This is a genomic window from Erwinia sp. GW821-FHT03D09, from assembly GCF_059420805.1.
Genome location: NZ_JBWKUK010000001.1, coordinates 129,800 through 243,641, shown reverse-complemented (window position 1 = coordinate 243,641; position 113,842 = coordinate 129,800). Strand labels below are relative to the sequence as shown.

The window sequence follows — 113,842 nt, the reverse complement described above, 5'->3', positions numbered from 1 at the left end:
CGTTCAATTCCTGACCGTAGCTTGGCACGATAGCGCGGATCTTGCTCTGCCATTCCGGGCTGTTGAACTGCTCTGGGAACAGTTTTTTCACCACGTTCAGTGCAATTGGTGCAGCGGTAGACGCACCCGGGGACGCACCCAGCAGGGCCGCCACGGTTTTCTGCTGATCGGTCACGATTTCCGTACCCAGTTTCAGCACGCCGCCTTTATCCGCATCTTTCTTGATAATCTGCACGCGCTGACCGGCCTGAATCAGTTTCCAGTCTTCTTTACGTGCGTTCGGGTAGTACTCTTTCAGCGCGGCAAAGCGATCATCGTCGTTCTGCATGACCTGGCCCACCAGGTATTTCACCAGATCGAAGTTGTCCATGCCTACGTGAGTCATCGGCATAAAGTTGCTGGTGGTGGTGGTGCTCAGCAGATCGAACAGTGAGCCGTTTTTCAGGAACTTGGTAGAGAAGGTCGCGAACGGCCCAAACAGCACCACGCGCTTGCCGTCCAGGAAGCGGGCGTCAAGGTGCGGAACGGACATCGGTGGCGCACCAACAGAAGCCTGTCCGTACACTTTTTCCTGATGCTGTTTAGTGATTTCCGGGTTCTCAGACACCAGGAATGAACCGCCCACCGGGAAGCCAGCATAGTTGTCCGCTTCCGGGATACCGGTTTTTTGCAGCAGCTTCAGCGCGCCGCCGCCGGCACCGATAAACACGTATTTCGCATCTACGCTGTGCTTTTCACCGCTCTTCACATCGGTGATCGTCACATGCCAGCTGTTGTCAGCGTTACGTGCAAACTCGGTGGCTTCTGCAGATGTTTCCAGCGTGAAGTTTTTATCTTTCTTCAGGCTGCCGATCAGCTGGCGGGTAATTTCGCCGTAGTTGACATCGGTGCCGACCGGGGTCCAGGTCGCAGCGACTTTCTGCTGCGGATCGCGTCCTTCAATCACCAGCGGTGCCCACTGTTTGATCTGATTCTGATCGGTGGAGAACTTCATGCCCTGGAACAGGGTGGTCTGCTGCAGCGCCTGGTAACGCCTGGTCAGGTAGTTAACGTTCGCGTCACCCCAGACAAAGCTCATATGCGGCGTGGAGTTAATAAAGGAGTGCGGGTTGTTGAGGATGCCGCGTTTAACCTGCGCCGTCCAGAACTGGCGGGAGATCATAAACTGTTCGTTGATATCCAGCGCCTTGCTGACATCAATGGAGCCATCCGCGCGCTCCGGCGTATAGTTCAGCTCCATATTGGCCGAGTGGCCGGTACCGGCGTTGTTCCATCCGTTGGAAGATTCAAGGGCCACTCCGTCCAGCTTCTCAACCATCAGCTGTTTCCAGTCTGGCTGCAGCTCCTGTAGCCAGGTACCCAGCGAAGCACTCATGATGCCGCCGCCGATCAGCAGGACGTCGGTTTTCTGATTAACTGGCGTTTCAGCATAGCTGGCAGAACAAACGAGCAGTGCTGACAGGGAAAGAACGGGGATAAATCTTCTGGAATTAGACATTTCAATAACACACATCAATAAAAGTTTAAAAACTGGATGAATATTTTAACGTAAATTGTGATCCAGATAAAAATTTTCTTCACTTTTTTCACATGTCGCCATCTTTTGTTATGGAAGACACGCGGTTAGCCATTTACTGGCGGACGAAATTCTCACTCTGGCGATTCAGACCGGGGCCGATTCAGGTTATATTTGCACCATTTGCGCCCATTTGGTTATACTGAAATAACCATTTGGAGGGGTCGCTATGAGAATCTTTACGCCTGAAGTATCCGTACCGCTTGTGGAAACGCTGTGGCAGCATGTTGGCCTCAATGTTGCCGACGGCGTTCTGCTGGTGGGCGAAATTGATAAAGGCCTGGAAGGTGAAGTCGCTAACCGCATTGCCAGCTGGGCGCACATTACCCAGGCCGAGCTGCGCCGGATGACCGGTATTCCCAGCACCACCTTCAGCCGCAATATTAAAAAGCGCTTCAGTCCCGACCAGAGCGAGCGGCTGGTGCGCTTTATTCGCGTGCTGGATCGCGCCGTCGATCTATTTGAAGGCGATAAGCTTGCCGCGCAGAAGTGGCTGAATGAGCCAAGCCGCGCGCTGGGATGGAAAGCACCCGCTGACCTGCTGGCCTCTGAATCCGGTGCCTGGGAGGTGATGCGGCTGATCACCAGACTGGAACACGGGGTCTGGTCTTGATCCTCTACCGCCTGACCAAAACCCGCTTCGCGGCTGGGGCCTGGAGCGGGCAGGGAGCAAAGGAAGCCGGTGGCCGCTGGAACAGCGTGGGTACGGCAATGGTTTACGCCGCTGAGGCGGCATCTCTGACCATGCTGGAAACGCTGGTGCATCTGCACGCGGCGAATCTGTTGGACAGCTTTACCCTGTTTTCTATTGATGTCGATGATGATTTGATTCAGATGATCGATAACCAAATTCTTCCCGCCAACTGGGCGGCACCGGAAGCTCCGCTGGCGCTGGCGGAGATGGGCGATCGCTGGGTAGAGAGCGGCGATGCGGTGGCGCTGAGAGTGCCGAGCGCGCTGTCGCCGGTGGAGTACAACTTCCTGCTGAATCCGCGGCATCCGCAGTTTTTGTCTATCGTCAGCAGGGCGGTAAAAATTGACTTCCAGTTCGATGCCCGACTGAAATAATAGCTGCTCGGCTGCTCGGCTGCTCGGCTGCTCGGCTGCTCGGCTGCTCGGTAATTTGCGGGCTCAACGGTTCAGAGAGCGGATCATTTAGCTAAATGGGTTAACCGTTCTCGCCTGTCTCGCGCCTTGCCGCACGGCGATACAGCGTACTAATTTAACGGAGCCGGATCGGATGCTATCCGCCTGTCGCTGGGCTCGGTCCCGATGCTGATCCTCTCGCTGACCGTGGTGGGTATTCTGAAAGAAGCGGGAGCGATTGAACTGCTGACCCATCTGGTTGCCCCGGTGCTGGATTCGGCGGGGTAATCTACCGTCTCTTTTTTCTGCCGTGCCGGGGAGGATTTGCCCCGGCTGTGTTATCGCCTGAGCAGGGGGAAGAGGGCGCCCGTGCCCCTGTAGCGATTACTCGTAGCAAACGCCCGGATTTTCTGACAGCAGCACAAAGTTCTGCGTATTCTTATCCAGCGCGCGGATGGCACCGCTTTCGATATCATAAACCCAGCCGTGCAGGCGCAGCGCCTTATCACGCAGGCCAACCGCGACGGACGGATGCGTTTTGATATTGTTCAGCTGTGCGATAACGTTCTCCTGCACCATCGCATTCACTTTCTCTTCTTCACTGGCGTAGGTTTTTTTCTCGACAACGGCTTTCGCGGCATCGGAGTAGCGCAGCCAGTGCTGAACGGCAGGCATAGGGTCCAGGCACTGACAGGTGGCGATGGCTTTCATTGCGCCGCAGTTGGAGTGACCACAGATAACGATATCGGTAACTCCCAGTGCCATTACCGCATATTCGATGGTCGCAGAAACGCCGCCCGGCTCAGGGCCGAAAGAGGGCACGATATTCCCGGCATTACGAATGACAAAGAGCTGTCCGGGTTCCTGCTGGGTAACCAGTTCAGGCACCAGACGGCTGTCGGAGCAGGAGATAAACAACGCTTTAGGATTCTGGCTGGAAGCAAGGCTGCGGAATAATTCTTTCTGATTAGGGAAAACATCTTTCTGGAAATTCAGAAAACCTTCAACAATGTGCTGCATAGCAGAGCTCTACCTTCTTTTATCGTGAAATAATATTCTGACACCGAAGCACCGCCGCGTGCAACTTATCAGAAAAATCTACACCTGACCTTCCGGCAGACGCCCATCACTGACGCACAGCGTAAGGCGATGTTTTTTCACCTTGTAGTATAGCGTGGTCCGGGCTGTCTGCAGTTCCTGAGCCGTTCTGGCGATATTGCCCCGGGTGCTGTTAATTGAGTTAGAGCGCAACCGTATTGAATAAATTGCCCGAATGGTTGCTCAGGACCCGAAGGCTTTATCATAACATCTCTAATTAGTTACAACATACAATTTAGTGTGAATACGGTTCAATGCAGTAACAGTGTTGTCATCATTCAGGCAGGGGATAAAAGGGCGGCAAGATAATTATAGTGGTAAGCGTGGGTCAAATTCACCTGGTAAAGGCGGACAATGCTTAAAGAAAACTTTAATGACCTCATCTACTTGGTGATGTTAGTTTTTAATACGCTATCCGCGCGCATTGATGCGACATTATCCGGAATGGGGATTTCCTGCGTGCCTGAAGATTCGGTAAAAACGCATATACAGGAAGGCAAATTACAAAGCATATTACAGGACTGGTGTGAACCTTTTACGGGTTAAATTTTTTAAAGGCCAGTAGTTAATCTCTATCCTCATAAAAGGGTGATCTTCTTGGCATAACGCCGTCCGATGTGTTTTTTAAAGGGTAGAATGGCGCTCTCGGTATTACCGATGATATGCACCATAGCTTGGGCCGCCACTTTAGTATTGAACTCAGTAACAGTGGCCTCATCAACCTGATTTTTACCTGGTAAAAATCGTTCGGAATCGCAGATGATATAGGCAATGCGAGGCGAAATTGGGTAATAGAAATCAGCGTGTTCAGGTGCAGAGAATTCTGTCTCTGAGATACATGCATGTACATTGACGATCGGCTGATCGGACGTAATGAAAGGACGCTCTGTGTCATTTACCAGCAATGCATGTCTAGTGTCGTGTCGACTTGAGTAGAGGCTGAACCCGATATTCATTCCAAACATGTAGCTTAGGAACCACCATGCGTGCGTCATCGCATCGGCTACTTCAATTTCAACAATATTGCGGCGAGGCTGAGCCCTGAGCATACCATCTCGAAAAGTTTTCGTCCGGGCGATTTGATGACCCAAAAACATCATGAACTCTATCATCTGCTGCTTATCTTGCAGTATATCAAGCTGTTCATCAGCTAACTCTGATAAAATCGGTAGTACATTTTTTTCGTGGGAGGCATGGAGATTTTCCATTAGGTTACACTTCATTGCATGTAGAAGAGCCTCGGCTTCCTGATCTTGAATATCAGATTCATTATAAATGGCCTCCAAACGCTGCATTTTAAGGAAATCATTAAGATACGACATGTGCTGTTGTTGAAGATGCTCGGGACTTTGCCGGGAAAAGCTTTTTATCACTTCAACATGCTTACTTGTCAGTATTGTAGTTTTGTAGAAATAGTTGTCAGCAGCTATGGCACGCACGCTGTCATAGGCTATCTTGCCAGTCTTCGTAGTGTAGAAAACGTTTTTCGTCCCTTTACCCCAGCGGGTGAGGTACTTCGCCCAGACGTAATGATGTCGCTTCTTGGCTTCGAGATCTTTGTGTGACATATGAATTTGTTCCGTAGATTGCAGTAGTTAGCGTTAAAATCGTGGCGAGGCGGCTTAGCAAATCTATAATTATAATCGTCGATGAAATTATCAATATATGAATTCGCATAAATGCCATAGGTTTTCCATGCCGTTCGATATAACCTCGGGTTGCTTCAAAGTAAGAGAATGTAGATTCTGACTGAACAAATCGCAGATGCATCAACTGGCTGGTTGCATCGTCAACATAGACCAACATTTTTGGCGCACGCATTTTTCTGGGAACCCATAAACCAGCTTTAATCATGAGCCTTCTGAGTGTTTCTTTACCAATAATCAATCCATGGACTTCTTCCAGTTTCTCGCGAGCCAGCGTAGGACCAAAATCGGGGTACTTTTCCTTGATGATACAGCGGACCATGTTCACGATAACGGCTGAGTAAACGACTACAATGACGCGGTGTGACGCCAAGTAGTTCAGCAGCTCGGCCAGATGTCGTCCTGCGGTCAATGACATCCTGCAGAATCTTAATGCGGTTTATCTCTTTCAAAGTAAACAGTCCTGAGCTTTCTGCGCTCATGGCCATTTCTCCAGGAAGTTTCCTTTTCTTTAATCCCCCGGAAAAAGAAAGATTAAACCCCACAGAGTTAATGTAGCGCAGACATTAGGATTGAGCCCCTACAGCCTTGGTACGCATAATGTATATTATGTTAAATTAACTATCAGCAGCAGCACCACACCCAGCCACATTGCCTCCCCCTTCAAATAACGACCGAAGTTTCTCCTAAAACCGTTCCACTGGCTTGCTGCATAACCAGAATCCATCATTCCCAATTCTCCTCTTCATATGACTTCATCCAGTTCTTACTACTAACCAGTACCGGTTCGCCGTTAAATGTATAAGTGCAGCAATCGCAGCTCACCGGAATGTCTTCTGCGATAAATGCCGGGTTCACCTTTTGTAATAAACCTGCATCATCGATGCACAACCCACTGTAAAAACTCGATTCGTCGCAGCGAACATAGCTGCGCCATTCTTTTCTTCGCAGCATAACCATATAGAAAGCGGTACTCGCCGCCGTGATCGTTCCGATCAACGTCCCAGGTGGTTGTATTGATCTTACGGTAAAGCTTTCTGGTTTTAGTAGAATGATGAATACGCACTTTGATGGCCCTTTTGTCTCGATTTTTTTCGTTTAAAAACGATCGCGCTACGCGAATTCTGAAGCTTATCGTGTGGGATAGTGACAATTCACGTAGCGACATCATTTCATCTTCATCCTGCCATGATGCAAATACGCATTACATTTGACTCATTATATGAGTAGAATGAGGTTTCTATTTAGCTCAGGAGCCGCAGTATGTGGATTTGGCAGCAGGAAAACTGGCCGGCGTTCAGCTGGGATCGTCAGCGTATTGAACCGCTGCTGCGCGCTACGCGTTTTTTGCAGGGAAAACTCTACGGTAGCAGCATGTTGCTGGATGAGGCAAATAGCACGCTGGATAACATGCTTGCCAACATTCTCTACTCCAGTGATATCGAAGGAGAACGCGTCAACGCCCATTCTGTGCGATCCTCCCTGGCGCATCATCTCGGTATCGAGGACGGCATGACCTATGCCGTGGATAAAAAAACCGAAGGCCTGGTGGCATCGGCGCTGGATGCTATTGAAAACCTCGACCAGCCGCTGTCTCTGGAGCGATTACTGCACTGGCACGCCCTGCTTTTCCCCGCCGGTTCCGGTCTGTTGTATCCCATCGTCGGCGGCCAGCTGCGAAGCGGTCCGGTGCAGGTCGTTTCGGGGCGCCTTGAAAAACCGGTTGTTCATTTTGAAGGACCGGACAGCGCCTCTATTGCCGATGATGTCGATGCTTTTTTACAGTGGTTTAATGCGAGCCGCGACGACCCGGAATTAGACCCGCTCCTGCGTGCCGGGATTGCCCATCTGAGATTTTTAACGCTTCATCCTTTTGAGGACGGTAACGGCAGGATTGGCCGCCTGATTATGGACCTGGCGCTGGCACAGGCGGAAAGCAACACGGTCAGACTCTACGCGATGTCCCGCACGATTAATCTCCATCGGCAGGACTACTATCAGGTGCTGGAAAATACCCAGCGCGGCGAGCTGGATATCACCGTCTGGCTGAGCTGGTTTATCGACATGCTCAGAGTATCTATTGAAGAAACGCTGGCGATTATCGATAAAACGGTGTTTAAGACTCGCTACTGGCAGCAGTTCGACGCCGCGCAGATTGGTGCCGATCAGATTAAAGTACTGAACCGTCTTCTGGACGGCGATTTTAGCGACGGCATCAATAACAGTCAGTACAAGGCGGTGGCAAAGGTCAGCCGCGCCACCGCCACGCGGCATCTGGCACAGCTGGTCGAACTGGGATATCTGCTGGCCTGCCCCGGTGGCGGGCGCAGCACACGCTACGGTTTAAACCGGCGGCAATGAAGACCGCGCACCTGCCCGAAATCCATGCTGTCGTGCCCGCCAGGTGATGACGAAAGCCACAACCAGTAACAGAATCAGTGCCGGCGGCAGCACCGGTGCTCCCCACGCTTTTCACTACGTTTCTGTACGGCCGATCGAAACAACATTCTGGTCTCCCCGCTGCAAGCCAGCACGGAACAGCTGAAAAGCTTCCCGCAGACGCTGATCCAGACGGCGGAGCTGGACATGCTGCGTGACGAGGGTGAAACCTTTGGACGTAAGCTGGATGCAGCAGGTGTGCCGGTGACCGTCACCCGCTACGGCTTACTGAACCCGTTAAGCGAAGATCCAACGGTGAAAACCGCCCTGTCGCAGGCAGGCGTCGAACTGCAACAGCATCTGAAATAATCTCATCACGGGCAGGCTCAACTCTCGTCTACTTATCACAGCGATAATAACTGAGTTTGCCCGGATCGATACTGATTCCCATCCCCGCCGTTGTTGGCCGCTTAATTTTCCCTGCCACTATCGGAATATCCTCCGCGTGTAAATCATCTGCAATATCAAGGAAGTTGGTCAATTCTGCCGCATAAAGACTGGTGTGGCGCAAGCTACAGGCAAAGTGAATATTGGCCAGCGTGCCGGTTTTAGTATCCCCCTGATTGCCAACGTACACCGGCACGTTTAAACCTTCACACAGGGCGGCAATTTTCCTGGATTCGCTGAAGCCGGTTCTGGCCGTTTTAATACAGATCATACTGGCAATATTATCGCTAATCTCCCTGCCCACTTCCTCAAGCGAGCGGCAGCTCTCATCGCCGCAAACGGGAAGATCAAGATGCTGATTGAGCCTCCTGCGCCCGATTCTGTCCGCTGCCGGTGACGGCTCTTCGAAGAATAAAAACCCCTCATCTTTCAGCGCCAGTCCGGCAGCAATCGCCTCGGCGGAGCACCAGCCATGGTTGGCGTCAAGGTAGAGATTCGCCTCGGGCAACGCTTTTCTTATCAGTTTACAGGCGAGAATATCGGTTTTCAGCGCCGTCCCGGTTTTAACTTTGAAAGTGTTGATACCATATTTTTCCGCCATTAAAACTGCGCTTTCCGCCATCTTTTGCGGTATATCATGGCCAATCATATGACTGACGCGGATCTCATCACACCATCCTCCCAGCAGTTGACTACATGACATCTGGCGATATTTACCTGTCGCATCCCAGATAGCCAAATCAACGGCGGCTCGGGCGGCGGGATTATCCGTGACCCAGGACATGGCGTGACCTACTTTCTCATTATCAAACAGGTCAATATCGTTCAACGAAGGCAGGAACCACTGATTAATGGCGGTGATAATCGACTGCTGCGACTCACCGTAAATATAAGGCCGCGCCGGAGCATCCGCCTCGCCGACAATCCCCTCATCGGTGTGAATACGAACGAATACATTCTCGACGGCGGTGATGGTTCCGGTGGCAAAAGACAACGGCCTGGTGTAGGGAATACGGTACGGGATGGTTTCGATTTTGCTGATTTTCATCATGCTCACTCGTTATCGTGGTGGGCATTTACAATATAAATTTATGGCGAGCGCGAAGCGCTTATTCGTGCGCAAAATGCTACATTGACTTCACTATAAATAATAAGAAAATACCGTTCACTTAACTCTGGCCTAAATAAGGAAGTCCATCATCGTCCGGTTCCGTAACCTCACGCCTCGGGCTCAATGCCAGTCGGGCCTGCTTATAGCGGCCGCGCTGCTTCTTGTCAGCTGTGCCAGCAAGCCGCCGGTTTCTCTGGTCACGCCGCTGACACCCGAAGCGAATCAGCCTCAGATATCGCCACAAAGCCGGCAGCCGATGCGCGGCGTGTGGTTAACCACCGTTTCCCGCCTGGACTGGCCGCCGATCGCGTCGGTCAATATCAGCAACGATGCCGTACGCATCAGCCAGCAGAAAAAAGCGCTGACCGACAAGCTGGATAAGCTGAAAAGCCTCGGTATTAATGCGGTGTTCTTCCAGGTGAAACCCGACGGTACCGCGCTGTGGCCGTCAAAAATCCTGCCGTGGTCGGATATGATGACCGGAAAAATCGGCCGGGACCCGGGCTACGATCCGCTGCAGTTTATGCTGGATGAAGCGCACCGGCACGGCATCAAGGTTCATGCCTGGTTCAACCCCTATCGCGTGACGGTCAATACCAGACCCGGCACCGTTGCGGAGCTGAACCGTACCCTGTCACAGAATCCGGCCAGCGTCTTTGTGCTGCACCGCGACTGGGTCCGCACTTCCGGCGATCGCTATGTACTTGACCCGGGCATTCCCGACGCCCGCGACTGGATCACCAGTATTGTCGCGGAGGTGGTCGCGCGCTACCCCATCGACGGCGTGCAGTTTGATGATTACTTCTATACCGAATCACCCGGATCTGCGCTTAACGACAGCCAGACTTTCAGGCAGTACGGCCAGGGCTTTGCTTCCAAAGCCGACTGGCGGCGGCACAACACCCAGCTGCTGATTGAACAGGTTTCCCGCACCATTAAACAGCTGAAGCCCGATGTCGAATTTGGCGTCAGCCCGGCTGGCGTATGGCGCAATCGTTCCCACGACGCCGCAGGGTCCGACACGCGCGGGGCTGCCGCCTATGACGAATCCTATGCGGATACCCGACGCTGGGTGCAGCAGGGCCTGCTGGACTACATTGCGCCGCAAATTTACTGGCCTTTCGCCCGCGAAGCCGCCCGCTATGACGTGCTGGCGAAGTGGTGGGCGGAGGTGGTGAAACCGACCAAAACCCGGCTCTATATCGGCATTGCGCTGTATAAAGTTGGCGAACCGTCGAAAAACGAGCCGGACTGGACCATCGGCGGCGGCGTGCCGGAGCTGAAGAAACAGCTCGATCTGAATGAGTCGCTGCCACAAATCAGTGGCACCATCCTGTTCCGGGAGAACTACCTGAATCAGCCGCAGACGCAGGAAGCGGTCAACTATCTGATAAAGCGCTGGGGCGAATAGATTTTTTTCTACCCGGCGCAACTTTTTTATCTGCCGCTGCGAACTGATTAAGGAGTCAACCAGACCGGCACTCAAAGGGCCCGGTCGTACTGAGCCAGCTACCTTTGCGGCAGCGGGAAATTGTTGAACACGTTCACCTGCGCGAAATGAGCCTGACGGAAGCCGCCGCGCTTTTATGGGTTTCGCGGCCCGCCTGGCAACCCTGTTGGCGTAAGTTAATGTCCGCCAGTTTTATGACTGGTGCTGACTGCGCTGTGACGTTGAGTTCAGATGTGCCGGATCGGAAAGCCCCTGCTGAATAAATTCAATCAGCGTACGCGTTCTGACCGGTAAATAGCGGCGATTATCAGGGCTTTACTGATGCTGATTGCCGACTGGTGCGGCCGCATCGTGATGTTCCCGAACCAAATCCCGGCGGGGCTGCTCACCACCTTTATCGGCGCGCCCTGGTTTATTTATCTGCTGCGCGCCGTGCCTGACGGCGGGCCTCTGATGGTGTTCAACGATACGTATGCTTGAACAACTGCGCATTGCCCTGCAGGTGCCGTTAACTGCGCTGCTGGATAATGGTGACGCCACTATCATGCAAATTCCGCAACATCATCATCTGTAAACCTCCACAATTCCCGTGCTTTATTTGCTGATAAACTGAGCAATTCGCCTTGATATTGCTCGAAATTTATCCATTTCGCTTCTTTTTTATTCGCATTTTTGCCTTCTCATATTGCCTAAAATACCCACAGAGCGAAAATTTATGCATAAAGCGACTAAAACGAATTGTACAAAAAGCGATTGTTCAGCAAATCAACAACGTATTGATTGTTATAGAGAAATCATAATGGGAAGTAATTAAAATTAATCATTGAGTAGCGACTTAAAATGGCCTATATTGGCCGCGTTTTTTCACAGCAGTTAACTTTTCATTCATTTATTCAACTGTGACGTTCTGAAACTCACGGTTGTAGGAGAGATATGATGACGGATAAAGTCCGTATTGATAATTTCGGTGCAGATTCATTAAAAGGAAACAATGAAACTTATTTGGCGCGCCAGGCTGAATTTGAGTCAAATGTTAGGAGTTATCCGCGTAAGCTGCCGCTTGCAATAGCAAAAGCAGAAGGCGTGTGGATTACCGATGTTGAGAATAATCAATATCTTGACTGCCTGGCCGGTGCGGGAACGCTGGCTCTGGGCCACAACCATCCTGATATCCTGCAAAGCATCCAAAATGTCATTACCAGCGGCTTGCCGTTACATACACTCGATCTGACGACGCCGTTGAAAGACAGCTTCTCAGAATACCTGCTCTCTTTACTGCCAGGTCAGGGTAAAGAATACTGCCTGCAGTTCACCGGTCCTTCCGGCGCTGACGCTGTTGAAGCCGCGCTGAAGCTGGCGAAAAAAGTCACCGGTCGTTCCGGCGTGATCAGCTTCTCCGGCGGCTACCACGGTATGACCCACGGCGCGCTGGCGGTAACCGGCAACCTGTCACCGAAAGAAGCGGTAAACGGCATGATGCCGGAGGTGCAGTTTATGCCTTACCCGCACGAATACCGCTGCCCGCTGGGCATCGGTGGTGACGCCGGCGTTAAAGCACTGACCTACTACTTCGACAACCTGATCAACGATGTTGAAAGCGGCGTGCGTAAACCTGCGGCGGTCATTCTTGAAGCCGTTCAGGGTGAAGGCGGAGTGAACCCGGCACCTGCCGAGTGGCTGCAGCGCATCCGTAAAGTGACGCGTGAGCACGGCATTCTGCTGATCCTTGATGAAGTACAGACTGGCTTTGCCCGTACCGGTAAGCTGTTTGCCTTTGAACACGCGGGCATTGAGCCAGACATTATCGTGATGTCGAAAGCCGTGGGCGGCGGTCTGCCGCTGGCCGTGCTGGGCATCAAGAAAGCGTTCGATGCCTGGTCTCCTGGCCACCACACCGGTACTTTCCGCGGCAATCAGCTGGCGATGGCTACCGGGCTGACCACGCTGAAGCACCTGAAAGAGCACAATGTTGCCGGTAAAGTGGCAGCTCAGGGCGAATGGCTGAAAGGTAAACTGGCTGAGATGCAGCAGCGTTACCCGGTTATTGGCCACGTTCGCGGTCTGGGCATGATGATTGGTATTGAGATCGTCAAGCCAAACGAAGCACAGGATCATATGGGTTGCTACCCGGCTGACGGCGCGCTGTCCGCGCTGCTGCAGAAAAAATGCTTCGAAAACGGCCTGATCCTGGAACGCGGCGGACGCGACGGCTGCGTACTGCGCCTGCTGCCTTCCCTGCTGATCAGCGACAGCGAGCTGGAAATTTTCCTGGATAAATTTGAAAACGCCCTGCTCGCCAGCGGCGTAAAACCGGTCTGAGTGGAGTGAATTCGATGTCCAGGTTAAACCCGATTCTGGCCGGTTCGGCGCAAAGCACCGAAGCCTATCGCCAGGCGATTGCCCAGAGTAGCGAAGCGGTAGCCCAGTGGCTGCAGCAGCCCGAAATGTATCAGGGCAAAACCGTTGCCGAACTGCGCGAGCGTATTACGCTTGATTTCAATCCGCAGGGGCTGGGTAATCAGGCCGCGATTGAGCGTGCAATTGAGTACTTCCTGAAAGACAGCCTTGCGGTCCATCACCCGCAGTGCGTGGCGCATCTGCACTGCCCTAGCCTGGTAGTAAGCCAGGCGGCAGAAGTGCTGATTAACGCCACTAACCAGAGTATGGACTCATGGGATCAAAGCCCGTCAGCGACCATCATTGAGATGAAGCTGATTGAATGGCTGCGTACCCAGGTTGGCTATCATCCCGGCGATGCCGGGGTATTCACCAGCGGCGGCACCCAGAGCAATCTGATGGGCCTGATGCTGGCACGCGATGCCTTCTTTGCCCGCCAGGGACACTCTATTCAGCAGGACGGCCTGGTCGGCAACCTGAAGAAAATCCGTGTTCTTTGCTCCGAGCATGCGCACTTCTCCGTACAGAAGAACATGGCGCTGCTGGGTCTGGGCTATCAGTCTGTGACGCTGGTGAATACCGACCGCTTCTCCCGTATGGATCTTAACGATCTGCAGGAGAAGCTGGCGCAGGCGGATGCCAACGGCGAGCAGATTTTGGCTATCGTAGCCACTGCCGGTACCACCGACGCGGGCGCTATCGATCCGCTGCGGGCAATTGCCGAGCTGGCCGCCGAGCGGCAGATTTGGGTTCACGTTGATGCGGCCTGGGGCGGCGCACTGCTGCTGTCCGAGAAGTATCGCGACTACCTGGACGGGCTGGAGCTGGTGGATTCCATTACCCTGGACTTCCACAAGCAGTTCTTCCAGACCATCAGCTGCGGGGCTTTCCTGTTGAAGGAAGCGCGTCACTACGAGCTGATGCGCTATCAGGCTGCTTACCTGAACTCCGAGTTCGATGAAGCTCAGGGCGTGCCTAACCTGGTGTCTAAATCGCTGCAAACCACCCGCCGCTTCGATGCACTGAAGCTGTGGATGGGCCTGGAAGCGCTGGGCCAGAAACAGTACGCGGAGATCATCGATCACGGTGTGACGCTGGCGCAGGAAGTCGCTAAGTACGTGAGCGAGCAACCCGCGCTGGAGTTGGTCATGCAGCCGCAGCTGGCCAGCGTACTGTTCCGCTACCGCACGCAGGCGCTCTCCGACGCGGGCGATACGGCTCTGGCGCTGTTCAACCAGAAAATCGGCGATGTGCTGCTGGAATCTGGGCGTGCCAACGTCGGTGTAACCGAAGCAGACGGTGTAACCTGCCTGAAGCTGACGCTGCTTAACCCGACGGTCACGCTGGAAGACATTAAAGTACTGCTGGCGCTGGTAGAAAAAACCGCCGAGCAAATCGCGGCGTAATATCTGCCCGATTCAGGGACTTAACGAAAAGCCGATGACAGCGATGTCATCGGCTTTTTTGTTGCTCATCGCGCCGGGAGATTGATAGCATATCGATTCACGGAGTTTGACCATTTTGTTTCGCAACGATGGAGTGGATTATGCGTATTTTGATTGTGGGCGCGGGAGCGACCGGCGGTTACTTTGGTGCCCGACTGGTGCAGGCCGGGCGGGATGTTACCTTTTTACTGCGCGAGCGCCGCAGGCAGCAGATAAACCAGCACGGGCTGATCCTGCAGACACCGCAGGGCCGGGAAAAGCTCAGGCCCGCCACCATTATTGCCTCTGAAATCAACAGCCCTTACGATCTCATCGTGCTGACGGTTAAAGGATTTGGGCTGAACCAGGCCATGGAGGATATCGCTCCGGCAGTGGGACCGAATACGCTGATCCTGCCCGTGCTCAACGGCATGCGACATATCGATTTACTGCGCCAGCGTTTTGGCGATCGTCACATTATCGGCGGGCTGTGCAAAATTCATGCTACGCTGGGCGCCGAGGGTGAGATCGTCCAGCTCTCTCCGCTCCATCAACTCTACTACGGCGCGCTAAACGGTGATAACGGCGAAGCGCTACAGCAGCTTGATTCGACTCTGCACGGCTGCGGGTTTGATGCCTTCCTCAGCGATGCCATCGCCTGCGAGCTGTGGGAAAAATGGCTGCTGCTCAGCACGCTGGGGGCCGTAACCTGTCTGGCGCGTGGCGATACCAGCCAGATCGTCACCTCGGGCGGCGGTCAGGCCATGTTAACCGGGCTGTTTAATGAGGTGCTCTCTACCCTGATTGCTGAAGGTTATCAGCATCGTCAGGCGCAGACGGACGGCATTTTAACCTGGCTCAGCAACCCGGACATCCCGCTGACATCGTCGATGTATCGCGATTTGATGCAGGGATATGATATTGAAGCCGATCAGATAATTGGCGATCTGGTTCAGCGCGCCCAACGCCATCAGCTGGCGACGCCGCTGCTGAATGCGGTATGGGTCAATTTACAGGTGTACCTGCTTCAGCGACAGGCACCTTCACAGACGGCAGCGTCATAATACCCAACACAAGGCTGATATGTCAGCCTGGTCCAGCACGTTGATATCCTACTATTTTACCTTTGGGAGCAGCAGGTGACAGATTTCAGTACACTGATCGATCTTGGCTTCGACTATCCACAGTTTATCCGCCAGGGCAATGATGAGCAGATCCAGCATCTGCTCCGCGAGCAGGCGAAAACCGAACGAGTCGGCTTTCTCTCTGACGAGCTGAAAGCCGAAATCGAACGACTGGACGGCAGCTACACGCTGCTGGTTGCCGCAGAAATGTGGTGCCCGGACTGCCTGCGCAACGTGCCGGCTTTTCAGGCGTTCTGCCGTCTGGCACCGGATGTGAAAATGAGCATCATTACCCGCGACCAGGCGGCGGCGCTCTTTCAGCAGCAGTTTGGCGTGGAAAGAGTGAAGATTCCGTTTGCAGCGATCCTTGATGCCGATTTGAAGCCGATCGGCACCTTTATTGAGCGCCCGCAGTCGGTGCTAAACGGTGATGAAGACATCCTGTCCTCCTATAAGCAGGGCGAACGCCTGGTGGATACCGTTGAAGATATCGTGGCGGTTATTCAACAGCATCGGCAGTCTTAATCATGGAAGGCTGTCAGATCCATGCGGTGGCGATTGCGGCCGCCGAACTGCTTTCCGGCTCTGTGTCGAGCTACCCTTTCGGTCCGGAACATCAGGTATTTAAGGTGGCGGATAAAATGTTTCTGCTGCTCACCGAGCTGCGCGGGGAAAAAATTATCACCCTGAAGTGCCAGCAGGAACAGGGCGAGCTGCACCGGGCGATCTATGACTCGATCCACCCGGGCTATCACATGAATAAACGCCACTGGATCTCGGTTCATCCGGGCGAGAAAATCACTGCCGGACTGGTCGAACAGCTGGTGAATGATTCCTGGCGGCTGGTGCTCAACGGCGTGCCGAAATATAAGCATCCGCGCTTTTAAGCGCAGCAGTTATATGGCGTAATGCCAGCAGAAATGCCTGCTGGCCACCCTCTTCATCCATATCCAGGAAGGCCCGATGCAGATAAGCCCGAGCGAAAGCAGGATCTTCGCGCAGAATTTCAATCATTGCCTCATCATGTAAGCAGTCTTTATCCATCATAAGAACAAAAGCTATGCCAGAAGTTAAATATTAGTATTAACAACGAGTTAAGTTGATTTCTGCGCCACGTTCACCTTGTGGTGCCTCATTAACTGGCAGCCTGCATCACTGCGGTGCAGACGAGCAAGCAGTCAAAGGTGACATGTCGGTCGCCGTCGCGAATGATCCGGCGGCCTTAATATGGAATGGAGTTACTGATGTCCTCACTGCGTTTACTGTTATCTGAATCCTGGGACCCGTGGTTTAACCTCGCCGTGGAAGAGTGTATTTTCCGCCAAATGCCTGCCACGCAGCGGGTACTTTTCCTCTGGCGCAACGCGGAAACGGTGGTGATCGGTCGGGCGCAGAATGCGTGGAAAGAGTGCAATACCCGGCGGATGGAAGAGGATGGTATTCGTCTGGCGCGCCGCAGCAGCGGTGGCGGCGCGGTGTTTCATGACCTCGGCAACTGCTGTTTTACTTTTATGGCCGGCAAGCCGGAATACGATAAAAGCGTGTCTACCGGGATTATCCTGCGCGCGCTGGAAGCGCTGGGGATGACGGCGGAAGCCTCCGGCCGTAACGATCTGGTGGTCAGCACCGCCGACGGCATGCGGAAAGTGTCCGGCTCAGCCTATCGCGAAACCCGCGATCGCGGCTTCCATCACGGTACCCTGTTGATGAACGCCGATCTGTCACGGCTGGCCGACTATCTGAATCCCGACGAGAAAAAGCTTCAGGCCAAGGGCATCACCTCAGTACGTTCCCGCGTGGCGAATCTGCAGGAACTTCAGCCTGATATCAGCTACGAACGAATTTGTGACACTGTCACGAAATGCTTCTTTGACTACTACGGTGAGTGCTGTGAGCCTGAGTTAATTTCTCCTGAGGCATTCCCCGACCTGCCCGGATTTGCGGAAACCTTTGCCCGCCAGAGCAGCTGGGAGTGGAACTTCGGCCAGGCCCCGGATTTCGCCCATCAGCTGGATACCCGCTTCAGCTGGGGCGGCGTGGAGATCCACGTTGACGTTGAGCGCGGCGTTATTCAGCGCTGCCGGATTTATACCGACAGCCTGAATCCGGCACCGCTGGAAGCGCTGCAGCAGAAGCTTCAGGGCAAGAAATATCAGCCGGAGAGCGTTTCGCGGCTGGCCGAAGAGTTGATCGCTGAGTTTCCGCAGCAGCGGGAAGAGCTCACACAGCTCGCAACCTGGCTGGGTGAGAGTTTGCGCTGAGTGGCAATATCTGTCTCTTTCGCGGCCTAAAAATCCAGGCTCGTTCCTGGCCGCAGCCACCGCAGGCGGACGAAAAAAAACCCGGACTCGCCGGGTTTTTATTGAATGAATATCAGACATTTACGCCGTGCTGGGAAGCCAGCGCGGACAGACCACCGGCAAAGCCCTGACCTACCGCTTTAAATTTCCACTCTGCGCCGTGGCGATACAGCTCGCCGAAGATCATCGCGGTTTCGGTAGAGGCATCTTCAGACAGGTCGAAACGGGCGATTTCAGTGCCGTTGTCGTTGTTGTAGATACGCATAAAGCTGTTGCTGACCATGCCGAAGTTCTGCTTACGCGCTTCCGCATCATAGATGGTAACTGCGAAGACCAGCTTTTTCACATCGGCCGGGATTTTGCTCAGTTCGACTTTCACCTGCTCATCGTCGCCATCACCCGCACCGGTGCGGTTGTCACCTTGGTGCTCAACGGAGCCACAGCTGCTCAGCTTGTTGTTGAAGAAGATAAAGCCGCTGTCGTTCAGCACTTTACCATCTTCACCAACCATAAAGACTGAAGCATCCAGGTCGAAGTCCTGACCGTCGGTTACGCGAGCATCCCAACCCAGACCCGCCATGGCGATGTTCATGGTTGGTGCTTCTTTAGTGAGGGATACATTGCCGCCTTTTACGAGAGAAACTGCCATTTTAATGCTCCTGCTGATAATGGGTGATTCGGGCAGCGTCTTACTGCCCGGTTGGAACAAAAGGTGACGCTATCAGGATGCGTTGATGCCGTACTGGGCACACACGGATGCCAGTCCACCGGCATAGCCCTGACCGACCGCACGGAATTTCCACTCTGCGCCGTGACGATACAGCTCGCCGAACAGCATCGCGGTTTCGATAGAGGCATCTTCGGTCAGGTCGTAGCGGGCCACTTCCGTCTGGTTGTCGTCGTTAACCAAGCGGATAAACGCGCCGGAAACCTGACCAAAGCTCTGACGGCGCGCCTGCGCATCGTGAATAGTCACCACGAAGACGATTTTATCGACGTCAGCCGGGATCAGATCCAGTTTGATTTTCAGTGATTCATCGTCGCCGTCGCCTTCACCGGTACGGTTGTCGCCGGTGTGGCTAACGGAACCGTCGGAAGACGTCAGATTATTGTAGAAAATGAAGTCAGCATCGCCGCGAACTTTGCCGCTGGCGGACAGCAGAAATGCTGACGCATCCAGGTCGAAGTCCTGACCATCGGTAGAACGTGCGTCCCAACCCAGACCGACCAGAACATTTTTCATGGTAGGTGCTGCTTTGCTCAGAGATACGTTGCCGCCTTTGGATAAAGAAACGCTCATTATATTTTCCTCATAATTAGATGTATTCGAATTCGTTTTCAGAAGACGGGCCGTCGCCCTTATTTTTCTTCCTCAGCATCAGGTTTGCCTGGGAACATTACGCTAAGGATAATCCCCACCGCCAGTACGCCCAGAACCACAAACAGGCTGGTCGTTGCCGAGATGCTGTAACCATGATGCCAGATGTGGTCGGTAGCATTCAGACCCAGTTTCACCGCAATGAAGAACAGCAGAACGATAACGGCCTTCTCCAGATGTACCAGATACTGTTTTAACGCTTCCAGAACAAAGTACAAAGTACGCAGACCAAGGATAGCGAACATCATGGCGCTGTACACAATCAGCGGTTCGCGGCTCACGGCAATAATCGCCGGTACCGAGTCAAAGGCGAACATCACGTCTGACAGTTCAACGACCGCCACGCACAGGAACAGCGGGGTCGCATAGCGCCAGGCTTTCGCACCGCGACCAATGGTCACGTCTTTGTTTTCCGGCTTCGCCAGCTCGGCATCCACTTCTTTCTGGCTCAGTACAAAGGCGTTACCTTTGATTTTTGGCCAAATCGGGAAGAAGCGTTTTACCATGCGGTACGCCAGATGCTGCGAGTAGTCTTCGATTTCTTCGCTGTCATCGCCACTTTTCAGCATCATCACCGCGGTCCAGGCCACGATAATCGCAAAGACAATCTCAACGTAAGGACCCAGGCTGAGCAGCCCGGTACCAATCGCCACGAAGATACCCCTGAAGACGATGGCACCAATGATCCCCCAGTACAGTACGCGGTGGCGGTAACGATCCGGCACGGCGAACCAGGAGAAAATTGCCATCATCACAAACAGGTTATCAACCGACAGCACTTTCTCCAGCGCATAACCGGTAACGAACAGGCTGGCCACTTCTGCGCCGTGATGAACGTACAGGAAGCCGGCGAAGCCCAGTGCCACCGCGACCCAGAACAGTGACCACAGCGCTGCACTTTTCAGCGATATTGGCTTGTCATCGCGATGCATGAACAGGTCAATAAGAATGGCTCCGACAGCCAGTACTACGAAAATAATGACTGTCTCAGTTGGAAAGCCGATATGCGTGGATACCATAGTTAACCCTTAGAGGTGTGACATCAAAGGCCGAATTCAGCCGGTTCAAAGCCGAGCGCAATAGCTATCTCGCGTACGGCACGTTGCTCATCCGGGTCGAAGTTGCCGTCGCTTTTCGCTACGGCGATACCTACGCGGAGCGCAAGCTGAGCCGCTTCCGGCTGGTCTTTGAGGGCCAGGATGTATTTCATGGTTTCGCCTTTACCGATTTCGATATCGAAATCGAAGCTGGTCACCAGTTTGTTGAAAAACTCGATAACTTCGGAAGTATCAAACACTTTCAACTCGTCGGACGCACGCAGGAAGCCGATCATCTTCTGCTTCTCTTCTGCGCTCACGCCGTCGCTGGAAACCGCAATGCGTGCACAAACGGCCACGGTGCCCTGCATGAATTTTTTATTCTTAAAGCGGCTTACCTGCCTTGTTAACTCGTCACGGCTGGTATTGAATGCGCCTTTTACCTTATCAAAGAAACCCATATCTATTTTCCTCTGTGAATAATTATTTAGAACCCGCTTTCCAGCGAAATCCCCAGCCGAAGGCTTCATCCATATCGGAGTGGCCTTTAAAGAACTGGTTAATACGTTCGACTTTGATATTGCCGTTTTCGTTCACCAGGCGGGCAATCGCACACATATTGCGGCGGTCCTGCCCTTCGGTCAGACGTGTTTCAATCGGCGGCTGGTCCGGGATATGCAGCGTCACGACGCCGTCGGTTTTATCCCAGCTTGGCACGCCTTCGTAAATAAAGGCATAAATCAGCACTTCGCGAATGTGTTTCCACTCGCGGCCGTTAATATGCATCCACTCACCGTCGCTAATCGAACCGGTACGGTCGTCGCCCTTCAGATGCACGTAAGGCTTGTCGTGGAACGAACCGAAAGTGTTACCCAGTGCCTGGATCACACCTTTGCTGCCGTCGTTCAGCTCAACAAACGCGCCGATATCAAGGTCGATTCCCTTGTTGCCGCCGAAGAATCCTTTAAGCCCGCCGGATGAGGCCGGAGCCCGGTGCCAGTTAAGGTTAATGCGGATCTCACCGAAGTTATCACGCTTGGTCAGGCTGATCGCCGGTTTCTCTTTGGTCAGCGTCACTTTGCTCAGGCTGATTTTATTGGCCGGAGCAGGCGCTGGCGTTGGTGCCGGAGCAGCAGCAGGCGCTGGAGCCGGTACCGGGGTATCCGCCACATCCACGCCAAAATGTTCGGCCAGCGGCTTCAGTCCGCCGTTGAATCCCTGGGCAATGAAGCGGAATTTCCACTCGGCGTTGCGGCGATAAAACTCACCGAGGATCAATGCGGCTTCCTTGCGCCCGCTGATATCGACCGTGCCGTTTAACAGCACTTCGCCCGCGGACTCTACCTGAATAGCCAGACGTTGCAGGCCCGCGACGGTTTGCGCACCGTCGCAGGTGACGGTAAATGCCACTTTCTGCACGGCGGTATGCAGTCGGCTGAGATCGACGGTGAAAGCCGTGTCATTACCCTGATTTTTCAGACTGATGGTGCCATCGTTGTTCTGCGGCTGACCGTAGAACACCATATCCGCATCGCCCTGAACCTTGCCGTTTTCAAACAGGCGGAAGGCGGAGGCATCAACCGCTGCGCCGGACAGCACGCGCACGGTCAGCGTCTGAGCGGGAACGGGGGCATTGCCCCCCGGGGTCATATTCATTAGCGCACCACCGTTGCAACGATGTCGGTATGCATCGCATCGATCGTACGGCCGCTACACGCTTTACCATGGGCGGTAAAATCCCACAGGCCATGATTGCGGTGCAGAGAGGCGATGACGATACCGGTGTGAGCACCCTGCTCGGTCAGCTGATAGCGTGCCAGCTCTTTACCGGCCTGATCCACCACGCGACAGAAGGCGTTTTCCACATCGTTAAACGACTGACCGCGGAAGCTGTTAACGGTAAAAGCCAGATACTCAACGTCGGTAGGCAGGCGCGACAGGTCAACATTGATGATTTCATCATCGCCATCGCCTTCGCCCGTCAGGTTGTCGCCGCTGTGAACCACTGAACCGCAGTCGGATTTGAGTTTACGGAACCAGATGGTATCGATTTCGCTACCTGATTTATCCAGCAATACGCAGCCTGCATCGAGGTCGATGTCGCCATCGCCGCCAAAGATTTTACCAAACAGGCCTTTCTTCTTTACTGGGTCCCAGCCGAGGCCGAAATGCAGTTTATTAATCGCGGAAGACTGCTTGCTGAGTGATACAGTCTGGTTCTTGCTTAATGAAACCATGGTCATAATTCCTTAAGATGAGTAATGAAAAAGGCGACTGACTTTTACGTCACAATCCTTGAGGTAGAAAATCATATCATGATGATGTTCTCACATGACACCCTTTTTTTCATTCATTTGAAAATCTATTTCAACTTACTGATTTATAATATAATTAATTAATTAACCATCTGTGAAATATACAGATATTGCCGAAAAATTTACACTTCTTTAGATGAGAGAGGTATGTCTTTACGTTAATCATAATATGATTGACAACCTTGTTTATGCTCCCTACACTCGATGCTTATTTGCTGTGCAACTTCGCCCCTACCGGATAAATACAGAATGACAATGAACATTTGGCTGATGGAAGGTTTGTCCTCACAGCGGGATATTATTCAGGGTATCTCCGCAGTTGCTAAAGCATCGCAGCAACCGATCACCGTTTTCGCTTCCCACCGTCATCAACGTAATGAAATTCTTTCCCAGGCCGATTTTGCGCTGATTGAACCTGCTGAAGATGAACAGCGGCTGGCGTTTATCCAGTCGCAGGTCAAACAGCACGGCATTCGGGCAATTCATACCGGCCGTAATGCCCACTGGTTCGAATCTCATCGCGAAGAGATTGAAACCAGCGGTGCCAGTCTGACTACCGGCGCGACCCGGCTCGCCATGCTGGATCTCGCTGACGATAAAGTCAGCTTTGCCGAAGCGATGGAAAAGCACGGCTTGCCGGTGGTGCCGTCCGTTCGCATCCATTCCACGACCCAACTGCGGCAGCTGCTGCTGGACTCGCCGTTTGGCGATGCGCCCCTGTGCGTGAAGCCGGTTACAGGTATTTATGGCATGGGATTCTGGCGTTTTGATGAATCTGCCGCGCCGATGGCCGCCTTTACCCATCCTGACAGCCGACGGGTTCATCCCCACGTCTATCTACAGGCGCTGGAGGCTGCCGAACACGTTGAGCCGCTGGTGCTAATGCCCTGGCTGCCTGGCCCGGAATATTCCGTTGATATGCTGGTTGAAAAAGGCTCGGTGCTGGCAGCGGTCGCGCGGCGGAAAGACGGCGCGCTGCAGCAACTGGAAAACAGCGGTGAAGCTTACGAACTTGGCCGTGCCTGTGCCGAAGCGATGGAGGCCGACGGCCTGGTTAACGTACAAACCCGCCACGATGTGAACGGTAAACCACTGCTGCTGGAGATCAACATGCGCCCTTCCGGCGGTATCGGCTACACCCGCTTTAGCGGAGTGAACCTGCCGGGGCTGTTCGCCATGCGCCAGCTCGGGCTGATGAGCGCACAGCAGGTTCATGAGAGTGCCGCCCGTGATTTCGTTCCGGCGACGGTGCGTTCGATAACCGACGTCGTCCACTATCAGCCGCTGACCAATCTGATCCCGTAAGGAAACGAAAATGACCACGATATCTTCGCCTCTGTGGCGCAAAACCCTGACCTGCGGCACGCTGAGCGTCACGCCAAACGGTAACACCATTCCGCTGGACGATCTCTTTGATGTGGCCGAGCGCCGCAACCCGAAACGGGCTTTTTTGTTTGTCAGTAAAGTGCTGGGCCGCCATATCCCGGTCAGCCCGGCCACCATGCGTAACGTTTACCGCCAGCTGGCCGCTCAGTTCCCCGCACTGCCGGACGGCCCGGTGCTGTTTATCGGCATGGCGGAAACCGCCGTCGGTCTGGGCGCGGGCGTGTTTGACGAGATGCGCCAGCAAGCACCGGACTCGGTCTATCTTAGCTCCACCCGCCATCCGGTCAGCGGTGAACTGCTGTGTGAATTTAAAGAAGACCACAGCCATGCGACCGATCATCTGCTTTATCTGCCCGATGATGAAGAACTGCGTTGCCGGGTGCAGAACGCCCGCACGCTGGTGCTCATCGATGATGAAGCCACTACCGGCAATACCTTTATCAACCTGCTCGCCGCGCTGAGAAATGAAGCAGGGCTGACCGGCATCGAACGGGTTATTACCGTCACGCTGACCGACTGGAGCGGCGAAGCCATCGCCAGGGCCTGCCCGCTGTCGGTAACGACCGTGGCGCTGGTGCGCGGCGACTGGCACTGGGAGAAAAACCCGGATGCGCCCGTTCCGGTGATGCCTGCAGTGAACGTGACCGCCAGCGGCAGCGTGCCGGTGACCGGGCGGCAAAACTGGGGACGTCTGGGTATGGCCACCCCGGCGGGCGATCTGGGGCAAAATATTGTTGCGGCCGCCGGGGAAAAGATCCTCGTACTCGGCACCAGCGAATTCATCTGGGAACCCTTCCTGCTGGCGGAACGCCTGGAGCAACAGGGCGCCGAGGTGAAATACAGCTCCACTACCCGCTCACCTATCGCCACCGGATTCGCCATTCAGTCGGCGATCGCTTTTAGCGATAACTACGGGCTGGGCATTCCGAATTATGTTTACAACGTGGCTCATCAGCAGTTTGACCGCATCCTGTTGTGCAGCGAAACGCCTGCAGACAGCCTCGATCCCAGCCTGATTGAGGCGCTGTCGAAGGTTGCTCCGAAGATCGAGGTGCTGAGCTATGAATAAGCCGGTGATTTTCTCCGATCTCGACGACACCCTGTTCCAGACCCGCCGCAAGATGGTGGATGAGCTGGCTCTTGAGCCCTATCGCACTGGCGCACTGGATCGCAGCCTGCAGCCGCGCAGTTTTATGACGGAAGAACAGGCGATGCTGGTTGACTGGATGCTGGAGCACGGCGATTTGATTCCGGTTACCGCGCGCGGTACCGAGGAGATCGCCCGGGTCGAAATCCCCTTCCGTTCCTGGGCCGTCGCCACCCACGGCGCGGTAATCCTCAACCCGCAGGGTGAGCCTGATGCCGAATGGCAGGCGCTGATGCTGGCAAAACTGGCCCCCTATGCGAAACAGCTGGTTGCCATGCAGCAGCAGATCACCGAGCTGATGGCTGAGCGCAACATCAACGGCTGGGCGCGCATTAACTATGAATACCAGCAAACGCCTGTCTATCTGGTGATGAAGCATCGTGACAGCACAAAGCTGGATGAGCTTTACGCCATTGCCGATGAAATCGAGCAGCGGTTCCCCACCGCGGGCTGGTATATCCATCGTAACAGTAACAATGTAGCCTGGCTGCCGGTGGTAGTAGAAAAAGGGCTGGCGGTCAGCTTCCTGTTGGAGCGGCTTCGCGCCGAGCGCGGCGTGTTTCCGGTTATTGGCCTTGGCGACAGCCTTAGCGATCACCGTTTTATGAAGTTGTGCAGCTGGTACGGCTTACCGCGGCAGAGCCAGTTTGCCGAGCATATTAATCAGGCGCTGTTCAGGGAGCAAAGCAATGACTGACTTCGTGCCGTTTTCAGGCTCTTATCATCCACAGGACGTCCATTTTCTGTTGACGCCGGTTGAGATAGAGATGACCCCGGTGGATCGCAAAGAAGCGCTGATCCAGTCTGGCGCAAAGCATTATTCTGAGATGCTGAGCCAGGAGCCGGAGCCGACCAAATGGCATCTGGATCTGTTTGCCCGAGCGCTGGGGCACGGCGCGGCGCGGCTGGCTAAAGAGGTGGCGATGCTGGCGCAGGCGCTGATTGAGCGCTTTCCCGATACGCCGCTGGTGCTGGCAAGCCTGGTGCGCGCCGGAGTGCCGCTGGGCGTGATGCTTCAGCAGGCGCTGCGCGAACGCGGCAAAACGTCTTATCATTACGGTATCAGCATTATCCGCGATCGCGGCATTGATACCGCCGCGCTGGACTGGATTGAACAGCGGCACGGAACGGAAGGCCTTGTTTTCGTTGACGGCTGGACCGGAAAAGGCGCTATTACCGGCGAGCTGATCCGTTCCCTCAAAGATCGCCCCGGCTATCCGGCATACCCGCGCCTTGTGGTGCTGGCCGATCCCTGCGGGCGTTCCTGGCTGTCGGCCAGCGACGACGACTGGCTGATTCCGTTTGGCATTATGGGCGCGCCGGTTTCCGGCATGATTTCGCGCTCGATCTGGCGAACCGAAGGGCTGCACGGCTGCGTCATCTGTACTCATCTCGAACGTTTTGAGTGCAGCCGCCATCTGGTGGATACGGTGGCGCATCATCGCCGTCTGCTGGGCCAGGTTGCCGCCAGCCGCTGGGAACCCGAGCAGAATGCTGGACTACGGCAGCAGAGTGATGCGGTCATTAAGCAACTCGCGCAGCAATATGGCATCACCAGTATTAACCGCATTAAACCCGGCATTGCTGAAGCCACCCGCGCCGTTCTGCGCCGCGTGCCGGATCATGTGCTGGTCCGCTCTACCGACGATGCCGATGTGGCGCTGCTGCTGCACCTGGCGCGTGAAAAAGGCATCGCGGTGACCGCCGTTGGCGATGCTATCGGCCAGTATCGGGCGGTGACCATTATCAAAAAGGTACTCTGATGAACGAACGGCTTTCCCCCTGGCGTCTGGGTGCAACGCTGTATATGCCAGCCACCCGCACGGATATCGCTGAAACTGTGCTGCACGATAAAATTGACGGGCTGCGTTCGCTGGTGATTTGTCTGGAGGATGCGGTCAGTGATGCCGATATCCCCCTTGCCCGCCACAATTTGCGGCAGGTTCTGGCACGCCTGGCGGAAGCGAAAAAGTTACAGGGTAACGCAAGCTGGCCGCTGGTCTTTGTTCGTCCTCGTGATATCACCATGGGTGCTGAGCTGGCTGGCGAGTGGGACCTGAGCGGTGTTGATGGGCTGGTGCTGCCTAAATTTACCCGTCACTGTCTGCCGGTCTGGTGGGCAATGCTCAAGGACACGCATCTTTGCATGATGCCGACGCTCGAAACCGAAGAGGTGTTCGACGTGGTGCAAATGCGCGAGCTGGCTGCCGCGCTGTCGAATCATCCCTGCCGCCAGCGGATAATCGCGTTGCGCATCGGCGGCAACGATCTGATGAACGTGGTGTCTCTACGCCGTTCGCGTGAGTTTACGCTGTACGACGGCCCGATGGGCTACGTAATAAAAATGCTGGTTTCGGTCTTTGCTACGCGAGACTTTGCCCTGACCGCCCCGGTCTGCGAACATATCGACGATCGGCAGATCATGGATCGCGAACTGGCGCTGGATATGCTGCACGGTCTGGTGGGTAAAACCGCCATTCATCCCAGCCAGATTGGCCTCATCGAAGCCGCGCTGATGGTGTCTGCCAGCGACCATGCAGATGCGCTTCGCATCCTGAATTCCAGCCAGGCAGTATTTAAGTCGCATGGCGCGATGTGCGAACCCGCAACCCACCGCCGTTGGGCCTCGGCCATCCTTGCCCGTGCCCAGGTGTACGGCATCATCAACGAGAACAATCAGGATGCGATCAGGCTGATGAGCGCGCTGACCAAAAGCTGAGCTGACTCTCAGACGATACTGCCAGCAAATGCCTTACACATGCTATGCTGCCAGGCCTTTAAACTATAATGATGAATCCAGGCAGCGACTTATTATGCATCTCAGTACCCGACAGGCCCGAATTTATAAGCTGGCAATCCTTCTCGGCCCTGGAAAACCGGTGGCTTCCGAGAGCATTATCACGACCCTGAACTGTTCCGAGCCTACGTTAACTCGCGCGCTGAAAGAGCTGCGCGAATCGTATTCCGCTGAAATCAAATACAGTAAGGCCAGCCACTCTTATCAGTTAACCGGCGTCGGCCTGCTGGATAAAAAAGCCCTGCGCCGGATGAATGAAGCGCTCGCTGAAAATGCCGAGATGAAACCGGCGGAAACGGTAAGCCGTGTATTTCTCAATAAAGATAAGAAAAAAGCGGTATCGCTCTCGCTACGCATGTCGCTGCTGCGCAAAATCGATCGTCTCTCAAGATTACAGGAGATCACCCGCAGCGAGGCGGTGGATATGGCCGTGGCGCACGGTATTGATCAACTTATTGACCAGGCGCTGGCGAAGAAAAAGGACAATTGATCTGCGATGTTTTAGCAACCAAACCCGCTGGCGTTTGCCAGCAGGTTAGTTTTTTTCTGTGCAATGACTGACACAGCGGATTAATCAGCGGCTAATCTGATGACCAATAATGCCCCCCACTGCCGCGCCGCCGACGGTGCCCAGAGAACTTCCTCCGGTCAGTACCGCACCGCCGATCGCACCAATACCTGCACCAATCGCCGTATTTCTACCTCGGTTAGACATATGTCCACAGGCTGTAATAGAGAGCGTCAGCAGTACCACGACTGCCACAGAAAAGCTGCGTTTTAAAAGCATGATTAACCTCATTACCATCAGGAACAATGGCAGGTAGAAACGTCGTTTATGACTGTTTTTGATCCAACAGCGTCCCTGGTGTTGACCTGCGCTGCCGATGGCTGAAATCTACTGCTTGTCCACTCGGCGAAAAAGGTAAAAATTCCTATTTCTCAGGGGTCTGAACGCCTTAGCAAACGGTTTAGGAGAATCCCTGGAACAGTGGAAATACAGTCAGCTGCCTGGACGCGGTGAATCTTTTGTTCTGGTCAATGACGAAGGGTTGGATTTTTCCGCTTATCCACAAAGTAAGGACGAGATGCACTACGTCGCCCAGTGGCGCACGCCCACCGTGGCCTGTTGCATCAGCAGTTGCTAGCGGTCAGACAGACGATTAATTATCTCGCGCAGCTAAAATAAGCCGACAACGCTATTTTCGCCAGGCGGCTTCTTTCATTTCGCGGGTCATTTTAACGTCGATACTCAGTTCGGCAGTTGGCCACAGCAGTAGGCGCGGCAGGCCAATCGGATCGCCGGACTCCTGGCAGTAGCCGTACTCCGCGTTTCTGATGCGTAGCAGTGCGGCATCGATTTTCAGCAGCAGGCGGCTTTCCCGATCGATCTGACGTAACAGCAGCCGCAGCTCTTCCTCGCGCAGTGCCTTGTCGGCCTCATCCCCCTGGTTATCCCCCCACTGCAGGCCGGCTTTCAGCTGGTCGATATGCACCAGCAGTTCCTGTTTATCCTGCTGTAAACGCCGCTGGAAAAACGCCAGCTGCTGAGGATTCATGTAGTCTGCGGGCGACATCGCCAGCAGCTTCTGCTCTTCTTTACTGCTTTGTGGCACGCTGGCCTCCGGAGTGATGGTTTTGCATGTTCAGGATTTCAGTCTGGCAACGCTTTTTGGCCAGGGATCGTTAAAGATCCCACCCTGCTGCCACCAGGCAATTTCCTCTTCGGTGAGAAAACAACGCCGCAGCGCCGAGACAAACGGGTCCAGCTGATCGCGCAGGCCAATGACCGTCAGGCTACAGCGCCGATCGCCAAAGCGCCCCGGCATGGCATCAATCTGCTGCTGCAAAATGCGCCGTTCATCGGCATTCAGCAGGCTGTTTTCATGCTGCAGCACGCCCGCTTTCCAGTAGCTGATAAATTCCAGGCCGATGCTGCCCGCTGCCTGATTCCACAGCAGCGCTAAATCGTCCCTACCCGGCAGCCAGAAAAAGCCCTTGCTGCGGTGGATGCCGGCACCAAGAAACTGCTGCCAGGTGTCCCACAGCCGCTGGGGATGGAAAGGCCGATCGTCCGTAATCACTCGCGATTCAATATCATAGGGGGCTGGCGTATCGCCGATCTGTTCCATTTCCTCTTCCAGTTCTTCAATCAGCCTGGCAACGCGATGAAAATCATAATTCGAATAGGACAGCAGCTCCTTGAGTGGCAGATTGCCCCACGGCAGCGCGGTGACGGCCACCGCAGGATTAACGGGATGTACGGCGCGGGCAATATCGAGCACGGAATCCGCACTCAGGCGATCAACTTTGGTCATCATCAGATGGCTGCAAAACAGGATCTGTCCTGCCAGCAGGTTTTCAACCCCGCCGCGGCGCTGCTCAAGATTGCGCTGCCAGCGCGGGATCAGCTGTTTACCGCCTTCGTAATCGCTTTGCAGCATGACGGCATCAACCAGCGAGAGAAATCCTTTCAGCTGAACCAGAGGATGATTGCGTAGGAGTTTAATCAGCGGCAGCGGATGGCTGCTGCCGGACGTTTCCAGCAGGATGAGGTCGGGTTGGCGATCGGCCAGCTGTTCCAGCGACTGAGCGAGTTTGTTTACCCCGGTCGGGCTACTGATGCTGTCGGCAGAAATGGAGATAAAGTTTTGCCGCTGCTGCCCCACCAGTTCGGTATTGGCAATTAGCACGCCGTCAACGTCCAGCTCGCTCATATCATTGACAATGACGCTGACGTTCAGCCGCTGATTCTGCGCCTGCATAAGTAAACTTTTCAGCAAAGTGGTTTTCCCTGCGCCAAGGAAACCGTTCAAAATGGTCAGGGGGATGCGCTGCATGATCCAGTCCGAAAAGATATTTTATTTAATGTTATAACATATCAATTAATCAGGCTACTCATATCATTAGCCCCCCGCTAAGCAGTAGGTTAAGAATAAGTAAGTTCGTCAGCCAGCCTGCCAATAATGACCGTATAAACTTCGCGACCGGCAGCGAAAACGTAGCTGTAATGAACCCGACGATCATCGTAGACGAACTTCTTGCGCCTCATACCATAATCGTCGAGCAAGACCTCTTCCTTGATATGCAATTATCTTCCCTCATACATCATCCATGCTATGCACCACCGATTGCACATTCGCGATTGAAATCAGCCCGTTCTGGCTAAAGGTCACGCACGAACTGAGGGGACCGCGAAGCGGCGCGAGGACCCGCCCGATCGAGGGCACAGCCGGTCAAGCCGATCGCCAAACGCCCAGCCATAGCTTCAGCCCCCAATCAAAATCAAACTGCCACCCACCGCTGCTCCCGCGAAGACCGAATCGCCGCATCAATCACCTGCTGGATCTCCATCGCATCACGGAACCCCGGTCCGCTGAACTCCCCACCGGCTACCGCTCGCAGAAACTCCGCAATCTCAATGGTCTTCAGATCGTTAAAGCCCAGCTGATGGCCCGGTGCCGGGCAGAAAGCGCCGTAAGGTTGCTGCTGTGGACCCGCCTCGATCTTCTGAAAACCGCGCAGCCCACCGGCAGCATCGTGGCGATAATAGTGCAGCTCGTTAAACCGCTCCTGAGTAAAATGCAGCGCCCCGCGCGTGCCGTAAACCTCAAAACCCAGCTGCATATTGCGGCCCATCGCCACCCAGCTGGCCTCGATGCTGCCCTTACATCCGCGCGCAAATTCCACGGTCATGCGAGCAATATCATCCACCTCAACCGCTCGCTGTTCGTGAGCGCCGGCCGATACCGGGCGCTGCTTAATGACCGTCTCCAAATCTGCCTGCACCGCCACCACCGGGCCGAGCAGAAAGCGCGCCATGGCCACAATATGGCTGCCGAGATCGGCCACTGCTCCTGCGCCACCAGCAGGATCAAGCCGCCATGACCACGGCGTCAGTGGGGAGGACATAAAATCTTCGGCGTGAATACCGCGAAAGCTGATGATATCGCCCAGATCGCCATTGTCGATCATCTCCCTGGCCAGCTTAATCAGCGGGTTCTTCAGATAGTTAAAGCCCACCTGGGTGATCACCCCCTGCGCCTCGGCGGCATCGGTCATGATCCGTGCCTCTTCGCTGGTCGGTGCTATCGGCTTTTCGCAGTGCACGTGCTTACCGGCTTTAATTGCTGCCAGCGCCTGCTCCAGATGGAAACGGTTCGGCGTAGTGATGGAAACCACGTCAATCTCCGGGTCATTAATCAGTGACTGCCAGTCGTCGGTGTGGCGGCGAAAGCCGAAGCGTTTTGCCGCGCGTTCTGCCGCAGCACCGTCCACATCAGCCACCGCAATCAGTTCCGGTACCGCATCGCCGGGGAATATGCCTGCGGCGGCACGATAGGCCAGCGCATGTGATAACCCCATAAATCCGGTACCGATAATACCAATGCCAGGCTTTTTCATTTCTTCGTTCTCCGTCAGGAATTAGTCAACGATTACCGGTTTGCCGCTGGCGGCAGAGCGCGCGGCGCACTCGGCCAGCTTCAGCGCCATCAGGCCATCAAAGGGGGTAACGGGGATGGCACGTTTGCCCAGCGCGGCCTGAATAAACGCATCCATCTCCAGCCGATAGGCCAGCTCATAGCGCTCAAGGAAGAACGCTTCCAGCGGGGCCTGTACTTCCGTGGCGGAGGCATTAAAGCGGCGTACGCTATTCGCTCTCTGATTATTGTTGAGCAGCATCCCGGCAGAGCCGAACGCCTCCAGACGCTGATCGTAGCCATAAACCGCCCGACGGCTGCAGTTGATATGGCACTGTCTGCCCGATGCGGTGGTCAGTTGAACCATCACCGTGTCGTAATCGTCAAACTCCGCCAGTTCCGGCTTCAGCAGGCGGCTGGCGCTGGCATACACTTCGACCGGCTCTTCCCCCAGCAGCCAGCGGGCCATATCGAAATCGTGGATCACCATGTCGCGGAAAATCCCACCGGAATGGCGCAGATAGTCCATCGGCGCAAAATCCGGATCGCGGCTGGTAATCACCACCTGATGCAGTTCACCAATTTCACCGTTGGCAATCGCCTGCTGCAGTTCGCTGGCGCTGGGATCGAAGCGGCGGTTAAATGCCACCATTACCGGGGCGTTAATTTCCTCAAGCTGACGGCAGGCATCGGCGGCGCGCTGTAAATCCAGATCGACCGGTTTTTCGCATAATACTTTTTTCCCCTGACGAGCAGCGGCCAGCATTAAATCAACGTGGGTATCGGTAGGCGTGGCGATAATTACGGCATCAACGTCACCATCGTTAATTACTTCCAGCGGGTCGGAGACGGCTTTTGCGCCATATAATTCCGCCAGACTTTTAGCACTGTTAATAAAAGGATCGGCGACCGCCACCAGCGTTGCCTGCGGGTGTGTGGCAATATTCGCGGCGTGGATTTTCCCGATGCGGCCAGCACCGAGCACGGCTATATTTAACATAGTCAGTTCCTGTAGAGGACGGGTAAGTGATTATTCGCCAGCTGTTAAACAGCGTGCGCGTTATTTATCTGTTGGTAATTAACAATTAAGTTCTCTTCCAGCTCGCCAGTGAAATAATGAATAATATTATTTACGGCGGAAACCGACATGCGCATCGCCGCTTCTTCGGTCAGTCCGGCGGAATGCGGGCTGAGGATCAGGCGATAAGACGCATGCAGCAGCGCCGAGTCGCGCGGCGGCGGTTCCTGACTGAAGACATCCAGTCCCGCGCCGCCCAGGCGGTCGTTTTTCAACGCGTCGATCAGCGCGTCCTCATCAATAATTCCGCCGCGTGCGGTGTTGATCACAATAGCCTGCGGCTTAAGCAGCGCCAGCTCACGGTGGCCAATCAGCGGTTTACTGTCGCTGAGCGGCAGATGCACGGTTAGCGCATCTGCAATTTTTAATCCGGCTTCCAGTTCGGTAATCCGCTCTACGCCAAGGGCATGGAAGATCTCATCGGCGACATAAGGATCGTAGGCCACCACGAACATATTGAAGCAGCGCGCCATTCTCGCCACTTCCCGGCCGATGCGACCAAAGCCCAGCACAAACAGCGTGCGCCCGGACAGCTCCATCGCCGAGAAGCTGTTGCGGCAGTTCCAGTTACCGCTACGCAGGTTTTCATCGTAAACCCGCACCTGTTTCGCTACCCCCATCAGCAGCGCAAACGTGTGCTCCGCCACCGACAGCGAATTGACGTCACCGACGATAGTTAACGGAATACCGCGCTGGTTCAGTGCCGCCACGTCAACCGCGTCATACCCCACGCCGTGGCGGGAAACCACCTTCAGCAGTGAAGCCTGTTCAATCTCTGCGGCGGTCAGCGGCTGGGTGCGCAACAGCAGCGCGTCGGCGCGATCGATAAACGGTGCATAGCTGGCAGTGCTGACTTCTTTCACCAGCTCGTAAGTGAAACCGGAGGTGTTTTGCAGAATGCTCAACCCGGCCTGATGAATACTTCCGGCAATCAGTACATGCGGCATCTCAGTATCCTTCCTGCTGGCCGTTAGTCTGCGGCGCAGCGCCGGTCAGCTGGCGAAAACGCGTGGCGCTGGCCGCAGCCGCACCGCGCAGCAGCTGGACGTCGTTAGAAACGGTGACCAGATCGAAGCCCCATTCCACCGCTCTGGCGGCATACTCCGGGCTGCCGTTATGCAAACCGGCGCGGATACCGGCGGCATGCGCCCGATCGAGCATGTGGCGGATGGCGTCGATGATCTCCGGCTCCTCGCGGTCAAAACCGGTGCGATAGCGGCGCCCGGTCAGCGCCAGAGTCAGATCCGCCGGACCAATATAGATGCCGTCCAGCCCCGGGGTGCGCACAATTTCCTCGATTTTTTCCACCGCGTCGGCGGTTTCAATCATCGCAAAGCACACCACTTCGCTGTCCGCATGCTGGCCGTAATCCGGTCCTGCGGCAAAAGTGACGCGCGTCGGACCAAAACTGCGGGAACCAAGCGGCGGGTAGCGCACGCAGGACACCAGCTGTCGGGCTTCCTCGCCGTTGTTGATCATCGGGCAGATGATGCCGCAGGCCCCGGCGTCCAGCGCTTTCATAATGTCGCCCGGCGACAGCCAGGGCACGCGCACCATTGGCGTCACGCCGCTGGCGCGCATCGCCTGCAGCATGGTGGTAGCCGTCTCGTAGCCGACCAGCCCGTGCTGAAGATCGATGGTCAGCGCGTCGTAGCCCTGTGCCGCCATAATCTCAGCGGTAAACGGGCTGGCGACCGACAGCCAGCCGTTTAGTACGCTGTGCCCTTCTGCCCATAAACGCTTAACGTTGCTGTTGATCATTGCGGTTTCCTTACAGGACCACCTGCGTCAGTTTGATATTCATATATTCGAAAATACCTTCCGCGCCGCCTTCGCTGCCCATACCGCTGGCTTTGATCCCGCCAAACGGCACGTCGGCTGACGCCAGTGCGAAGCTGTTGATGCCAACCATACCCGCCTGCAGCTGCTGAGAGACACGGCGAATACGTGCGGCGTCGCGGGTGAAGGCATAGGCGGAGAGCGCCAGCTCGCTGCGGTTCACCCGGGCGATAACGTCGGCTTCGTCAGTGAAGGTGGTGATGGCGGCGATCGGGCCAAAGTTTTCCTCGGCCAGCGCGAGCGCATCCTCAGGCACATCGGCCAGCACCGTGGGAGCAAAGTAGAAACCGGGTTTGCCCGCAATGCGCTGCCCGCCGGTAACCACGCGCGCGCCCTTCTGCCGCGCATCCTCGACGATGTTTTCAATCGCCTTTAGCCGTCGCGAGTTAATCAACGGGCCCATCTCACTGCCCTCATCCAGCCCGTAGCCAACCTTGATTGCCGCGGCACGACGGGCGAATCCTTCGATAAAGGCCTGCGCGACCGTTTCATGCACATAGAAGCGATCGGCGGTAACACACACCTGGCCACAGTTGGCGAATTTGGTCGGCACCGCCAGGTCCAGCGCTTTTTCGATATCGGCATCGTCAAAGACGATCATCGGTGCGTTGCCGCCCAGCTCCATACTGACGCGCTTCAGGGTGGCTGCTGAATCACGAATCATCTGCTGCCCAATCGCCGTGGAGCCGGTCAGTGTAACTTTACGCACAACCGGCGATTCAATCAGCGGCTGATAGGTATTCGCCGTGGGTCCAACAACCATGTTGGCCACGCCCGCCGGCAGTCCGGCTTTTTGCAGGCAGGTCATAATGATCATTGCCGATCCGGGTACTTCGCTGGAGGGGCGCAGCACCACGGTACAGCCCGCCGCCAGCGCCGGGGCCAGCTTGCGGGCAATCAGTACCACCGGGAAGTTCCACGCGGTAAAGGCGGCTACCACGCCCACCGCCTGGTGAGAAACTTCACAGCGCCCGCCCGGCACGCGGCTTTCAACGATGCGGCCATACACCCGGCGTGCCTCTTCGGCATACCAGGTGAACTGATCGATGGCCAGCGTCCATTCGCGGCTGGCCTGCGCCAGCGGCTTGCCGCTCTCCAGTGAGATAGTGCGTGCCGCCTGCTCGCGAGCCCGCTCCATTTCTGCTGCCACGCGGTGCAGCGTATCGGCCCGCTCCCACGCGGCCCGCGCCTGCCACGGCGCTAACGCGGCTTCCGCACTGGCAATTGCTTCCAGCGTATCTTCACGAGAAGCCGCGGCTATTTCACCCAGCCGTTCGTCGCGGCCCGGATCGGTGACTACAATGGTTTCACCACTGCTACCCTGTCGCCAGCCGCCGTTAATAAACTGCCCGTAGTCGTTATACATAGCCTGATCCTGTTTTCCTGCCGCCCTGACCGGGATCGGAGACGTTAATTCGGCGGAAGCCGTTGCCTGCTCACCGCCACCGTTTATTAACTTAATTGCAAATAAGAAAAAAACGCAATAAAAATTGCAACAACAAAATCAGCCCCGTTTACAGCGTTTTTTTCGTCAGAAAAATCAAATTAAAAGCATGATTGTTAACATTTTTAATAGGAAATAATCGCAATCACCCGGGATGGTTTTTACTATTATTCAAAAATAACGAAATGCGTAACTTCTGAGTCAGATCACGCTTTTAGAAATTTCAGTTGCAATGAAAATTGTAATGCAATTTTAGTTGCGATAGCCTGCGGTCAGAATCAAACGTAAGGACAGATGCCAATGGTGAGCCGAAAAGAAACAGACAGGAAAGATGCCCCACCGCCGCATAAGAACTATGAACAGGTGGTGAATGAAATCACCGCCCGCTATCCGCAGCTGTCGGACCGTTTTCAACAGGTGGCGCGTTTTATTACTCAGAATCCTAACGCCGTGGCACTGGAGTCAATTAACGCCATTGCCGCCCGCTGCGCGCTTCATCCATCAACGCTGGTGCGCTTTGCCCAGCACTTTGGTTACAGCGGCTTTAAGCAGATGCAGGCGGTGTTTCAGACCCGGCTGGCAACCACCGCGCCCGGCTATAACGAGCGCATTGTGGCGCTGGAAAACGATCTGCAAAAAAACCAGCAGCTCGGAAACCTCGGTTTTCTGCAGGATTTAGTGGTGCGTGATATCGCCACGCTGCAGGGCATGCTGGAAAGTGTGACGGCTGCCGATCTTGACCATAGCGCTCAGCTGATGGGCCGCGCCGACACGATTTTTATCGCCGGGCAGTTACGTTCTGAGCCGGTGGCCATTTTGCTGCGTTACCTGCTGACTATGCTGAACCGCAAAGTGGTGCTATTGGATATGTCCGGCGGGCTGGCCCCGCATATGGCGATGAATATGACCCCGCGCGATGCGCTGATTGCCGTCTCTTTCCGCCACTACGCTCAGGAAGTGGTACAGATCGCCGACATTGCCGGACAAAAAAAGGTGCCCCTGATTGCGATCACCGACAGCGTGCTGTCTCCGCTGGCGAAGGACGCTCGGGTGCTGTTTACCATCCCGGAAGAGGAATACAGTTTTTCCCGTTCGCTGGCCGCGCCGGTGTGCCTGGTTCAGTGCATCGCGCTGGCGCTGGCCGCCGAGCTGCACCCGGAAGAGGAACAGCCGCGTATTGCCACGCTAACCGAGCGCACGCAGATCCGCGAAGAAGGGAAAAAAAGCACGAATAAATAGCCGCAGTCCGCTTTAACGCTCTCCCTTTGGGGAGAGCTACGTTCGGATTTGCAACTAAAATTGCTTTATTGAATTTTTAGCAAATTAATTTCTATAACCAGCCTGATTACAGGCCCTACAGCAGGTAGAAACTATGTCGATCTATCGTTGCACCACTGCACAGGCGGTGGTCCGTTACCTGAGCAATCAGTTTATCCACGTAGACGGTGAAGACGTACCGCTTTTCCCCGGCGTTTTCGGCATCTTCGGCCACGGCAACGTCACCTGCATAGGTGAGGCGCTGGAAAGCGTGCAGGACGTGTTACCCACCTGGCGCGGCCAGAATGAGCAGTCGATGGCTTTCGCCGCCGTCGGCTTTGCCAAAGCGCGCCTGCGCCAGCAGATTATGGTGGTGACCGCCTCTATCGGCCCCGGCACCACTAACCTGCTGACCGCCGCCGGCGTCGCCCACGTCAGTCGCCTGCCGATGTTGATGATCTGCGGCGATGCCTTTGCCCGCCGCGTGCCGGACCCGGTAATGCAGCAGGTGGAGCACTTCAGCGACCCCAGCCAGACGGTCAACGATGCTTTTAAAGCGGTAACCCGCTTCTGGGATCGCATCACCTGGCCGGAGCAGATCCTCTCTTCGCTGCCGCAGGCGGTGGCAACCATGCTCGACCCGGCGGAATGCGGCCCGGCGTTTATTGGTTTGTGCCAGGACGTGCAGGAGATGGCGTTTGACTATCCGGAAGCATTTTTCGCCCGCCGCGTTCATACCATTCCGCGCCCTCGCCCCGATCGGCAACTGTTGGAACAGGCGGCAACTCTGCTGGCTTCAGCCCGGCATCCGCTGATTATCGCCGGTGGTGGCGTGCGCTACTCCCACGCAGAGGCTGAGCTGGAAGCCTTCGCCCGCCAGCGCGGTATCCCGGTGGTGGAAACCATCGCGGGTAAAGGTACCTTCACCCACGATCACCCGCTGCATATCGGCCCGGTCGGTATCCTGGGTTCGACGTCTGCCAACGCGCTGGCGGCAAAAGCCGATGTGATTATCGCCATTGGCACCCGACTGATGGATTTCGTCACCGGTTCCTGGACGGCGTTTTCACCCGAAGCGCGCTTTATTGCCATTAATGCCGCGCGCTTTGATGCCCACAAACACTTCTCGCTGCCGCTGGTCGCGGATGCCCGCGAAGGCATCCGCGAACTCAATGCCGCACTTGGCAACTATGCTGCGGATGCGGAGTGGCTGGACAGCGGTAAAACTGCCTTTGCCGCGTGGAATCAGCTAATCGCCGAACGCCAGCAGCGCACCGTAACGACGGGCGTGCCGACCTATGCGCAGGTGGTTGGCGTGGTCAATGAACGCGCCGCTACCGAAGACTACGTGATCAGCGCGGCGGGCGGCCTGCCGGGTGAACTGGTTAAGGGCTGGAAGGTGAAAAATCCCGGCACCTTTGACTGCGAGTTCGGCTTCTCGTGTATGGGGTATGAAATCTCTGCGGGCTGGGGCGCGGCGATGATGGAGCAGGATCGCGACGTTTTCGTCCTGATCGGCGACGGTACTTATATGATGATGAATTCCGATATCTACTCCAGCGTGCTTTCCGGACACAAGCTGATCCTGCTGGTGTGCGACAACGGCGGCTATGCGGTGATTAACCGCCTGCAAAATGCCAAGGGCGGTGCGTCGTTTAACAACCTGCTCAAGGACTGCCGGGTTACCGAACCGTTCCACGTCGATTTCGTTGCCAACGCGCAGTCGATGGGTGCCCTTGCCCGCAAGGTCAGCAGTCTGGACGAGCTGGCCGACGCCGTGGACTGGGCAAAGGCCAACGATCGCACCACTGTCATCTGCATCGACACGCATCCACACGAATGGACGCCGGGCGATGCCTGGTGGGACGTTGGCGTGCCGGAAGTCAGCCAGCGCGGAAGCGTGAATCAGGCGCGAGCCGAGCACGTGGCGGGCCGCAAAAACCAGCGCTTGGGTATTTAACTTCCAGCCAGAGGAATCAGAACATGACGTTGCACGCAAAACTGGGGATCGCCCCTATCGCCTGGTCCAATGACGACCTGCCGCAGCTCGGCGGCGACACACCGCTTTCCGTCTGCCTGGCCGAAAGCCAGCTGGCAGGTTTTGCCGGCGTCGAAACCGGTGGCAAGTTCCCGCGAACCCGCGCTGAACTGCAACCGCAGCTGGCGGAATATCAGCTCCAGCTGATCTCCGGCTGGTACTCCGGCACCCTGCTGGATAACGATCTGGAGAGTGAAATCGCTAAAGCAACCCCGCAGATGCAGCTGTTCAAGGCGTGCGGTGCGGCCTGCCTGGTCTACGGCGAAACCGCAGGCACTATTCAGAACCAGCAGCAGGTGCCGCTGAGCCAGCGCCGCAGGCTGACTGAGGAACAGATCCGCGAGTACGGCGCGAAGCTGAACCTGTTCGCCAGCTGGTGCAGTGATTTCGGCGTACCGCTGGCTTTCCATCACCATATGGGTACGGTGATTGAAGACGAACGCGATATCGATCTGCTGATGGCCGCCACCGGCCCGCAGGTGGGGCTGCTGTTTGATACCGGGCATCTGGTGTTTGCCGGGGTCGATCCGCTGAGCGTGCTGAGTAAGCATGGCAAACGCATCAACCACGTGCATACCAAAGACATTCGCGCGGACGTGCGCGCCGGGCTGGACTGGCAGCGCGACTCGTTTCTTGATGCGGTATTGAAAGGCGTTTACACCGTGCCCGGTGACGGCAGCATTGACTTCGATGCAGTTATCGCACGGCTGGCCGGTATCGGCTATCAGGGCTGGTTTGTGGTCGAGGCCGAACAGGACCCTGCGCTGGCTCCGCCGCTGGAATACGCGCGGATTGGCTATGCCAGCCTGAAATCTTCGCTCACCAAAGCCGGATACGCCATCGAGCCGCCCGCAAAGCGCTGAACGGCAGCAGAGAAATCACGACTCCATCACCGGCGGCACGTGCCGCTGACTGACGACCCGGCAGCCGGGCACTCTCCGGCTGCCGCTTAACCGGGCAGGATGATGCAACGATGATGAATATCGATAAAATGCAGGATATCACCGACTTCTATCAGGATTTTTTGCAGGCTATTCGCAGTATCAGAGGCAGCATGCTGCATCGCGAGGCGGAGAAAAAGCTGATGCTGCTGCGCTGGCTGGATGCCCGGCTGAAAAAACGCAGCTGCCGTTCGCACTGCAAAAGCGAAATTCTCAGTATGTATGAGGAAGTGGAGGCCCATCCGCCGGAGGTGCTGGAGCGCCGTATTCGCACGCTGTACGAGAACTGCGCCTGTATTCTCGCTCAGCTGCGCGCGCCCGCCGTACGCCGCTACGCCTGACTGACGGACACCCGTTCACACCAACGGTACAGCACGGGATGAGTTTGTCCCAATCCCATCGCTTATTGTCCATCAGGCTACTTATTGCGGTTTTCCCACCTCTCTATACTGGTGCGGTACGGCGGTATTCCGCTGCCGCTCAGATGGAGAGCCACCGATGAAACTCACCCAAATTCGCAATGCCACGCTCAAACTGGACTATGCCGGTAAAACCTTTCTGATTGACCCGATGCTGGCGGATAAAGGTGCTCTGCCCGGCTTCCCCGGCACCGCCCGTAGCCATCTGCGCAACCCGCTGGTCGAGCTGCCGCTGCCGGTTGCAGACATCATTAACGCCGATGTGGCCATCGTTACCCACACTCACGAGGACCACTGGGATGAGGCGGCACGGCGGTTGATTGCTTCGACTATTCCCCTGTTCAGCCAGAATCACCAGGATGCCGAGCAGATCCGCGCGCAGGGCTTCAGCGCGGTGACGGTATTGGACGATCGCACCGAGATTGGCGACATCAGCGTATGGAAAACCGACGGCCAGCACGGCAGCAACGCCGCCTACGCGCTGCCGCCGCTGGCAAAACGGCTGGGCAAGGCCTGTGGCCTGGTGTTCCAGCACCCCGAAGAACCAACGCTGTATATCGCTGGAGATACCGTCTGGGTTCCGGCCGTTGAGCAGGCGCTGGCAGCGTTCAAACCCGACGTGGTGGTGCTGAATGCCGGAAGTGCGCAGATTGACTGCTTTGGCGCAATTATCATGGGCGAGGAGGATACGCTGCGCGTTCACCGCCTGCTGCCGGAAAGCCATATTATTGCCAGCCATATGGAGGCGATTAACCACTGTCTGCTTGGCCGCCAGCAGCTGCGTGATTATGCGCAACGCAACGGCTTCGCCGTGGCAAACCGGGTCGCACGGCGGATGGTGATCCCGCCGCACCGCGACGGGGGGCAGGCACAGTATATTTCTCACCCTATTCCACAAACCACCCAGGACGAGCGCATCAACGCCCTGCTCGGCTATCTGCGCGGCAGCCTCGATCGCCAGCACGATCTCGATTCGCTGGCGGCACGGGTGATGATGAGCCGTCGCACCTTTACCCGCCATTTTCTCCGTGCCACCGGCATGTCGGTGGGCGAATGGCTCAACGCCGAGCGCCTGCACAACAGCCAGCAGCTGCTGGAAATGACCGGACATTCCATCGAGGCCGTCGCCGCCCTGAGCGGCTACCAGTCGGTGATTTCTTTCCGCCAGAGCTTTAAGCAGCGCTATACCGTCAGCCCCAGCGAATGGCGGCGTACCTTCCAGGGCGGCAAGTCTGAACCGTAGCGGACGCCCCTTCAGTAAAAAACAAGCTTGTGAGCCACCTCGCAGATCGACGAAAGTTCCAGGAAACCTGAAAAGTAATCGATTACATTCACTTGGGACAATAATGTAATCGATTACTTTTTAGGAAGGGGTCTGACGATGGTTTCTTCACTTACCGCTGGAAACGGTTCGCGGCAGCAGCATGTGATGCTGGTACCGCGGCTGTCATTAATGATGTTTTTACAGTTCTTTATCTGGGGAACCTGGTCGGTCACGCTTGGACTGGTGATGACCCGGCACAATCTCGGCAGCATCATCGGCGATGCCTTCTCCGCCGGGCCGATTGCCTCGATCCTCTCGCCTTTCGTGCTGGGGATGGTGGTTGACCGCTTCTTCCCGTCGCAGAAGGTGGTTGCCCTGTTGCATCTGGCCGGTGCGGTCATTCTGTGGTTTGTGCCGCAGGCGCTGCTGGCCGGGAACGGCTCGCTGCTGATAGCCCTGCTGTTCGCCTACACGCTGTGCTACATGCCCACCCTGGCGTTGACCAACAACATCGCCTTCCACAGCCTGAGTAACAGTGAGAAAAGCTTCCCGGTGGTACGGGTATTCGGCACTATCGGCTGGATCGTTGCCGGGATCTGCATCGGCGTTAGCGGCATCGCTGCCAGCACCGATATCTTCCGCCTCGCCGCTGCGTGTTCTGCAGTGCTGGCCGTCTACAGCCTGACGCTGCCGCACACGCCGGCTCCGGCTAAGGGCCAGCCGTTTGCTCTGCGCGATCTGCTGTGCGCCGACGCCTTCGCCCTGCTGAAGAAGAGCCACTTCCTGATCTTCGCAATCTGCGCCACGCTGATCTCCATCCCGTTGGGCACTTACTACGCCTTCACCGCTTCGTTCCTCTCCGACGTGGGCATTGCGGACGTCAGTACCGCGATGTCGTTCGGCCAGATGTCCGAAATCTTCTTTATGCTGATTATCCCGCTGCTGTTCCGTCGGCTGGGGGTGAAGTACATGCTGCTGATCGGTATGGCGGCCTGGTTCGTGCGCTACGCGCTGTTTGCCTTCGGCGTGAACGAAGAAACGCGCTGGCTGCTGTATATCGGCATTCTGCTGCACGGCGTGTGCTACGACTTCTTCTTCGTTATCGGCTTTATCTACACCGACCGCATCGCCGGGAGCCAGGTGAAAGGCCAGGCGCAGAGCCTGATCGTCATGTTCACCTACGGCATCGGTATGCTGCTGGGATCGCAGATTTCCGGCGCGCTGTACAACCAGTTAATTAACCACGGCGGCGTGCATCAGCCGGAAAACTGGACCACGTTCTGGCTGATCCCGGCGGTTGCCGCTGCGGCTATCGCGGTCATATTCCTCTTCACCTTCAAGTACAAAGAGCAGGAATAGTTTTTGATCACCTTCAGGAGTAAGCAATGAAAACATTAAAAGGGCCTGGCCTGTTTTTGTCCCAGTTTATCGGCAATATGCCACCGTTTAATACCCTGGAAAACCTCGCCAGATGGGCGGCGGGGCTGGGTTTCAGGGCATTGCAGATCCCCTGTAATCATCCATCGATATTTGATGTGGAAAAGGCAGCCAGCAGCCAGGACTACTGTGATGACATCACCGCACTGCTGGCGCGCTATGGACTGGTGATTAGCGAACTGTCCACCCACCTTGAGGGGCAGCTGCTGGCGGTACACCCGGCCTACGAACTGGCGTTCCGCGATTTTGCCCCGGCGGCGCTGCGTGATGATGCGCCTGGCCGCCAGCAGTGGGCAGCGGAGAAGATCCGGCAGGCGGCTGCGGCGTCGGAGCGGCTGGGGCTGAAATCCCATGCCACCTTCTCCGGCGCGCTGGCCTGGCCCTACTTTTACCCGTGGCCACCGCGCAAAGAGGCATTGATCGACGCCGCTTTTACCGAGCTGGCCGCCCGCTGGAAGCCGATTCTCGACTGCTTCGACCGCCACGGCGTGGATGTCTGCTACGAGCTCCACCCGTCGGAGGATTTACACGATGGCGTAACCTTCGATCGCTTCCTGGCTGCGGTCGATCATCATCCGCGATGCAATATTCTGTTCGATCCGAGCCATATGCTGTTACAGCAGATGGACTATCTGACGTTTATTGATCTCTATCATTCGCGTATCAAAGCGTTTCACGTTAAGGATGCCGAATTCATCCTCTCCGGGCGCAGTGGCGTTTACGGCGGCTATCAGCCATGGAGCGAGCGCCCCGGCCGCTTCCGCTCGCCGGGTGACGGTCAAATCGATTTCAAAGGCATTTTCAGCCGACTGGCGCAGTACGGCTATGACGGCTGGGCTGTGCTGGAGTGGGAATGCTGTCTGAAGGATGCAGAGAGCGGCGCACGGGAAGGCGCACAGTTTATCAGCGAGCATATTATTCCGGTATCCGCGCGCGCGTTTGATGACTTTGCCGCCACCGGCAGCGAAGACGACAGCATTCGCGCCATGCTGGGGCTGGATGCGGAGCCAAAAAATGATTAAGGCGGCGATTATCGGCTCGGGCTTTATCGGCCCGGCACACCTTGAAGCGATCCGCCGTCTTGGATTCGTGGAGGTGGTGGCCATCTGCGACAGCTCGCTGGAAAAAGCTCAGGAGAAAGCCAAACAGCTCAATGTGCCCCACGCCTATGGTGACGTGGCGGAACTGCTGCGCCACGAGGGATTGCAGGTGGTGCATAACTGCACACCTAACCATCTGCACGCGGCGATTAATCGGCAGGTGCTGGCGGCGGGTAAACATCTGTTCTCCGAAAAGCCGCTGTGCATGACCGGCGAGGAGGCGCGCGAGCTGGTGAAACTGGCGGAAGCGTCCGGCGTGGTGCACGGCGTGAGCTTTGTCTATCGCCAGTTTGCCATGGTTAAACAGGCCGCCAGCATGATCCGCCAGCAACAGCTCGGCAGCGTGTTTGCCGTTCACGGCAGCTATCTGCAGGACTGGATGCTGTACGACAGCGATTTCAACTGGCGCGTATCCGCAACCCAGGGAGGCGCATCCCGGGCGGTGGCGGATATCGGTTCCCACTGGTGCGATACGCTGCAGTTCGTTACCGGCCGACGTATCAGCGCGGTGATGGCAGACTTTTCCATCGTTCATCCCGTTCGCCGGGTGGCACGCGAGGCCGCTACCACCTTTGCTGCGGCCAAAGAGAACGAGGAATATGACGAGGTGGCGGTAGATACCGAAGACTTCGCGTCGATACTGCTGCGCTTCGATGACGGCAGCCGGGGCAGCCTGACGGTTTCGCAGGTCAGCGCCGGGCGCAAAAACCGGCTGGTGTTTGAGGTTAACGCCAGCGAAATGTCGGTGGCCTGGGATCAGGAAGTGCCACAGCAGCTGTGGCTGGGGCACCGTGACCGCCCTAACCAGACGCTGAGTGACGATCCTTCCCTGGTGAACCGCGATGTCGCCGCTGCCGTTCATTTCCCCGGTGGCCATATTGAAGGCTGGCCGGATGCGTTTAAAAATATGATGCTCAACTACTACCGCTTTATTCAGCAGGGTAAACAGCCGGGCGTGGATGCGGCAGGCTTCGCCACCTTCCATGAGGGGGCCAGCGTGCTGCTGATCGTGGAGGCGATGCTGAAAAGCAACCGCGAGCAGCGCTGGGTTGAGGTGGAAACGCTGGCATAAAAGCGTTTCCACCCGTGCGTCAGCGGAGGTCAGGGCAAATTTCGTGCCCTGACCTTTTGTAGCCGCCGTAGGGTTATGGCGCACGCACCGGTGTGCGCATCCTCGATATGTTCGCGCATCAGCGCTATCGCCCGTTCCTGCTCGCGGTTGTCTATCGCCGCCAGCTGCGCAGCATGTTTGCGCAATAATCGTGTCATCGTCTGCTCCAGCCCGTAGCTGCCGAGCGAAATGGAGATCGGGAAGGTCGTAAAAATCACCCCCATCCCGTAGCCTGCCGCCACGGTACCGGCGGCAAAACCGCGTTGTGTTTCGCTATTACCACCGGTTCGCTTATCGAGGTCATTGATCTCTCTCCAAAATTGCGCTCTGTTATCCCGCCGTGGTCAGGCCACTGTTCTATAGAATTTAAAAAGAGATAAATATGATGCAGTGCAAGTTTTTGGCGCACGGCGATGGTGCGTGGTGGGATTTCTGCCCGGGAGAAGCGGTGCCCGGCACAGCCTGCATAAACTGTGTTAATCTGTGCGGAATAACGATCAGCGTGGACAGTGATGGGATGTCGATTCAGAAAATTGCGCGCCTTGCCGGTGTATCCGTAGCCACCGTTTCCCGCGTGTTAAATAACCAGGGTACGGTCAAACCGCAGAATCGCGAGCGCGTACTTAGCGCAATCAAAGAGAGTAACTACCAGCCCAACCTGCTCGCCCGCCAGCTGCGCACCGCGCGCAGTAATATGCTGCTGGTGATGGTATCCAATATCAGCAACCCGTTTTGCGCCGACGTAGTAAAAGGCATAGAGGCCGAGGCTGAAAGCAACGGCTACCGTATTTTGCTGTGTAACTCCGGTTCAGACGTGAAGCGCTCGCAGTCCAGCCTGCAGCTGCTGTCCGGCAAAATGGTTGATGGGGTGATCACCATGGATGCCATCTCCGCCCTGCCGCAGCTCAGCACGCTGATTGCCGATGCGCCCTGGGTGCAGTGCGCGGAATATGATGAAGACTCGTCGGTTTCCAGCGTCGGCATCGACGATTACCAGGCATCACGCCATGTGGTCGGTCAGTTTATTGCAGGCGGCCGCCAGAACGTGGCGATGATCAACCACGATCTGACCTATAAATATGCCCGCCAGCGCGAACAGGGCTATCGCGATACGCTGCAGGAACATCAGCAGGACGGTTTTCCAGTGGAGTACGCCGCGGAATTGAGCTTCAACGCCGGTAAAGAGGCGATGCAAGCGCTGCTGGCACAGCCGCAAAGACCGGATGCAGTATTCGCGATTTCCGATACGCTGGCCGCCGGGGCGATTCGCGCCATTGACGAGGCCGGGCTGCGCATCCCGCAGGATATTGCCGTGATTGGTTTTGACGGTACCGAACTGGGAGAAATGACTTCGCCGCAGCTTTCCACCATCGAGCAGCCCTCGCATCAGATTGGCCGCCAGGCGGTGACATTACTGCTGAATAAAATTAACGATCCCTCCGGGCCGCCGGAGAGATCGCGGCTGGCGTGGCGTTTTGTTCAACGGCTTTCCAGCTAACAGGGGATCACCGATGCAAACAGACAACAGCACCCTCAGCGATATCAACCTTATCAGCGAGTGGCTTTCGTGGGATGAACTGCCGACGGCGGGCCGCTTTGATGCTGACCTGATTGTGCTGGCCGGGCATGCGGTGGTGCCGGCAATCTTTGGCGTACTGGAGATGGCCGCCACAACGGGCATTCCGCTGCTGTTGACCGGCGGCGTGGGGCACTCCACATCCTTACTGAAGCAGGCACTGGCTGAAAACGCGTTAACACGCCACACGACTTTCGACCAGCGCGCCGAAGCGGATGTTTTCTTCGCGCTGGCCACCGACTTCTTCGACATATCCCCTTCCCAACTTCACGTTGAGAACCGTTCGGCAAACTGCGGGCAGAACGCGGATTTTACCCGCGATGTGATCGCCGACCTGGGGCTGAAAGCGCAAAGAATCATTCTGTCGCAGGACCCGCTGATGCAGCGCCGCACCCGGGAAACGTTTGAGTTTAGCTGGCGGCAGCGGAAAATGAAGGCTGAGTTTATTAACTGGCCGGTCTTTGTTCCCCGCCTCGTCGCTGTTGCCGATAGCACGTTGATTACCGGCGCGCAAAGCGCAGGTATCTGGGATAACGCGCGCTTTGTTTCAATGGCGCTGGGCGAGATGCGTCGCCTGAATGATGATGCCAGCGGCTACGGGCCGAAAGGTGCCGGGTTTATCGGCCACGTTACTATCCCAATGGACATCGCAGCGGCGTGGCAACGAATGACACAAACGACGCTGGGCGAACTGAGCCGCCTCTGAATCACGGGTTTATTGCTGCCCATCGTTCTTAAAACGGGAGTGTTGACCTATTGAGCGGTACTCTCCGTTCGTGAGCAGCACGCCGGTTAATCCCCTTCGCTGCCGTCCAGCACGTTCAGTGATTCTCCGGTAGCGTAAAACTGGCCGCCCGCGACATAGTGCAGACTGCGAAAAGATGGATCGGCGCGATCGAAATGCCAGTGGCCGTCGCTGAATACCCGACTGTCGGCCCACGCCCCCACCACTTCGCCGATAAACAGGTCGTGTGCCTGCTGATTATGCGGTTCGTTAATCAAACGGCAGGCCAGCCACGCCGAGCAGCCCGCGACAAAGGGCAAATCGAAGCCATCGAACGAGAACAGCCCAACGCCGCAGTCCGCCAGTTTATCCGGTTCGGTAAACAAACTGTGGGTGCCGACGCTGTGGGTCAGCTTGATCTGCGCCACCGTGGGCACCTGGATAACGAAGGTTTCACTGCCTTCCACCAGCTGACGGGTTTTAGCAATTTTATCCAGCACCACCAGAATTTTGGCCGGAGAGAAATCCAGCCCGGTGGCCCAGGCGGCGGCCATCACATCTTGTACGCCATCGTGACGGGCTGAAACCAGCACCGTCGGTCCATGGTTAATCAGGCGGTAGGCTTTTTCCAGCGCTACGGGGGTAATAAATTCGTTCATAAATGATCTCGATGAGCATGATGTTACGAGGTAAAGGTCAGAATAAACCATCAGGTAGCTGCCTGTCGTGCAGGCGTACCAGGCGCAGCACAGCAGGATAAACAGGAACCGTTGCCGATTGAATTGCCGATTGAAACGAGATTCATTACGTCATTGATTGTTTCATCGCTAATCGGAAACTAGAATAGCTATCAGATACTTAACTTCAGGAACCGTTATGCGAAATATTAAAATTCACTCGGCCGAGGGAATTGAGAAGGCGCGGATCGCCGGAAACCTTGCTGCAAAAGTGCTGGCGATGATCGGCGAGCATGTTAAACCGGGCGTGACTACCGAGCAAATCGATGATATTTGTCACGACTATATTGTGAATACGCTGAAATGCGTGCCGGCCAACATCGGCTATCACGGCTACACTAAAACCACCTGTACCTCGGTCAATCACGTGGTGTGCCACGGCATTCCAAACTCGAAAAAAGCCCTGCGCGATGGCGATATCGTCAATATTGACGTGGCGCTGATCTGTGACGGCTGGTACGGCGACACCAGCCGCATGTACTACGTCGGCACCCCGTCTATCCGCGCCAAACGCCTGGTGGAAGTCACCTACCAGTCGATGGTTGCCGGCATTAAAACCGTCCGCCCCGGCAGTACTCTCGGCGATATTGGCGCGGCAATCCAGAAAATCGCCGAAGCCGCGGGCTTCAGCGTGGTGCGCGAATACTGCGGTCATGGCATCGGGCAGATTTATCACGATGACCCGCAGATCCTGCACTACGGTATTGCGGGCCAGGGGCCGGAGCTGAAGGCCGGAATGATTTTCACCATTGAACCGATGATTAATGCCGGTAAAGCGGCGGTCAGCGTGCTGGCCGATGAATGGACGGTCGTGACAAAAGACCGCTCGCTGTCGGCACAGTGGGAGCACACCGTGGCGGTCACCGAAACCGGATTTGATCTGCTGACGCCATGGCCAGACGGTACCGGTGAGTACGAAGCGATTTGCCCCCCTATTAATGAGATTTGCTCATAACTGCTATGTGGGTTGCCGCCTCAATCTCTGCGGCTAAATGGCCTATTATTGTCGGGTATCCGTTAACGGATACCCGATTTTCATTTGAGCAGAGGAATCGCCATGATTGATATCATTAAAAACGGCAGCAAAGCCCCCGCAGCCGGACCCGCCGACTATTTCACCGGTTCAGTCACCATTAATGCCCCTTTCCAGGCGACCGAACCTGCTCGTGTAGGCGGCGCGACCTCCGGTCAGGGCTGGGTACAGGAGTGGGATAAGGAAGTGCAGGCGATCGCCTGAATAAGCTTTACGCGCATAAAAACTACCGTTACCTCTGTAATCAGAGACATCTTATTTTTGATTCCCCCTTTCTGGGGCCGACTATCCCACAATCATCTTTTGCCATAAAAATTAATAATGGCCGGAAATAATGTCTTCGCCGTTATTATTAACATCTTTATCAATATAACAGCGGAATAGTTATGATAAAAAAACCTTACTGGCGGGAATATTTCTCGCCACATTAACCGGATATTTTGTAGCGACTTATAGCCACAAACTGCAGAACGTTGAATCCGGCGATCGTGTGGGAATAAGTATTGATAACAGAAACCTCGACTATATGCGCATCTATCCAAATACCGCAAAGTGCATTAATCTTAACTCCCCAGATAATGGCTATACGAATAACGCAATCGGCTTCCAGACTAAGTTGAATAACAAACCAATCCATTTAAGAGCGGTCTGAATTAACAATCAGCAGGACAAAACCATAGCTTCGGGATAAAATTATGCCGGTAACCACTTCACCTTATCTCTTACCGACTGGAAGGCCCGCAACCATGAGCACCCTGCCCGCTGTTAAAATACAATACTGTTCCCAATGCAACTGGATGCTGCGCGCCAGCTGGATGGCCCAGGAGCTGCTGCATACCTTCAGCACCGATTTGGCCTCAGTCACCCTGGTGCCGGGCACCGGTGGAATTTATGAGATTACCGTCAACGATGAAGCGATCTGGAATCGCAAAACCGATAACGGCTTCCCGGATGCCGCCGAGATTAAGCGCCGGCTGCGTGCTATCTGCTTCCCGGAACGCGATCTCGGTCATATCGATCAGCACGCCAAACCGGCGGAGTAATACGCAGTTCTGGCGTTACAGCCGGGTGGGTAAATACCCGGCTTGTTTAGGCGACCTTACATCATAATGACTGCCACCGCTATTACTACTGCTAATTTTACTGCTGCACTATCCCCTTACAATCGTCACCGTAAAGATCGACTGAGCGACACAGCTGGGTTTTAATGGCTTTAATTCGCTGTGGGTTTGGCTTAATCCCATATCTCCCTTCGCGATACATCGTAAATAAATTTTGAATTTCCCTCAGAATAGACATCCAGTATTTTACGCCACGCAATTAACTATTCCCATTTTGTTTCCGCCACACAAAAAGAAACCCCGCGTGTAATCGCGGGGTTGAGTATTGATACGGCAATAACAACGATTAGAAATCGACGTTTACGCCCAGCTGGAAGCTGCGGCCCGGCATCACGGCCAGCGCATTATCGTAGCCATCCTGCGCGGTATTTTCCGTCAGCTCGCGGCTGCTGAGGTAATCCCAGTATTTGCGATCGGTCAGGTTATACACGCCGCCGCTCAGCTTGACGTTTTTGCTCACGCGCAGCCATGCGGTCATATCCACCATGCCGTAGCCCGGCACGCGCATATATTCTGCGGTGGAATCGGTGATTGGCGTACCCACGTTGGTGTAGCTCTCGCGGTTGGTGGCTTCGGCCTGCTTGCCCTTAACAAAGGTGGCGGTCACCGCGGCACCGTAACGCTGGGCCGGGTCATCCCATGCCACGCCAACGATGGCTTTCATTGGTGCGACGCTTTCAAGATCGATGTACTTGTCACCGTTGTAGCTCGACTTCGACTGGCCTTTGCTGTACGCCAGGCCAAGGTTAGCGCTCAGGCCGTTAACTTCTTCAAACCAGGTACCAAAGTTAATTTTGGTGCTGATTTCACCGCCCCAGATATAGGCTTTATCACGGTTTTCAGCCTGATAGGTGGTGTAGATGTTAGACGGTACGTTAACGAACTTGTCCGGGTTTGCCGCACGACGGTAACGGGAATAGGCAATGAAGTTCTTATAGCTGTTGTAGTACAGCGAGGTGTTTAACGTCACACCTTCAACCGCTTCACCCTTCACGCCCCACTCGAAGTTGTTGCTGGTTTCCGTATCCAGATCGGTGTTGCCAATCAATGCATACTGCTGCGGGCCGGCATAGCTTGAACCCAGGTTCCATGAGCCGTAAAGCTGGCTGGCGTTCGGGAACTGCGCGCCGCGCTTGTACTGGATGTAGGTCATCAGGGTTGGTGTCAGATCGTAGTTGAAGCTGATTGACGGCAGCACCTGAGTATCTTTATTGGTTTTACCGTACAGCGTTTCCACCGAGGCGCCGTTAAGCGCGGTGCTGTTGGCGGTCAGATTATCCAGATTCTGCGGTTTGGTTTCCTGATGAGCCACGCGCACGCCGGGCACCACCGAGAAGTTGTGTCCACTAAGGTCAAACTGGATATCGTCCTGCACGAAGCCACCCAGTACCGTGGTGCGGCTGTCGCCCTGCGGCTTCATGACCACGCTGGATGGACCCGGTGCCGGAGACTGGCTGAACGGGCGTTCGGCATCGCTGACGCGGCCGTTCAGACCGGCGCTCAGGTTATGACGACCCAGAGCTTTCGCCAGTTGCGTTTCCAGACCGTAGGTTTTTACATCATAGTCGGAGTAGACGCGCTGCATGTTGCCAGTCATTTCATCCGGCATCAGCGTGTTGTCATGGGCTTCGGTCTTCTGCCAGTAGGCTTTGGTCGTCAGGCTGTCAACCCACTCGCTGGACGGCGTCCACTCATCCTTCACCGAAGCCCCCCAGCGGCGGGTATTGCTCTGCTGGTTGGCGGGGCCGAGGATCGCAGAACCGCTGCGGTTCCAGCTGTCGTAGTTGGTGTGCTTAACCTTGCTGTAGAAATCCAGCACGCCGGTAAATTTATGCTCGTCGTTCGGCTGCCAGATGCCCGAGGTTAACAGCGCATCAGAGTGCCAGTTAGCCGGATAGGCATCATGTACGCCGCTGTTGTTGCGGGTCTGCTGACCGTCACGGCGGCTGTAGGCAATCAGGCCGCGCAGGGTCTGATCGCCTGCTGCAGCGGTAATGCCGTTGTGCCAGCTGCGGCTGGAAGAATCGTAGTCGCTCTGATAGCCGAAATAAGTGTCTTTGCCCGGCTGTAGATAATCATCGGCAGATTTCGGCTGGAACGAGACGGAACCGCCCATAGCGTTGTTGGCGTAGGAGGTTTCCGTGGCACCGGCAACGATATCGATCTGCCCGTAGACGTAAGGATCGATGTAGTCGCGGCCAATCCCGAAGGTGTTCACGCCCGCACGGCTGGCGTAGCTGCGGCCAGTCGCATCCGGTTGTGGAATGCCGTCAACGTCCAGCGCCACGCGGTTGCTTTCCAGGCCACGAATGTTGTAACCGGTGTAGCCGCCGCGGTCGAAGCCGCTTTTGCCGTCGGAAGAACCGCCGCTGGAACCGGTGGCGCTGATCGCCAGCTGGTTGCGCATCACCGAACCGAAATCGTTACTGCCGCGCTTCTGCAGTTCGTCAGCGGTGATGGTGGTTTTGGTACCGGCGACTTTCTTAATCTCCGGCGCGGTCACGATCATGATCGGCTCGTTGTTTTTAACCGGTTTGACCAGATTCTGTTTCTGACTGGTGTTAGCACTGTTAGCCACGTCGTTTTGCGCAGCAGGCGCTTCTGCGGCGTTAACGGCAGCGGTAAAAAACGTTCCCATGACGAGAGATGTCTGCAGTAATCCCCTGCGGGATGAAAATTTGAGCATGTCAAATACCCTGATCTATTTTATTGGTATTTGCCCGGCATCGGCTTCCTGTACAAACGGGTGTGTAACGAATCTAAAAGGGTATTGCAGGTGAATCTTTATATTTTACGACATCATATATAAATGATAAGCATTATCAACATGAAATTAATAATTATTTGCAATTTTCCGCGGAACTTTTTCGCTGGCAAAACATTGCGATGTCATTGAAGTGTGCAATGGAGTCAGCATGGGGAGGGGCTAAAGTGGGGTTGAGCGACGAGAAATATTACATAATTAGCTGATTTACGTGATTTTCTCAGCTTGCTGAGGGTCAACACAACGAAGCCAGCGGCAAGGCTGACTTCGTGCGCACAATCGTGAGGCTGATTCTCAGCCGGGCAGGATTGGCAAATAATCAGGAGGCGGCGAAGTCCGTCAGCATCGCACCTTCCATGCGGTAGCGCACCCACTCGTCCTGCGGTGCTGCACCGATGCTTTTATAGAAATCGATGGCGGGCTGATTCCAGTCCAGCACGCTCCACTCCAGGCGACCGCAGCCCCGCTCTACCGCCAGTTTCGCAATATGGCGCAGCAGCTGTTTACCCGCCTTTTGTCCGCGAAAACGCGGCGAAATATACAGATCTTCCAGGTAAATACCGTTTTTTCCCAGCCAGGTAGAGTAGCTGGTAAAGAACACCGCATAGCCCGCCGGGACGCCATCGAACTCACAAATCAGCCCTTCCGATTTACTGTCATCGGCAAACAGCGTCTGTTCAATATCCTGCTGTGTGGCAATCACTTCATGCAGCGCTTTTTCGTATTCGGCCAGTTCGGCGATCATCGCGAGGATCAGTGCGGCATCGCGGCGTTCAGCGCGGCGGATAACAAGTTTCATGGTTATTCCCGTCTTACATTGAGTTGATGGCGGGCAGAATACCCGCTAATCTCGGATGAATGAAGTGCATTGTTATCAGTATATAGTGAATTTTATGCATCCAAATTTACGTAACCTCGACCTCAACCTGCTGCTGGTATTTGACGCGGTCTGGCGACACCAGTCGGTAGCTCGAGCGGCGGAGGAGCTGGCGTTGAGTAATTCGGCGCTTAGCCATGCGCTAAGCCGCCTGCGCCGCCATCTTGACGATGAACTGTTTTACCGGGTCGGCCACGAAATGCAGCCTACCCTTTTTGCCACCGCGCTGGCAGAATCGGTCAATAACAGCCTGTCGCAGCTTAATCAGAGCGTACAGAAACGCCCCCGCTTCGATCCGGCAACAAGCCAGCACGAATTCACCTTTGCCGTCACCGATTTCACCACCTTCAGTCTGTTCCCTGCGCTGATGGCGAAAGTCCAGCAGCTCGCGCCGTGGCTTCGCTTTCAGTTGATTCACAGCGAACAGAAAGTCGCGCTGCACGAATTAATGGCCGGACGCGTAGACTTCGCACTGGGATTCAGCGAGGTCCACGATCGTCGGCTGCCGGACATTGAAGAAATGGACTGGATGGAAGATGAATACGTCGTGATTGCCTCGCCGCGTTTTTTCCCCGCGGACAGGCCTATCGACCTGGCGCAGTATATCGCCGCCCGGCATCTGGTGGTCACACCGTGGAATGAGAAAACGGGGTATATCGATAGCGAGCTGGCGCTGTTGGGAATGGAACGACATATTGCTCTGCGGATGCCGTCGGTGCTTGGCGCGCCGTTTATCATCGCGCAAAGCCCACTGCTGATGACCATTCCGCGCTATGCCGCAGAGCGTTTGCAGCACAGCGTGGAGTATGCGATCCATCCGCTGCCGTTTGCCATTCCGCGCTACAAAGTGAAAATTTACAGCTGGCAGAAAAACAGCCAGCGCGATGCCTGCCGCTGGCTGCTTGAACTGCTGCGCGGGTTGAAAAATCAGCTCGCGTGAGTCAACTGCTGTGATTCAACGCTGTAGCGGTTTTCACGCACCGGCAGATCCAGCCGCTCGCGCAGCGTGGTGCGTTCGTCCAGCTGCCAGTAGCCGCGTTCGGTCAGAATTGGCAATACATAACGGGTTACGTCTTCCAGTGCCTCGTTCAGCACCGGACCGCAGATGATAAAGCCGCTGGCTCCGCCCTGCTCCACCCAGCGAATGAAGGTGTCCGCCACCTGCTCCGGCGTGCCGAAGAATTCACCCTTCGGTAACGTGGTGCGATAGGCCACTTCGCGCACCGTCAGCTGCTCCTCTTTCGCCAGCCGTTTGATTTGATCGGTGGTTGAGCGGAAGGTGTTCTCCCCCAGCGTGTCCAACTCCGGGAACGGGCCCTCGGGATCGTACTGGCTGAAATCGTGATGATCGAAGAAGCGCCCCAGATAGCTGAGGGCATCGTCCAGCGACAGCAGCGACAGCAGATAGCGATATTTTTCTTCCGCCTCGGCTTCCGTTTTGCCGACAATCGGCGTGATACCGGGGAAAATTCCCGGGGTCGGTTTCTGCTGCGCGCGGGCTTCAGCGTCCAGCTTGTGCGCATAGCTTTCTGCTTCTTCCAGCGTGCGGGCGTTGGTGAATACTGCATCCGCCGTTTTGGCCGCCAGCGCAATCCCGGTATCGGAGGCACCGGCCTGGAAAATGACCGGCTGTCCCTGCGGCGAACGCTGAATGTTCAGCGGCCCGGCCACCGAGAAGTATTCGCCTTTATGATTCAGCGCGTGCAGTTTCGAGGCATCAAAGAACACGCCGCTCTGCTTGTCGCGAATAAAGGCGTCATCTTCCCACGAGTCCCACAGCCCCTGCACCACCTGCAAATACTCTTCGGCGATGCGATAGCGCTCTGAATGCTGCGGATGCGCGCGGCCAAAGTTGCGCCCCGAACCTTCCAGCGGCGAAGTCACCACGTTCCATCCTGCGCGACCGCCGCTCAACAGATCGAGCGATGCAACCTGACGCGCTACGGTAAAGGGATCGCTGTACGAGGTGGAAATCGTACCGGCCAGGCCAATACGACGCGTCACCGAAGCCAGCGAGGACAGCAGAGCTATCGGCTCGAAGCGGTTAAGGAAGTGCGGCAGCGACTTTTCGTTAATGTGCAAACCGTCGGCAACGAATAAAAAATCCAGCCCGGCGTCTTCTGCCTGATGTGCCAGCTGGTGATACCAGTTAACATTGACGCTGGCGTCAGCAGGTACGTTATGGTGCCGCCAGGCGTTCATATGACCACCTGCCCCCTGTAACATCAGGCCGAGCTTAATCCGGCGTGCAATCTGGCTCATAAGCTAACTCCGTGGTAATCCGTCGTAATAAGATATACCTTCAGATTTCCATAAAATTGCCGCAGATTTAAATATCAATATTGGCTTTGCATTGCCGCTTTGTGTCTAATTCACTGGAAATATTGCCATGATCGTTCGTCCTCATCAGCACTGGTTCCGCCGTCTGTTTTCCTGGCGCGGCGCGGTGCAATCTCCGGTCACCGACCTGCACTATATGACGCCGGTCGTATCGATGTTTATCTCCTACACCTTCCTGTCGCTGGAGTCGCTGGCGGAAGAGCTGGAAGATCCGTTTGGCGTCGATGCTAACGATCTGCCGCTGAATGCCATCTGTAACACCATCGAACACACCCTGCGGGATATGAATAATGAGGCGCTGCCGCCGTCGCTGAAACCGGATGCCCGCTTCAATCTGATTTGATGCTATTGAGCAAGCTCTTATCAAACGAAACAGCGCGCAATGCGCTGTTTTTGCTCGAAGATTAGTGTTCGCTGACGCAGTGAACGGATTGATGGATTTCCATCATAAAAGCGGTCCCCCCCCAAAAAAATCCGCTGTTTATAGTGAAATATCGCCGCCCGGCGGCGACTCAATCCGCTTGATGCCCTACACATAATAATCAGGAGCTGCCATGTTTCCGTCTTCATTACCCAAGGCCCGTACGCTTGACCCGCACGCCGTACCTTCCCTGCGTTGGGGGATTATCGGCCCGGGCTGGATTGCCGAACGTTTTACCCGCGCGCTGAAAGAGTTCACCTCGCGGCAGCGGGTGGCGATCTCGCTCAACGTTAAGGGTTAAACCGACCGCCAGTGGCGATCGGTTGCTGTTATGTTTTACAGCTGCTCAACCTTACAGAAAGTACCGGTTTCCAGCGATTTCACCGCCGCTTCGGCAATCGCCTGCGCCTGAAGCCCATCGTGCAGGCCCGGCACGGATACCGCTTCACCATTCAGCGAGCGGACAAACGCATCCAGATGCAGGTAATAGGTCTCTTTCACGCGGTTGAACCAGTCGGCATACAGCGGTGGTCGGTTGATACCGGAGGTGCTGTACAGCGTGGCGCCCTGTGGACTTTGTGCCGCGGAGTCGGACATGCCTTGTGAACCCAGCACGGTGATGCGCTCGTCATAGCCATAACCGGTGCGACGGGTATTATCCAGTTGTGCCAGTGCGCCGCTGCGCATTTTCATCATCAGCACCGATGTATCCACATCGCCGAAACTGGCGATTTCCGGCATTGCCAGCGCCGATCCCATGGCACCAATAGTGTCCACTTCGTCTTCCGTCAGCCAGCGCAGCAGATCGAAAAAGTGTATTGCCTGGTCGCGCATCTGCCCGCCGGAGCTTTGCAGGTAGCTTAGCGGCGGCAGTTCAGAGGCGCGGCAAACCATCTGGATCAGTTCGGCTTTACCAATCAGCCCCTGCTGTAAATGCTGCTTAAGCTGGTTGTGGCTGGGATCGAAGCGTCGGTTGAAACCCACCGTCACCGGTACCGGATGGCGGGCCATTTCGTCTACCACCCGGCGCGCTTTTTCCAGCGACAGATCGATAGGTTTCTCGCAGTAGACTGCCTTGCCCGCCGCGGCCGACGCGGCCAGAAATTCGGCGTGTGATGGTGTGGACGTCGCGATAAGAATGGTATCGATAGCGTCACTGTTAATCGCCTCCGTCACGCTACCCACGCGCGCACCGTAGCGGCTGGCAATCTCATCCGCGCGGCTGCGATCCCGATCGGCCACCATCACCAGCTCAATATCCGGATGGGCCGCCAGGTTTTTAGCATGAACCTGCCCAATAAATCCGCTGCCCAGCAGGGCAAACTTACGTTTTTGTACCATTTCGCGACGCCTTTATAGGTTAAACATCAGTGTTCGATTGCCAGGATAGCGCCAGTGAATATACTGGCTGAATCGACTTTTTGATGGAATTCCATCATGCGGAGAAAAGAGTGAAGAAGATCACGCTGGAAGAGCTGGCCAGGCAGGTTGGCGTGGGAGTCGCGACCGTCGATCGCGTACTTAACGAGCGCGGCGGCGTCTCCCCGACCACAACCCACCGGGTATTACAGGCAGCAAGGGAAGCGGGTCTGAAGCGTATTTTGCCGGACGCACACCGCCAGCCGTGGCAGATTGCGCTGTTACTCAGCAGCAGCGATGCGTTTTTCTTCAGCCAGCTGAGTCAGGACTTCAGTAACCTTGCCGGCCAGCTGGGTTATGGCCAGGTGACGCTGCACCGCACGCTGATTGCCGAGGATAACCCGGAACTGCTGGCGGCGCAGATCGTCAAGGCCAGCGAACAGCGCGACGGCATCATTGTATTTGCTCACGAGCACCAGGCGATCTATGCCGCGCTTGAGCACTGTTATCAGCGCAACGTGCCGGTGATCACGCTGGCCACCGATCTTCCTGGGGCAAAACGCCTGTGCCATGTCGGGATTAATCAGCTACAGGCCGGGCGCACCGCCGGGCTGCTGATGGGGAAAATGATCAACGGGCCGGGCGAGGTGATTATCATCAGCGGGCGAATGGATTACCTGGCGCACCGGCAGCGGGTGGAAGGATTCAGCGCGGTACTCTCCAGCCAGTTTCCTCATCTGCGCGTGCATAAGGTGCTGGCCGCACTGGACGATCGCCAGCAGGTCAGCCGTTTGCTGGAGCAGCAGCTGTACGAGAGTAAAACCATTCACGGAGTTTACAACACCGGGCTGGGAAATCGCGAAATCGGCGAGGCGCTGGCACGCTATCGGCTGCTGAATAAAGCGGTGTTTATCACCCATGAGCTGTATCCCACCACCCGCGCGCTGCTGGCGCAGGATGCACTGGCGCTGGCGCTCGATCAGAATACGCGGGAACTTGCTCAGCGCTCAATGGCGCTGATGCTGAAATATCTGGAGCAGCAAAACAGGCCGGACGAGTACGCGGAAGGCAAGATAGAATTTGTACTGTATACGCGGGAGAACAGCCAGTGAACAACGCGGCAGCGTGATGCTGCCGCGTAGACTATCAGACTTCTTTCACGATCTGACGGGTCAGTTCGCTGCGGATATCGAAGCAGAGATTGCGCAGATTAAACTGATATTTTGGTAAGGCGATATCGTCAATGTCGCTGCCAATTTTGCCACGAATTTCCATGTACTTATTCAGCTGACCGTTAATGCGATCGAAACGCTGGCGGTACTGCTGATAAACCGTCACGTTGTAAGATTGCATCGCATCCAGCTCATCACGACACTGCCCTACGCGAGCATCAAATGCGCTCAGGGTTGGTTTTTCCACAACCGGCTGTGGAGGCGGTGGAGGCAGTGGCGGGGCAACGCGCGGTTGTGGATGAACAGCACAACCCGTGACTAAGAAAGCCATCATCAGCGCTGGAACTAATTTATTCATATCATCACCAGATTGCGTTCCTGCTTTCACAGGAGAAGGGGTAACAGTGCAAAATCCATCCGTTGCACACAGTTAAAGACCCGTAGCAGGCTTAGTTTTACTTTGCGATTTTCCACCTGCAAGGAAGCGAAGTGATAATAGCAAAAAATGTCGCAAATTATCTACTTACTCAACCTTAAAGCCGGTGGCTTTTTAAAAAATTCTGATACGAACTATCTTTGTTTGTTAATTCGCTTACTGGCGATACTTATGCGCAGGTGCGGGCAGGCCACCCTGTTAGCCGGTATCGTTCTTTTGAACGATAGCGCTCCGCGCGTTTGAAAATCGATACTGCACGAAATGCTCCGCAGGGAACGCCATCATGCAGAAATCCCCCGCTCTCCCATCGCGACGGCTACTGTCCGCTATTGTCGCCTTTGCCGCACTTGCCCCCGGGGGCCTGATGACCGCCCCCGCTATTGCCGCACAGCTGTCGGTGCAGCTACATCTTTCTCCTTCTTACATCGGTTTTCTGTTCTCAACGGAGCTGGGCGCGATGAGCCTTGCGACGTTCCCCGCCTGGTAACGAAGAATATCGCCGGGCCTTATATGCCCGGGCTGCTGGCGGCGCTGGCAGTGCTGCTGTTCTATACCGGACAAAGCGCCGTCTGGGCATTTAGCGGAACGATTGCGGCAGATGCCGGGCTGGATCGTATTCACAGCGGGCAGATACTGGCGGTTGCTACGGTGTTCGGCATGATCGGTGCCTGCATCACTGCAGCACTGTCTTCACACAGCCACAGCCGGTTTTTATTACGGCTGGGATACGTATTATTACTGGTGGGGATTGCGCTGTTCAGCCATCATCCGCTCAGCGTACGATTCGCACTGGCGGCGGTGCTGTTTGAGTTTTCCTGGATTTTCGTCCTGCCGTTTATTCTGTCGCGGGTGGCGGCGTTGGATAACAATGGTAAACTGATGAACGCGATCAACCTGGTTATCGGCGGCGGTCAGGCGCTGGGGCCATCAATAGCCGGTTATTTGCTGGAAAATTCCGGCGGTCAAACCGGTACTATGCTGCTGACGGCAGCCCTGTCGGTGGTGCTGTCGCTGGTGTTCATCTCGCTGGCTGTATATCACCAGGCGAAAAAAAACCGCCATCTTTAAGCCGATGGCGGTCGATCACGGTGAACAGTGAAGCGTTTTTTTTAAATCAACCGCAGCACTGTTCACTCATCCGCGCAGGATTTACATCTGCACCAGATTGTTGATTTTTACATCCGGATTCACGTCAGCTGCATAGTCAACGCCTTCCAGGCCGAAACCGAACAGGTGCATAAACTCGGCTTTATAGCCAGCAAAGTCAGTCAGCTCGTTCAGATTTTCGTCGGTCACCACGGACCACAGGCGGGTAACTTCTTCCTGCACTTCCGGTGCCAGCTCTTTATAGTCAGCGCGCAGGCGCCCTGTTTCATCCAGAATCGGCGAGGCATTGTACAGGCTGTCCTTGAACAGGCCGTAAACCTGCTCGATGCAGCCTTCGTGGGTGCCTTTCTCTTTCATGACTTTAAACAGCAGTGACAGATACAGTGGCATCACCGGGATCGCCGAGCTGGCCTGAGTCACTACCGCTTTCAACACGGAAACGCGCGCATCGCCTTTACCGTGAGCGGCCAGAGTGTCGCGAAGAGTCAGAACGCGCTTGTCCAGATCCTTTTTCGCTTCGCCGATAGAGCCGTTCCAGTAGATATCGTGGGTGATTTTCTCGCCCAGGTAGGTGAACGCGGTGGTTTTCGCGCCGTCAGCCAGCACGCCCGCTTCCAGCAGTGCATCGATCCACATCTGCCAGTCTTCGCCACCCATGACCGCGACGGTGCCGTCGATCTCTTCCTGAGAAGCCGGTTCCAGCGCCACATCGTTAATGGTTTCTTTATCGGTATTCAGACCGCGAGTCACCAGCGATTTTCCGATTGGTTTCAGGGTCGAATTGAACACTTCACCGGTGGTTGGATGGGTACGACGCGGTGCAGCCAGGCTGTACACCACCAGATCAACCTGACCGAGATCCTGTTTGATCAGTTCAATGGTTTTTTGTTTAACGGCATCAGAGTAAGCGTCACCGTTGATGCTTTTCGCATACAGGCCTTTCGCGGTGGCAAACTCTTCAAACGCGGCAGAGTTATACCAGCCGGCGGTAGCAGGCTTGCTCTCTTCGCCCGGACGCTCGAAGAACACACCCAGCGTGTCTGCATCGCAGCCGAAAGCCGCAGAAATGCGCGCCGCAAGCCCGTAACCCGTTGAGGCACCGATCACCAGAACTTTTTTCGGGCCGGAAGCAATTGCGCCCTGAGCCGTGACGTAATCAATCTGTTTTTTGACGTTAGCTTTACAACCCGCGGGGTGGGCAGTAACACAGATGAAGCCACGGATGCGTGGTTTAATAATCATGTAGACCTCAATGTAGAAACTTTTCGTTAAGTTTTTCATTAAACTAAAAACTAAGGGCGCTAGAATACCGCTTCTGCCGTTCCAGGCAAAGCCCAGATGCGTTCTTATCGCCCGACCGCCGACTCTGAATGCGGTGATTGTTTACTCTTTGAGCGCTATTGCAGCAGTAGCAAGGTACTTCGCCATTTCATCCGGCGGCACCATGCCACCGCCGGTGGCCCATACCAGATGTGTTGCGCCGGACATCGCCCGAACTGAAATCCCCTGTTTTACCAGTTGTTCAGTCTGCGCGGACAACCGCCACGGGCCAGCCATACCTGCCAGCGCCGAGGGTTCAAGCGCCAGCTGCTGATGGCGATACATTAGTCCCAGCAGCACGTACATCTCATCGTCACTGAGAGTATAAAATGCGCTCAGCAACCGTTCCATCGCCCGGCCAACAAAACCGGAAGCGCGCCCTACGGCCAGCCCGTCTGCCGCCGTAACGTTATCAATCCCCAGATCCTGAACCGAAATTTCATCATGCAAGCCGGTGTGCACGCCCAGCAGCATGCAGGGAGAGTGCGTTGGCTCCGCGAAGATGCAGTGGACGTTATCGCCAAACGCCAGCTTGAGACCAAACGCTACCCCGCCGGGACCGCCGCCAACGCCGCACGGCAGATAAACGAACAGGGGATGTTCACTATCAACAATGACTTGCTGCGCAGCCAGCTGCTGCTTAAGTCGATCTCCCGCCACCGCATAGCCCAGGAAAAGATTGTGCGAATTTTCATCGTCTATAAAGAAACAGCGCTCGTCCGCTGCCGCCTGTCGTCGCCCTTCCGCCACCGCCACGCCGTAATCCTGATCGTACTCCACCACGGTCACGCCGTGGCTGCGTAGCTTCTGCTTTTTCCATGCGCGCGCGTCAGCAGACATATGAACAGTAACGTTGAATCCAAGCGCGGCGCTGATAATACCGATCGACAATCCAAGATTGCCGGTGGAACCCACCGCGATACGGTGCTGGCTAAAGAACTGGCGAAATTCGGGCTGTGCCAGGCGGGCGTAATCATCCTGTTGCGTCAGTAATCCGGCCTCGATCGCCAGCTTCTCCGCATGCGCCAGCACTTCATAAATACCACCGCGCGCTTTGATCGATCCGGACACCGGCAGATGACTGTCTTTTTTCAGCCACAGTTTCCCCGCCAGCCGCTGGCCATAACGCACGTCTAACACCGGTTGCAAAACAGGCAGTGGGCAGACTGGGGATTCAATAATACCGCCGCTCGCCTGAGTTTCCGGGAAAGCGATCGTCAGCCACGGAGCAAAACGATCAAGCCTTGCCGCTGCATCGGCCACCTGTTCGGCACTCAGACCCACGTAGGGATAACCGTTCTGCATACTGGTGTAGTGAGGATTGAACCAGGTTACTGGTTGTAGCGCGCATAAATCATTTAGCAGTGGAAAGTCCTGCTTAAGGCTTTTAACGTCCGATAACATAGTTTCTTCTCCTGAAGACGCGTGGCCGGTTACTCAGTTCATGTGTTCCGGGGATGCAGACGGGCGCAAACATCAAAGTATGATCGCATTCAAATTTCTGAAAAATATAATAAAAATAGCAATATGCAGTTTACATGCATAACTATCAGCTGAAAACCGCCCGTTAAGCAACTCTGCCTGTACGCCGAGGGTAACTATGCAGTTTCAGGCGGTTTTTTTGCACCAAAACGAAGCAATTTACAATTATTTAATAAGTTTGAAACTTTTTTTTGGTGTTAAATTGATGGCAGCTCAGTGAGATGTCCTGAGCAATCCACGGTAATTAGTAGTTATAACTAAGCATCGCGCGCCGGTGTATTAATCATCACCGACAAAGCGGAGCTAATAAAATAAAGGTTTGTTATGGAAAAGCTATCTTACGTATCTGAAGGCAGCAAGACAGCCTGGTCAACCTACCTTCAGCAAATTGATCGCGTGGCCCCCTACCTTGGTGAACTGTCGCGCTGGATTGATACCCTGCGCCATCCCAAGCGTGCGCTGATCGTCGATATTCCCCTCCAGATGGATGACGGTACCATTCGTCACTTCGAAGGCTTCCGCGTGCAGCACAACCTCTCACGCGGTCCGGGAAAAGGTGGCGTGCGCTACCATCCCAATGTTGACCTGAATGAAGTGATGGCGCTGTCCGCCTGGATGACCATTAAATGTGCCGCGGTCAACCTGCCTTATGGCGGCGCAAAAGGCGGCATTCGCGTCGATCCTTTCGCTCTGTCCGAAGGAGAACTCGAGCGCCTCACCCGTCGCTACACCAGCGAAATCGGCCTGATTATCGGGCCGCAGAAAGATATTCCCGCACCCGATGTTGGTACCAACGGCAAGGTGATGGCCTGGATGATGGATACTTACTCCATGAATCACGGCACCACCATTACCGGCGTCGTGACCGGTAAGCCGATCCATCTTGGTGGCTCCCTGGGCCGTGAAAAAGCGACCGGACGTGGCGTATTTATTACCGGCCGTGAAGTAGCCCGCCGCAGCGGCATCGAACTGGAAGGCGCAAGAATTGCCGTACAGGGCTTTGGTAACGTTGGCAGCGAGGCCGCGCGCCTGTTTGCCAGCGCCGGCGGCCATGTAGTGGCCATTCAGGATCACACCGCTACGCTGTTTAACGCGCAGGGTATCGATCTGGCTGCCCTGACCGAATGGCAGGCCACCCATAAGAAAATTGCCGGCTTCACCGGGGCCGATGTGATTAGCGATGACGCTTTCTGGGATGTGGAGATGGATATCCTGATCCCGGCCGCACTGGAAGGGCAAATCACCCGTCAGCGCGCCGAGAAGCTGCAATGCCGTCTGGTGCTGGAAGGCGCTAACGGCCCAACCTTCCCGGAAGCGGATGATGTACTGGCCGAACGTGGCGTAACCGTAGTACCGGACGTTATCTGTAACGCCGGGGGCGTAACCGTCAGCTACTTTGAGTGGGTGCAGGATATGGCCAGCTTCTTCTGGAGCGAAGACGAAATTAACGAGCGCATGGATAAAATCATGACCGAGGCGATGATCCACGTCTGGGACAAAGCGCGTGAGAAAGAGTGCAGTCTGCGTACATCGGCCTATATTGTGGCCTGTGAACGTATTCTGATGGCGCGTAAAGATCGCGGTATCTATCCGGGCTGATTTATCAACTTTGGGGCGGTTTCCCGCCCCTGTTGAGCCATCTGCTTCATTTCAGCACGGCAACTCAGGCCCTTCCCCTCTCAATTATTCGCCGATGGTTCCTGTTTACCAGGCCGGTGTTGCTATGGCTGCACTGCTGCACGGTGAGGGGTTTCGTCGCTTTGGCTACATGAAAGGCCCGGATACCGACCCCAGCCAACTGTTACGCTTTGACGGCTACCGTGACCGTCTGCTGGAACTGGGCGTTGATGAAGCACGAATCACGATGCTGCATGCCAATCACTATCAGCGAATCAGCGGCTATCATACCTTCATCAGTTATTTACGTCAGGCCAGCGCAGACCGGCGGATTGATGCCCTGTTTTGTGAAAATGACATTCTGGCCATCGGGGCAATTGAGGCCTTGCGGGCAGCCGGCCCCTCACATTCGGTTGGCATTGTTGGCTTTGACGGTATTGAGCTGGCCGCATCCGAAAGCTATTGCCTGACAACCTGCGGTCAACCCTTTTCCGAACTGGTACCCGATGCGGTGCGTCGTCTGACCTCACCCTGGAGTGAAGAAAACAACACGCTTTATCCCGGCAGGGTTGTACTACGCGATTCACATCGCCGTCATCGATGATAGGTAATGATGTTTTCTATCATCACCTATCATTCAGGCGATAACGCCATGGCAAAACATGATCTACTTCAAAGAAGTTATATTTCATTTATATATTAAATGGAATTTAAATTCCTTTAACTTTAGGCTGTCTCCATTCGCAGGCCGCCAGACGTCAGTTAATGATGGAAGGCAATGGATGATGTAAAGCCATCAAAACTATCAATTTTTATTGATAGATATCATTCAGCCTCGTCGCGCATTGAAGCAATCAGAATAAGAGATGACCGATGAAAAAAGCTTTGCATGGCGTTTCCGTTTTACATTCTAACGCGGTCACCCAACTGCGTATCGCCCATGCAACCGGCTTTGATGCACTGGAACTGCTGCCGGAACACCTGTTCCGTTACCTGGAGCACGGCGGAACGCTGGAGATGAACGCGTCCAGCGCAACTATCAGCCGGGTGAAGGTGAGGTCGATATCGATCGCTGGGTGGCTGCGGTTAACAAAACCGGCTACAGCGGCGTATGGTGCCCGGAGCTGCTCAGCCCAACGCACTGGGAAGACGATCTGTGGCAAATCGCCACAGATTCAATGGACAGCCTGACGGCATACACCAGCAAGTACGGTAAGAGATAAACAAAACCGCCCTCTTGACTGGCGTGGTGCTGACCAGCACAGCCATGCCGGATAAGAAGGGAGGTGGATCATGAAGTAGGGTTGGCAAGATGACTGGCAGGTTCCATGCGGAACCTGCCCTTTTTTTAGGCGTTTTTAGCCGCTTCTTGCGCCGCCTGATAACGCTGCTTAAAGGCTTCGTTCTCTTCCACCAGGCGCAGCGCTGCTTCAATCAGCTCGTTCTGCACCAGAGTGGTTGCGCCACCGCTGGTTACCCAGTGAATATACATCACGCACAGCGCGGCAACCTGCAACGCCTCTCCTTCCTCATTTTCGCCGTCAAACTGATACTCGGCCAGTGACCAGTCGTAGACGGCGTTGACGAAGGGCATATCACCGCTTTCGTCCAGCGCAGGCAGCGTGTTAAACAGTTCAACCATTTCCGGCGTTGCTTCATAGTTCTGGCGGCCAATTGCATCAAGTTTGCGGCCATGTGCACGGCTTTTATTGGCCTGTTTCGCTTTTTCTTTCGCGCGTTTTTTACGCTTATCCTGTTTTGTACTCACGGTATTCTCTGCATGCGGAATGGGATGGGCGGCAGAATAGCACAGCGCGACAACGTCGCCGATATTATGCGGCAGGAAATGCGCGATAACGTACCTGCGAAGGATGTTATGGTGAATACGCGTTGCAGAAAGCCGGAAGCAGACAAGGCTGTCCGGGGATAATCAGGCGAATCCAGGCAAAAAGGAGCTGTGTATGTTGTTTAAAGTAGAAATGGCTGTCAATCTGCCAGCGTCAATCACCAAGGCCGAAGCCAGCGATATTAAACAGCGCGAGAGAGACTATTCACACAGGTTACAGCGAGAGGGTAAATGGCGCCATCTCTGGCGCATTGTGGGCAGCTACGCCAATATCAGCATATTTGACGTAAGCGATGCTGAAGAATTGCACGAACTGTTAAGCGCACTGCCCCTCTATTCCTACATGCAGATAAACGTGCAGGCGCTGTGCCGCCATCCCTCTTCGGTTTATGACGACGATCGGTAACGATTGCACACTTACCCGAGTCAGAACTTACCAATTAGTAGCGAAACCAGACCGGCCGCAATCAGTGGTCCTACCGGAACGCCGCGAAACGCCAATAATGGTGCCAATCAGCAGTCCGCCGACGATAGTCGGCTGGCTGCTCATCAGCATGACGCCGCGCCCACCAACCCATGAAACAAAAATTCCCACCGCAATCGCCAGCGCTGGCACTTTGTACGCTGGCGGTGGCACTGTATGCCTGGCTGCAACGGCGGACCATTGCTGCCAGGCTGGTACAGCCGTAATCAGGCAATGCTGTCAATCGCGGCCTGCAGGCTGACCTGCGGGCCGCTCAATACCGACAGCGTGGTATGGATTAACTTTTCGGCTCCGCTCATGGAAGCCTGAGCCAGAACAATACAGCCGAGCGCGCATTCCGGCCGCTGGCGAATATAATCGGCGATAACCTGATGATAACCGGCAATATCGCCCTGATTAAACCACGCCCACGCACGCGGGATCAGCTCCACCACCAGGCGCTCACCCGGAATAAAGGCGCTGAACAGTCGGGTCGTGGATTCAAGTGTCGAACTGGCAGTGCAGAGAACCAGGATCGTACCGTGATAGCGTGAGGACACTTTAGCGAGGGTAGCATCAACGCGCAGCACCGGCTTGCTGAACTCGGTTTCAAAGGCCGCCACACCCAGTGTGGTACAGGTGACGATCACCACGTCCGCCTGTTCACACAGTTCGCTGATGGCCTGCCGGGTTGCCATGGTAATATCGGCCGTCACTTCATTTTGCGCGACCGCGCGCTCAAACAGTTCGTTTTCTACACGGTGCAGTAGTTCAACGTCCGGGTAATCCAGCGCCAGCAGAGCCTGTTCAAAAACGTCAATATTGCTTCTGGCCGCATGCAGACAGGCGACAATGGCCATATTTCCCTCCGGGAATGAGTATGGCGACGCTTTTCGCGCCGCCGTTGCAGGTGCTATTTGAGCCCACGATGGTGCAGCATCGGTTCGATTTGCGGTTCACGTTCCAGCCAGCGGTGGAACAGCTGCTGCAAATCGCTGCTGTTGCCGCGCGAGAGGATCATCTCGCGGAAACGCTGCCCGTTTTCCGCGGTCAGCCCGCCGTGCTGCTCAAACCAGGCGTAACCATCGTCCGCCAGCATCTGCGTCCACAAATAAGCATAGTAACCGGCGGCATAGCCGTTGCCCCAAATGTGCTGGAAATAGCTGGAACGATAGCGCGGCGGCACCGCAGGCAAATCCAGCCCTTCCTGCTGTAGCGCCCGTTGTTCAATAATGTCAGCCTGTTGCAGAGGTTCATCGGCTGCCAGCAGGTGCCAGTGCTGGTCAAGTAACGCCGCCGCCAGCAGCTCGCTCATGTCGTAGCCTTTATTGAATTTGCTGGCAGCCTGCATCCGCTGACGCAGAGCGGCGGGCATCGGTTCGCCGGTTTGATAGTGGCGCGCGTAGTGGTTAAACACCCGATCATTGCTGGCCCAGTGTTCGTTAATCTGCGACGGAAACTCGACAAAATCGCGCGGCGTATTGGTGCCGGAAAGGCTGGCATAGCGCTGTTCGGCAAAGATGCTGTGCAGCGCGTGGCCGAATTCGTGGAACAGCGTGATCACATCATCCCACGAAAGCAGCGCCGGATGCCCTTCCGCCGGTTTAGTGTAGTTTGCGACGTTGTAAATGACCGGTTTTGTACCCAGCAGTGTGGATTGCTCAACGAAGTTGCCCATCCATGCACCGCCGCCCTTGTTATCCCGGCGGAACCAGTCGGTATAGAACAGCGCCAGCGGGCTGTCGTCTTTATCCAGTACTTCGTAAACCCTGACGTCAGGATGATATACCGGGATATCCGCACGCGGTTTGAAGGTGATGCCGAACAGCTCTGTTGCGGCATAAAACACGCCGTTTTCCAGCACACTGTTCAGTTCAAAGTAGGGATTGAGCTGCGCGTCATCCAGGTCATACTGTTCACGGCGAACCTGCTCGGCGTAGTACAGCCAGTCCCACGGCGCGAGGTTAAAACCGCCATTCTGACGGGTAATTATTTTCTGAATATCGTCGGCTTCACGCTTTGCCCTGGTGCTGGCCGCCGGCACAATCTGGCGCATAAAATCCAGCGCTGCCTGCGGGGTTTTCGCCATCTGATCCTGCATTTTCCAGGCGGAAAAACTGTCAAATCCCAGCAGTTTCGCCTGCCGGGCGCGCACCTGCGCCAGTCGGGCTATCACCTCACGCGTGTCGTATTCATCGCCCTTCTCCGCCCGCGTCCAGGCGGAATTAAACAGCGCCTGACGGGTACTGCGGTCGTCGATGGCCTGGAGCGCAGGCTGCTGCGTGGTGTTTTGCAACGCCAGCAGCCACTGAGCAGGCAGGCCGCGAGCCTCTGCCGCAGCACGGGCCACGGCAATCTCCGCCTCGCTCAGTCCGGCAAGCTGCTGGCACTCGGTCACGGCCAGACCTCCAGCTTTGGTGGCGGCCAACAGCCGACGGGTAAAGCGGCTGCTGAGCGTTGCCGACTCCTGGTTGAGCGCTTTCAGTTCGGTTTTTTCCGCGTCGTTCAGCCGTGCCCCGGCCAGCTGAAACGCCTGCCAGGTTACCTCAACCAGCCTTAACGATTCGTCATCCAGCTCAAGCTGATAGCGCTGCTGGTACACCGTATCCAGCCGGGTAAAGAGCGCAGCGTTGAGGTGAATATCATCATCCAGCGCGGCCAGCCTTGGGGAAATATCCTCGTCCAGCGCCTGAAGCTCATCGCTGGTGTTGCCGGCGGTCATCGCGCTGAAAACGTTATAGACCCGGCGCAGATTTTCACCGCTCTTTTCCAGTGCCAGATAAGTATTATCAAAATTGGCCGGCGCCGGATTAGTGGCAATCTCAGCGATCTCGGCGCGCTTCTGTTCGATAGCGCTTTCCAGCGCGGTGCGATAATCCTCGTCGCTAATGCGATCGAAAGGCGGCGCCTGATAAGGCAGCGTACTGGCCCGGCTGAACGGGTTGACCTGGCGGGTGGACATCGGTTGATTCTCCTTAAATGATTCTGCCGCCAGCAGAGATGATACGCTGGCGATCGGTGCCACAGCTATGGCGTAAATGGCGGATTTGCTGCGCATTTCCCTGCCCTCCTGCTCCCTGTTGCACACTTTCCAGAATAAACGTGGAATCACGCAGGAAGCAATGCCTTCCTGTCCGCCTGAACCTGCTAATTGCGGATTAACTTATGCTGCCTGCCGGGATTTTTCACTCTGCCACACGCTGCGACCATCAACCCTGGTTGCGGCGATATTGCGGTCATCGCCCAGGGTCATCAATACAAACAGCTTTTCCCAGATATCGCGACTGTTGCTGTGGCGCAGCGTTTGCAGCGCGGACACTGCCGGATCGATCGCCACAAAATCCGCATCTTTACCCACCATAAAGCTGCCGACGTACTACCGCCTTCGCCCCGCCGAGCGTTGCATGATAGAACGCTTCACAGGCCGGGAGTTTATAGTGCTGAAGCTGGCCGACTTTATAAGCCTCGCCGAGAGTTTGCAGCATATTGAATGTGGTGCCGGCACCCACATCGGTACCCACGCCCATTTTCACCCCTTTCTGCCAGCAGGTTTGCAGATCGAACAATCCACTGCCGAGGAACAGATTAGAGGTTGGGCAAAAAGCGATGGCGGAATCGGTGTGGTGCAGGCAGTCCCACTCTTGATCTTCAAGATGCAGGCAGTGAGCAAACAGGCTGCGGTGGCCTGTGAGCTGATACTGATGATAAACATCAAGATAGTCGCTGTTATCCGGGAACAGCGCTTTCACCCAGGCGATCTCCTGCGGGTTTTCACTCAGATGGGTATGCAGCCAGATATCCGGGAACTCCTCACGCAGCTGGCGGACTTTTTCCAGCAGCTGCGGTGAGGACGTCGGGGCAAAACGCGGCGTCAGCGCATAGTTCAGGCGACCAACGTTATGCCAGCGTTCAATCAGTTCACGCGTCTGCCGGTAGCTCTGCTCTGGCGTCTCGATCAGCCGCTTCCGGCGCGTGGCGATCCATCATCACTTTACCGGCAATCAACCGCATCCCCAGGCCATGTACTGCGGAAAACAGCGCGTCTACTGATTCAGGGTGGACGGTGCCAAACACCAGCGCGGTAGTAGTACCGTTGCTCAGCAGCTGCTGGAGGAAGAATGCCGACATTCGCGCGGAATGCCGTGGACAGTGGTACTGGCTTTCCACCGGGAAGGTGTACTGATTCAGCCACTCGAGCAGCTGCTCGCCAAAGGCACCGATCATCCCGGTCTGCGGATAGTGAATATGCGTATCGACAAGTCCCGGGACGACTAGCTTGCCGCGGTAATCCACCAGCTCGCAGCCCGGTGGCAGTTGGAAGCTGCCCTCCTGCCAGGGGCTGAGGGAGAAGATTTTTCCTGCGTTAAGTAACAGCAGTCCGTCTTAAATGTAACGGGCGGCGTCCAGAAGTTCATCCGGTTGACTCACCGTACGGGTAATATCGAAAAAACTGCCGCGAATGGCGTGGCTACAGGTTGCTGGCATATTAATTCCTTGGAGCACGGCGGAAGATCCGTCCCGCAATTTACGGGAAATGTGCTGGTTATTTTTAAAAAAACAGAGTGACCATTCTGTTTCGCAGAGGCATGCCCTGCTGTTTTGCAAAAACCGTACCAGCCAGGAATTAAAATATTTGATTATTTATCAGACACATAAAATAAATTCAGTCTTAATCTTTGCCTCGCAAAAAATAGACTACAGAGGCAACCGTTTGCTATTTACCACGCAAACGGTTGCTTACCATTCACAATAAATGGATTCCTGAATCGGACATTATTCATCTGTCTGCGGGCACCGTAATAATACAAAGTGCGTCACTTTCGCACCATGCTGGTACGACATTTTCTTATTAATCATAACCATTCACTTCTTATCACTCCTGCCCTGAGATGGTATGGTGATCGCCGCTGCACGGTGGAATTTTCCGGGTTATGAAGCCCAATTTTGTATTGAGGAACAGTGAGATGATCGTATTTGTTACCGGCGCGACCGCTGGTTTTGGTCAGAGCATTACCCGTCGTTTTGTCGCGCAGGGCCATCAGGTGATTGCGACCGGCCGCCGTCAGGGGCGCCTGGATGCGCTGAAGGAAGAGCTGGGTGAAAATGTGTATACGCTGAAGCTTGACGTGCGTGACCGCGCAGGCATCGATGAGGCGATTGCGAGCCTGCCCTCCGAGTGGCGCAACATTGACGTTCTGGTCAACAACGCCGGTCTGGCTCTGGGTATTGAACCGGCGCAGCGCGCCAGCCTGGATGACTGGGAAGATATGATCGACACCAACAATAAAGGGCTGGTGTACATGACGCGTGCAATTCTGCCGGGCATGGTGGAACGCAACATCGGTCATATTATCAATCTGGGTTCGATTGCCGGAAGCTGGCCGTATCCTGGTGGTAATGTCTATGGCGCAACCAAAGCCTTCGTGCGTCAGTTCAGCTTTAACCTGCGTACCGATCTGCACGGCACCGCACTTCGCGTAACCGATATTGAGCCGGGTCTGGTAGGCGGCACCGAGTTTTCTAACGTGCGCTTTAAGGGTGATGATGCCCGTGCCGATGGCGTTTACGATGGCGCCGAACCGCTGACGCCGGAAGATGTGACCGAAGCGGTCTGGTGGGTCGCCACGCTGCCTGCGCATGTCAACGTTAATGCGTTGGAAATGATGCCGGTTGGTCAGAGCCAGGCCGGTTTACGCGTGCATAAGTCGTAATTTCCCCTCTGCTGCCTGCCTCGTTTTATATGGGGGCAGGTCAGCAGCTAAATCGTTTTTCCCCAACCAGCGACGATAATCAGCATTCCGCAGAACGCCACCGCGGCTCCAACCCAGTCCCATGTGCTGAGCTTTACGCCGTCCACCACCCGCAGCCAAATCAGCGCCGTCATGACATACACGCCACCGTAGGCGGCATAGACACGCCCGCTCGCCTCAGGATGCAGAGTTAACAGCCAGACGAAAAGCATCAAACTTAGCGCAGCGGGCAGCAGCAGCCAGGGGGAACCGCCTTTTTTTAACCAAAGCCAGGGTAAGAAGCAGCCAATAATTTCGGCCAGCGCAGTGGCAAAAAACAGCAAAGTGGTGATTAGCATGGATGTAAATCTCTCCGAATCCTCAATGAACACACCGGGTCGCTGGTGGGCACTTCGGCGCTGATGATATACTTGTTCACAATGTCTGCACAGCAGCTATCTCCGCTTCGCGTCTGTAAAGAAAGGAAACCTTTGATGAAATCACTACAACAATGTCTGACCCGCACCACCCTGCCACTGGTTTTACTGGCGGCACTGTTTTCCGTGCAGCCCAGCGCGATGGCACGCACCGACCGTCTGGTGATTGAAAACGGCGATAACTCGTTGAGTAAAGAACAGGCTCGCCAGGAGAAAGAACAGTGGGATGATACCCATCGCCTGCGTGGCAAAGTGAACAATCGCGTTGAGAAAGAGTTCGATAAAGTCGATCGCGCCTTTGACACCCGCGACGGATGCGAAAAAAGCCTGAATGTGAACGCCTACTGGGAGCCAAATACGTTACGCTGCCTGGATCGTCGCACCGGACGCCCGGTCGCACCATAAGCCCGGTCATTTCTCTGTTTGCTAAACCAAGGCCCCATAATAGAAAGTGCATTACTATGGGACTCAAAGTGCTGCACGTTGATCGGCAATTTTTTGGCTTATAATTACCGCTGTTCTCACGCAAAAGGATGAAATGATGAAAGGTTCGAAGTGGATGTTAACCGCCCTGCTCGTTGCCAGCCCGCTGGCCGTTCAGGCATCTTGCGAAAGCGTCAAGGCTGATATTAGTCAGAAGATCATCAATAACGGCGTGCCAGAATCCGGCTTCTCGCTGGATATCGTACCTAACGATCAGGCTGAACAGGCCGGTGGTCAGGTTGTTGGCCACTGCGAGAGCGATACGCAAAAAATCGTTTATAAGCGCAACGCTAACGACAGCGAAAACAACGTTCCGGCCAGCGCAGGAACGTCTCAGGACGCACCTGCGCAGTAACCCCTCTACCGCTGACGTAAGACAATACGCTTCGTCAGCGGCTCCGATCCTAATGTGGCTTTTGTACCGGTACCAGCCGCGACATCAGCAAACTGCCAAACGCAATAATCAGTGACACCATAAACACCCAGTGTAGCGAGTGCGCGATTTCAGTCAGCATCAGGTCAAGGATCGCGGGCTTAAGCTGTTCGCGCCCGGCGGGTGACATCACCTGCTGCACCGGATCGCTATATTGCGGCAGACGCAGCATCAGGTGGTAGTTCAGCATCGCCCCCATTAGCGCCGTCCCCAGCGCCGAACCTAACATACGGCTGAACATCACCGAGGCAGTACAAATCCCGCGTATCTCAAACTGCGCCGTGTTCTGCACCGCAATCAGGAAGGTGGTGCTGGTCATCCCCATCCCCGTACCGATAACGAAGGCGGATAATCCGGCATACCATACCGGGCTTTCACGATGCAAAATGAGTAGCATCGCCGTACCCGCTATCAGCAGCAGCGAACCCAACTGAGCGGTAAATCGGTAAGAGGTGTGCTGCATCAGCCTGCCGCTTAGCGTACTGGCCAGCGGCCAGCCAATCGACATCATCGCCAGAGCACTCCCGGCCTGCAGCGGTGTACCGCCGTTAACGCCCTGAATCCATGTGGGAAGGAATGCACTGATCCCCATCATCGCCGCACCGATAAGCAGGTTGCCTACGTTACCCACCAGCAGGGTCCGGGTGCGCCAGATAGCCAGTGGAAACAGAGGCTCGCCCGAATAACGCTCGTGGCGAAACAGTCCCCATCCGGCCAACAGCGCCACGGCGCTCAACGCCAGCGCCCAGTAGCCAAGCGACTCGGCCTGCAACAATGCGGTTAATAAGGCGGTAACGGTCAGCATCAGCCAACAGCTGCCGCTGAAATTGATACGCTGGTCTGTTTTTTCGCGGCTTTCCGGGAAGAACCTCACCAGTAGCAGCATTGAAATGATACCAATCGGCACGTTAACCCAAAAAACCAGCGCCCAGTTAAAGTGCTGTACCAGCCAGGCTCCCGTCAGTGGCCCGACAATCGCCGCTACGCCCCACACGCTGGAAAGCCAGCCCTGCACGCCAGCGCGCTCTTTTGGCGGATAAACGTCAGCGATAATCGTTGAGGTCAGCGGCATGATGGCCCCTGCCCCCAGCCCCTGGAAAGCACGGAACAGAATCAACCAGCTCATGCTGCTGGCAAACCCGCAGAGTATCGAACCCAGCAGGAATAGTCCGGCACCAATAAAAAACACCCGCTTGCGGCCCCACATATCGGCCAGGCGGCCATAGATTGGTACGGTTACGGCCTGGGTCAGCAGATAAATGGAGAAAACCCAACCAAACTGCGAAAAACCACCCAGCTCAGTGATGATTGTGGGCATCGCCGTTGCGACAATGGTGACCTCAATTGCAGCCATAAACATCGATAGCATACAGGCGATCAGCACCCAGTGGCGCCGGGTTACGGCGTAAATTGTATTTTCTGACATGGGATTCCTTTTCGTTGCTTCCCTGCTAAGTGTGTACCAAATTTTGTCGTGGAGTTTTCGGATTGTGCGTTCTTAAATGTGACAATGTCACATTAACTCCAGAGTTTTGATTAACTCAGCACGCGAAAGTACGATAATTAAAACAAGATCCCGTCAGGATAGTAAATAAAAACAATGGTTTTTTGCGGCATGGGTTCAAAGACGAATATGGCCGGGGCGAACTCTTTGGCGGTTCGCCCACGTTATCTGGCTTATAAATTCAGGGGAGAGAGATTGAAATAGCGCGACAAATCGCGGGTTTCTGCACGTGGTAAATAGGGGAGCTCCCCCAACAGCGGTGCAGGGATCTTATCCTGTAATACGTCGATAATTTCGGCATAATGGGCAAGGCCTGGATTAATTCGGTTAGCCACCCAGCCCAGCAAAGGTAGCCCGTCGTTCAGTATTGCCTGGGCCGTCAGCAAGGCATGACTGATGCAGCCCAGTTTGATGCCAACCACCAAAACTACCGGCATCTGTTCCTGCACCACCCAGTCGGAAAGTGGACGTCTGTCGCTCATCAGGCTGCGCCAGCCACCGGTGCCCTCAATGACAATATAATCAGCCTGTTCATCCAGCGCATGCAGCCCGCTGCTTAATGTGGCATAGCTGAACGATTGCAGGCTGGTGCTGATTTCATCATCCAGCAGGGTTACCGGATTAATCGCCTGATAAGGCAGCTGAAGTGAAGATGAAGCCTGCAATACCAGCGCATCTTTATTGCGCGGCCCTTCTTCGGTTTGCTGGCTGCTCTTCGCTACCGGCTTGTAGCCAACGGCATGTTTACCGCCCACCGCAAGCGTTTGCAGCAATCCTCGTGACACCACCGTTTTACCGACTTCAGTATCGGTTCCGGTAATAAATAAACGTTTATACATGAACGGCTCCAGCAGGCCATGTCTGGCCCACAGATAAACTTTTGGAAAGTAATGGAGCGAAAATTGTAGGGCAGCGCCTGGCGGTGAAGATTGCGTTGGCGCAATATTTAGTGGATTCGTTATCCCTGCAGTAATTTGATCAGCAGCGAGCCGTTGTAAAGTGCATCTTTCACCAGCGCCGCACCGGGCATCGTCCCCTGGTTAAGGAACTCAGTCGGTTCCACGGATAGCGTTGCGCCATAGTCTGGTAACGACTGCTGCTGAATACAGGCGTTAATCGCCGGGAATAAAATAGGGTGTGCGCGATTGAGCGGCGAGCCTATCAACACTTTTTGCGGATGGAACAGGTTAACCATAATGGCCAGAATACGTCCAATGCTGCCACCTACTCCGGTGATAATATCGCAGGCCAGCTGATCGCCGCTCAGTGCCGCATCACACAGATTTTCAATCGAAAGCGGCTGATTGTGCAATGAAGAGCTCATTGATGCCTGCATACGCTGCGCGGCCAGTTCGAGCATGCTTTCCGTACTGGCAACGGTTTCCAGACAGCCGTGATTACCGCAGTAGCAAAGTTTTCCCCAGGGATCGACCTGGGTATGCCCTATCTCAACCAGGGTTGCGCCCCCGCCGTGCAGCAGTCGGCCTCCAGTGATCACGCCGGCACCGACGTTATGATCGATAACCACTTGCAAAACATCGCTGGCACCACGCGAGGCGCCAAACAGTGATTCAGCCATGGTCCAGGCGCAGATATCGTGCTGAATATAGACCGGCAGCCCGGTTCGCCGCTCCAGTTCCGGCCCCAGCGGCATGTCATCGACCTGGTAGAATGGCATGCGATGCACAATGCCCGCCTGGCCGTTAACCCTGCCCGGCAAGGTGATAGCAATGGCCGTCAGCCGTTCCAGGCGGCTCTGGTGGATCACAAAGAATTGATCGATCAGCTTAATAATACGCTGCAGTAGCGGTTCGGGATCGGCGGGCGGTAGCACAAACTGCTGTTCAACTACCATTTTGCTGCTCAGATCTCGCAGCGCGATAGTCATATCGCCCTTGCCAATACGAACGGCGAGAAAATGCCAGGCTTCCGTGTCCAGCACCAGACCAACGGCGGGACGCCCCCTGCTACCGGGTTCCTGGAATTCAGTTTCTTTAACCAAATGTGCTTCCAGCATTTCCCGAACAATCTTGGTAATACTGGCCGGTGCCAGCTGCGCTTTTTTGGACAGTTCGATACGAGAAATAGGGCCAAACCGGTCGATAAGCCGATAGACCGCACCGGCATTGGTCTGTTTAATCTGGTCGATATGACCAGGCTGATTGTCCGCAATCACACCCCAGCTCCCGCTTATTTTCACGCTTCAAAATAAAGCATACTTCTCATGGTGAAACACTTCGCACGCAAGGTCAAATATTTGATTCGATATGTGATTTGCAGCACATAAACAGCAGAAGAGCGCTCATGTTTTCCACGATTTAATGCACCGGCAGCAGTAGCGACATCATGGCCGACATGACTGCCGGTCGTTCACGCAGACGCGACCAAACCAGCCAAACCTGTGACAGAGCATCTGCTTCCTGTAAAGAAATCCAGACCACATCCGCCAGCCGAACGCGACGGAAAGATGCCGGCAGAATTGACACGCCAAGCCCGGTGGAAACCAGTCCGATAATGGTCATCGCTTCCCCCACTTCCTGAGCAATATTTGGCTCAATCTGATAGTGATGCAGCAGGGTTAAAATTTCCGTATAGAGAGCCGTTCCGACCTGTGGATCAAAAAAAACAAAAAGTTCATTCGCCAGTTCACGAACGCTAATGGTCTCTCGACCGGCAAGCGGGTGATCGCGATGAACCAGCGCATACATCGGTTCCTCCAGGATCAACTGATGATTCAGCGTATCCGGTAAAGGTGTATTACGCATAACACCGAGATCGAGCCGACCATCAATCAGCGGTGTCAGCTGCTGGCGTGTGTTGATCTCCTGCATTTGGAGATGAACGGCCGGAAAACGCTGGCGAAAGGTGAACAGCGCATCGGACACCACGCTGATAAACGGCGCCGAGGATGTGAAACCAATACGCAGCTCACCCTCATCACCACGATGCAGGCGCGCTGCTTTATCAGCAGCCTGAGCAACGTTTTGCAGAATTAAGCGGGCATCCAGTAAAAACTGCTGGCCAGCTGCCGTCAGGCGCACACTGCGGTTGGTTCTGGCAAACAGACGAGCGCCGATTTCCTGCTCGAGGATCTGAATCTGCTGGCTGAGCGGTGGCTGGGAGATATTCAACCGCTGCGCCGCGTGCCCAAAATGCAGTTCTTCAGCAACGGCTATAAAGTAGCGCAGGTGGCGAAGTTCAATATTCATACTTTAAATGTATCATTTGAGATTATTAATATATTAGACATCATAATAGGTTTTTCTTATCTTTTCCATGGAGAGACTAAGCCATCCCACCTAAGGAACCTGAAGTGAATCGCTCACCCCATGCCGTTACGCTCGAAGAGCCCGTTAACCGCATCCCGTCTGATATTTCCAATACCAGTTTGTATATTAATCGCGGTTCCCCGCAGTTTATGCGCGTTACGCTGGCCCTGTTTTCTGCCGGACTGGCGACCTTCGCCCTGCTCTACTGCGTGCAGCCGATACTGCCTGTGCTGTCGCAGGAATTTGGCGTTTCACCCGCCAGCAGCAGTATTTCTCTCTCTATTGCTACCGGTTTTCTGGCGCTGGGTATGCTGTTTACCGGCCCGCTTTCTGATGCACTGGGCCGTAAATCAGTGATGGTCACCTCGCTGATGCTGGCGGCAATTTTCTCTCTGCTTTCTTCAACCATGACCAGCTGGCACGGAATCCTGCTGATGCGCGCGCTCACCGGCCTGTCGTTAAGTGGGGTGGCCGCCGTGGGAATGACCTATCTCAGTGAAGAGATGAATCCGGCGGTTGTCGCATTTTCTATGGGGCTGTACATCAGCGGCAATTCCATCGGCGGCATGAGCGGCCGTCTGCTGAGTGGCGTAATCACGGATTACAGCAGCTGGCGCGTGGCGGTTGCCGTTATCGGTTGTTTTGCGCTGGCCTCTGCGGTGATGTTCTGGAAAATCCTGCCCGACTCACGCCATTTTCGACCGACCTCACTCAACCCCCGCAGCCTGGCCATTAACTTCCGCCTCCACTGGCGTGACAGCGGTTTGCCGCTGTTATTTGCAGAAGGTTTTCTGCTGATGGGGTCATTCGTTACGCTGTTTAACTACATTGGCTATCGTCTGTTGGCACCACCCTATTCACTTAGTCAGGCGGTTGTAGGCCTGTTATCCGTGGTGTATCTCACCGGTTCCTGGAGTTCACCCAAAGCCGGTGCGATGACAGCTAAGTATGGCCGTTCACCGGTATTGTTAGTTTCAACGCTGGTCATGCTGAGCGGCCTGCTGATCACGTTGTTCAGCAGCGTGTGGCTTATTTTGCCGGGCATGATGTTGTTTACCGCTGGATTTTTTGCGGCACATTCCGTTGCCAGCGGCTGGATTGGCTTACGGGCACGTCGTGCGAAGGGTCAGGCCTCATCACTTTATCTGTTCAGTTATTACCTGGGGTCCAGCGTCGCGGGCACGTTGGGTGGTGTGTTCTGGCACAGTTTTGGTTGGAGCGGGATTACCATTTTTATTTCTGCAATGCTGCTGATGTCGATACGGGTAGGTAGCCAGCTGCACCTTAAAAAACTTTGATTTATCACCCTCACGGGCCAATGCAAACAGCGTGGCCCGTTTCCTTACCCAAGACATCCCGTCAATATACTGCTTAGCTGCTCAACACTTTTTTACCTTTTTATTACTGCCTGAATAAAAAGCGCGCTGTTGTTGAATTGAGCACCTTTGTTGATTATCATCATTAGTATGTTGTAACTAATGGAGGTGAAATGAGCCTTTATCATGCCGTAGACCGGTTGCATCACTGCGTAGCTGAGCTGGAGTCTGAACTCGACCACCTGCAACAACAGATCCTTTCACTGCGGCTGCTGGCGGCCAGGGTGTTTGAATTGCCTGCGGTTGAGAAAGGCAAAGAGTCAGATCCGCTTACGCAGATTAGCGTTGAGCAACGTGTTGGCCAGTCCGCATTACAGCTTGCTCTGACGCATTTTTCACGGTTTTTTATGCAACACCAGTCGGAAAAAATCAGTACAAAATCCGCCGTCAGACTGCCCGGCGCTGTCTGTCTGCAGGCAGACAGCGATCGCTCCGCCCTTCTCCAGCAGCAGGTTGAGCGAATAAATGCGCTAAAAAAGCAGCTGGAGCACATCATTACCGTCGAGTCCGGCCTGCCAAGTGAAGAGCGGTTTGAATTTGTTCACACCCATCAGCGCGGATTAATTACTCTCAACGCCTATCGATCGCTGGTGCTGCTGGATAACCCTGATTCGGTGCGATTCGGCTGGGCCAACAAACATATTATTAAAAACGTCAGCCGCGACGACATGCTGGAGAAACTGCAAAAAAGCCTCAATGCCGGCCGTGCGCAGGCACCGTGGAGCCGCGAACAGTGGGCGGAAAAGGTGGAACAGGAGATCGAATCCATCAAATCCCTGCCGGATACGGCGCGCCTGAAGATTAAACGCCCGGTCAAGGTGCAGCCCATCGCCAGAGTGTGGAACAGCAGCAGCCAGAAGCAGACCCAGTTCGCCTGCCCTTCACCGTTGATTGTGCTGTGTAAAGATACGGCCAGTGTGCCTGTGCTGGGCGAATTGCTTAACTATGACGCCGACAATGTTAATCATCGCCACAAACCGCTGGCGCAGCCGCTTTATATGCTGATCCCGCGACTACATCTGTATACCGATCGGTTCGCCTGACGACCACCGCCGCTTAAAAAAAAGCCAGGCATTTGCCTGGCTTCACTGCGTGTATCAGGGGAAGGATTAAACCTTCATGCTGCCAACCATCTCTTCCGGGCGTACCCAGGCATCAAACTCTTCTTCCGTCAGATAGCCCAGTTTCAGCGCCGAGCCTTTCAGCGTAAGCCCTTCTTTATGTGCTTTCTTGGCGATTTCAGCCGCTTTATCGTAGCCAATATGGGTATTCAACGCTGTTACCAGCATCAGCGACTCATTCAGCAGCTGGGTTATGCGGTCACGATTCGGCTCGATACCCACCGCACAGTGGTGATTGAAGCTGTCCATGCCGTCAGCCAGCAGGCGCACCGACTGCAGGAAGTTATGGATCACCATTGGGCGATAAACGTTAAGCTCGAAGTTACCGGACGCGCCGCCGATATTCAGCGCCACATCGTTGCCCATCACCTGGCAACACAGCATGGTCAGCGCTTCACACTGAGTCGGGTTCACTTTGCCAGGCATGATCGAACTGCCCGGCTCGTTTTCAGGAATAGCGATTTCACCGATACCACAGCGCGGGCCGGATGAGAGCCAGCGTACGTCATTGGCAATCTTCATCAGCGAAGCCGCCAGACCTTTCAGCGCACCGTGCGCATGCACCAGCGCATCACAGGTTGCCAGCGATTCAAATTTGTTTGGCGCAGTCACAAACGGCTGTTTAGTCAAATCGGCCAGTTCTTTCGCCACGCGAACCGCGTATTCCGGGTGGGTATTCAGGCCGGTTCCTACGGCGGTACCGCCCAGAGCCAGTTCAGCCACATGAGGAATACTCTGTTCGATATGCTTCAGGCTGTGTGCCAGCATGGCAACCCAGCCTGAGATTTCCTGGCCCAGCGTTAACGGCGTGGCGTCCTGCAAATGCGTACGGCCAATTTTAACGATGTCTTTATAGGCTTCTGCCTTATCGTTCAGTGTCTTTTGCAGCACTTTCAGCTGCGGCAACAGATGTTCCTGCACCGCAACAACCGCCGCCACATGCATTGCCGTCGGGAAGACATCGTTTGAGCTCTGGCTCTTATTCACATCATCGTTTGGGTGCACCAGACGAGACATACCGCGTTCACCGCCAAGAATTTCACTGGCGCGATTGGCAAGCACTTCGTTCATGTTCATGTTGGTTTGCGTACCGGAACCGGTCTGCCAAATCGCGAGGGGGAATTCAGCCGTGTGCTTGTCGGCCAGCACTTCATCCGCAGCGCTGATAATCGCGCCGGCACGTTCACCCGGCAGCAGGCCGAGATCGCTGTTCACCTTTGCTGCGGCACGCTTTGTCAGCGCCAGAGCATAGACCAGCTCGACAGGCATTTTTTCAGTTGAAATGCGAAAGTGTTCCAGTGAACGTTGGGTCTGCGCGCCCCAAAGTTTATCAGCCGGTACTTCGATAGGTCCCATTGAGTCTTTTTCAATGCGGTGGGCTGCCATTCCTCTCTCCTTTAGCACAAACATATGATTTTCAATGGCCCGTTTTTAGTAACCGATAGCCAGTAACTGCGGGCCATATTTTTACATACAACTATTTAACATTATGCGACTCATTCGCGTTTATTGCACCCCGATTGTTTTAAAGAGGATTTTTCGGATTGTCTTCCAGGGTATTCTTTCGGTATTACTATTGGCAATTAACTACCTGAACAGAGTTTAACAGGGAAATATCATGCAAAAATTAATCAATTCGCTGCAAAATTATACCTGGGGAAGTAAAACGGCGTTGACCGAGCTGTACGGTATCGACAATCCATCACAGCAGCCGATGGCAGAGCTGTGGATGGGCGCCCACCCGAAGAGTTCTTCGCAAATTATCGTTGATAATGCCCCGCGCTCGCTGCGCGATATTATCGCTGCGGATAAAACCGCGCTGCTGGGTGAAGTCGTCGCAACGCGTTTTAACGAGCTGCCTTTCCTGTTTAAGGTGCTGTGCGCCGACCAGCCGCTGTCCATTCAGGTTCACCCAAGCAAGTCCGCCGCGATTGAAGGCTTTGCTCGCGAAAATGCGGCGGGTATCCCGATCGACGCTGCGAACCGTAATTATAAAGATGATAACCACAAGCCCGAACTGGTTTACGCACTGACCCCGTTCCAGGCCATTAACGGCTTCCGTCCGCTGAAGGAGATTGCTGCTCTGCTGCTGCCGGTATCCACTGCGCACCCGGCAATTGAGAAATTTATCCAGTCACCGGACGCCGCTAGCCTGTCCGACCTGTTTGCCAGCCTGCTGTCGATGGAAGGTGATGTTAAGGCGCGGGCGCTTGATATTCTGCGTGAGCAACTCAGCGCTAACACGGGCGAGCCGTGGCAGACCATCAGCAGCATTGCGGAAGTTTATCCTGACGATAACGGATTGTTTTCCCCGCTGCTGCTAAACGTCATTGAACTGCAGCCGGGCGAAGCGATGTTCCTGTTCGCTGAAACCCCGCACGCCTATCTTAACGGCGTAGCGCTGGAAATTATGGCCAACTCCGATAACGTTCTGCGCGCCGGGTTAACGCCGAAGTACATTGATATCCCTGAGCTGCTGGCTAACCTGAAGTTTGTTGAAAAACCTGCCGATACGCTGCTAACGGTGCCGGTTCAGCAGGGCAATACGCAAACCTTCCCGATCCCGGTTGAAGATTTTGCATTCGCTATCCACACCCTTACCGCAGAGCCACTGAGCGTTGAACAGCAAAGCGCGGCGATTATTTTCTGTATTGAAGGCGAAGCGATTCTCGGCAGCGGCAAAGATCGGCTGACCCTCAAAGCGGGCGAATCGGCGTTTATTGCCGCCAGCGAATCCCCGATAACCCTGAGTGGAAGCGGCCGCGTTGCGCGTGCGTTCAACGATCTGGCTAATTGCGGCTGACGTATCCAGCCATAATTGCTAATATTATTGAAGTTATTCCACAAAAACGCCGTAAGGCGTTTTTTATTCGCCATGATGTTGCCTGCAGGGTTTGAAGCGGTTAACCGGCGTTCGTGAATCAAAAAAGGACGACTTACAGATGAAAAAAACCAAGATTGCCGTCGGCGTAGTGATTGCCCTTGGCGTTATCTGGACCGGGGGGGCCTGGCTTACCGGTAAGCAGTTGGAAAAAAACATGGATCAGCTGGTACAGCAAGCAAACGCGCAAATACGCGACACGGCACCGGAAAGCCGCCTGCAGCTTAGCTACCAGGATTATCAGCGCGGCTTGTTTAGCAGCACCGTGCGTCTGATCCTTCAGTCCAGTTCACAAACCGAAGACAACTCTATTCTGAAACCAGGACAGAGCATTGTCATGAAGGAAACCATCGACCACGGTCCCTTCCCGCTTGCCCAGCTGAAAAAATTCAATCTCATACCGAGCATGGCTTCCGTTCACAGCGAGCTGGAAAACACCGATCCGGTCAAGAAGCTGTTTGAAATCGCCAAAGGTCAGTCCATCCTTCAGGTTGAAACCCGCGTAGGCTACAGCGGCAGCACCGATTCTGATGTGCGCCTGCTGCCGGCTGATTACAGCAACGTGCAGACCGGCGAACGCTTTGCCTTTAACGGCGGTACGCTATCGATTTCAGCGGATGATAAAGGTGACGCGGTTAAATTTAATGGCAATATCGACAGCGTTTCCATCGCCAGTAAAAACGAACTGGAGATGCCGGTGCTGTTCACCATTAACGGCCTGAAGCTCGATGCGAACAGCCATCTGAGCCCGGAAGGATTGCGCATTGGCAATCAGAATCTGGCGTTGAAAAAACTCAGCGCGACGGTGAGTGATAAAGAGGCGCTGACGCTGGAGAATCTTAACGGTAAATCGACCTTTGATTCAAAAGATAATCACGTTTCTGGTCAGATTGACTACACCCTCGACAGCCTGAAACTGCAGGGCCAGGACTTCGGTCACGGTAAACTGCTGATTAAACTTGCCGACTTCGACGGCAAGGCGATGAAACAGTTCTCCACCCAGTACAATAACCAGGTCATGGCGCTGACCAGCGATCCTGCGGTGCAGAGCAATCCTGAACTCTATCAGCAGCGCGTGAGCGAACTGCTGGCGGCGAATCTTCCGCTGCTGTTGAAAGGCAACCCGTCGGTGAACATTGCCCCTCTGAGCTGGAGCAATGACAAAGGCGAGAGCAGCTTCAATCTTGCCGTACAGTTTAAAGATCCGGCGGCTGCCACTGCGCCTGCCCAGACGGTGGGCCAGCAGGTGGATAACGTGCTGAAGTCGTTCGACGGCAAGCTGCAGATTTCGATGGATATGGCGACGGAGATGATGACTCACGTAGCGATGAGCGAGGGTTATGATAAGGATCAGGCTGCGAAGCTGGCCGATCAGCAGGTGAAAGGTCTGACCGCGATGGGTCAGATGTTTAAGCTGACCACGCAGAAAGATAACAATATTCTCACCACGTTGCAGTACGCCACCGGTCAGGTGACGATGAACGGTGAGAAGATGCCGCTGGAGCAGTTCCTGTCGCGCTATATGCTGGGCGGCGGTGATGAGATTGCACCGCAGGCGCAGCCGGAAGAGCAGCAACGGGTTGCACCTGAAGCTCAGCCGCAGGTTGCTCCGCAGAACTGATTTAGTCGGTGATTCGGTAGAGATCCAGAACCGCTATCCTTGTGATGGCGGTTTTTTTATGTCTGGTGGATAGGGTACAGCCTCTGCTGCTGCTTCAGGGCGGTCCTCGCGCCGCTGTGCGGTGCCCTCGGTTACGGCATTGTGCCGTTCGGACCGGCCAGGATTGAACATCCCTGTTCAAGCCCGGCCTGACGCCAACATCCCAGTTGTCGTCTCCTGGCTCAATACCTTCACCTCAGCGCTGCGGATGCCCTTACGCAGCAGCAGAGGCTGTCCCTTCTCGATAATTTCATCGCTTTTTGATTTTTGGCTTTCAGGCAACACCAAACTCTGAGAGCAGGCTGGCTGTGCCCCCGAACGGGCAATCCGCAGCGCCGAACGCAGAAAGGAAGCCAGGATTCGGCCGCATGGACGCGGCCGAAAGCCACAGCCGGGCCAGGACGGCCCGTCTGTGGCGGTCCGACAGGCTGACGTACGAAGTGAGGGAACCGCGAAGCGGCACGAGGACCGCCCGAGCGGGGGCACGGCCAGCCAGCGCTAACTCCCGACTATGCACACAAAACCCAGCGCCATCGGCATTCCGCCCAATTAACCAGCAACCAATCACCCATTTGCGCAAATAACTGGTACTGTTGCGCAATTAGTTTTTATAATGCTCTGCACTTTTACATCACCTCAAGAGTGCCGACCATGATCGACCGCCAGCTTCCCCTTACCGATATTCATCGCCACCTTGATGGCAACATTCGCGCGCAAACCATCCTGGACTTAGGCCGTGAATTTAACCTCACCCTGCCCGCCAGCACGCTGGAAACCCTACGCCCGCACGTGCAGGTTATTGAAACTGAACCGGACCTGGTCAGCTTCCTGAATAAACTTGACTGGGGCGTAAAGGTCCTGGGCTCGCTGGATGCCTGCCGCCGCATCGCACAGGAAAACGTTGAAGATGCCGCGCGAGCCGGAATTCACTACGCCGAACTGCGCTTCTCTCCAGGCTATATGGCCATGACCCACCATCTTCCGATCGTGGGCGTGGTGGAAGCGGTGATCGACGGTGTGAAAGCAGGCTGTGCCGCGCACAATATTGACGTCCGCCTGATCGGAATTATGAGCCGTACTTTCGGCGAGCAGGCCTGCCTGCGCGAACTGGATGCCCTGCTGGCACACCGCGACGGCATCACCGCGCTGGATCTGGCCGGTGATGAACTCGGCTTCCCGGGAGATAAGTTCCTCAGCCACTTCAACCGCGCGCGCGATGCCGGTTTGCGCATCACCGTTCACGCAGGGGAAGCCGCTGGAGCAGAAAGCATCTGGCAGGCGATTCGCGAGCTGGGCGCGGAGCGTATCGGTCACGGCGTGAAGGCCATTGAGGATCGGGCACTGATGGATTATCTGGCGGCAAACGGTATCGGCATTGAATCCTGCCTGACCTCCAATATTCAGACCAGCACAGTGTCATCGCTGGCAAGCCATCCGCTGAAAGCGTTCCTGGAACACGGTATTCTGGCCACCATTAACACCGATGACCCGGCCGTTCAGGGGATAGAAATTGGTCATGAATATGAGGTTGCCGCGCCGGCAGCCGGTCTGAGCCAGCAACAGATGCGCACGGCGCAGGATAACGGCCTGAAAATCGCCTTCCTGAGCGAGGCGGAAAAAGCTGCGGTGCGGGCTCGCGTCACGGGTTAATGCTCACGGCGAGAGAATAAAAAAATAACTGCCGTCGCAGTATGGAAAGCAATCCAACAGACGGCGGCAGTGGTTCGACACTTCCAATCCGGGGGAGTCCCCGGCGGCGCGAATTATCTCAGAGACAGAGTTTGACGCTTCTCTGCGGACTGCAGACCCAGTTCAATCAGTTCCATCACCTGAACCGCCTCTTCTGCTTTCACCGGGTTCTCACCCACGCCGTTCAGCGCATCACGGATCGCCGCATAGTACGCGGGATAGTTGCCCGGAATGGTCAGCAGAGTTTTCTCGGCCAGCATATCACCGTTAACCAGCGTCACCACGCCGTCGCGCATATCGTATCCCCAGTCTTCCTGCGGCGGGCGTGCACCCGCTTTCAACGCATCTTCCTGTGGGTCGAGGCCATACTTCACGTAGCTGCCCTGCGTACCGTGGATCTGATAACGCGGGGACTCAGCTGCCGCCAGCATGCTGCCATGCAGCACCACGCGGCGCTGCGGATAGATCAGCGTGGCGTGGAAGTAGTCGGTGGTTTGCGCACCGGGACGCAGCTCGGTGGTATCGACGCTAATCGCCACCGGGGAACCGAACAGCTGCAGCGCCTGATCGATAAGATGCGGTCCCAGGTCGAACCAGATACCGCTGCCCGGACCTTTCTGCTCGCGCCAGCGCTGTTTCACTTCCAGACGGAAGCGGTCAAAATGCGACTCAAAATAGCGCACTTCACCGAGCGTGCCGTCCGCTAGCAGCGACTTGACGGTCAGGAAGTCACTGTCCCAGCGGCGGTTGTGGAACACCGACAACAGCAAACCTTTTGCTTTAGCCAGCGCATCCAGCTCGCGCGCCTGTGACAGTGTCACGGTGAACGGTTTATCCACCACCACGTTTTTACCCGCATCCAGCGCGGCTTTCACCAGCGGAAAGTGGGTGTCATTTGGCGTCGGGATAACAATCAGCTGAATGGTTGGATCGTCAAACAGTGCCTGGGGATCGGAAACTACCTGCACCGAGGGCCAGTCGGCATGAACCTTGGCGGCATCGCTGCTGGAGACTGCGGCCAGCTCCATTTCTGCCGTACCGGCAATCAACGGCGCATGAAACGTCTTACTGGCGAAACCATAGCCCACCAGCCCTACACGTATTTTATCAGTCATCACTTTCCCTCTTCTGGTTACCCATTGATTTAAGACGATCGGCCCGGAGAGAACAAGGTGAAATCATTCTGATTCTTATTCATTAGCACGCCGTGATACGTACCATGTTTCCTGAGCGACCAGCGCATCGTGCGCATCCAGGCTGCGGCGGCGGAAATCGCTGGGGCTGACGCCAACGCGTTTGCGGAACACCCGCGAGAAATAAAGCTGATCGTCATAGCCCACTTCCCGGCCAATGCTGGCGATCGGTTCCTGGGTAGTTTGCAGCAGCAGTCTGGCGCGGATCACCCGCTGATCTTCACGCCAGCGTAGCAGGTTTACCCCCATCTGCTCACGAAACAGATGCGCCAGTCGCGAAGGCGACAGGCAGACGTGTTTAGCCACTTCCTCAATTTTTACCTCTGCCGCCAGGTTGCTGGTGACATACTGGCAGGCTTCAATCACCCGCGAGTCGCGAACCTGCTGATGGCTGCGCGGATCTTCTTCTACCGCGCGCAGCAGCAGGCGTTCCAGCAGATTCATCGCCAGCTCTTCGGCGAACCGTCGCCCGGAGTTATGAGTGTTTTCAATGCTGGCGAACAGACGGTCAAACTCCCCGCGCAACGCCTCGGGAAGGTGCAGCCGACCCACGCCCTGCACCTCGTCCTGGAACGACAGCCAGTCACTCCAGTAGGCGCGGGGACGAAAATAAACCCAGCGGTGATGCCAGGCGTCGCTGTCGGGCGAGCGGCCGTAATAGTGCGGGGTTTTCGGCTGAAACAGCAGTAAATCACCCTCTTCACAGTCGAAAGCCGCTTCGCCGTCAAAAATGCGTCCGCGCCCTTTCACCGTCAGGTTGAGGATGTGGCCTTTCATACCGTGGGGACGATCGACAAAAAAATCGAGCGGCCCGTCCGCGTTAATCGGCGTTAGCCCGGCGACCAGCCAGGCACCGAACTGATAACCAGGTAACAGCGGGTTAGATTGTGTGACCGGTGCCAGGCGATGATACATAACGCGTCCCCTTATCAGGCTGCTTTATTTTTCTGTTTGTAGCGGTCAAAAATCACTGCTGCTAACAATATCAAACCGCGAACTACGTACTGTGAGAAAGGCGATATATTCAATAAGTTCATGGCGTTTTCCACCGTACCCAGAATCAGAACACCCGCAACCACATAGGAAATTTTACCGATGCCGCCCTTCAGCGATACGCCGCCCAGCACGCAGGCAGAGATCACAATCAGCTCATAGCCAATTGAGGTCATCGGCTGGCCGCTGGTCATGCGTGACGCCAGGATAATCCCCGCCGCCGCCGACACCAGGCCAGAGAGGATAAAGATGATAATCCGCGTACGCACCACCGGTACACCGGCTAAGCGCGCCGCGTCTTCATTGCCACCGATAGCCAGCGTGTTGCGGCCAAAAGTGGTTTTATTGAGCAGGAAGGCAAACAGCGCGAGAGTGATAATCGTTAACCACACCGGTGCCGGCACGCCCAGCCAGCTGGCGTAGCCCAGTGCGAAGAAGCGCTCGTCTTCAATGCCTACGGCTTTGCCATCAGAGAAAATATAGGCCAGACCGCGCACGATCTGCATGGTCGCAAGGGTGGTAATCAGCGCGTTGATTTTCAGTTTAGCGATGACGAAACCGTTAACAAAACCACAGGCCACGCCGAGCAACAGTCCGGCACCGACGCCGATCCACAAGCTCTCGCTGAGGTTGATGACTACAGCACAGGTAACACCCGCACAGGCAATTACCGAAGCCACAGACAGGTCGAAATCGCCGGAGGCCAGACAGAACAACATGCCGCAGGCCACCATTCCGGACATCGAAATCGCCAGCCCCAGCCCTTTCATATTGATAATGCTGGCGAAATTAGGCACAAAGATCATACAGGCGAGGAACAGCGCGGCAAACACCACCAGCATGCCGAAGTTATCCCAGATACGCCCGAAGCTCAGGCGCGACGGTGCCGCCGGGGTGGTCGTTGAAGTTGTCGAAGACATAGGTTTCTCCTGCATGTCAGGCCACCGCGGTGGCAGGTTTAGCGGTTTTAGGCATCGCCAGACCGAGGGTCAGCGCTTCGGTGGCATCGTCGTGTGCCAGCTCGCCGGCAATCTCCCCTTCGCGCATCACCAGAATGCGATCGGCCAGGCCCATCACCTCCGGCAGATCGCTGGAGGCAAACAGCACGGCAATGCCGCGCTCGGCCAGCGCATAGATCAGCTGATAAATTTCGTTTTTGGCACCGACGTCAATGCCGCGGGTCGGTTCATCGAGCATGATCACTTTCATCTCTTCCGACAGCCAGCGGCCAAGGATCGCCTTCTGCTGGTTGCCGCCGGACAGATTCATAATCAGCTGGTCCGCCGTCGGGGTTTTGATATTCAGCGAGCGGATATGCAGCCCGGCGTTCTGCACTTCCCAGGCCTTATTAATCAGGCATCCTGCCGTCAGATTATTACGGCGGGCGCTGATATTAATGTTGTCGCGAACCGAGTGCACCGGAATGATGCCGTCGGCCTTGCGGTCTTCCGGGCAGAGCATGATCCCGGCGCGGATCGCCTCGACCGGTTCACGCAGGACCCGTTTTTCTCCGTCCAGCCACAGCTCGCCGCCGGTCAGCCGGGTAGCACCAAACAGCCCTTTCATCAGCTCGCTGCGCCCTGCGCCCACCAGGCCAAACAACCCGACGATTTCACCGGCGCGCACGCTGAATGACACCGGGCTGCGCACGCCTTTCGCCTGCACGTTATCCAGCCGCAGGCGCACATCACCGCACGGACGCGGGCTGTAGCCGTAGATGTCGCCGATATCGCGCCCGACCATCGCCTGCACCAGCTGTTCGTTGTCGCAGGTGCTCATATCGCTGAAGGTGCGGACGTAGCGGCCGTCCTTAAAGACGGTAATCGCATCGCTGAGGGCAAAGATCTCCTCCATACGGTGCGAAACGTACAGCACCACACGGCCATCGGCGCGCAGCTGGCGAATGACACGGAACAGCTGATCGATTTCACGGGCGGAAAGCGAGCTGGTCGGTTCATCGAAGGCAATCACCTGCGCGTTGCGGGTTAGCGCCTTGGCGATTTCAACCATCTGCCACTGCCCCAGCGAGAGGTATTTCAGCGGCATATCCGGGTCAATATCCATCCCCAGCACCGCCAGCTGCTTTGCCGCCTCTGCACGCAGGCGACGGTGATTGACCAGCCCGACGCGCTGCGGCAGCTGGCCCAGAAAAATATTCTCTGCCACGGTCATTTCCGGGATCAGATGCAGTTCCTGATAAATAATCGCCACCCCGGAGTTCAGCGCATCGGTGGTGTGCTGAAAGTTGACCGGCTGGCCCTTAAGGCGAATTTCTCCACTGCTGGCGCGATAGCTACCGCTGAGAATTTTCAACAGTGTTGATTTCCCGGCACCATTTTCCCCCATCAACGCATGGACCTCTCCGGCATGGCAGTCGAAGCTGATGTCCTGCAGTGCCTTCACGCCGGGAAAGGTTTTACCAATGCCGTGAAAGCTGAGATAAGCGGGTTCTCTGGTCATATCACTCCCCTGAAACGGTGTTGGACGGTAACCGTGTTATACGTCCCGTAATACAAATAATCAGACCGTGGGCCGACCGTTGCAGCGATCGACCCACATAAAGTGACGTTGTCACTGAAAACGCATTACATCAGCCCTTTCTTAGCCAGCTCGGCCTTGAAGTTGTCACGAGTGATCAGCACCACCTCGGTCACTTCGGTAAACTTCGCCGGCTCCGCGCCGTTGGTCACCCAGTCATGCAGCATTTTGATACTGCGGTAGCCGTGAACGTCCGGGCTTGGCAGCAGCGAGCCGTAGAAGCCGGTGGCCTGGCCTTTTGACAGTTCGCTGACCGCATCCACGCCGTTGATACCGATGCCGATAACGTTAGGCGCCTTGAAGCCCTGGCCTTCTGTTGCGCGCACGCCGCCGAGCACGGTGTTGTCATTCATGCCGACAATCAGCCAGTTTTTCACTTCAGGATGCTGAACCAGCAGCGAGTTACCGGCATCGAACGCACCGGGGATATCGTTAGATTTGGTGGGAACCTGATAAATCTGTTTTTCCGGGAATCCGGCCGCTTTCAGCGCGTCCATTGAACCACCGGTGCGGCGGCGTGCCGTATCAAGCTCGTTAGCGGTAATCGCCATTACTGCGGTGTCTTTGACGTCCCAGCCGCGCTTCTGCATCTCCTTATACAGCTCCTGCCCCTGACGCTCGCCGATTTTGGTCGCTGCCATCATCACCAGCGGTACGGTGTCCATCGGCTTACCTTTGGCAGTGACGAACTGATCATCCACCGCGATCACCTTCAGATCGTAGCTGCGTGCTTTGGCCATAATGGCTGAACCCAGCTTCGGGTCCGGAGTGCAGATAACGAAGCCTTTGGCACCGCTGGCCGCCAGGCTGTCGATGGCGTTAAGGGTTTTCTCTCCGTCCGGCACGGCAATTTTGATCACCTCAAAGCCCAGCTCCTGGCCTGCTTTGTCTGCGAACTTCCATTCGGTCTGGAACCAGGGTTCTTCCGGCTGTTTCACCAGAAAACCGAGTTTCATTGTCTCTGCAATAGCGGATTGTGACATAACGGCAGCAAGGCTGATTGCGGCCAGTGCTTTAGTAAATTTGTGCATGAGGCTCTCCGGCTCAGTGCCCGCTTTTGACGGGGTTGTGTAAACGGTAACAATCGGAAGATGGAATAATTAAAATTTTATAAACAGCAAGTTATCTAAAACCGTCGTATTTTTTACTGCGGCGGTTAATTAGTTTTACCCACATACAAACGGAAATTTGTAGAGCGCTATCACACACTGAAATTACAGGCGTTTTGTCCATGCATTCAGCTGTTTTAACCGGAAAGTAACATTTGAAGCGCATCACATAACCGCATCTGATGGCAGAAAAGTGCATATTTGCAGCCACTCACACCTAACCGCTTCTGCGCCATGTTCTCAGGATAGAGAGACTTGACTATCGTCTCTGGAGAATAACTATGAACAAGGGTGCCATAACCCTCGGTCTGGATTTTGGCAGCGACTCGGTTCGGGCGCTGGCGGTGGAATGTGCCAGCGGACGGGAACTGGCGAAGCACGTAGTTGCCTATCCGCGCTGGCGGGAGGGCCGCTACTGCCAGCCCAACCGCAATCAGTTCCGCCACCATCCTGCGGATTACATCGAAGCGCTGGAACAGGTCATCCGTGACGTTGTCACTCAGCTCGGGAGCGACAGCCAGAATGTGGTTGGGATTGGCGTGGACTCTACAGGCTCTACGCCTGCGCCAATCGATCGTGAAGGCAGGGTTCTGGCGCTGCGGCCCGAATTTGCCGATAACTCCAATGCGATGTTCGTGCTGTGGAAGGATCACACCGCGATTGAAGAGGCAGAAGCTATCACCCGCCTGTGCCGCAGCGGCGAGTTTGAGGATTACTCACGCTATATCGGCGGGGTTTACTCCTCAGAATGGTTCTGGGCCAAAATTCTGCACGTCAGCCGCGAAGATGCCGCAGTGCGTGAAGCCGCCGCCTCGTGGATTGAGCTGTGCGACTGGGTTCCGGCTTTGCTCAGCGGTACCACCGCCCCCGCCGTTCTGCGCCGTGGCCGCTGCGCCGCCGGGCATAAATCCCTGTGGCATCCGCTGTGGCAGGGTCTGCCTGAGGCGGCATTCCTCGATGCGCTCGATCCGCTGCTGACCCGCGATCTGGATTCTCCCCTGTTTACCGATACCTGGACCGCCGATCTGCCGGTGGGCGAGCTCACCGCCGAATGGGCTGAACGTCTTGGTCTGCCGCAGGGCGTGGTGATTTCCGGCGGCGCCTTTGACTGCCATATGGGCGCAGTTGGTGCCGGTGCAAAGCCCTATACGCTGGTTAAAGTCATCGGCACCTCTACCTGCGACATTCTGATTGCCAATCCCGAGCGCGTGGGCGATCGCGCCATTAAAGGCATCTGCGGCCAGGTTGGTGGCAGTGTGGTGCCGGGAATGATCGGGTTTGAAGCCGGTCAGTCGGCGTTTGGCGATATGTATGCCTGGTTCAGTCGCCTGCTCAGCTGGCCACTGATGCAGACCATGCAGCAGCAGCCGGAACTGAAAACCCAACTGGAACCGATCCGTCGCGCCCTGCTGGAGGATTTAACCAGGGCCTGGGCCAGCGATCCTCAGCTCGATCATCTGCCGGTGGTGCTGGACTGGTTTAACGGACGCCGCACGCCGTTTGCTAATCAGCGCCTGAAAGGGGTGATTACCGACCTGAATCTGGGCACCGATGCGCCAACCCTGTTCGGCGGTTTTATCGCCGCCACCGCGTTTGGTGCCAGAGCGATTATGGAGTGCTTTGAGCAGCAGGATATTCCGGTACAGCAGATCCTGACGCTCGGCGGCATCGCCCGTAAATCCCCGGCCATTATGCAGGTGTGCTGCGATGTGATGAACCGCCCGCTGGATATCGTCGCGTCCGACGAGTGCTGCGCACTGGGTGCAGCCATTTTTGCCGCCGTTGCCGCAGGCGTCTATGCCGATATCCCGGCCGCGCAGCAACAGATGGCCAGCCCGCTGGAGCAAACCTTGCAGCCCGACCCTGCCCGCGTCGCACGTTTTCAACAGCTTTATCAGCGTTATCTTCAATGGTGCGAAGTTGCCGAACCGCAGTTTGCGCCACAACAGTCATCCGTCAGTGAAGGAGTGGTTCTATGACCCCGTTAAACACCGCAACCGTATGGTTTGTGATTGGCACCCAGCATCTGTACGGCGTGGAAACCCTGCGTCAGGTTGAACAGCACGGCAAAGAGGTGGTTGACCAGCTTAATCGCGAAGGAAAGCTGCCCTTCCTGCTCCAGCTCAAACCGCTGGTCAAAAGCCCGGATGAGGCGCTGGTTCTGTGCCGCGATGCCAACCACGACCAGCAGTGTCTGGGGATCATCACCTGGTTACACACTTTCTCCCCGGCGAAAATGTGGATTGGCGGGCTGTCCGTTCTGAATAAGCCGCTGCTGCAGTTCCATACCCAGTTCAATGCGGAAATTCCGTGGGACAGTATGGATATGGACTTTATGAACCTGAATCAGACCGCACACGGCGGCCGCGAGTTCGGCTTTATTGGCGCGCGTATGCGCCTGCCGCATCAGGTCGTTACCGGCCACTGGCAGGACCCGCAGGCGGTACAGCGCATAGCTCAGTGGATGCGTGGAGCAGCAGCGAAACTTGCCAGTCAGCAGCTGAAGGTGGCACGTTTCGGCGACAATATGCGTGAAGTGGCGGTAACCGAGGGCGATAAAGTCGCCGCGCAGATCCAGTTCGGCTATGCCGTTAACGGCTGGGGCGTCGGCGATCTGGTGGAGGTGATTAATCAGGTCAGCGACGGCGACGTTAGCGCGCTGGTTGATGAGTACGAGAGCAGCTATGAGTTCTCGGCGGCGGCGGCGGTTAACGGAGAAAGACGCCAGAACGTGCTGGATGCCGCACGCATCGAACTGGGTATGAAACGCTTCCTCGACGGTGAGGGCTGCCGCGCGTTTACCACTAACTTCCAGGCTCTGCACGGTATGACCCAGCTGCCGGGGCTGGCGGTTCAGCGTCTGATGCAGCAGGGGTACGGGTTTGCCGGTGAGGGTGACTGGAAAACTGCTGCACTGCTGCATATTTTCAAAGTGATGGCCGGTAATCAGGCGGGCGGCACCTCGTTTATGGAGGATTACACCTATCACTTCTCACCGGGCAACAATCTGGTCTTAGGTTCGCATATGCTGGAAGTCTGCCCGTCTATCGCCCGCGAAGCGCGCCCGCTGCTGGATGTGCAGGCGCTGGGTATTGGTGGTAAGGCCGATCCGGCACGGCTGATCTTCTCTACTCCGGCCGGCGCGGCGGTCAATGCCAGCGTAATCGATATGGGCGATCGCTTCCGCCTGCTGGTTAACGTGGTGGATGCCATTGAGCAGCCGCATGACCTGCCTGCACTGCCGGTTGCCCGCGCGCTGTGGCGTGCCCAGCCTTCGCTGGCGACGGCTTCAGAAGCCTGGATACTCGGCGGTGGTGCACACCATACGGTGTTCAGCCAGGCGCTGACGGTTGACGATATGCGTCTGTACGGCGAACTGCATAATATCGAGGTGCTGGTGATTGATAACGACACCACCATCCACGGTTTCCGCGATGCGCTGCGCTGGAACGACGCTTATTATCGGCTGGCACGTTAAAAATATGACCGGCAGCGCCTGACGGCGCTGCCGGTTGTTATTTTATCGTTACGCACCGTAAGTAAAATTAGATTTTTAGCACTTGCCTGAATAGCCCTGTCAAAATTTCAACCCCGCCCGAAATAGCGCCTTAACTTAAATTCGCATAGTTTTTCCTTATAATCTCGCACTTTTAGTGATTCTTCTCTGGTCATCAGTTTAGCGCTGTGTTAATTATTGTCACCGGTCACTTTATTTAACACCTTGGGCATTTATTCTAAAACTTTGCCTTAGAAGCACCATCAACTAGTTGATAATTACAATCATCGAGTAAAAATCGGAATATCTGACCAGCAGGACTGTTATTCTAAAAATAATCAAATGGATGTGTCGTATGTCACAAATGTTCGCACTTTTACTGGTCATGATCATTTTATACCTGGGCGATTTGGTTTCTGCCAGAACGAAAGCCTGGATACCCTCCGTATTTGTCTGCGCCGTGCTGTTTTTATTTGGCTACTGGACCTTCTTCCCGCAGGATATCGTCAGCCGCGCCGGTATCACCCCGGTGGTTGCGGTGATGCTGATGTATTTACTGATCACCAATATGGGCACCCTGCTGTCGGTGCCTGAACTGATCCGCCAGTGGAAAACCATCATCATCTCTCTTGCTGGTATCGGCGGTATTATGGTGACGGTATTTGTGGTCTGCATGCTGATGTTTGACCGCAACACCGCCATTGTGACCATTCCCCCGCTGGTCGGCGGCATCGTGTCGGCGATCATTATGTCCAAGGGCGCGGCGTCCGCCGGGCTGGTTGATTTATCTGTTTTTGCCATTCTGATCTACGTAATGCAGGGCTTTGCCGGCTATCCGCTGACCGCCATTATGCTGCAGCGTGAGGGAAAGCGCGTGCTGCAAAAATACCGTCGCGGCGAGTGGCAGGAGACGGTCGCGGGCACCCCACTGCCGGATAAAACCTCCGGCGCAGCGGATAACGCCATGCCGCGCCTGTTTGGTCGCATGCCCGCCCACTACAACACCAGCTATTTTAAATTTATGCGCCTCGCCTTCGTCGGCTGGCTGGCGTATCTGGTCTCCGGTTGGCTGGCCCCCGTGGTAGCGGTCAGCCCGTTCGTGCTCTGCCTGCTGTTCGGCGTGATCGCCGCCTCGCTGGGTTTCCTTGAGCGGCAGCCGCTGCAAAAAGCCAACGGCTTCGGCTTTGCGGTGATGGGCCTGATGCTGTTTATTTTTGATACGCTGAACCGCGCCACGCCGGAAATGCTGCTGCGCCTGCTGCTGCCAATGTTGGTATTGATTGCCGCCGCCGTGGTGGGGATGTTTATTGTCTCCTGGATCGTTGGCAGGATGCTGGGCGTCAGCATGGAGATGGCGTTTGCGATTGCGCTCACCTCGATGTACGGCTTCCCGGCAGACTACATTATTACTAACGAAGCCATCACCGCGCTGACCAAAGATGAGAAAGAGCGTGAGGTGCTGACCCAGCATATGCTGGCGCCGATGCTGGTCGGTGGCTTTATTTCCGTCACCATGGTGTCGGTAGTGCTTGCCGGGATCATGGTGGGCTACATTATTCCTGCTGTTTAAATCATTATTCAGTGCATTCTGTACCAAAAATAAGGGAAGCAAGAGTTATGACAAGCCAGTCAATTACGCAGGCCGTCCACGCCTGGAAAGAGGCGATGATCGCCTTCCGTCGCGATTTGCACGCACACCCAGAACTGCCGTGGGAAGAAATCCGCACCACCCAGAAAGTTGCACAGGCGCTGGATGAAATCGGCATCAGTTATCGTCTCACTCAGCCGACGGGGATTATCGCCGAAATCAAAGGCGGCCAGCCGGGAAAAACCGTGGCGCTGCGCGCCGATATGGATGCGCTGCCGGTGCAGGAACTGAGCACCTCGCTGAGCTACAAATCCCTGACCGACGGTAAAATGCACGCCTGCGGCCACGATGCGCATACCTCCATGCTGCTGAACGCGGCCAGAGCGCTGCAGGAGAACCGCGCCGAACTGCGTGGCAACGTACGTCTGATTTTCCAGCCGGCGGAAGAGATCGCCGAAGGCGCTCGCGAGATGGTTCGCCAGGGCGCGGTTGAGGGCGTAGATAACGTCTTTGGCATGCATATCTGGACCACCACCGCCTCCGGCAAGATTTCCTGCAACGTCGGCTCCAGCTTTGCCTCTGCCGACCTGCTGAAGGTGAAATTTAAAGGGCGCGGTGGCCACGGCTCGATGCCGGAAGCCTGTATTGATGCCGCCGTGGTTGCCTCTTCGTTTGTGATGAATCTGCAGGCGATTGTCTCGCGCGAGACTTCGCCGCTGGAATCCGCAGTGGTGACCATTGGTCGGATGGAAGTCGGCACGCGCTTTAACGTGATTGCCGAGAATGCGGTGCTGGACGGCACGGTACGCTGCTTTGACGTTGCCACCCGCGATCGCCTGAAGGCGGCGATCGAGCGTTATGCTCATCACACGGCGGGGATCTACGGCGCCACGGCGGAAGTTGAGTACACTTACGGTACGCTGCCGGTGATCAATGAAGAGCGCAGCGCTCTGCTGGCGCAGTCGGTGATCCGTGATGCCTTCGGTGAAGAGGTGCTGTACGCCGAACGGCCGACCACCGGCGGTGAGGATTTTAGCTACTTTATTGAAAATATCCCCGGCTGCTTTGCCCTGCTGGGCTGCGGTAACAAGGCGAAAGGCACCGACTGGGCGCATCATCACGGCTGTTTTAATATCGATGAGGATGTGATGGTGCACGGTGCGGAGCTGTATGCGCAGTATGCGTGGCGGTATTTGCAGCAGGATGATTTTTAACGCTACCGGCCAGGAAGGGTTTGTCTCGCTGCGGGTTCCTGAGCCTGGCCTATCGGCCCTATTCCGGAACGAGGACCCGCTGACAGTTGCCTCGCACTTCCATGTGCCCGGACGGTCCGCTTATCCGGATAGCACCGATTGCCTGAACGTTTCTGCGTTGTTGCCTCAACAACCCTTTTTCCTGCCATTGCCTGGCAAGGCGGCAGCGGCTGTCGATATCGTGCTCGGGTAAACCAGAGACATAGCAAGGCGCCGAAGTGCGAAACGCGCCGCCAAGTAGCTGATGAACCGGCAGACCAAGAATTTTGCCTTTAAGGTCCCACAGGGCGATATCCACGCCGGCGATGGCATCAATGTGATAGCCGCTGATGTGGCCGCGATCGCGCATCGAGTCGTACATTCTGGCGTTCAGCACGCCGCTGGAGAACGGGGATTCCCCGATCGGCAGTGGTGCAAAAAGCTGTTTAATCCGTTCGGCGGCCACCTGCGGCACCACCGGTGCCAGCGCCTCTCCCCAGCCGATGTGGCCATCGCTGCTGGTAATTTTCACCAGGCAGGGTTAGGCTATGAACCCGTCAACCGGGAAAACTATGCCTGGACCATTACCCGACCCGATATTTACCTTAATGGGAAACAGCGGAACGACGGAGAGTGAATATGAAATTGTCTGGTGGGTGTTTATGTGGGTTTATCAGCTTCACAGCGGTGAACCCTTCTTCCTCTCATTCCTGCTCCTGCGATATCTGCCAGAAGCATTCTGGCTGCCACACCGCAGTATGGCTTGATTTCCACTCGGATGATGTTGAATGGACGGGTGAAGGCGGTGTGCCTTCCCTGTTCCGCTCATCCGCGAGTTCCTCCCGGGCATTTTGCGGCCGGTGTGGCACCTCCGTCGGTGCCATCGATGACAGTCCGGTGATTGCTCTGCTGAGCGGGATTTTTAACCACAACGAGCGAGCCTTGTTTTCGCCACAATCTCACTCATTTCAAGATATGAAGCCTGAATGGTGGAGAAAAATTATGCCTGATACCGCTGTCTGAATTGTGAAGCAGCACTCTGTTTCGTTACAGCGTATTCAGCATACACTTACCGCAGCCATTATGGCCGGTGTTGTCCAGCCTTTCAGTCAAATGCCGGCTGCACCGCAGGGCTGGCTATTAAGTTCAATCAGAATATGACTCTGGAGGGGCGATAAATTCTCCGTCGTTATCGAGCCCGACGTGGAAGATGCAGATTAGTGATTTAGCCTTTGCTGGCCGAGGCCGGTAGGTCTCTTCCTGTCTTCGTTAATCTGTAAACGAACTCAGATTGTCTCTATAGATTTCAGATTCTTTCACCAATATTTTGCTGAACAGTCCGCTCCTGGCACAGAGCGGACATTCCTTAGTCCCTGGTAGATTAGGCAGCAGGCCAAATAAGCGTATCAACATCCTCCCCGTTTATGTTCAGCAGCATTGAAAATGCCGTGACTATCACCCAACGACTTAAATTCAAAGTGCCGCCAGGATCGCGGCTTCCATTTTCTCCGGGGTGGCGATCGGCGCAAAACGCTTAAGCGGCTTACCGTCGCGCCCAATCAGGAATTTAGTGAAGTTCCACTTAATCCGCCCACCCAGCACGCCGGGCAACTCGTCTTTCAGATAACGAAACAGCGGATGCGCAGCGGCTCCGTTGACCTCGACTTTCTCGAACATCGGAAAGCTGACGCCGTAGTTAACGTAACAAGTCTGCGCGATGTCGTCGGCGTCGCCGGGTTCCTGCTTGCCGAACTGGTTGCAGGGGAAGCCCAGCACCACCAGCCCCTGTGCGGCGTACTTCTTGTAGAGCGCTTCAAGGCCTGCGTATTGCGGCGTGAAGCCACACCGGCTGGCGGTATTTACCACCAGCACCAGATTACCCGCGAAGTTGGCCATAGTGACAGGCTGGCCTCGCAGACTGGTGGCTGAGATCTGATAAAAGGGGGTCATATCGTCATCCTCAAAACAAACGGGGTTCGGCGTCGATACTGCCGCGCAGCGCTTTGCCGCAACGGCACTCGGCGTAGATTGCGGGTTAACGCGGGTAGCCTGTCTTCAAAGCACGCTGTAGATCTCAGAAATTACTTGCTCGGTAGCGTTCTCAATCGTCCCTTCATTCCGGCATAAAAACCAGCCGTTCCCGATAATTTCTCGCTGGAATGCCCGGGTACAGGCAGCATGCTCTTCCAGCTTATGCATCACCGTACTGTTTAGCCCCCGCGTTCGGGCCGCTGCCCTCGCCCATGAGATTTCCGGCGCAGTCACCACACCGATATGCAGGTCTGGCGTTTGCACATTACGTTCCCTGTTGAGCTGTAAAATCTCAGCAAAGGGCACCATTCGGCGAAAAGCAGCATCCGACGGGTACCAGCAATCCATCAGGATAATGCTGTCCGCTGGCTGTTTGGTCAGCACCTGCTGGGAAATCCAGGCGCGGCTATTGGCAAAGCGCGCACAAACCTCCCGCTCCAGATCGAGGGAGGGATTGCGGACAAGCTTGTTGACCAGGGCCATCGTTTCCGCCCTGAAGGGATCGCTTTTTTCTCGCAAAGCCGGATCACCTTGTTATTGTCCGCCCTTAATACCTTCGTCACGGCTTCTAACAGCGTGGTTTTGCCCGTTCCCTTGGGGCCATCCAGAGTAACAAACAGCGGGCTTTTCATTCTGTGAAAGATGAATGAAAAGCGGTTTTTGTAGAGCTCAAATCTGGCAAACGCATCTGACTTCCTTTAGATAAACAGCTGACCACCCTTCTTGCCTGCTGGAATCGCTGACGCGTTAACGCGAACAGCACAGCAGGCTCTTATAAAAGGTGCTGCTCCCGTTAATGAGCGCACCCCGTTCTCAGTCACGGCCTTATCTGGCACGACACCCTCCACAGGCCCCTCATCGGATTGCAACGAAGAAGCGCTTCGCGCAGCCCGGTACTGTGGAATATCGCAGCAATATGCAAATTTCAGCAAGTTTACCCTTCGACGAAACGCATAATCAGGCGGGCAACCGCGATCTGTCAGATGTTGTAAAGTCGCAGGAAATATCCATCTGTGTATGTTTATCCATGAAACCAGACAACAATGAACACAATATCTGTCGTGGACATTTCGGCGCTATCCGCGCATATCAAACCAGCCGTTTTTACAATCGTTGAAGAGTTCCGCATGGAGTTCGCCTGGCGTCTGCGGCAGGGATGCCACAGACGCCCAACTATCACGTACTCAACCGTTTAACCGGTGCATTCTGCTGGCGATCCCACATCACTGTCAGCAGCCGCTGGAGCGCAATAAAGGCAAACAGCAGCACGCCGATAGCAATCTTGGTCCACCACGAGCTCAGCGTACCGTCAAAGTTAATCCACGTCTGAATCAGCCCCTGAATCAACACGCCAAACAGCGTCCCCAGCACCGTCCCCACCCCGCCGGAAAGCAGCGTGCCACCGATAACTACCGAAGCAATGGCATCCAGCTCCACACCCATTCCTGCCAGCGCGTAACCCGCCGAGGTATAGATTGAGAATACAATTCCCGCCAGCGTTGCCAGCCCGGAGGAGAGCATATAAACACGTACTGTTGTGCTGCGGGTGGAAATCCCCATCAGCTGCGCCGAAGTGGCGCTGCCGCCGATGGCATACACCTGGCTACCGAAGCGACTGCGGTGAGCAAGCAAAATCCCCAGCACCACCACCATCAGCATAACCAGCGCCAACAGGCTGAGCCGCCCGCCGCCGGGGATCTTCCAGGCCATCGACGACAACATTGCGTATAGTGGATGATCGACAGGCAGCGAGCTTTCTGCCACCAGATAGCTACAGCCGCGCAGGAAGAACATTCCCGCCAGGGTGATAATAAATGCCGGAATTTTTAAGGCATCGATCAGCCAGCCCATAAAAGCACCAAACGCCGATCCCATCACCATGACCAGACCGAACGCCACAAACGGATGCAGGTGGAAATCGCCAATGGCGCGAGCCAGAAACACACCGGTAAAGGCGATCACCGCGCCCACGGAAAGATCGATACCGCCGGAGAGGATCACAAAGGTCATACCAACGGCGATGATGCCGAGAAAAGCGTTATCGGTCAGGATATTGGCAATCACCCGGGTTGACGCGAAGCCGGGAAACTGACTGAGGCAGAAGAGATAACCGGCCACGAAAACCAGCAGGGTTATCATTAACGGAAGATGACGTTTAACCACCGCGCGGCCCTCTTTTAAACAGTTGAATAAAGCGTGGTGACTGCAACAGCAGCACAATCATCACCACCACCGCCTTCACGACCTGGTTCAGTTCGGGTGGGGATCCGGAAAGCAGAATCCCGGTATTCATTGCCTGAATAATCAGTGCGCCGACCAGTGAGAGCAGCAGATTGAAGCGGCCGCCCATCAGCGAAGCCCCCCCGATAACCACCGCGAGAATGGCATCAAGTTCCAGCCACAGTCCGGCGTTATTGGCATCCGCGCCGCGAATATCCGCCGCCACGATCAACCCGGCCACCGCCGCACACAGCCCGCTCAGCACGTAGGTGCTCATCACCACCAGCCAGCCGTTAACCCCGGCGTTACGCGCGGCGCGCAGGTTGATACCGACGGCCTCGATAAACATGCCCAGCGCGGTTTTACGGGTCAGAAGCCAGACCACCAAAGCCAGCGCAAGGGTGATCCACAGCGGTACCGGCAGGAAGAACAGCGTGCCGCTGCCCAGCCGCGCCAGCGCATCGCTGTTAAAAGTGACGATCTGTCCCTGCGTTATCAGCTGCGCGATGCCGCGCCCGGCAACCATCAGGATCAGCGTGGCGACAAACGGCTGTATTTTTAACAGCGACACCAGCACGCCGTTCCATAGCCCACACAGCAAACCGCTGCCCAGCGTCACCAGAATCACCACCGGCAGGCTGTGCCCGGCGACGGTCATCGTCGCGGCAATCGCCCCGGCAATCGCCATGACCGCACCGACCGATAAATCAATACCGCCGGTGGCGATAACCAGCGTCATACCGATAGCCAGAATCGCTACCGGCGCGGCGCGGTTCAGGATATCGATCGGGCTACCGAACAGCCGCCCGTCCTGCAGATGAATGGCAAAAAAGTTGTTCGCCACCATGCTGTCGATCAGCAGCACCAGGATCAGCGCACCAATTTGCGGCATCCCCGGCGGTAGTTTACGTTTTAGCATTGGCGTTTTCCCCGGTATCAAATGGCCCTCAAGCATGCTGCTCTCCCCCGGCCGCAATGGCGTTGACGATGGCGGCAACCGACAGTTGCTCCAGTGGGATCTCCGCCACCTGCTGCCTGTCGCGCAGGATCAGCACCCGATCGGCGTAGCCGACCAGCTCTTCCAGTTCAGATGAAATCACCAGCAGCGCCAGACCGTCGGCACAAAGCGTTTCAATCAGGCGAATAATTTCAGCGTGCGCGCCCACGTCAATGCCGCGCGTGGGTTCATCAAGGATTAAAAACTGTGGACGCGTGACCAGCCAGCGCGAAAGCAGCACCTTCTGCTGGTTACCACCGGAGAGCAGCTCCACCGGCTGATCGGCATCCGGCGTGCGGATGCCCAGGCTTTTAATAAAGCGTTCCGCAATTTCCTGCTGCTCGCGGCGTTTAATCGGCCTGAGCCAGCCGCGCTGCACCTGCAGGGCCAGAATGATATTTTCGCGCACCGAGGCAGCACCGATAATGCCGTCGGTTTTACGATCCTCCGGGCAGAAGCCCATCCCTAAACGCGAGGCCTGAGCCGGAGTGCGGATATTCTGCGCTTTACCTTTGATGAAAGCCTTGCCTGAATCCGCGCGCTTAATGCCAAACAGCAGCTCCGCCGTTTCGGTGCGTCCCGAACCGAGCAGGCCCGCCAGACCCACGGCTTCACCGGGGCGTACGCTAAGGCTGAACGGCTCAATGGTGCCTTTTTTGCCGTAGTCTTTAAATTCCACCACCGGGGTCTCGCTGCGCAACGTGCTGCCCGCGCGCTGAAGCGCCGTTTCCAGCAGTTCGCGGCCAAGCATCAGCTTAATCAGCTCAATCTGCGGCAGCGAGCGGGTATCGCGCGTAGCGATAAACTGGCCGTTGCGCAGCACGGTGATTCGGTCGGTGATGCGGTACACCTGATCGAGGAAGTGGGTGACGAAGATCAGGCTCATGCCTTTAGCCCGCAGCTGGTTCATCAGGGTGAACAGCATTTCCACTTCGCTGGCATCCAGGCTGGCGGTCGGTTCATCAAGGATCAGCACCTTGGCGGAAAGATCCACCGCGCGGCAGATGGCGATTATCTGCTGCATAGCAACGGAGTAGTGGCCCAGCGAGCGGGTCACGTCCAGCTCGAAACCGTAATCATTGAGTAACTTTATCGCTCGCTGGTTCAGCGTTTTGCGGTCAATCAGGCCAAAGCGCTTTGGCTCACGGCCAATAAACAGATTGTCCGCCACCGACATATTCGGCAGCAGGTTCACTTCCTGGTAGACGGTGCCGATGCCCAGCACCTGCGCTTCGGCGGTGTTGCGCGGGTTAATCGCCTGCCCGGAGAGCGTAATGGAACCGGCATCGCGCTGATACACGCCGGTCAGCACTTTAATCAGCGTGGATTTCCCCGCGCCGTTCTCACCCAGCAGCGCCATAATTTCGCCGGGACGGATATCAAAGGAAACATTATCCAGCGCACGTACGCCGGGAAAGGATTTACTGACGCCGCTGATTTCCAGTAGCGTTGCAGAGGAGGTGTTGGTGGTCATACGCTGCGCCTCAAACCATGAAAAAAGCCGCTCCGGCAGGAACGGCACGTGGCTCAGTAACCCATACCTTTTTTACGATCCAGTTGTGTCTGTGCGTCGGCAGGCAGGAACAGTTTGGTTTCGGTTTTGATAATTTTTGGCGGTACGGTGCCGTCTTTTTTCAGTTTTTCCAGCGCATCGAAGGCCGGGCCAGCCATATTTGGCGTCAGCTCTACGTTGGCATTGGCTTCACCGGCCAGCATGGCTTTGTAGATATCCGGCACGCCGTCAATTGATCCGGTCAGGATATCTTTACCCGGCTCGAGCCCGGCTTCTTTAATCGCCTGAATCGCACCGATGGCCATATCATCGTTGTGGGCGTAAACCATGCAGATGTTTTTGCCGTTGTTCTCAGCCTTGATAAAGCTTTCCATCACCTCTTTACCCTTGCTGCGGGTAAAGTCACCGCTCTGCGAGCGGATTACTTTGATATTCGGGGTATTGGCGATCGCTTCCGCAAAGCCTTTTTTACGGTCGATGGCCACGCTGGCACCCACGGTACCCTGCAGCTCTACAACGTTACAGGGTTTGCCGGCCTGCTCTTTCACCAGCCAGTCGCCGATAAGCTTGCCTTCATATACGTTATCCGCCGTCACTACCGCCTGATACAGCGATTTATCCTTTACCACAATGGCGCGGTCGAGCAGGAATACCGGGATCTTGGCATCCTTCGCTTCTTCCAGCACCGGTTCCCAGCCGGTTTGTACCACTGGTGCAATAAAGATGGCATCAACGCCCTGAGCGATAAATGAGCGAACTGCTTTGATCTGGTTCTCTTGTTTTTGCTGACCATCAGCAATTTTCAGAGTAATTCCGCGCTTCTGCGCCTCGGTTTTAGCCACGCTGGTTTCCGCTGCACGCCAGCCCGATTCGGAGCCAACCTGAGAGAAGCCAACGGTCATTGATTCAGCCAGCACGGGAGCAGACAGGCCTGCGCTGATAAGGACAGGCAAGAGTAAACGCTTCCACATGATCATTTTTCCTCTGATGGGATTTTGCCGTATAGGGTAACTGCACCTAAATCCTGGACTATAAGTGGAAAAACATATTCGACAACGCTCACAAAACGCTACAAATCAAATAGATTAGGCAATTTTCATCGTAAAAATCAGCGCCGCAGATATGGATAATTCGCCTGCAATAAATGAAAATCAGGTTAAATAAGTGTAATAAACAGAAGCGGTTGCAGACTGAGCATTTGGAAGCGATTACAACACCGCGTGAAGTTCTGTCATTCTGAACGGTATGAATTGTGTCCCAGGAATTATCCTGAACTGTGATACTTCTCACGATTCATCAGTCTTTCCCACTGATTCTTCACAAAATTAATCAGTTTTCCGAAACTGATGCTTTTTAACATCAGGGATGATGGATTCCGTAAGTAGCCGTTATATACTGATTTTATTCTACTGCTACACGATATGGGCCTCATGAGCATTCACAACTACCTGCTAAAGTTTCGTAAAGTTAATAACCTTGAAAGCTTGGAAAAACTTTTTGATCACCTCAATTATACGCTCACTGAGAATAGTGAAATCATCTTAATGTATCGTGCAGCCGATCATCGCCGTGCCGAACTGGCCTCCGGCGGTCGCTTATTCGATCCCGGCTGCGTGCCGAAAACCCTCTGGCACTACGTGGTATAAGACAGTAATCATTCATAGCCTGGTGTTTCAGCTGACGTTTTTCCGTATAGTTGCCGTCTGCTGATGCGAGGGTATCGCATTTTTTCTGTCTATATTGAGGACTTCGCGTGGCTGTAGATTCCAAAACTCGCATCGGAGGCTGGCTGCTGGTACCGCTGGCCTGGCTGATTATGACCCTGTTGACCAGCGCCCTGGTGATGGCACTGTACCTCAGTGCCCTGTTCGATCCCGCCATGCGTGAGCAGCTGTTCGCGCAGAACAGTGCGGTACTGGTAAACTGGGGGTTGTCACTACTGACCTCGACGCTGGTTTGGTTCTACACTGGCTGGGTGACATGGATTTTCTGCAAACGCTCCCGTCGGCTACCTCGCCACTATATTATCTGGCTGTTAATCACCGTCGTGCTGGCGTTAAAAACCTTCGCTTTTGCACCGGTAGCCGATGGCCGCGCGGTGCAGACGCTGCTTATTGCCCTGCTGGCTGCTGGCGTTCTGGTTCCCTACTTCAAACGCTCGCAGCGGGTGAAAAACACCTTCACTGCCGAATAGTGATGCAAAAAACGTCAAGATCTTAATCGTGAGTGCGTTATAACGGCGTTGAATAGCGCACAACGGTTGTGGTCAGGCGGGCAATATCCGATAATAACCCCCTGCAATTTTAAGCTGCAGTGCTGGCAACCCGCGTGAAGATGACCGCCGGTAAACAGTACTGGCCTTCGGGCCGTTAAAATCTGCTCTTTCTTCTTTTTTCAGGCATAAGAATGACCGACTACCTGCTCCTTTTTATTGGCACAGTGCTGGTGAATAACTTCGTTCTGGTGAAGTTTCTCGGCCTTTGTCCCTTTATGGGCGTTTCCAAAAAACTGGAAACGGCGATTGGCATGGGACTCGCCACCACGTTTGTGATTACGCTGGCCTCGATCTGCGCGTGGCTGGTAAATCACCTGATCCTTCTGCCGCTCGATCTGGTCTATCTTCGTACCATGGCCTACATCCTGGTAATTGCCGTGGTGGTTCAGTTCACCGAAATGGTGGTGCGTAAAACCAGCCCCGATTTGTATCGCCTGTTGGGAATTTTCCTGCCGCTGATTACCACCAACTGTGCCGTGTTGGGCGTCCCGCTACTGAGCGTTAACCTCAATCACACTTTCCTGCAGGCCGCGCTTTACGGCTTTAGCGCCTCGCTCGGTTTTTCGCTGGTGATGGTGCTGTTTGCCGGTATCCGCGAACGCCTGGTGTTGGCCGATGTGCCTGCGCCGTTCAAGGGCTCTTCCATTGCACTGGTTACCGCCGGGTTGATGGCGCTGGCCTTTATGGGCTTTACCGGTCTGGTTAAATTCTGATGACGGCGATTTGGATTGCGATTGTCATATTAAGCGCCCTCAGCCTGATATTCGGGGGTCTGCTGGGCTATGCTTCGCGCCGCTTTAAAGTTGAAGAAGACCCGATCGTTGAGCAGATCGATGCCCTGCTGCCTCAGAGCCAGTGCGGCCAGTGTACCTATCCTGGCTGCCGCCCCTATGCAGAAGCGGTCGCCAACGGCGGTGAGATGATTAACAAATGCGCCCCTGGCGGAGAGCAGACGATGCTCAAGCTGGCCGCGCTGTTAAACGTCGATCCGCAGCCGCTGGGTGAAGATGCTGAACTTGAGCCGGAACGTAAGGTTGCCTGGATTGATGAGGCCAACTGTATCGGCTGCACCAAGTGCATCCAGGCCTGCCCGGTTGATGCCATCGTCGGTGCAACCCGCGCGATGCACACCGTGCTGGCCGATGTCTGTACCGGCTGCGATCTTTGCGTTGCTCCCTGTCCGACCGACTGCATTGAAATGCGTCCGGTTGCAACGACCACTGCCAACTGGAAATGGGATCTGCAAACTATCCCAATCCGGGTTATTTCTGTAGAAAGTCATGCTTAATCTGTTTAAAAGATTCAAAAAAGACGCAATCTGGGACTTCGATGGCGGTATTCACCCACCGGAGATGAAGACCCAGTCAAACGGCACGCTGCTGCGTCAGCTGCCGCTGCCTGACCGCTTTATTCTGCCGCTGAAGCAGCATATCGGTAGTGAAGGTGAAATCAGAGTGCGGCCGGGCGATAAGCTCCTGCGCGGAGAACCGCTCACCTTCGGCAACGGCCGGATGCTGCCGATTCACGCACCGACTTCCGGTACGGTCACTAAAATCGCCCCGCACATGACCGCGCATCCTTCGGCGCTGGCCGAAATGTGCATCTTTATCGAGCCAGATGGCGAAGACCGTTGGTGCGAGAAACAAACGGTCAGCGACTATCGCCAGCTTGAGCGCAGCGAGGTGGTGACGCGCATACACAAGGCAGGCGTTGCCGGTCTGGGCGGCGCAGGATTCCCGACGGCGACCAAGCTGAGAGGCGGTCTGCGCGGAGTTAAAACGCTGATTATCAACGCCGCCGAGTGCGAACCCTACATCACCGCCGACGATCGGCTGATGCAGGACTGTGCTGCCGAAGTGCTGGAAGGCAGCCGTATACTGGCATGGATACTCAACGCCGAGCGCGTACTGATCGGCATTGAAGACAACAAACCGGAAGCGATTGCCGCGCTGAAAGCCGCCCTCGGCAACCAGAACGACCTGCAAATTCGGGTGATCCCGACCAAATATCCCTCCGGCGGTGCCAAACAGCTGACCCGCATTCTGACAGGTAAAGAAGTGCCGCACGGCGGTCACTCCATCGATATCGGCGTGCTGATGCAGAACGTCGGCACCGCTTTTGCGGTTAAGCGTGCGGTGATCGACGGTGAACCACTGACCGAACGCGTTGTAACGCTGACCGGTGAAGCCGTAAAGCGCCCTGGCAACGTCTGGGGCCGCATCGGTACGCCGATCAGCCACCTGTTACAGCAGGCGGATTTCGAGCCTGGCAACGAACAGATGGTGGTGATGGGCGGCCCGCTGATGGGCTTTACCCTGCCGTCTCTGGACGTGCCGGTGGTCAAAATTACCAACTGCATCCTGGCCCCTTCCGCCAGTGAGATAGGCGTCAGCGAGCCGGAAAAAGGCTGCATTCGCTGTAGCGCCTGTGCCGACGCCTGCCCGGCCGGTCTGCTGCCACAGCAGCTTTACTGGTACAGCCGCGGCGGCGATCACGATAAAGCCCGTGCGCATAATATTGCCGACTGCATTGAATGCGGTGCCTGTGCCTATGTCTGCCCGAGCAATATTCCACTGGTGCAGTATTACCGCCAGGAGAAAGCCGAAATCCAGGCTATCGATCTGGAAGCGGAGCGCAATGCGCAGGCAAAAGCCCGCTTTGAAGCCCGCCAGCTGCGCCTTGAGCGTGAAAAACAGGCGCGTGAAGCGAAGCATCGGCAGGCAAAACGTACCGTTGCGGCGACGGATGCCGATGCGCTCAATGCGGCACGCGAACGCGTGAAGGCGAAACAGCAGCAGGACCAGGCAGCGGATGTCGCTGCTGTAGAAACGAATACACGTCCGGCTGACGATGCCGCACGCGCGGCACTACGAGAAGCGCGTCTGGCCGAAGCGAGAGCGCGCCAGGCCGAGAAGCAGGCAGAAACCGAACCTGCGACCCGTCAGGCGGAAGATCCGCGTAAGGCCGCTGTGGCCGCTGCCATTGCTCGTGCTAAAGCGAAACAGGCGGCGCAGGCGGGTGATGTGATTGCCGAGGCCCCAGCCGTGAAGCGTGAAGCTGCGGCTGAACCGGCTACCGATGTTGACCCGCGTAAAGCCGCCGTCGCTGCTGCCATCGCCCGCGCTAAAGCCAGGAAAGCGGCGCAGGCGGGTGATTCGATTGCCGAGGCCCCAGCCGTGAAGCGTGAAGCTGCGGCTGAACCGGCTACCGATGTTGACCCGCGTAAAGCCGCCGTC

General features: G+C 55.5%; 105 protein-coding genes and 13 pseudogenes (1 of these 118 only partly in view). 62 read left to right on the top strand and 56 right to left on the bottom strand.

Translation table 11 applies throughout. The features are described from left to right. Positions 1-1,498, bottom strand: partial view of a malate dehydrogenase (quinone) gene (mqo, locus tag AC07U6_RS01285; RefSeq protein ID WP_494762719.1) — the 5' portion only. It extends 158 nt beyond the left edge of the window; 1,498 of the gene's 1,656 nt are visible here — the first part of the coding sequence; it begins with the start codon at positions 1,496-1,498; its stop codon lies off the left edge, out of view. Between the two features lie 247 nt (positions 1,499-1,745). Between mqo and AC07U6_RS01280 the strand changes: the two genes are divergently transcribed. The 3 genes and pseudogenes from AC07U6_RS01280 to AC07U6_RS01270 form a co-directional block, all read left to right on the top strand. Further along, a complete protein-coding gene (locus tag AC07U6_RS01280) occupies positions 1,746-2,189 on the top strand; it encodes an Xre family toxin-antitoxin system antitoxin (protein ID WP_494762718.1) in 444 nt (147 codons plus the stop codon). Continuing rightward, the gene (locus AC07U6_RS01275) at positions 2,186-2,644 is read left to right on the top strand and encodes an RES family NAD+ phosphorylase (RefSeq protein WP_494762717.1); all 459 of its coding nucleotides are present in this window, start codon (positions 2,186-2,188) and stop codon (positions 2,642-2,644) included. Before AC07U6_RS01280 ends, AC07U6_RS01275 begins: the two co-directional genes overlap by 4 nt. Positions 2,645-2,800: 156 nt before the next feature. After that, positions 2,801-2,935 (top strand): annotated as a pseudogene (locus AC07U6_RS01270) (nucleoside recognition family protein); the annotation flags it as partial. Between the two features lie 111 nt (positions 2,936-3,046). Here AC07U6_RS01270 and AC07U6_RS01265 read toward each other — a convergent pair. Together AC07U6_RS01265 and AC07U6_RS01260 are read right to left on the bottom strand one after the other, a co-directional pair. Continuing rightward, complete coding sequence (locus AC07U6_RS01265) at positions 3,047-3,682, bottom strand: carbonic anhydrase (protein WP_494762716.1); 636 nt, start codon at positions 3,680-3,682, stop codon at positions 3,047-3,049. 78 nt (positions 3,683-3,760) lie between these two features. Next, a complete protein-coding gene (locus AC07U6_RS01260; RefSeq protein ID WP_494762715.1) occupies positions 3,761-3,913 on the bottom strand; it encodes a helix-turn-helix domain-containing protein in 153 nt (50 codons plus the stop codon). 201 nt (positions 3,914-4,114) lie between these two features. Between AC07U6_RS01260 and AC07U6_RS01255 the strand changes: the two genes are divergently transcribed. Next, positions 4,115-4,306 carry a hypothetical protein gene (locus AC07U6_RS01255; protein ID WP_494762714.1) on the top strand — a complete coding sequence of 64 codons (192 nt, stop codon included), beginning with the start codon at positions 4,115-4,117 and terminating at the stop codon, positions 4,304-4,306. Between the two features lie 32 nt (positions 4,307-4,338). On the opposite strand, the gene AC07U6_RS01250 is transcribed toward AC07U6_RS01255, so the two are convergent. The 4 genes and pseudogenes from AC07U6_RS01250 to AC07U6_RS01235 form a co-directional block, all read right to left on the bottom strand. After that, positions 4,339-5,328 carry a DUF4238 domain-containing protein gene (locus tag AC07U6_RS01250; protein ID WP_494762713.1) on the bottom strand — a complete coding sequence of 330 codons (990 nt, stop codon included), beginning with the start codon at positions 5,326-5,328 and terminating at the stop codon, positions 4,339-4,341. Between the two features lie 112 nt (positions 5,329-5,440). Further along, positions 5,441-5,888 (bottom strand): annotated as a pseudogene (locus AC07U6_RS01245) (helix-turn-helix domain-containing protein); the annotation flags it as partial. A 125-nt stretch (positions 5,889-6,013) separates the two neighbouring features. Further along, positions 6,014-6,136: a hypothetical protein gene (locus AC07U6_RS01240; protein ID WP_494762712.1), complete on the bottom strand. Its 123-nt coding sequence runs from the start codon at positions 6,134-6,136 to the stop codon at positions 6,014-6,016. After that, a pseudogene (locus AC07U6_RS01235) lies at positions 6,133-6,372 on the bottom strand (hypothetical protein); the annotation flags it as partial. The pseudogene AC07U6_RS01235 and the gene AC07U6_RS01240, both read right to left, overlap by 4 nt. A 297-nt stretch (positions 6,373-6,669) precedes the next feature. On the opposite strand from AC07U6_RS01235, the gene AC07U6_RS01230 reads away from it, so the two are divergent. Together AC07U6_RS01230 and AC07U6_RS01225 are read left to right on the top strand one after the other, a co-directional pair. Beyond that, positions 6,670-7,767: a Fic family protein gene (locus tag AC07U6_RS01230; protein WP_494762711.1), complete on the top strand. Its 1,098-nt coding sequence runs from the start codon at positions 6,670-6,672 to the stop codon at positions 7,765-7,767. A gap of 132 nt (positions 7,768-7,899) precedes the next feature. Continuing rightward, a pseudogene (locus AC07U6_RS01225) lies at positions 7,900-8,154 on the top strand (alpha/beta hydrolase fold domain-containing protein); the annotation flags it as partial. A 28-nt stretch (positions 8,155-8,182) separates the two neighbouring features. Here AC07U6_RS01225 and AC07U6_RS01220 read toward each other — a convergent pair. Further along, a complete protein-coding gene (locus AC07U6_RS01220) occupies positions 8,183-9,283 on the bottom strand; it encodes a mandelate racemase/muconate lactonizing enzyme family protein (protein WP_494762710.1) in 1,101 nt (366 codons plus the stop codon). Between the two features lie 145 nt (positions 9,284-9,428). Here AC07U6_RS01220 and AC07U6_RS01215 point away from each other — a divergent pair, with 145 nt between their 5' ends. The 8 genes and pseudogenes from AC07U6_RS01215 to AC07U6_RS01180 all read left to right on the top strand — a co-directional run bounded on the left by AC07U6_RS01215 (position 9,429) and on the right by AC07U6_RS01180 (position 16,625). Then, a complete protein-coding gene (locus AC07U6_RS01215) occupies positions 9,429-10,754 on the top strand; it encodes a glycoside hydrolase family 10-like protein (RefSeq protein ID WP_494764492.1) in 1,326 nt (441 codons plus the stop codon). A gap of 89 nt (positions 10,755-10,843) precedes the next feature. After that, positions 10,844-10,924: pseudogene (locus tag AC07U6_RS01210) on the top strand (RNA polymerase subunit sigma-70); the annotation flags it as partial. A 163-nt stretch (positions 10,925-11,087) separates the two neighbouring features. After that, positions 11,088-11,273 (top strand): annotated as a pseudogene (locus AC07U6_RS01205) (iron chelate uptake ABC transporter family permease subunit); the annotation flags it as partial. Positions 11,274-11,726: 453 nt separating this feature from the next. Then, complete coding sequence (locus AC07U6_RS01200) at positions 11,727-13,112, top strand: diaminobutyrate--2-oxoglutarate transaminase (protein ID WP_494762709.1); 1,386 nt, start codon at positions 11,727-11,729, stop codon at positions 13,110-13,112. Positions 13,113-13,126: 14 nt separating this feature from the next. After that, on the top strand, positions 13,127-14,596 hold the full coding sequence (locus AC07U6_RS01195; protein WP_494762708.1) for a pyridoxal phosphate-dependent decarboxylase family protein: 1,470 nt from the start codon (positions 13,127-13,129) through the stop codon (positions 14,594-14,596). 140 nt (positions 14,597-14,736) lie between these two features. Beyond that, a complete protein-coding gene (locus AC07U6_RS01190) occupies positions 14,737-15,678 on the top strand; it encodes a ketopantoate reductase family protein (RefSeq protein ID WP_494762707.1) in 942 nt (313 codons plus the stop codon). Positions 15,679-15,753: 75 nt separating this feature from the next. After that, entirely contained in the window at positions 15,754-16,263 is a 510-nt protein-coding gene (locus tag AC07U6_RS01185) for a thioredoxin family protein (RefSeq protein WP_494762706.1), read from the top strand. A 2-nt stretch (positions 16,264-16,265) separates the two neighbouring features. Continuing rightward, positions 16,266-16,625, top strand: coding sequence for an MmcQ/YjbR family DNA-binding protein (locus AC07U6_RS01180; RefSeq protein ID WP_494762705.1), 360 nt, complete (start codon positions 16,266-16,268; stop codon positions 16,623-16,625). A gap of 1 nt (position 16,626) precedes the next feature. On the opposite strand, the pseudogene AC07U6_RS01175 reads toward AC07U6_RS01180, so the two are convergent. Further along, a pseudogene (locus AC07U6_RS01175) lies at positions 16,627-16,782 on the bottom strand (DNA-binding protein); the annotation flags it as partial. Between the two features lie 200 nt (positions 16,783-16,982). Here AC07U6_RS01175 and lplA point away from each other — a divergent pair. Continuing rightward, positions 16,983-17,999, top strand: a complete 1,017-nt coding sequence (gene lplA, locus AC07U6_RS01170) for a lipoate--protein ligase (protein ID WP_494762704.1) — start codon at positions 16,983-16,985, stop codon at positions 17,997-17,999. A 112-nt stretch (positions 18,000-18,111) separates the two neighbouring features. Here the strand turns inward: lplA and AC07U6_RS01165 are convergent, their stop codons facing one another. The 6 genes from AC07U6_RS01165 to AC07U6_RS01140 all read right to left on the bottom strand — a co-directional run bounded on the left by AC07U6_RS01165 (position 18,112) and on the right by AC07U6_RS01140 (position 22,690). Beyond that, positions 18,112-18,687: a TerD family protein gene (locus AC07U6_RS01165; protein WP_494762703.1), complete on the bottom strand. Its 576-nt coding sequence runs from the start codon at positions 18,685-18,687 to the stop codon at positions 18,112-18,114. Between the two features lie 72 nt (positions 18,688-18,759). Further along, positions 18,760-19,338: a TerD family protein gene (locus tag AC07U6_RS01160; RefSeq protein WP_494762702.1), complete on the bottom strand. Its 579-nt coding sequence runs from the start codon at positions 19,336-19,338 to the stop codon at positions 18,760-18,762. A 59-nt stretch (positions 19,339-19,397) separates the two neighbouring features. Further along, on the bottom strand, positions 19,398-20,435 hold the full coding sequence (locus AC07U6_RS01155; protein ID WP_494762701.1) for a TerC/Alx family metal homeostasis membrane protein: 1,038 nt from the start codon (positions 20,433-20,435) through the stop codon (positions 19,398-19,400). Between the two features lie 23 nt (positions 20,436-20,458). Then, positions 20,459-20,914: a tellurite resistance TerB family protein gene (locus tag AC07U6_RS01150; RefSeq protein ID WP_494762700.1), complete on the bottom strand. Its 456-nt coding sequence runs from the start codon at positions 20,912-20,914 to the stop codon at positions 20,459-20,461. 22 nt (positions 20,915-20,936) lie between these two features. Next, a complete protein-coding gene (locus AC07U6_RS01145) occupies positions 20,937-22,109 on the bottom strand; it encodes a TerD family protein (RefSeq protein ID WP_494762699.1) in 1,173 nt (390 codons plus the stop codon). Then, positions 22,109-22,690 (bottom strand): TerD family protein, encoded by a 582-nt coding sequence (locus AC07U6_RS01140; protein ID WP_494762698.1) that lies wholly within the window; start codon positions 22,688-22,690, stop codon positions 22,109-22,111. Before AC07U6_RS01140 ends, AC07U6_RS01145 begins: the two co-directional genes overlap by 1 nt. A gap of 327 nt (positions 22,691-23,017) precedes the next feature. Between AC07U6_RS01140 and AC07U6_RS01135 the strand changes: the two genes are divergently transcribed. The 6 genes from AC07U6_RS01135 to AC07U6_RS01110 all read left to right on the top strand — a co-directional run bounded on the left by AC07U6_RS01135 (position 23,018) and on the right by AC07U6_RS01110 (position 28,588). Next, positions 23,018-24,073: an ATP-grasp domain-containing protein gene (locus AC07U6_RS01135; protein WP_494762697.1), complete on the top strand. Its 1,056-nt coding sequence runs from the start codon at positions 23,018-23,020 to the stop codon at positions 24,071-24,073. Positions 24,074-24,083: 10 nt separating this feature from the next. Beyond that, positions 24,084-25,223 (top strand): phosphoribosyltransferase domain-containing protein, encoded by a 1,140-nt coding sequence (locus tag AC07U6_RS01130; RefSeq protein ID WP_494762696.1) that lies wholly within the window; start codon positions 24,084-24,086, stop codon positions 25,221-25,223. Further along, positions 25,216-25,998 (top strand): HAD family hydrolase, encoded by a 783-nt coding sequence (locus tag AC07U6_RS01125; RefSeq protein WP_494762695.1) that lies wholly within the window; start codon positions 25,216-25,218, stop codon positions 25,996-25,998. The genes AC07U6_RS01130 and AC07U6_RS01125 overlap by 8 nt, the downstream gene beginning before the upstream one ends. Then, complete coding sequence (locus tag AC07U6_RS01120; RefSeq protein WP_494762694.1) at positions 25,991-27,064, top strand: cysteine protease StiP family protein; 1,074 nt, start codon at positions 25,991-25,993, stop codon at positions 27,062-27,064. The genes AC07U6_RS01125 and AC07U6_RS01120 overlap by 8 nt, the downstream gene beginning before the upstream one ends. Beyond that, positions 27,064-28,020, top strand: coding sequence for an HpcH/HpaI aldolase/citrate lyase family protein (locus AC07U6_RS01115; RefSeq protein ID WP_494762693.1), 957 nt, complete (start codon positions 27,064-27,066; stop codon positions 28,018-28,020). Before AC07U6_RS01120 ends, AC07U6_RS01115 begins: the two co-directional genes overlap by 1 nt. 94 nt (positions 28,021-28,114) lie before the next feature. Further along, positions 28,115-28,588: a tellurium resistance protein TerW gene (locus tag AC07U6_RS01110; protein WP_494762692.1), complete on the top strand. Its 474-nt coding sequence runs from the start codon at positions 28,115-28,117 to the stop codon at positions 28,586-28,588. Positions 28,589-28,672: 84 nt separating this feature from the next. Here the strand turns inward: AC07U6_RS01110 and AC07U6_RS01105 are convergent, their stop codons facing one another. The 8 genes from AC07U6_RS01105 to AC07U6_RS01070 all read right to left on the bottom strand — a co-directional run bounded on the left by AC07U6_RS01105 (position 28,673) and on the right by AC07U6_RS01070 (position 36,799). After that, complete coding sequence (locus AC07U6_RS01105) at positions 28,673-28,885, bottom strand: YMGG-like glycine zipper-containing protein (RefSeq protein ID WP_105595629.1); 213 nt, start codon at positions 28,883-28,885, stop codon at positions 28,673-28,675. A gap of 409 nt (positions 28,886-29,294) precedes the next feature. Continuing rightward, the gene (locus AC07U6_RS01100; RefSeq protein ID WP_494764491.1) at positions 29,295-29,672 is read right to left on the bottom strand and encodes a TraR/DksA C4-type zinc finger protein; all 378 of its coding nucleotides are present in this window, start codon (positions 29,670-29,672) and stop codon (positions 29,295-29,297) included. A gap of 69 nt (positions 29,673-29,741) precedes the next feature. After that, complete coding sequence (locus tag AC07U6_RS01095; protein WP_494762691.1) at positions 29,742-30,935, bottom strand: CobW family GTP-binding protein; 1,194 nt, start codon at positions 30,933-30,935, stop codon at positions 29,742-29,744. A gap of 445 nt (positions 30,936-31,380) precedes the next feature. After that, complete coding sequence (locus tag AC07U6_RS01090; RefSeq protein WP_494762690.1) at positions 31,381-32,499, bottom strand: Gfo/Idh/MocA family protein; 1,119 nt, start codon at positions 32,497-32,499, stop codon at positions 31,381-31,383. 21 nt (positions 32,500-32,520) lie between these two features. Continuing rightward, positions 32,521-33,516: an inositol 2-dehydrogenase gene (iolG, locus tag AC07U6_RS01085; RefSeq protein ID WP_494762689.1), complete on the bottom strand. Its 996-nt coding sequence runs from the start codon at positions 33,514-33,516 to the stop codon at positions 32,521-32,523. Positions 33,517-33,560: 44 nt separating this feature from the next. Continuing rightward, the gene (locus AC07U6_RS01080) at positions 33,561-34,541 is read right to left on the bottom strand and encodes a hydroxyacid dehydrogenase (protein WP_494762688.1); all 981 of its coding nucleotides are present in this window, start codon (positions 34,539-34,541) and stop codon (positions 33,561-33,563) included. 1 nt (position 34,542) lies between these two features. Next, positions 34,543-35,355, bottom strand: coding sequence for an HpcH/HpaI aldolase family protein (locus tag AC07U6_RS01075; RefSeq protein WP_494762687.1), 813 nt, complete (start codon positions 35,353-35,355; stop codon positions 34,543-34,545). 10 nt (positions 35,356-35,365) lie between these two features. Continuing rightward, positions 35,366-36,799 (bottom strand): NAD-dependent succinate-semialdehyde dehydrogenase, encoded by a 1,434-nt coding sequence (locus AC07U6_RS01070; protein ID WP_494762686.1) that lies wholly within the window; start codon positions 36,797-36,799, stop codon positions 35,366-35,368. Between the two features lie 378 nt (positions 36,800-37,177). Between AC07U6_RS01070 and AC07U6_RS01065 the strand changes: the two genes are divergently transcribed. The 8 genes from AC07U6_RS01065 (at position 37,178) to AC07U6_RS01030 (ending at position 46,405) form a co-directional block, all read left to right on the top strand. Continuing rightward, positions 37,178-38,116 carry a MurR/RpiR family transcriptional regulator gene (locus AC07U6_RS01065; protein ID WP_494762685.1) on the top strand — a complete coding sequence of 313 codons (939 nt, stop codon included), beginning with the start codon at positions 37,178-37,180 and terminating at the stop codon, positions 38,114-38,116. A 133-nt stretch (positions 38,117-38,249) separates the two neighbouring features. Continuing rightward, positions 38,250-40,094, top strand: coding sequence for a 3D-(3,5/4)-trihydroxycyclohexane-1,2-dione acylhydrolase (decyclizing) (gene iolD, locus AC07U6_RS01060; RefSeq protein ID WP_494762684.1), 1,845 nt, complete (start codon positions 38,250-38,252; stop codon positions 40,092-40,094). A 29-nt stretch (positions 40,095-40,123) separates the two neighbouring features. Next, complete coding sequence (gene iolE, locus AC07U6_RS01055; RefSeq protein ID WP_494764490.1) at positions 40,124-41,035, top strand: myo-inosose-2 dehydratase; 912 nt, start codon at positions 40,124-40,126, stop codon at positions 41,033-41,035. Positions 41,036-41,145: 110 nt separating this feature from the next. After that, a complete protein-coding gene (locus AC07U6_RS01050; protein ID WP_494762683.1) occupies positions 41,146-41,454 on the top strand; it encodes a hypothetical protein in 309 nt (102 codons plus the stop codon). Positions 41,455-41,611: 157 nt separating this feature from the next. Beyond that, positions 41,612-42,775, top strand: coding sequence for a helix-turn-helix domain-containing protein (locus AC07U6_RS01045; RefSeq protein ID WP_494762682.1), 1,164 nt, complete (start codon positions 41,612-41,614; stop codon positions 42,773-42,775). Between the two features lie 138 nt (positions 42,776-42,913). Next, complete coding sequence (locus tag AC07U6_RS01040; RefSeq protein WP_494762681.1) at positions 42,914-44,155, top strand: MFS transporter; 1,242 nt, start codon at positions 42,914-42,916, stop codon at positions 44,153-44,155. A gap of 26 nt (positions 44,156-44,181) precedes the next feature. Beyond that, positions 44,182-45,255 (top strand): sugar phosphate isomerase/epimerase family protein, encoded by a 1,074-nt coding sequence (locus AC07U6_RS01035; protein WP_494762680.1) that lies wholly within the window; start codon positions 44,182-44,184, stop codon positions 45,253-45,255. Next, complete coding sequence (locus AC07U6_RS01030; protein ID WP_494762679.1) at positions 45,248-46,405, top strand: Gfo/Idh/MocA family protein; 1,158 nt, start codon at positions 45,248-45,250, stop codon at positions 46,403-46,405. Before AC07U6_RS01035 ends, AC07U6_RS01030 begins: the two co-directional genes overlap by 8 nt. 29 nt (positions 46,406-46,434) lie before the next feature. Here the strand turns inward: AC07U6_RS01030 and AC07U6_RS01025 are convergent, their stop codons facing one another. Beyond that, entirely contained in the window at positions 46,435-46,602 is a 168-nt protein-coding gene (locus tag AC07U6_RS01025) for a hypothetical protein (protein WP_494762678.1), read from the bottom strand. Continuing rightward, positions 46,597-46,710: pseudogene (locus AC07U6_RS01020) on the bottom strand (hypothetical protein); the annotation flags it as partial. The pseudogene AC07U6_RS01020 and the gene AC07U6_RS01025, both read right to left, overlap by 6 nt. Positions 46,711-46,961: 251 nt before the next feature. Here AC07U6_RS01020 and AC07U6_RS01015 point away from each other — a divergent pair. Next, positions 46,962-47,942: a LacI family DNA-binding transcriptional regulator gene (locus tag AC07U6_RS01015; RefSeq protein WP_494762677.1), complete on the top strand. Its 981-nt coding sequence runs from the start codon at positions 46,962-46,964 to the stop codon at positions 47,940-47,942. A gap of 13 nt (positions 47,943-47,955) precedes the next feature. Next, on the top strand, positions 47,956-48,726 hold the full coding sequence (locus AC07U6_RS01010; protein WP_494762676.1) for a YdcF family protein: 771 nt from the start codon (positions 47,956-47,958) through the stop codon (positions 48,724-48,726). 86 nt (positions 48,727-48,812) lie between these two features. On the opposite strand, the gene AC07U6_RS01005 is transcribed toward AC07U6_RS01010, so the two are convergent. Further along, positions 48,813-49,403, bottom strand: coding sequence for a flavin reductase family protein (locus AC07U6_RS01005; RefSeq protein WP_494762675.1), 591 nt, complete (start codon positions 49,401-49,403; stop codon positions 48,813-48,815). A 217-nt stretch (positions 49,404-49,620) separates the two neighbouring features. Between AC07U6_RS01005 and map the strand changes: the two genes are divergently transcribed. The 3 genes from map to AC07U6_RS00990 all read left to right on the top strand — a co-directional run bounded on the left by map (position 49,621) and on the right by AC07U6_RS00990 (position 51,557). Next, positions 49,621-50,436, top strand: coding sequence for a type I methionyl aminopeptidase (gene map / locus AC07U6_RS01000; RefSeq protein ID WP_494762674.1), 816 nt, complete (start codon positions 49,621-49,623; stop codon positions 50,434-50,436). Between the two features lie 102 nt (positions 50,437-50,538). Further along, a complete protein-coding gene (locus AC07U6_RS00995; RefSeq protein WP_494762673.1) occupies positions 50,539-50,718 on the top strand; it encodes a cupin domain-containing protein in 180 nt (59 codons plus the stop codon). 542 nt (positions 50,719-51,260) lie between these two features. Further along, positions 51,261-51,557 carry an Rdx family protein gene (locus AC07U6_RS00990; protein ID WP_494762672.1) on the top strand — a complete coding sequence of 99 codons (297 nt, stop codon included), beginning with the start codon at positions 51,261-51,263 and terminating at the stop codon, positions 51,555-51,557. Between the two features lie 364 nt (positions 51,558-51,921). On the opposite strand, the gene AC07U6_RS00985 is transcribed toward AC07U6_RS00990, so the two are convergent. Together AC07U6_RS00985 and AC07U6_RS00980 are read right to left on the bottom strand one after the other, a co-directional pair. Next, a complete protein-coding gene (locus AC07U6_RS00985; RefSeq protein ID WP_494762671.1) occupies positions 51,922-54,321 on the bottom strand; it encodes a TonB-dependent receptor domain-containing protein in 2,400 nt (799 codons plus the stop codon). 397 nt (positions 54,322-54,718) lie between these two features. Then, positions 54,719-55,198, bottom strand: coding sequence for a GNAT family N-acetyltransferase (locus tag AC07U6_RS00980; protein ID WP_494762670.1), 480 nt, complete (start codon positions 55,196-55,198; stop codon positions 54,719-54,721). A gap of 82 nt (positions 55,199-55,280) precedes the next feature. Here AC07U6_RS00980 and AC07U6_RS00975 point away from each other — a divergent pair, with 82 nt between their 5' ends. Continuing rightward, on the top strand, positions 55,281-56,216 hold the full coding sequence (locus tag AC07U6_RS00975; protein ID WP_494764489.1) for a LysR family transcriptional regulator: 936 nt from the start codon (positions 55,281-55,283) through the stop codon (positions 56,214-56,216). On the opposite strand, the gene AC07U6_RS00970 is transcribed toward AC07U6_RS00975, so the two are convergent. Continuing rightward, positions 56,204-57,538 carry an LLM class flavin-dependent oxidoreductase gene (locus tag AC07U6_RS00970; protein WP_494762669.1) on the bottom strand — a complete coding sequence of 445 codons (1,335 nt, stop codon included), beginning with the start codon at positions 57,536-57,538 and terminating at the stop codon, positions 56,204-56,206. The genes AC07U6_RS00975 and AC07U6_RS00970 overlap by 13 nt on opposite strands. A 196-nt stretch (positions 57,539-57,734) precedes the next feature. On the opposite strand from AC07U6_RS00970, the pseudogene AC07U6_RS00965 reads away from it, so the two are divergent. Then, positions 57,735-57,959, top strand: a pseudogene (locus AC07U6_RS00965) (bestrophin family protein); the annotation flags it as partial. Positions 57,960-58,170: 211 nt separating this feature from the next. Further along, positions 58,171-58,338 carry a hypothetical protein gene (locus AC07U6_RS00960; protein WP_494762668.1) on the top strand — a complete coding sequence of 56 codons (168 nt, stop codon included), beginning with the start codon at positions 58,171-58,173 and terminating at the stop codon, positions 58,336-58,338. 35 nt (positions 58,339-58,373) lie between these two features. Here AC07U6_RS00960 and AC07U6_RS00955 read toward each other — a convergent pair whose 3' ends face one another. Continuing rightward, positions 58,374-59,378 (bottom strand): Gfo/Idh/MocA family oxidoreductase, encoded by a 1,005-nt coding sequence (locus AC07U6_RS00955; protein ID WP_494762667.1) that lies wholly within the window; start codon positions 59,376-59,378, stop codon positions 58,374-58,376. A gap of 110 nt (positions 59,379-59,488) precedes the next feature. On the opposite strand from AC07U6_RS00955, the gene AC07U6_RS00950 reads away from it, so the two are divergent. Beyond that, positions 59,489-60,508, top strand: coding sequence for a LacI family DNA-binding transcriptional regulator (locus AC07U6_RS00950; protein ID WP_494762666.1), 1,020 nt, complete (start codon positions 59,489-59,491; stop codon positions 60,506-60,508). A gap of 34 nt (positions 60,509-60,542) precedes the next feature. On the opposite strand, the gene AC07U6_RS00945 is transcribed toward AC07U6_RS00950, so the two are convergent. After that, positions 60,543-60,926 (bottom strand): YuaE family lipoprotein, encoded by a 384-nt coding sequence (locus AC07U6_RS00945; RefSeq protein ID WP_494762665.1) that lies wholly within the window; start codon positions 60,924-60,926, stop codon positions 60,543-60,545. A gap of 361 nt (positions 60,927-61,287) precedes the next feature. On the opposite strand from AC07U6_RS00945, the pseudogene AC07U6_RS00940 reads away from it, so the two are divergent. Continuing rightward, positions 61,288-62,072, top strand: a pseudogene (locus AC07U6_RS00940) (MFS transporter). An 81-nt stretch (positions 62,073-62,153) separates the two neighbouring features. Here AC07U6_RS00940 and fabV read toward each other — a convergent pair. Both fabV and dsdA read right to left on the bottom strand, forming a co-directional pair. After that, positions 62,154-63,353 (bottom strand): enoyl-ACP reductase FabV, encoded by a 1,200-nt coding sequence (gene fabV, locus AC07U6_RS00935; RefSeq protein WP_494762664.1) that lies wholly within the window; start codon positions 63,351-63,353, stop codon positions 62,154-62,156. 141 nt (positions 63,354-63,494) lie between these two features. Beyond that, positions 63,495-64,835, bottom strand: a complete 1,341-nt coding sequence (gene dsdA / locus AC07U6_RS00930) for a D-serine ammonia-lyase (RefSeq protein WP_494762663.1) — start codon at positions 64,833-64,835, stop codon at positions 63,495-63,497. 402 nt (positions 64,836-65,237) lie between these two features. Here dsdA and AC07U6_RS00925 point away from each other — a divergent pair, with 402 nt between their 5' ends. The 3 genes from AC07U6_RS00925 to AC07U6_RS00915 all read left to right on the top strand — a co-directional run bounded on the left by AC07U6_RS00925 (position 65,238) and on the right by AC07U6_RS00915 (position 67,753). Continuing rightward, positions 65,238-66,512, top strand: a complete 1,275-nt coding sequence (locus tag AC07U6_RS00925; RefSeq protein WP_494762662.1) for a Glu/Leu/Phe/Val family dehydrogenase — start codon at positions 65,238-65,240, stop codon at positions 66,510-66,512. A 124-nt stretch (positions 66,513-66,636) separates the two neighbouring features. Then, positions 66,637-67,134: a substrate-binding domain-containing protein gene (locus AC07U6_RS00920; protein WP_494762661.1), complete on the top strand. Its 498-nt coding sequence runs from the start codon at positions 66,637-66,639 to the stop codon at positions 67,132-67,134. 472 nt (positions 67,135-67,606) lie between these two features. Further along, a complete protein-coding gene (locus tag AC07U6_RS00915) occupies positions 67,607-67,753 on the top strand; it encodes a hypothetical protein (RefSeq protein ID WP_494762660.1) in 147 nt (48 codons plus the stop codon). A gap of 125 nt (positions 67,754-67,878) precedes the next feature. On the opposite strand, the gene AC07U6_RS00910 is transcribed toward AC07U6_RS00915, so the two are convergent. Beyond that, the gene (locus tag AC07U6_RS00910; protein WP_494762659.1) at positions 67,879-68,298 is read right to left on the bottom strand and encodes a hypothetical protein; all 420 of its coding nucleotides are present in this window, start codon (positions 68,296-68,298) and stop codon (positions 67,879-67,881) included. Positions 68,299-68,491: 193 nt separating this feature from the next. Here AC07U6_RS00910 and catC point away from each other — a divergent pair, with 193 nt between their 5' ends. Next, complete coding sequence (gene catC, locus AC07U6_RS00905; protein ID WP_494762658.1) at positions 68,492-68,782, top strand: muconolactone Delta-isomerase; 291 nt, start codon at positions 68,492-68,494, stop codon at positions 68,780-68,782. Between the two features lie 20 nt (positions 68,783-68,802). Here the strand turns inward: catC and AC07U6_RS00900 are convergent. The 4 genes and pseudogenes from AC07U6_RS00900 to guaD all read right to left on the bottom strand — a co-directional run. Next, a pseudogene (locus AC07U6_RS00900) lies at positions 68,803-68,983 on the bottom strand (DUF441 family protein); the annotation flags it as partial. An 83-nt stretch (positions 68,984-69,066) separates the two neighbouring features. Then, on the bottom strand, positions 69,067-69,699 hold the full coding sequence (locus AC07U6_RS00895; protein ID WP_494762657.1) for a hypothetical protein: 633 nt from the start codon (positions 69,697-69,699) through the stop codon (positions 69,067-69,069). Positions 69,700-69,752: 53 nt separating this feature from the next. Then, positions 69,753-71,801, bottom strand: coding sequence for a peptidyl-dipeptidase Dcp (dcp, locus tag AC07U6_RS00890; RefSeq protein WP_494764488.1), 2,049 nt, complete (start codon positions 71,799-71,801; stop codon positions 69,753-69,755). Between the two features lie 201 nt (positions 71,802-72,002). Beyond that, positions 72,003-73,324, bottom strand: a pseudogene (gene guaD / locus AC07U6_RS00885) (guanine deaminase). A gap of 479 nt (positions 73,325-73,803) precedes the next feature. Between guaD and ydfG the strand changes: the two are divergent. Beyond that, the gene (gene ydfG / locus AC07U6_RS00880; protein WP_494762656.1) at positions 73,804-74,550 is read left to right on the top strand and encodes a bifunctional NADP-dependent 3-hydroxy acid dehydrogenase/3-hydroxypropionate dehydrogenase YdfG; all 747 of its coding nucleotides are present in this window, start codon (positions 73,804-73,806) and stop codon (positions 74,548-74,550) included. A 47-nt stretch (positions 74,551-74,597) separates the two neighbouring features. Here the strand turns inward: ydfG and AC07U6_RS00875 are convergent, their stop codons facing one another. Further along, positions 74,598-74,927, bottom strand: coding sequence for a YnfA family protein (locus AC07U6_RS00875; RefSeq protein ID WP_494762655.1), 330 nt, complete (start codon positions 74,925-74,927; stop codon positions 74,598-74,600). A gap of 135 nt (positions 74,928-75,062) precedes the next feature. Here AC07U6_RS00875 and AC07U6_RS00870 point away from each other — a divergent pair, with 135 nt between their 5' ends. Together AC07U6_RS00870 and AC07U6_RS00865 are read left to right on the top strand one after the other, a co-directional pair. Next, positions 75,063-75,410, top strand: coding sequence for a DUF1283 family protein (locus tag AC07U6_RS00870; protein WP_494762654.1), 348 nt, complete (start codon positions 75,063-75,065; stop codon positions 75,408-75,410). A gap of 133 nt (positions 75,411-75,543) precedes the next feature. Continuing rightward, positions 75,544-75,843 (top strand): DUF1161 domain-containing protein, encoded by a 300-nt coding sequence (locus AC07U6_RS00865; RefSeq protein ID WP_494762653.1) that lies wholly within the window; start codon positions 75,544-75,546, stop codon positions 75,841-75,843. Between the two features lie 49 nt (positions 75,844-75,892). On the opposite strand, the gene AC07U6_RS00860 is transcribed toward AC07U6_RS00865, so the two are convergent. The 4 genes from AC07U6_RS00860 to AC07U6_RS00845 all read right to left on the bottom strand — a co-directional run bounded on the left by AC07U6_RS00860 (position 75,893) and on the right by AC07U6_RS00845 (position 80,634). After that, complete coding sequence (locus AC07U6_RS00860; RefSeq protein WP_494762652.1) at positions 75,893-77,347, bottom strand: MDR family MFS transporter; 1,455 nt, start codon at positions 77,345-77,347, stop codon at positions 75,893-75,895. Positions 77,348-77,598: 251 nt separating this feature from the next. Then, a complete protein-coding gene (gene bioD, locus AC07U6_RS00855) occupies positions 77,599-78,264 on the bottom strand; it encodes a dethiobiotin synthase (protein ID WP_494762651.1) in 666 nt (221 codons plus the stop codon). A gap of 119 nt (positions 78,265-78,383) precedes the next feature. After that, the gene (gene mlc, locus AC07U6_RS00850) at positions 78,384-79,601 is read right to left on the bottom strand and encodes a sugar metabolism global transcriptional regulator Mlc (protein ID WP_494762650.1); all 1,218 of its coding nucleotides are present in this window, start codon (positions 79,599-79,601) and stop codon (positions 78,384-78,386) included. A 142-nt stretch (positions 79,602-79,743) separates the two neighbouring features. Beyond that, on the bottom strand, positions 79,744-80,634 hold the full coding sequence (locus AC07U6_RS00845; protein ID WP_494762649.1) for a LysR family transcriptional regulator: 891 nt from the start codon (positions 80,632-80,634) through the stop codon (positions 79,744-79,746). A 104-nt stretch (positions 80,635-80,738) separates the two neighbouring features. On the opposite strand from AC07U6_RS00845, the gene ynfM reads away from it, so the two are divergent. Both ynfM and tus read left to right on the top strand, forming a co-directional pair. Then, positions 80,739-81,992 (top strand): multidrug efflux MFS transporter YnfM/SxtP(Kp), encoded by a 1,254-nt coding sequence (ynfM, locus tag AC07U6_RS00840; RefSeq protein ID WP_494762648.1) that lies wholly within the window; start codon positions 80,739-80,741, stop codon positions 81,990-81,992. A gap of 191 nt (positions 81,993-82,183) precedes the next feature. After that, positions 82,184-83,113, top strand: a complete 930-nt coding sequence (gene tus / locus AC07U6_RS00835; RefSeq protein WP_494762647.1) for a DNA replication terminus site-binding protein — start codon at positions 82,184-82,186, stop codon at positions 83,111-83,113. Positions 83,114-83,179: 66 nt separating this feature from the next. Here the strand turns inward: tus and fumC are convergent, their stop codons facing one another. Continuing rightward, positions 83,180-84,577 carry a class II fumarate hydratase gene (fumC, locus tag AC07U6_RS00830; RefSeq protein ID WP_105595505.1) on the bottom strand — a complete coding sequence of 466 codons (1,398 nt, stop codon included), beginning with the start codon at positions 84,575-84,577 and terminating at the stop codon, positions 83,180-83,182. A 232-nt stretch (positions 84,578-84,809) separates the two neighbouring features. Here fumC and manA point away from each other — a divergent pair, with 232 nt between their 5' ends. The 3 genes from manA to add all read left to right on the top strand — a co-directional run bounded on the left by manA (position 84,810) and on the right by add (position 89,382). Further along, complete coding sequence (gene manA, locus AC07U6_RS00825) at positions 84,810-85,994, top strand: mannose-6-phosphate isomerase (RefSeq protein WP_494762646.1); 1,185 nt, start codon at positions 84,810-84,812, stop codon at positions 85,992-85,994. 139 nt (positions 85,995-86,133) lie between these two features. Then, entirely contained in the window at positions 86,134-87,693 is a 1,560-nt protein-coding gene (locus tag AC07U6_RS00820; protein WP_494762645.1) for a YdgA family protein, read from the top strand. A gap of 690 nt (positions 87,694-88,383) precedes the next feature. Continuing rightward, positions 88,384-89,382 (top strand): adenosine deaminase, encoded by a 999-nt coding sequence (gene add / locus AC07U6_RS00815; protein WP_494762644.1) that lies wholly within the window; start codon positions 88,384-88,386, stop codon positions 89,380-89,382. Between the two features lie 113 nt (positions 89,383-89,495). Here the strand turns inward: add and AC07U6_RS00810 are convergent, their stop codons facing one another. The 5 genes from AC07U6_RS00810 to AC07U6_RS00790 all read right to left on the bottom strand — a co-directional run bounded on the left by AC07U6_RS00810 (position 89,496) and on the right by AC07U6_RS00790 (position 95,176). Continuing rightward, positions 89,496-90,536, bottom strand: a complete 1,041-nt coding sequence (locus tag AC07U6_RS00810) for an oxidoreductase (protein ID WP_494762643.1) — start codon at positions 90,534-90,536, stop codon at positions 89,496-89,498. 75 nt (positions 90,537-90,611) lie between these two features. Beyond that, positions 90,612-91,529 carry an arabinose operon transcriptional regulator AraC gene (gene araC / locus AC07U6_RS00805; protein ID WP_494762642.1) on the bottom strand — a complete coding sequence of 306 codons (918 nt, stop codon included), beginning with the start codon at positions 91,527-91,529 and terminating at the stop codon, positions 90,612-90,614. Positions 91,530-91,543: 14 nt separating this feature from the next. Further along, positions 91,544-92,527: an L-arabinose ABC transporter permease AraH gene (araH, locus tag AC07U6_RS00800; protein ID WP_494762641.1), complete on the bottom strand. Its 984-nt coding sequence runs from the start codon at positions 92,525-92,527 to the stop codon at positions 91,544-91,546. 16 nt (positions 92,528-92,543) lie between these two features. Next, positions 92,544-94,067, bottom strand: coding sequence for an L-arabinose ABC transporter ATP-binding protein AraG (gene araG, locus AC07U6_RS00795; protein WP_494762640.1), 1,524 nt, complete (start codon positions 94,065-94,067; stop codon positions 92,544-92,546). A 125-nt stretch (positions 94,068-94,192) separates the two neighbouring features. Beyond that, positions 94,193-95,176: an arabinose ABC transporter substrate-binding protein gene (locus AC07U6_RS00790; RefSeq protein ID WP_494762639.1), complete on the bottom strand. Its 984-nt coding sequence runs from the start codon at positions 95,174-95,176 to the stop codon at positions 94,193-94,195. Between the two features lie 359 nt (positions 95,177-95,535). Here AC07U6_RS00790 and AC07U6_RS00785 point away from each other — a divergent pair, with 359 nt between their 5' ends. The 4 genes from AC07U6_RS00785 to AC07U6_RS00770 all read left to right on the top strand — a co-directional run bounded on the left by AC07U6_RS00785 (position 95,536) and on the right by AC07U6_RS00770 (position 101,552). Further along, positions 95,536-97,233: a ribulokinase gene (locus AC07U6_RS00785; protein WP_494762638.1), complete on the top strand. Its 1,698-nt coding sequence runs from the start codon at positions 95,536-95,538 to the stop codon at positions 97,231-97,233. Next, on the top strand, positions 97,230-98,732 hold the full coding sequence (gene araA / locus AC07U6_RS00780; RefSeq protein ID WP_494762637.1) for an L-arabinose isomerase: 1,503 nt from the start codon (positions 97,230-97,232) through the stop codon (positions 98,730-98,732). Before AC07U6_RS00785 ends, araA begins: the two co-directional genes overlap by 4 nt. A 373-nt stretch (positions 98,733-99,105) precedes the next feature. Next, positions 99,106-100,320 carry a hypothetical protein gene (locus tag AC07U6_RS00775; RefSeq protein ID WP_494762636.1) on the top strand — a complete coding sequence of 405 codons (1,215 nt, stop codon included), beginning with the start codon at positions 99,106-99,108 and terminating at the stop codon, positions 100,318-100,320. Between the two features lie 47 nt (positions 100,321-100,367). After that, positions 100,368-101,552 carry an amidohydrolase gene (locus tag AC07U6_RS00770; protein WP_494762635.1) on the top strand — a complete coding sequence of 395 codons (1,185 nt, stop codon included), beginning with the start codon at positions 100,368-100,370 and terminating at the stop codon, positions 101,550-101,552. 58 nt (positions 101,553-101,610) lie between these two features. On the opposite strand, the gene AC07U6_RS00765 is transcribed toward AC07U6_RS00770, so the two are convergent. Beyond that, positions 101,611-102,102, bottom strand: a complete 492-nt coding sequence (locus tag AC07U6_RS00765; protein ID WP_494762634.1) for a hypothetical protein — start codon at positions 102,100-102,102, stop codon at positions 101,611-101,613. 107 nt (positions 102,103-102,209) lie between these two features. Here AC07U6_RS00765 and AC07U6_RS00760 point away from each other — a divergent pair, with 107 nt between their 5' ends. Further along, positions 102,210-102,593 carry a GFA family protein gene (locus AC07U6_RS00760; protein WP_494762633.1) on the top strand — a complete coding sequence of 128 codons (384 nt, stop codon included), beginning with the start codon at positions 102,210-102,212 and terminating at the stop codon, positions 102,591-102,593. 450 nt (positions 102,594-103,043) lie between these two features. On the opposite strand, the gene AC07U6_RS00755 is transcribed toward AC07U6_RS00760, so the two are convergent. After that, positions 103,044-103,520 (bottom strand): glutathione peroxidase, encoded by a 477-nt coding sequence (locus AC07U6_RS00755; RefSeq protein WP_494762632.1) that lies wholly within the window; start codon positions 103,518-103,520, stop codon positions 103,044-103,046. A 105-nt stretch (positions 103,521-103,625) separates the two neighbouring features. Beyond that, positions 103,626-104,233 (bottom strand): annotated as a pseudogene (locus tag AC07U6_RS00750) (dTMP kinase). A 164-nt stretch (positions 104,234-104,397) separates the two neighbouring features. Between AC07U6_RS00750 and AC07U6_RS00745 the strand changes: the two are divergent. Next, a complete protein-coding gene (locus tag AC07U6_RS00745) occupies positions 104,398-104,718 on the top strand; it encodes a hypothetical protein (RefSeq protein WP_494762631.1) in 321 nt (106 codons plus the stop codon). A gap of 59 nt (positions 104,719-104,777) precedes the next feature. On the opposite strand, the gene yjfF is transcribed toward AC07U6_RS00745, so the two are convergent. The 4 genes from yjfF to ytfQ are packed head-to-tail and all read right to left on the bottom strand — an operon-like array spanning position 104,778 to position 109,302. After that, positions 104,778-105,764: a galactofuranose ABC transporter, permease protein YjfF gene (gene yjfF / locus AC07U6_RS00740; RefSeq protein ID WP_494762630.1), complete on the bottom strand. Its 987-nt coding sequence runs from the start codon at positions 105,762-105,764 to the stop codon at positions 104,778-104,780. Continuing rightward, a complete protein-coding gene (gene ytfT / locus AC07U6_RS00735; protein ID WP_494762629.1) occupies positions 105,757-106,776 on the bottom strand; it encodes a galactofuranose ABC transporter, ATP-binding protein YtfT in 1,020 nt (339 codons plus the stop codon). The genes yjfF and ytfT overlap by 8 nt, the downstream gene beginning before the upstream one ends. After that, positions 106,769-108,292 carry a galactofuranose ABC transporter, ATP-binding protein YtfR gene (gene ytfR, locus AC07U6_RS00730; RefSeq protein WP_494762628.1) on the bottom strand — a complete coding sequence of 508 codons (1,524 nt, stop codon included), beginning with the start codon at positions 108,290-108,292 and terminating at the stop codon, positions 106,769-106,771. Before ytfR ends, ytfT begins: the two co-directional genes overlap by 8 nt. A gap of 53 nt (positions 108,293-108,345) precedes the next feature. Further along, entirely contained in the window at positions 108,346-109,302 is a 957-nt protein-coding gene (gene ytfQ, locus AC07U6_RS00725) for a galactofuranose ABC transporter, galactofuranose-binding protein YtfQ (RefSeq protein ID WP_494762627.1), read from the bottom strand. A 459-nt stretch (positions 109,303-109,761) separates the two neighbouring features. Between ytfQ and ydgT the strand changes: the two genes are divergently transcribed. From ydgT to rsxC, 5 genes are all read left to right on the top strand, one after another. After that, positions 109,762-109,977, top strand: coding sequence for a transcription modulator YdgT (gene ydgT, locus AC07U6_RS00720; RefSeq protein ID WP_494762626.1), 216 nt, complete (start codon positions 109,762-109,764; stop codon positions 109,975-109,977). A gap of 107 nt (positions 109,978-110,084) precedes the next feature. Next, positions 110,085-110,525 (top strand): DUF2569 domain-containing protein, encoded by a 441-nt coding sequence (locus tag AC07U6_RS00715; RefSeq protein ID WP_494762625.1) that lies wholly within the window; start codon positions 110,085-110,087, stop codon positions 110,523-110,525. A gap of 212 nt (positions 110,526-110,737) precedes the next feature. Next, positions 110,738-111,319 carry an electron transport complex subunit RsxA gene (rsxA, locus tag AC07U6_RS00710; RefSeq protein WP_105594928.1) on the top strand — a complete coding sequence of 194 codons (582 nt, stop codon included), beginning with the start codon at positions 110,738-110,740 and terminating at the stop codon, positions 111,317-111,319. Next, positions 111,319-111,894 (top strand): electron transport complex subunit RsxB, encoded by a 576-nt coding sequence (gene rsxB / locus AC07U6_RS00705; protein ID WP_494762624.1) that lies wholly within the window; start codon positions 111,319-111,321, stop codon positions 111,892-111,894. The genes rsxA and rsxB overlap by 1 nt, the downstream gene beginning before the upstream one ends. Beyond that, positions 111,887-113,842 (top strand): electron transport complex subunit RsxC (gene rsxC, locus AC07U6_RS00700; protein ID WP_494764778.1); only part of this gene is annotated, 1,956 nt, incomplete at its 3' end. The genes rsxB and rsxC, both read left to right, overlap by 8 nt.

What these genes read in the sequence shown, in the direction of transcription:
- AC07U6_RS01280 (WP_494762718.1), top strand. Translation starts at nt 1,746, where the DNA reads ATGAGAATCTTTACGCCTGAAGTATCCGTACCGCTTGTGGAAACGCTG.
- AC07U6_RS01265 (WP_494762716.1), bottom strand. Translation starts at nt 3,682, where the DNA reads ATGCAGCACATTGTTGAAGGTTTTCTGAATTTCCAGAAAGATGTTTTC.
- AC07U6_RS01255 (WP_494762714.1), top strand. Translation starts at nt 4,115, where the DNA reads ATGCTTAAAGAAAACTTTAATGACCTCATCTACTTGGTGATGTTAGTT.
- AC07U6_RS01250 (WP_494762713.1), bottom strand. Translation starts at nt 5,328, where the DNA reads ATGTCACACAAAGATCTCGAAGCCAAGAAGCGACATCATTACGTCTGG.
- AC07U6_RS01240 (WP_494762712.1), bottom strand. Translation starts at nt 6,136, where the DNA reads ATGATGGATTCTGGTTATGCAGCAAGCCAGTGGAACGGTTTTAGGAGA.
- AC07U6_RS01230 (WP_494762711.1), top strand. Translation starts at nt 6,670, where the DNA reads ATGTGGATTTGGCAGCAGGAAAACTGGCCGGCGTTCAGCTGGGATCGT.
- AC07U6_RS01220 (WP_494762710.1), bottom strand. Translation starts at nt 9,283, where the DNA reads ATGATGAAAATCAGCAAAATCGAAACCATCCCGTACCGTATTCCCTAC.
- AC07U6_RS01200 (WP_494762709.1), top strand. Translation starts at nt 11,727, where the DNA reads ATGATGACGGATAAAGTCCGTATTGATAATTTCGGTGCAGATTCATTA.
- AC07U6_RS01195 (WP_494762708.1), top strand. Translation starts at nt 13,127, where the DNA reads ATGTCCAGGTTAAACCCGATTCTGGCCGGTTCGGCGCAAAGCACCGAA.
- AC07U6_RS01190 (WP_494762707.1), top strand. Translation starts at nt 14,737, where the DNA reads ATGCGTATTTTGATTGTGGGCGCGGGAGCGACCGGCGGTTACTTTGGT.
- AC07U6_RS01180 (WP_494762705.1), top strand. Translation starts at nt 16,266, where the DNA reads ATGGAAGGCTGTCAGATCCATGCGGTGGCGATTGCGGCCGCCGAACTG.
- lplA (WP_494762704.1), top strand. Translation starts at nt 16,983, where the DNA reads ATGTCCTCACTGCGTTTACTGTTATCTGAATCCTGGGACCCGTGGTTT.
- AC07U6_RS01165 (WP_494762703.1), bottom strand. Translation starts at nt 18,687, where the DNA reads ATGGCAGTTTCTCTCGTAAAAGGCGGCAATGTATCCCTCACTAAAGAA.
- AC07U6_RS01160 (WP_494762702.1), bottom strand. Translation starts at nt 19,338, where the DNA reads ATGAGCGTTTCTTTATCCAAAGGCGGCAACGTATCTCTGAGCAAAGCA.
- AC07U6_RS01155 (WP_494762701.1), bottom strand. Translation starts at nt 20,435, where the DNA reads ATGGTATCCACGCATATCGGCTTTCCAACTGAGACAGTCATTATTTTC.
- AC07U6_RS01150 (WP_494762700.1), bottom strand. Translation starts at nt 20,914, where the DNA reads ATGGGTTTCTTTGATAAGGTAAAAGGCGCATTCAATACCAGCCGTGAC.
- AC07U6_RS01145 (WP_494762699.1), bottom strand. Translation starts at nt 22,109, where the DNA reads ATGAATATGACCCCGGGGGGCAATGCCCCCGTTCCCGCTCAGACGCTG.
- AC07U6_RS01140 (WP_494762698.1), bottom strand. Translation starts at nt 22,690, where the DNA reads ATGGTTTCATTAAGCAAGAACCAGACTGTATCACTCAGCAAGCAGTCT.
- AC07U6_RS01135 (WP_494762697.1), top strand. Translation starts at nt 23,018, where the DNA reads ATGACAATGAACATTTGGCTGATGGAAGGTTTGTCCTCACAGCGGGAT.
- AC07U6_RS01130 (WP_494762696.1), top strand. Translation starts at nt 24,084, where the DNA reads ATGACCACGATATCTTCGCCTCTGTGGCGCAAAACCCTGACCTGCGGC.
- AC07U6_RS01125 (WP_494762695.1), top strand. Translation starts at nt 25,216, where the DNA reads ATGAATAAGCCGGTGATTTTCTCCGATCTCGACGACACCCTGTTCCAG.
- AC07U6_RS01120 (WP_494762694.1), top strand. Translation starts at nt 25,991, where the DNA reads ATGACTGACTTCGTGCCGTTTTCAGGCTCTTATCATCCACAGGACGTC.
- AC07U6_RS01115 (WP_494762693.1), top strand. Translation starts at nt 27,064, where the DNA reads ATGAACGAACGGCTTTCCCCCTGGCGTCTGGGTGCAACGCTGTATATG.
- AC07U6_RS01110 (WP_494762692.1), top strand. Translation starts at nt 28,115, where the DNA reads ATGCATCTCAGTACCCGACAGGCCCGAATTTATAAGCTGGCAATCCTT.
- AC07U6_RS01105 (WP_105595629.1), bottom strand. Translation starts at nt 28,885, where the DNA reads ATGCTTTTAAAACGCAGCTTTTCTGTGGCAGTCGTGGTACTGCTGACG.
- AC07U6_RS01100 (WP_494764491.1), bottom strand. Translation starts at nt 29,672, where the DNA reads ATGTCGCCCGCAGACTACATGAATCCTCAGCAGCTGGCGTTTTTCCAG.
- AC07U6_RS01095 (WP_494762691.1), bottom strand. Translation starts at nt 30,935, where the DNA reads ATGCAGCGCATCCCCCTGACCATTTTGAACGGTTTCCTTGGCGCAGGG.
- AC07U6_RS01090 (WP_494762690.1), bottom strand. Translation starts at nt 32,499, where the DNA reads ATGAAAAAGCCTGGCATTGGTATTATCGGTACCGGATTTATGGGGTTA.
- iolG (WP_494762689.1), bottom strand. Translation starts at nt 33,516, where the DNA reads ATGTTAAATATAGCCGTGCTCGGTGCTGGCCGCATCGGGAAAATCCAC.
- AC07U6_RS01080 (WP_494762688.1), bottom strand. Translation starts at nt 34,541, where the DNA reads ATGCCGCATGTACTGATTGCCGGAAGTATTCATCAGGCCGGGTTGAGC.
- AC07U6_RS01075 (WP_494762687.1), bottom strand. Translation starts at nt 35,355, where the DNA reads ATGATCAACAGCAACGTTAAGCGTTTATGGGCAGAAGGGCACAGCGTA.
- AC07U6_RS01070 (WP_494762686.1), bottom strand. Translation starts at nt 36,799, where the DNA reads ATGTATAACGACTACGGGCAGTTTATTAACGGCGGCTGGCGACAGGGT.
- AC07U6_RS01065 (WP_494762685.1), top strand. Translation starts at nt 37,178, where the DNA reads ATGGTGAGCCGAAAAGAAACAGACAGGAAAGATGCCCCACCGCCGCAT.
- iolD (WP_494762684.1), top strand. Translation starts at nt 38,250, where the DNA reads ATGTCGATCTATCGTTGCACCACTGCACAGGCGGTGGTCCGTTACCTG.
- AC07U6_RS01050 (WP_494762683.1), top strand. Translation starts at nt 41,146, where the DNA reads ATGATGAATATCGATAAAATGCAGGATATCACCGACTTCTATCAGGAT.
- AC07U6_RS01045 (WP_494762682.1), top strand. Translation starts at nt 41,612, where the DNA reads ATGAAACTCACCCAAATTCGCAATGCCACGCTCAAACTGGACTATGCC.
- AC07U6_RS01040 (WP_494762681.1), top strand. Translation starts at nt 42,914, where the DNA reads ATGGTTTCTTCACTTACCGCTGGAAACGGTTCGCGGCAGCAGCATGTG.
- AC07U6_RS01035 (WP_494762680.1), top strand. Translation starts at nt 44,182, where the DNA reads ATGAAAACATTAAAAGGGCCTGGCCTGTTTTTGTCCCAGTTTATCGGC.
- AC07U6_RS01030 (WP_494762679.1), top strand. Translation starts at nt 45,248, where the DNA reads ATGATTAAGGCGGCGATTATCGGCTCGGGCTTTATCGGCCCGGCACAC.
- AC07U6_RS01025 (WP_494762678.1), bottom strand. Translation starts at nt 46,602, where the DNA reads ATGACACGATTATTGCGCAAACATGCTGCGCAGCTGGCGGCGATAGAC.
- AC07U6_RS01015 (WP_494762677.1), top strand. Translation starts at nt 46,962, where the DNA reads ATGTCGATTCAGAAAATTGCGCGCCTTGCCGGTGTATCCGTAGCCACC.
- AC07U6_RS01010 (WP_494762676.1), top strand. Translation starts at nt 47,956, where the DNA reads ATGCAAACAGACAACAGCACCCTCAGCGATATCAACCTTATCAGCGAG.
- AC07U6_RS01005 (WP_494762675.1), bottom strand. Translation starts at nt 49,403, where the DNA reads ATGAACGAATTTATTACCCCCGTAGCGCTGGAAAAAGCCTACCGCCTG.
- map (WP_494762674.1), top strand. Translation starts at nt 49,621, where the DNA reads ATGCGAAATATTAAAATTCACTCGGCCGAGGGAATTGAGAAGGCGCGG.
- AC07U6_RS00995 (WP_494762673.1), top strand. Translation starts at nt 50,539, where the DNA reads ATGATTGATATCATTAAAAACGGCAGCAAAGCCCCCGCAGCCGGACCC.
- AC07U6_RS00990 (WP_494762672.1), top strand. Translation starts at nt 51,261, where the DNA reads ATGAGCACCCTGCCCGCTGTTAAAATACAATACTGTTCCCAATGCAAC.
- AC07U6_RS00985 (WP_494762671.1), bottom strand. Translation starts at nt 54,321, where the DNA reads ATGCTCAAATTTTCATCCCGCAGGGGATTACTGCAGACATCTCTCGTC.
- AC07U6_RS00980 (WP_494762670.1), bottom strand. Translation starts at nt 55,198, where the DNA reads ATGAAACTTGTTATCCGCCGCGCTGAACGCCGCGATGCCGCACTGATC.
- AC07U6_RS00970 (WP_494762669.1), bottom strand. Translation starts at nt 57,538, where the DNA reads ATGAGCCAGATTGCACGCCGGATTAAGCTCGGCCTGATGTTACAGGGG.
- AC07U6_RS00960 (WP_494762668.1), top strand. Translation starts at nt 58,171, where the DNA reads ATGTTTCCGTCTTCATTACCCAAGGCCCGTACGCTTGACCCGCACGCC.
- AC07U6_RS00955 (WP_494762667.1), bottom strand. Translation starts at nt 59,378, where the DNA reads ATGGTACAAAAACGTAAGTTTGCCCTGCTGGGCAGCGGATTTATTGGG.
- AC07U6_RS00945 (WP_494762665.1), bottom strand. Translation starts at nt 60,926, where the DNA reads ATGAATAAATTAGTTCCAGCGCTGATGATGGCTTTCTTAGTCACGGGT.
- fabV (WP_494762664.1), bottom strand. Translation starts at nt 63,353, where the DNA reads ATGATTATTAAACCACGCATCCGTGGCTTCATCTGTGTTACTGCCCAC.
- dsdA (WP_494762663.1), bottom strand. Translation starts at nt 64,835, where the DNA reads ATGTTATCGGACGTTAAAAGCCTTAAGCAGGACTTTCCACTGCTAAAT.
- AC07U6_RS00925 (WP_494762662.1), top strand. Translation starts at nt 65,238, where the DNA reads ATGGAAAAGCTATCTTACGTATCTGAAGGCAGCAAGACAGCCTGGTCA.
- AC07U6_RS00920 (WP_494762661.1), top strand. Translation starts at nt 66,637, where the DNA reads ATGGCTGCACTGCTGCACGGTGAGGGGTTTCGTCGCTTTGGCTACATG.
- catC (WP_494762658.1), top strand. Translation starts at nt 68,492, where the DNA reads ATGTTGTTTAAAGTAGAAATGGCTGTCAATCTGCCAGCGTCAATCACC.
- AC07U6_RS00895 (WP_494762657.1), bottom strand. Translation starts at nt 69,699, where the DNA reads ATGGCCATTGTCGCCTGTCTGCATGCGGCCAGAAGCAATATTGACGTT.
- dcp (WP_494764488.1), bottom strand. Translation starts at nt 71,801, where the DNA reads ATGTCCACCCGCCAGGTCAACCCGTTCAGCCGGGCCAGTACGCTGCCT.
- ydfG (WP_494762656.1), top strand. Translation starts at nt 73,804, where the DNA reads ATGATCGTATTTGTTACCGGCGCGACCGCTGGTTTTGGTCAGAGCATT.
- AC07U6_RS00875 (WP_494762655.1), bottom strand. Translation starts at nt 74,927, where the DNA reads ATGCTAATCACCACTTTGCTGTTTTTTGCCACTGCGCTGGCCGAAATT.
- AC07U6_RS00870 (WP_494762654.1), top strand. Translation starts at nt 75,063, where the DNA reads ATGAAATCACTACAACAATGTCTGACCCGCACCACCCTGCCACTGGTT.
- AC07U6_RS00865 (WP_494762653.1), top strand. Translation starts at nt 75,544, where the DNA reads ATGATGAAAGGTTCGAAGTGGATGTTAACCGCCCTGCTCGTTGCCAGC.
- AC07U6_RS00860 (WP_494762652.1), bottom strand. Translation starts at nt 77,347, where the DNA reads ATGTCAGAAAATACAATTTACGCCGTAACCCGGCGCCACTGGGTGCTG.
- bioD (WP_494762651.1), bottom strand. Translation starts at nt 78,264, where the DNA reads ATGTATAAACGTTTATTTATTACCGGAACCGATACTGAAGTCGGTAAA.
- AC07U6_RS00845 (WP_494762649.1), bottom strand. Translation starts at nt 80,634, where the DNA reads ATGAATATTGAACTTCGCCACCTGCGCTACTTTATAGCCGTTGCTGAA.
- tus (WP_494762647.1), top strand. Translation starts at nt 82,184, where the DNA reads ATGAGCCTTTATCATGCCGTAGACCGGTTGCATCACTGCGTAGCTGAG.
- fumC (WP_105595505.1), bottom strand. Translation starts at nt 84,577, where the DNA reads ATGGCAGCCCACCGCATTGAAAAAGACTCAATGGGACCTATCGAAGTA.
- manA (WP_494762646.1), top strand. Translation starts at nt 84,810, where the DNA reads ATGCAAAAATTAATCAATTCGCTGCAAAATTATACCTGGGGAAGTAAA.
- AC07U6_RS00820 (WP_494762645.1), top strand. Translation starts at nt 86,134, where the DNA reads ATGAAAAAAACCAAGATTGCCGTCGGCGTAGTGATTGCCCTTGGCGTT.
- add (WP_494762644.1), top strand. Translation starts at nt 88,384, where the DNA reads ATGATCGACCGCCAGCTTCCCCTTACCGATATTCATCGCCACCTTGAT.
- AC07U6_RS00810 (WP_494762643.1), bottom strand. Translation starts at nt 90,536, where the DNA reads ATGACTGATAAAATACGTGTAGGGCTGGTGGGCTATGGTTTCGCCAGT.
- araC (WP_494762642.1), bottom strand. Translation starts at nt 91,529, where the DNA reads ATGTATCATCGCCTGGCACCGGTCACACAATCTAACCCGCTGTTACCT.
- araH (WP_494762641.1), bottom strand. Translation starts at nt 92,527, where the DNA reads ATGTCTTCGACAACTTCAACGACCACCCCGGCGGCACCGTCGCGCCTG.
- araG (WP_494762640.1), bottom strand. Translation starts at nt 94,067, where the DNA reads ATGACCAGAGAACCCGCTTATCTCAGCTTTCACGGCATTGGTAAAACC.
- AC07U6_RS00790 (WP_494762639.1), bottom strand. Translation starts at nt 95,176, where the DNA reads ATGCACAAATTTACTAAAGCACTGGCCGCAATCAGCCTTGCTGCCGTT.
- AC07U6_RS00785 (WP_494762638.1), top strand. Translation starts at nt 95,536, where the DNA reads ATGAACAAGGGTGCCATAACCCTCGGTCTGGATTTTGGCAGCGACTCG.
- araA (WP_494762637.1), top strand. Translation starts at nt 97,230, where the DNA reads ATGACCCCGTTAAACACCGCAACCGTATGGTTTGTGATTGGCACCCAG.
- AC07U6_RS00775 (WP_494762636.1), top strand. Translation starts at nt 99,106, where the DNA reads ATGTCACAAATGTTCGCACTTTTACTGGTCATGATCATTTTATACCTG.
- AC07U6_RS00770 (WP_494762635.1), top strand. Translation starts at nt 100,368, where the DNA reads ATGACAAGCCAGTCAATTACGCAGGCCGTCCACGCCTGGAAAGAGGCG.
- AC07U6_RS00760 (WP_494762633.1), top strand. Translation starts at nt 102,210, where the DNA reads ATGAAATTGTCTGGTGGGTGTTTATGTGGGTTTATCAGCTTCACAGCG.
- AC07U6_RS00755 (WP_494762632.1), bottom strand. Translation starts at nt 103,520, where the DNA reads ATGACCCCCTTTTATCAGATCTCAGCCACCAGTCTGCGAGGCCAGCCT.
- AC07U6_RS00745 (WP_494762631.1), top strand. Translation starts at nt 104,398, where the DNA reads ATGAGCGCACCCCGTTCTCAGTCACGGCCTTATCTGGCACGACACCCT.
- ytfT (WP_494762629.1), bottom strand. Translation starts at nt 106,776, where the DNA reads ATGCTTGAGGGCCATTTGATACCGGGGAAAACGCCAATGCTAAAACGT.
- ytfR (WP_494762628.1), bottom strand. Translation starts at nt 108,292, where the DNA reads ATGACCACCAACACCTCCTCTGCAACGCTACTGGAAATCAGCGGCGTC.
- ytfQ (WP_494762627.1), bottom strand. Translation starts at nt 109,302, where the DNA reads ATGTGGAAGCGTTTACTCTTGCCTGTCCTTATCAGCGCAGGCCTGTCT.
- ydgT (WP_494762626.1), top strand. Translation starts at nt 109,762, where the DNA reads ATGAGCATTCACAACTACCTGCTAAAGTTTCGTAAAGTTAATAACCTT.
- rsxA (WP_105594928.1), top strand. Translation starts at nt 110,738, where the DNA reads ATGACCGACTACCTGCTCCTTTTTATTGGCACAGTGCTGGTGAATAAC.
- rsxB (WP_494762624.1), top strand. Translation starts at nt 111,319, where the DNA reads ATGACGGCGATTTGGATTGCGATTGTCATATTAAGCGCCCTCAGCCTG.